96 protein-coding genes, 1 tRNA gene and 1 riboswitch (2 of these 98 cut by a window edge) are annotated in these 115,343 nt (G+C 57.7%); of the genes, 41 read left to right on the top strand and 56 right to left on the bottom strand.

Translation table 11 applies throughout. The annotated features are described in order from the left end of the window. From argF to MNODULE_RS07225, 15 genes are all read left to right on the top strand, one after another. On the top strand, positions 1-704 hold the 3' portion of the coding sequence (argF, locus tag MNODULE_RS07295) for an ornithine carbamoyltransferase (RefSeq protein WP_168058776.1). The gene continues 220 nt to the left of window position 1, outside the view; only the last 704 of its 924 coding nucleotides appear in the window; the start codon falls outside the window, past its left edge; it ends in the stop codon at positions 702-704. 33 nt (positions 705-737) lie between these two features. Beyond that, the gene (locus MNODULE_RS07290; RefSeq protein WP_168058775.1) at positions 738-1,970 is read left to right on the top strand and encodes an argininosuccinate synthase; all 1,233 of its coding nucleotides are present in this window, start codon (positions 738-740) and stop codon (positions 1,968-1,970) included. An 85-nt stretch (positions 1,971-2,055) separates the two neighbouring features. Continuing rightward, complete coding sequence (gene argH, locus MNODULE_RS07285) at positions 2,056-3,471, top strand: argininosuccinate lyase (RefSeq protein ID WP_320412361.1); 1,416 nt, start codon at positions 2,056-2,058, stop codon at positions 3,469-3,471. A gap of 236 nt (positions 3,472-3,707) precedes the next feature. After that, a complete protein-coding gene (locus tag MNODULE_RS07280; RefSeq protein WP_168058773.1) occupies positions 3,708-5,606 on the top strand; it encodes a B12-binding domain-containing radical SAM protein in 1,899 nt (632 codons plus the stop codon). A gap of 112 nt (positions 5,607-5,718) precedes the next feature. Then, entirely contained in the window at positions 5,719-6,987 is a 1,269-nt protein-coding gene (gene lysA / locus MNODULE_RS07275; RefSeq protein WP_168058772.1) for a diaminopimelate decarboxylase, read from the top strand. Next, positions 6,974-7,420 carry a hypothetical protein gene (locus tag MNODULE_RS07270; protein ID WP_168058771.1) on the top strand — a complete coding sequence of 149 codons (447 nt, stop codon included), beginning with the start codon at positions 6,974-6,976 and terminating at the stop codon, positions 7,418-7,420. Before lysA ends, MNODULE_RS07270 begins: the two co-directional genes overlap by 14 nt. Positions 7,421-7,494: 74 nt before the next feature. Continuing rightward, positions 7,495-8,319 (top strand): diaminopimelate epimerase, encoded by an 825-nt coding sequence (dapF, locus tag MNODULE_RS07265; protein ID WP_168058770.1) that lies wholly within the window; start codon positions 7,495-7,497, stop codon positions 8,317-8,319. A gap of 20 nt (positions 8,320-8,339) precedes the next feature. After that, positions 8,340-9,221, top strand: coding sequence for a 4-hydroxy-tetrahydrodipicolinate synthase (gene dapA / locus MNODULE_RS07260; protein ID WP_168058769.1), 882 nt, complete (start codon positions 8,340-8,342; stop codon positions 9,219-9,221). A gap of 27 nt (positions 9,222-9,248) precedes the next feature. Then, a complete protein-coding gene (gene dapB, locus MNODULE_RS07255) occupies positions 9,249-10,058 on the top strand; it encodes a 4-hydroxy-tetrahydrodipicolinate reductase (protein WP_168058768.1) in 810 nt (269 codons plus the stop codon). Between the two features lie 28 nt (positions 10,059-10,086). Then, positions 10,087-11,247 carry an LL-diaminopimelate aminotransferase gene (locus tag MNODULE_RS07250; RefSeq protein WP_168059241.1) on the top strand — a complete coding sequence of 387 codons (1,161 nt, stop codon included), beginning with the start codon at positions 10,087-10,089 and terminating at the stop codon, positions 11,245-11,247. Next, positions 11,240-11,875, top strand: a complete 636-nt coding sequence (gene folK / locus MNODULE_RS07245) for a 2-amino-4-hydroxy-6-hydroxymethyldihydropteridine diphosphokinase (RefSeq protein ID WP_202882134.1) — start codon at positions 11,240-11,242, stop codon at positions 11,873-11,875. Before MNODULE_RS07250 ends, folK begins: the two co-directional genes overlap by 8 nt. Positions 11,876-11,914: 39 nt before the next feature. Next, entirely contained in the window at positions 11,915-12,550 is a 636-nt protein-coding gene (locus MNODULE_RS07240; RefSeq protein WP_168058767.1) for a deoxynucleoside kinase, read from the top strand. 50 nt (positions 12,551-12,600) lie between these two features. Next, entirely contained in the window at positions 12,601-13,443 is an 843-nt protein-coding gene (panC, locus tag MNODULE_RS07235; protein WP_168058766.1) for a pantoate--beta-alanine ligase, read from the top strand. A gap of 59 nt (positions 13,444-13,502) precedes the next feature. Continuing rightward, complete coding sequence (locus MNODULE_RS07230) at positions 13,503-17,090, top strand: NHL repeat-containing protein (protein WP_168058765.1); 3,588 nt, start codon at positions 13,503-13,505, stop codon at positions 17,088-17,090. A gap of 15 nt (positions 17,091-17,105) precedes the next feature. Further along, positions 17,106-20,345, top strand: coding sequence for a beta-propeller fold lactonase family protein (locus tag MNODULE_RS07225; protein WP_168058764.1), 3,240 nt, complete (start codon positions 17,106-17,108; stop codon positions 20,343-20,345). Between the two features lie 17 nt (positions 20,346-20,362). Here the strand turns inward: MNODULE_RS07225 and MNODULE_RS07220 are convergent, their stop codons facing one another. The 8 genes from MNODULE_RS07220 to MNODULE_RS07185 all read right to left on the bottom strand — a co-directional run bounded on the left by MNODULE_RS07220 (position 20,363) and on the right by MNODULE_RS07185 (position 31,028). Next, complete coding sequence (locus MNODULE_RS07220) at positions 20,363-21,181, bottom strand: formylglycine-generating enzyme family protein (RefSeq protein WP_168058763.1); 819 nt, start codon at positions 21,179-21,181, stop codon at positions 20,363-20,365. 3 nt (positions 21,182-21,184) lie between these two features. Next, a complete protein-coding gene (locus tag MNODULE_RS07215) occupies positions 21,185-24,241 on the bottom strand; it encodes a cytochrome c3 family protein (RefSeq protein ID WP_168058762.1) in 3,057 nt (1,018 codons plus the stop codon). Positions 24,242-24,330: 89 nt separating this feature from the next. Next, positions 24,331-25,332: a 6-bladed beta-propeller gene (locus MNODULE_RS07210; protein WP_168058761.1), complete on the bottom strand. Its 1,002-nt coding sequence runs from the start codon at positions 25,330-25,332 to the stop codon at positions 24,331-24,333. Between the two features lie 88 nt (positions 25,333-25,420). Continuing rightward, positions 25,421-27,265 carry a hypothetical protein gene (locus MNODULE_RS07205; protein WP_168058760.1) on the bottom strand — a complete coding sequence of 615 codons (1,845 nt, stop codon included), beginning with the start codon at positions 27,263-27,265 and terminating at the stop codon, positions 25,421-25,423. Positions 27,266-27,350: 85 nt separating this feature from the next. After that, complete coding sequence (locus tag MNODULE_RS07200; RefSeq protein WP_168058759.1) at positions 27,351-27,917, bottom strand: SurA N-terminal domain-containing protein; 567 nt, start codon at positions 27,915-27,917, stop codon at positions 27,351-27,353. Positions 27,918-27,929: 12 nt separating this feature from the next. Continuing rightward, positions 27,930-29,120: a hypothetical protein gene (locus tag MNODULE_RS07195; RefSeq protein ID WP_168058758.1), complete on the bottom strand. Its 1,191-nt coding sequence runs from the start codon at positions 29,118-29,120 to the stop codon at positions 27,930-27,932. After that, positions 29,117-30,157 carry an NHL repeat-containing protein gene (locus tag MNODULE_RS25250; RefSeq protein ID WP_168058757.1) on the bottom strand — a complete coding sequence of 347 codons (1,041 nt, stop codon included), beginning with the start codon at positions 30,155-30,157 and terminating at the stop codon, positions 29,117-29,119. Before MNODULE_RS25250 ends, MNODULE_RS07195 begins: the two co-directional genes overlap by 4 nt. Positions 30,158-30,221: 64 nt before the next feature. Continuing rightward, positions 30,222-31,028 carry a cytochrome c3 family protein gene (locus MNODULE_RS07185; protein ID WP_168058756.1) on the bottom strand — a complete coding sequence of 269 codons (807 nt, stop codon included), beginning with the start codon at positions 31,026-31,028 and terminating at the stop codon, positions 30,222-30,224. A gap of 287 nt (positions 31,029-31,315) precedes the next feature. Here MNODULE_RS07185 and MNODULE_RS07180 point away from each other — a divergent pair, with 287 nt between their 5' ends. The 4 genes from MNODULE_RS07180 to MNODULE_RS07165 all read left to right on the top strand — a co-directional run bounded on the left by MNODULE_RS07180 (position 31,316) and on the right by MNODULE_RS07165 (position 34,494). Beyond that, positions 31,316-31,687 carry a c(7)-type cytochrome triheme domain-containing protein gene (locus tag MNODULE_RS07180; RefSeq protein ID WP_168058755.1) on the top strand — a complete coding sequence of 124 codons (372 nt, stop codon included), beginning with the start codon at positions 31,316-31,318 and terminating at the stop codon, positions 31,685-31,687. A 76-nt stretch (positions 31,688-31,763) separates the two neighbouring features. Then, complete coding sequence (locus tag MNODULE_RS07175; protein WP_168058754.1) at positions 31,764-32,441, top strand: c(7)-type cytochrome triheme domain-containing protein; 678 nt, start codon at positions 31,764-31,766, stop codon at positions 32,439-32,441. Between the two features lie 75 nt (positions 32,442-32,516). Continuing rightward, positions 32,517-33,359, top strand: a complete 843-nt coding sequence (locus MNODULE_RS07170; RefSeq protein ID WP_168058753.1) for a hypothetical protein — start codon at positions 32,517-32,519, stop codon at positions 33,357-33,359. A 10-nt stretch (positions 33,360-33,369) separates the two neighbouring features. Beyond that, entirely contained in the window at positions 33,370-34,494 is a 1,125-nt protein-coding gene (locus MNODULE_RS07165) for a ligand-binding sensor domain-containing protein (RefSeq protein WP_168058752.1), read from the top strand. 51 nt (positions 34,495-34,545) lie between these two features. Here the strand turns inward: MNODULE_RS07165 and MNODULE_RS07160 are convergent, their stop codons facing one another. Continuing rightward, complete coding sequence (locus MNODULE_RS07160; RefSeq protein WP_168058751.1) at positions 34,546-35,850, bottom strand: UDP-glucose dehydrogenase family protein; 1,305 nt, start codon at positions 35,848-35,850, stop codon at positions 34,546-34,548. 149 nt (positions 35,851-35,999) lie between these two features. On the opposite strand from MNODULE_RS07160, the gene MNODULE_RS07155 reads away from it, so the two are divergent. After that, positions 36,000-36,584 (top strand): D-sedoheptulose-7-phosphate isomerase, encoded by a 585-nt coding sequence (locus MNODULE_RS07155; protein WP_168058750.1) that lies wholly within the window; start codon positions 36,000-36,002, stop codon positions 36,582-36,584. A 14-nt stretch (positions 36,585-36,598) separates the two neighbouring features. Next, a complete protein-coding gene (rsmI, locus tag MNODULE_RS07150) occupies positions 36,599-37,282 on the top strand; it encodes a 16S rRNA (cytidine(1402)-2'-O)-methyltransferase (protein ID WP_168058749.1) in 684 nt (227 codons plus the stop codon). 64 nt (positions 37,283-37,346) lie between these two features. Here rsmI and MNODULE_RS07145 read toward each other — a convergent pair whose 3' ends face one another. Beyond that, positions 37,347-38,195, bottom strand: coding sequence for a fibronectin type III domain-containing protein (locus MNODULE_RS07145; RefSeq protein WP_168058748.1), 849 nt, complete (start codon positions 38,193-38,195; stop codon positions 37,347-37,349). Between the two features lie 47 nt (positions 38,196-38,242). After that, positions 38,243-38,327: riboswitch (cyclic di-GMP riboswitch) on the bottom strand. A gap of 338 nt (positions 38,328-38,665) precedes the next feature. Here MNODULE_RS07145 and lexA point away from each other — a divergent pair. From lexA to MNODULE_RS07125, 4 genes are read left to right on the top strand one after another with little or no spacing between them, the layout of a single operon-like run. Then, positions 38,666-39,298 (top strand): transcriptional repressor LexA, encoded by a 633-nt coding sequence (gene lexA, locus MNODULE_RS07140; protein ID WP_168058747.1) that lies wholly within the window; start codon positions 38,666-38,668, stop codon positions 39,296-39,298. Between the two features lie 21 nt (positions 39,299-39,319). Next, positions 39,320-39,964 (top strand): hypothetical protein, encoded by a 645-nt coding sequence (locus MNODULE_RS07135; RefSeq protein ID WP_168058746.1) that lies wholly within the window; start codon positions 39,320-39,322, stop codon positions 39,962-39,964. Next, the gene (locus tag MNODULE_RS07130) at positions 39,964-40,293 is read left to right on the top strand and encodes a DUF8156 family protein (protein ID WP_168058745.1); all 330 of its coding nucleotides are present in this window, start codon (positions 39,964-39,966) and stop codon (positions 40,291-40,293) included. The genes MNODULE_RS07135 and MNODULE_RS07130 overlap by 1 nt, the downstream gene beginning before the upstream one ends. Next, positions 40,290-42,512 (top strand): DNA polymerase domain-containing protein, encoded by a 2,223-nt coding sequence (locus MNODULE_RS07125; protein WP_168058744.1) that lies wholly within the window; start codon positions 40,290-40,292, stop codon positions 42,510-42,512. The genes MNODULE_RS07130 and MNODULE_RS07125 overlap by 4 nt, the downstream gene beginning before the upstream one ends. A 114-nt stretch (positions 42,513-42,626) precedes the next feature. On the opposite strand, the gene MNODULE_RS07120 is transcribed toward MNODULE_RS07125, so the two are convergent. From MNODULE_RS07120 to MNODULE_RS07085, 8 genes are all read right to left on the bottom strand, one after another. Then, a complete protein-coding gene (locus MNODULE_RS07120) occupies positions 42,627-43,004 on the bottom strand; it encodes a tetratricopeptide repeat protein (protein ID WP_168058743.1) in 378 nt (125 codons plus the stop codon). A 44-nt stretch (positions 43,005-43,048) separates the two neighbouring features. Then, the gene (locus MNODULE_RS07115) at positions 43,049-43,297 is read right to left on the bottom strand and encodes a hypothetical protein (protein ID WP_168058742.1); all 249 of its coding nucleotides are present in this window, start codon (positions 43,295-43,297) and stop codon (positions 43,049-43,051) included. Positions 43,298-43,328: 31 nt separating this feature from the next. After that, the gene (locus MNODULE_RS07110) at positions 43,329-43,733 is read right to left on the bottom strand and encodes a hypothetical protein (RefSeq protein ID WP_168058741.1); all 405 of its coding nucleotides are present in this window, start codon (positions 43,731-43,733) and stop codon (positions 43,329-43,331) included. Positions 43,734-43,760: 27 nt separating this feature from the next. After that, on the bottom strand, positions 43,761-43,979 hold the full coding sequence (locus MNODULE_RS07105; RefSeq protein ID WP_168058740.1) for a DUF3185 domain-containing protein: 219 nt from the start codon (positions 43,977-43,979) through the stop codon (positions 43,761-43,763). A gap of 11 nt (positions 43,980-43,990) precedes the next feature. Further along, positions 43,991-44,152 carry a DUF5670 family protein gene (locus tag MNODULE_RS07100; protein ID WP_168057426.1) on the bottom strand — a complete coding sequence of 54 codons (162 nt, stop codon included), beginning with the start codon at positions 44,150-44,152 and terminating at the stop codon, positions 43,991-43,993. A gap of 151 nt (positions 44,153-44,303) precedes the next feature. Further along, on the bottom strand, positions 44,304-44,504 hold the full coding sequence (locus MNODULE_RS07095) for a hypothetical protein (RefSeq protein WP_168058739.1): 201 nt from the start codon (positions 44,502-44,504) through the stop codon (positions 44,304-44,306). Between the two features lie 217 nt (positions 44,505-44,721). After that, positions 44,722-44,925, bottom strand: coding sequence for a hypothetical protein (locus MNODULE_RS07090; RefSeq protein WP_168058738.1), 204 nt, complete (start codon positions 44,923-44,925; stop codon positions 44,722-44,724). A 132-nt stretch (positions 44,926-45,057) separates the two neighbouring features. Continuing rightward, positions 45,058-45,567, bottom strand: coding sequence for a hypothetical protein (locus MNODULE_RS07085; RefSeq protein ID WP_168058737.1), 510 nt, complete (start codon positions 45,565-45,567; stop codon positions 45,058-45,060). 496 nt (positions 45,568-46,063) lie between these two features. Between MNODULE_RS07085 and MNODULE_RS07080 the strand changes: the two genes are divergently transcribed. The 3 genes from MNODULE_RS07080 to MNODULE_RS07070 are packed head-to-tail and all read left to right on the top strand — an operon-like array spanning position 46,064 to position 49,574. Next, complete coding sequence (locus MNODULE_RS07080) at positions 46,064-46,417, top strand: hypothetical protein (protein WP_168058736.1); 354 nt, start codon at positions 46,064-46,066, stop codon at positions 46,415-46,417. 5 nt (positions 46,418-46,422) lie between these two features. After that, a complete protein-coding gene (locus MNODULE_RS07075; RefSeq protein WP_168058735.1) occupies positions 46,423-47,880 on the top strand; it encodes an ATPase domain-containing protein in 1,458 nt (485 codons plus the stop codon). Positions 47,881-47,900: 20 nt separating this feature from the next. Further along, positions 47,901-49,574, top strand: a complete 1,674-nt coding sequence (locus tag MNODULE_RS07070; protein WP_168058734.1) for an ATP-binding protein — start codon at positions 47,901-47,903, stop codon at positions 49,572-49,574. 41 nt (positions 49,575-49,615) lie between these two features. Here the strand turns inward: MNODULE_RS07070 and MNODULE_RS07065 are convergent, their stop codons facing one another. From MNODULE_RS07065 to MNODULE_RS07050, 4 genes are all read right to left on the bottom strand, one after another. Beyond that, a complete protein-coding gene (locus MNODULE_RS07065) occupies positions 49,616-49,978 on the bottom strand; it encodes a response regulator (protein WP_168058733.1) in 363 nt (120 codons plus the stop codon). Between the two features lie 417 nt (positions 49,979-50,395). Continuing rightward, positions 50,396-50,602 (bottom strand): DUF3185 family protein, encoded by a 207-nt coding sequence (locus MNODULE_RS07060; RefSeq protein WP_168058732.1) that lies wholly within the window; start codon positions 50,600-50,602, stop codon positions 50,396-50,398. A 13-nt stretch (positions 50,603-50,615) separates the two neighbouring features. Then, a complete protein-coding gene (locus tag MNODULE_RS07055) occupies positions 50,616-51,050 on the bottom strand; it encodes a hypothetical protein (RefSeq protein ID WP_168058731.1) in 435 nt (144 codons plus the stop codon). 25 nt (positions 51,051-51,075) lie between these two features. Beyond that, positions 51,076-51,645: a tetratricopeptide repeat protein gene (locus MNODULE_RS07050; protein WP_168058730.1), complete on the bottom strand. Its 570-nt coding sequence runs from the start codon at positions 51,643-51,645 to the stop codon at positions 51,076-51,078. A 410-nt stretch (positions 51,646-52,055) separates the two neighbouring features. On the opposite strand from MNODULE_RS07050, the gene MNODULE_RS07045 reads away from it, so the two are divergent. Then, complete coding sequence (locus MNODULE_RS07045) at positions 52,056-52,379, top strand: hypothetical protein (RefSeq protein ID WP_168058729.1); 324 nt, start codon at positions 52,056-52,058, stop codon at positions 52,377-52,379. 179 nt (positions 52,380-52,558) lie between these two features. Here the strand turns inward: MNODULE_RS07045 and MNODULE_RS07040 are convergent, their stop codons facing one another. The 8 genes from MNODULE_RS07040 to MNODULE_RS07005 all read right to left on the bottom strand — a co-directional run bounded on the left by MNODULE_RS07040 (position 52,559) and on the right by MNODULE_RS07005 (position 58,762). Then, the gene (locus MNODULE_RS07040) at positions 52,559-52,723 is read right to left on the bottom strand and encodes a hypothetical protein (RefSeq protein ID WP_168058728.1); all 165 of its coding nucleotides are present in this window, start codon (positions 52,721-52,723) and stop codon (positions 52,559-52,561) included. 172 nt (positions 52,724-52,895) lie between these two features. Continuing rightward, a complete protein-coding gene (locus tag MNODULE_RS07035) occupies positions 52,896-53,099 on the bottom strand; it encodes a CsbD family protein (protein WP_168058727.1) in 204 nt (67 codons plus the stop codon). A 38-nt stretch (positions 53,100-53,137) separates the two neighbouring features. After that, the gene (locus MNODULE_RS07030; RefSeq protein ID WP_202882133.1) at positions 53,138-54,259 is read right to left on the bottom strand and encodes an ice-binding family protein; all 1,122 of its coding nucleotides are present in this window, start codon (positions 54,257-54,259) and stop codon (positions 53,138-53,140) included. Between the two features lie 141 nt (positions 54,260-54,400). Continuing rightward, complete coding sequence (locus MNODULE_RS07025) at positions 54,401-55,054, bottom strand: Crp/Fnr family transcriptional regulator (protein WP_168058726.1); 654 nt, start codon at positions 55,052-55,054, stop codon at positions 54,401-54,403. 122 nt (positions 55,055-55,176) lie between these two features. Further along, positions 55,177-55,860, bottom strand: a complete 684-nt coding sequence (locus MNODULE_RS07020) for a Crp/Fnr family transcriptional regulator (protein ID WP_202882132.1) — start codon at positions 55,858-55,860, stop codon at positions 55,177-55,179. Positions 55,861-56,125: 265 nt separating this feature from the next. Further along, positions 56,126-57,436 carry a diguanylate cyclase gene (locus tag MNODULE_RS07015; protein WP_168058725.1) on the bottom strand — a complete coding sequence of 437 codons (1,311 nt, stop codon included), beginning with the start codon at positions 57,434-57,436 and terminating at the stop codon, positions 56,126-56,128. A gap of 153 nt (positions 57,437-57,589) precedes the next feature. After that, positions 57,590-58,243, bottom strand: a complete 654-nt coding sequence (locus tag MNODULE_RS07010; RefSeq protein ID WP_168058724.1) for a Crp/Fnr family transcriptional regulator — start codon at positions 58,241-58,243, stop codon at positions 57,590-57,592. A gap of 99 nt (positions 58,244-58,342) precedes the next feature. Further along, the gene (locus MNODULE_RS07005) at positions 58,343-58,762 is read right to left on the bottom strand and encodes a hypothetical protein (RefSeq protein WP_168057424.1); all 420 of its coding nucleotides are present in this window, start codon (positions 58,760-58,762) and stop codon (positions 58,343-58,345) included. Between the two features lie 19 nt (positions 58,763-58,781). Here MNODULE_RS07005 and MNODULE_RS07000 point away from each other — a divergent pair, with 19 nt between their 5' ends. Continuing rightward, the gene (locus MNODULE_RS07000; protein WP_168058723.1) at positions 58,782-59,030 is read left to right on the top strand and encodes a hypothetical protein; all 249 of its coding nucleotides are present in this window, start codon (positions 58,782-58,784) and stop codon (positions 59,028-59,030) included. A gap of 80 nt (positions 59,031-59,110) precedes the next feature. On the opposite strand, the gene MNODULE_RS06995 is transcribed toward MNODULE_RS07000, so the two are convergent. The 4 genes from MNODULE_RS06995 to MNODULE_RS06980 form a co-directional block, all read right to left on the bottom strand. Next, entirely contained in the window at positions 59,111-60,739 is a 1,629-nt protein-coding gene (locus MNODULE_RS06995) for a TolC family protein (RefSeq protein WP_168058722.1), read from the bottom strand. After that, positions 60,736-63,828, bottom strand: a complete 3,093-nt coding sequence (locus MNODULE_RS06990) for an efflux RND transporter permease subunit (RefSeq protein WP_168058721.1) — start codon at positions 63,826-63,828, stop codon at positions 60,736-60,738. Before MNODULE_RS06990 ends, MNODULE_RS06995 begins: the two co-directional genes overlap by 4 nt. Beyond that, a complete protein-coding gene (locus MNODULE_RS06985) occupies positions 63,825-65,012 on the bottom strand; it encodes an efflux RND transporter periplasmic adaptor subunit (RefSeq protein ID WP_168058720.1) in 1,188 nt (395 codons plus the stop codon). The genes MNODULE_RS06990 and MNODULE_RS06985 overlap by 4 nt, the downstream gene beginning before the upstream one ends. 248 nt (positions 65,013-65,260) lie before the next feature. Continuing rightward, on the bottom strand, positions 65,261-65,638 hold the full coding sequence (locus MNODULE_RS06980) for a PilZ domain-containing protein (RefSeq protein ID WP_168058719.1): 378 nt from the start codon (positions 65,636-65,638) through the stop codon (positions 65,261-65,263). A gap of 310 nt (positions 65,639-65,948) precedes the next feature. Here MNODULE_RS06980 and MNODULE_RS06975 point away from each other — a divergent pair, with 310 nt between their 5' ends. Then, complete coding sequence (locus MNODULE_RS06975) at positions 65,949-67,931, top strand: S1 family peptidase (protein WP_168058718.1); 1,983 nt, start codon at positions 65,949-65,951, stop codon at positions 67,929-67,931. Between the two features lie 41 nt (positions 67,932-67,972). Here MNODULE_RS06975 and MNODULE_RS06970 read toward each other — a convergent pair whose 3' ends face one another. The 3 genes from MNODULE_RS06970 to MNODULE_RS06960 form a co-directional block, all read right to left on the bottom strand. Further along, on the bottom strand, positions 67,973-70,648 hold the full coding sequence (locus tag MNODULE_RS06970; RefSeq protein WP_168058717.1) for an EAL domain-containing protein: 2,676 nt from the start codon (positions 70,646-70,648) through the stop codon (positions 67,973-67,975). A 220-nt stretch (positions 70,649-70,868) separates the two neighbouring features. Further along, on the bottom strand, positions 70,869-74,684 hold the full coding sequence (locus MNODULE_RS25245) for an FG-GAP-like repeat-containing protein (RefSeq protein ID WP_168058716.1): 3,816 nt from the start codon (positions 74,682-74,684) through the stop codon (positions 70,869-70,871). Between the two features lie 64 nt (positions 74,685-74,748). Next, the gene (locus MNODULE_RS06960; protein ID WP_168058715.1) at positions 74,749-75,171 is read right to left on the bottom strand and encodes a hypothetical protein; all 423 of its coding nucleotides are present in this window, start codon (positions 75,169-75,171) and stop codon (positions 74,749-74,751) included. 386 nt (positions 75,172-75,557) lie between these two features. Between MNODULE_RS06960 and MNODULE_RS06955 the strand changes: the two genes are divergently transcribed. Beyond that, positions 75,558-76,226, top strand: a complete 669-nt coding sequence (locus MNODULE_RS06955; RefSeq protein WP_168058714.1) for a MerR family transcriptional regulator — start codon at positions 75,558-75,560, stop codon at positions 76,224-76,226. A gap of 36 nt (positions 76,227-76,262) precedes the next feature. Next, a complete protein-coding gene (locus tag MNODULE_RS24640) occupies positions 76,263-76,457 on the top strand; it encodes a type II toxin-antitoxin system HicA family toxin (protein ID WP_168058713.1) in 195 nt (64 codons plus the stop codon). A 167-nt stretch (positions 76,458-76,624) separates the two neighbouring features. On the opposite strand, the gene MNODULE_RS06945 is transcribed toward MNODULE_RS24640, so the two are convergent. Next, positions 76,625-77,158 (bottom strand): outer membrane beta-barrel protein, encoded by a 534-nt coding sequence (locus tag MNODULE_RS06945; protein ID WP_168058712.1) that lies wholly within the window; start codon positions 77,156-77,158, stop codon positions 76,625-76,627. A gap of 301 nt (positions 77,159-77,459) precedes the next feature. Beyond that, a tRNA-Leu gene (locus MNODULE_RS06940) sits at positions 77,460-77,546 on the bottom strand. A 164-nt stretch (positions 77,547-77,710) separates the two neighbouring features. Between MNODULE_RS06940 and MNODULE_RS06935 the strand changes: the two genes are divergently transcribed. The 8 genes from MNODULE_RS06935 (at position 77,711) to MNODULE_RS06900 (ending at position 91,488) form a co-directional block, all read left to right on the top strand. Further along, entirely contained in the window at positions 77,711-78,883 is a 1,173-nt protein-coding gene (locus tag MNODULE_RS06935) for a CehA/McbA family metallohydrolase (protein ID WP_168058711.1), read from the top strand. A 9-nt stretch (positions 78,884-78,892) separates the two neighbouring features. After that, positions 78,893-80,548 carry a hypothetical protein gene (locus MNODULE_RS06930; protein WP_168058710.1) on the top strand — a complete coding sequence of 552 codons (1,656 nt, stop codon included), beginning with the start codon at positions 78,893-78,895 and terminating at the stop codon, positions 80,546-80,548. A gap of 20 nt (positions 80,549-80,568) precedes the next feature. Continuing rightward, positions 80,569-81,972 (top strand): neutral/alkaline non-lysosomal ceramidase N-terminal domain-containing protein, encoded by a 1,404-nt coding sequence (locus tag MNODULE_RS06925; RefSeq protein WP_168058709.1) that lies wholly within the window; start codon positions 80,569-80,571, stop codon positions 81,970-81,972. Then, on the top strand, positions 81,969-83,321 hold the full coding sequence (locus MNODULE_RS06920; RefSeq protein WP_168058708.1) for a hypothetical protein: 1,353 nt from the start codon (positions 81,969-81,971) through the stop codon (positions 83,319-83,321). The genes MNODULE_RS06925 and MNODULE_RS06920 overlap by 4 nt, the downstream gene beginning before the upstream one ends. 8 nt (positions 83,322-83,329) lie before the next feature. Further along, positions 83,330-84,403 carry an alpha/beta hydrolase family protein gene (locus tag MNODULE_RS06915; RefSeq protein WP_168058707.1) on the top strand — a complete coding sequence of 358 codons (1,074 nt, stop codon included), beginning with the start codon at positions 83,330-83,332 and terminating at the stop codon, positions 84,401-84,403. 144 nt (positions 84,404-84,547) lie between these two features. Continuing rightward, on the top strand, positions 84,548-87,844 hold the full coding sequence (locus tag MNODULE_RS06910) for a GAF domain-containing protein (protein WP_168058706.1): 3,297 nt from the start codon (positions 84,548-84,550) through the stop codon (positions 87,842-87,844). A gap of 13 nt (positions 87,845-87,857) precedes the next feature. Continuing rightward, a complete protein-coding gene (locus MNODULE_RS06905; protein ID WP_168058705.1) occupies positions 87,858-90,584 on the top strand; it encodes a PAS domain S-box protein in 2,727 nt (908 codons plus the stop codon). 103 nt (positions 90,585-90,687) lie between these two features. Beyond that, positions 90,688-91,488 (top strand): formylglycine-generating enzyme family protein, encoded by an 801-nt coding sequence (locus MNODULE_RS06900; protein ID WP_168058704.1) that lies wholly within the window; start codon positions 90,688-90,690, stop codon positions 91,486-91,488. Between the two features lie 43 nt (positions 91,489-91,531). On the opposite strand, the gene MNODULE_RS06895 is transcribed toward MNODULE_RS06900, so the two are convergent. From MNODULE_RS06895 to mreC, 17 genes are all read right to left on the bottom strand, one after another. Beyond that, positions 91,532-93,538 carry a PAS domain-containing sensor histidine kinase gene (locus MNODULE_RS06895; protein ID WP_168058703.1) on the bottom strand — a complete coding sequence of 669 codons (2,007 nt, stop codon included), beginning with the start codon at positions 93,536-93,538 and terminating at the stop codon, positions 91,532-91,534. Between the two features lie 5 nt (positions 93,539-93,543). Beyond that, positions 93,544-94,707: an acyl-CoA dehydrogenase family protein gene (locus MNODULE_RS06890; RefSeq protein ID WP_168058702.1), complete on the bottom strand. Its 1,164-nt coding sequence runs from the start codon at positions 94,705-94,707 to the stop codon at positions 93,544-93,546. Positions 94,708-94,821: 114 nt separating this feature from the next. Further along, positions 94,822-97,803 (bottom strand): ATP-binding protein, encoded by a 2,982-nt coding sequence (locus MNODULE_RS06885; protein ID WP_168058701.1) that lies wholly within the window; start codon positions 97,801-97,803, stop codon positions 94,822-94,824. A 199-nt stretch (positions 97,804-98,002) separates the two neighbouring features. Further along, positions 98,003-98,851: an acetylglutamate kinase gene (gene argB / locus MNODULE_RS06880; protein WP_168058700.1), complete on the bottom strand. Its 849-nt coding sequence runs from the start codon at positions 98,849-98,851 to the stop codon at positions 98,003-98,005. Next, positions 98,832-99,257, bottom strand: a complete 426-nt coding sequence (locus MNODULE_RS06875; RefSeq protein WP_168058699.1) for a hypothetical protein — start codon at positions 99,255-99,257, stop codon at positions 98,832-98,834. The genes argB and MNODULE_RS06875 overlap by 20 nt, the downstream gene beginning before the upstream one ends. Positions 99,258-99,264: 7 nt before the next feature. Beyond that, complete coding sequence (hslU, locus tag MNODULE_RS06870) at positions 99,265-100,647, bottom strand: ATP-dependent protease ATPase subunit HslU (RefSeq protein WP_168058698.1); 1,383 nt, start codon at positions 100,645-100,647, stop codon at positions 99,265-99,267. A gap of 18 nt (positions 100,648-100,665) precedes the next feature. Next, positions 100,666-101,211 carry an ATP-dependent protease subunit HslV gene (hslV, locus tag MNODULE_RS06865; RefSeq protein ID WP_168058697.1) on the bottom strand — a complete coding sequence of 182 codons (546 nt, stop codon included), beginning with the start codon at positions 101,209-101,211 and terminating at the stop codon, positions 100,666-100,668. A gap of 3 nt (positions 101,212-101,214) precedes the next feature. Further along, positions 101,215-102,123, bottom strand: a complete 909-nt coding sequence (gene xerC, locus MNODULE_RS06860; protein ID WP_168058696.1) for a tyrosine recombinase XerC — start codon at positions 102,121-102,123, stop codon at positions 101,215-101,217. Then, positions 102,081-103,520 (bottom strand): methylenetetrahydrofolate--tRNA-(uracil(54)-C(5))-methyltransferase (FADH(2)-oxidizing) TrmFO, encoded by a 1,440-nt coding sequence (gene trmFO / locus MNODULE_RS06855; RefSeq protein WP_168058695.1) that lies wholly within the window; start codon positions 103,518-103,520, stop codon positions 102,081-102,083. The genes xerC and trmFO overlap by 43 nt, the downstream gene beginning before the upstream one ends. Before the next feature lie 118 nt (positions 103,521-103,638). After that, a complete protein-coding gene (topA, locus tag MNODULE_RS06850) occupies positions 103,639-106,008 on the bottom strand; it encodes a type I DNA topoisomerase (RefSeq protein ID WP_238339230.1) in 2,370 nt (789 codons plus the stop codon). A gap of 29 nt (positions 106,009-106,037) precedes the next feature. Beyond that, complete coding sequence (dprA, locus tag MNODULE_RS06845; protein ID WP_168058694.1) at positions 106,038-107,120, bottom strand: DNA-processing protein DprA; 1,083 nt, start codon at positions 107,118-107,120, stop codon at positions 106,038-106,040. A 176-nt stretch (positions 107,121-107,296) separates the two neighbouring features. Next, positions 107,297-109,645 (bottom strand): Ig-like domain-containing domain, encoded by a 2,349-nt coding sequence (locus tag MNODULE_RS06840; protein WP_168058693.1) that lies wholly within the window; start codon positions 109,643-109,645, stop codon positions 107,297-107,299. 273 nt (positions 109,646-109,918) lie between these two features. Then, the gene (locus tag MNODULE_RS06835; protein WP_168058692.1) at positions 109,919-111,469 is read right to left on the bottom strand and encodes an Rne/Rng family ribonuclease; all 1,551 of its coding nucleotides are present in this window, start codon (positions 111,467-111,469) and stop codon (positions 109,919-109,921) included. Between the two features lie 75 nt (positions 111,470-111,544). Then, positions 111,545-112,657 (bottom strand): rod shape-determining protein RodA, encoded by a 1,113-nt coding sequence (rodA, locus tag MNODULE_RS06830; protein WP_168058691.1) that lies wholly within the window; start codon positions 112,655-112,657, stop codon positions 111,545-111,547. A 26-nt stretch (positions 112,658-112,683) separates the two neighbouring features. Next, a complete protein-coding gene (mrdA, locus tag MNODULE_RS06825) occupies positions 112,684-114,582 on the bottom strand; it encodes a penicillin-binding protein 2 (RefSeq protein ID WP_320412359.1) in 1,899 nt (632 codons plus the stop codon). Continuing rightward, positions 114,512-115,048: a rod shape-determining protein MreD gene (gene mreD, locus MNODULE_RS06820; protein WP_168058689.1), complete on the bottom strand. Its 537-nt coding sequence runs from the start codon at positions 115,046-115,048 to the stop codon at positions 114,512-114,514. Before mreD ends, mrdA begins: the two co-directional genes overlap by 71 nt. Then, positions 115,045-115,343, bottom strand: the 3' end of a protein-coding gene (gene mreC / locus MNODULE_RS06815) for a rod shape-determining protein MreC (RefSeq protein WP_168058688.1). It continues 529 nt past the right edge of the window; only the last 299 of its 828 coding nucleotides appear in the window; its start codon lies off the right edge, out of view; the stop codon is at positions 115,045-115,047. Before mreC ends, mreD begins: the two co-directional genes overlap by 4 nt.

Below are 115,343 nucleotides of genomic sequence, written 5' to 3'. Positions count from 1 at the left end.
TCTCGTTCGACGATATTCAGATCAAGCGGGGCGAGACGATCGGCGATACGGCGCGGGTTCTCTCCGGCTATCTCGACGGCCTGGTCATCCGGACCTATGAGCAGGAGAAGCTCGAAGATTGGGCGAGGAATGCGTCGATCCCGGTCATCAATGGGTTGACCGACCTTCACCATCCCTGCCAGATCCTCTCCGATCTCCTCACCATCCTTGAAAAGCGGGGGAAGTTGAAAGGGCTCAAGCTCGCCTACATCGGAGACGGCAACAACATCGCCCACTCCTTGATGGAAGGCGGGGCGAAGGTGGGAATGAAGGTCGTGATTGCTTGCCCGAAAAAGTTCCTGCCGCATCACAACATCGTGAAGGAAACAGAGGAGGTCGCTCGAAAGAACGGCGGGAGCGTTGAGGTCATTCATGATCCGGTAAAAGCCGCCGAGGGAGCCGACATCCTCTACACCGATGTGTGGGTATCGATGGGCCAGGAAAAGGAAAAACAGGCGCGGGTCAGAACGTTCAAGCCGTACCAGATCAACCAGAAACTGGTGGCCCGGGCAAAGCCCGACGTCCTGGTGATGCATTGTCTCCCCGCCCATCGCGGAGAAGAGATCACCGCCGAGGTGATGGAGGGGCCGCACTCGGTCATCTTCGATCAGGCCGACAACCGCCTCCCGATGCAGGAGGCGATTTTGGAGCGATGGGTCGGGTAGAGAAAGTTTAAGAATCCGTTTTAGGAAAGGACGATGGAAAAGAAAATAAAAAAAGTCGTATTGGCCTATTCAGGGGGGTTGGATACCTCCGTCATTATCCGATGGTTGATCGAGCGGTATCAGTGCGAGGTGATCGCCTTCTGCGCCGATGTCGGCCAGGGGGAAGAGCTCGCCGCCGTCGCCGAGAAGGCGAAGAAAACCGGGGCGAGCAAGGTCGTCATCACCGATCTGAAGGAGATCTTCGCAAAAGAATATCTCTTCCCGATGCTCCGGGCCAACGCCGTCTATGAAGGATCGTATCTCCTCGGAACTTCGATTGCCCGCCCGCTGATCGCCAAGGGACAGATGGAGGTCGCCAAGAAAGAAAAAGCCGACGCGGTCTCCCACGGCGCGACCGGAAAAGGGAACGATCAGGTTCGCTTTGAGCTGACCTATCTTTCGATCGACCCTTCGATCCAAATCATCGCCCCCTGGCGCGACTGGGAATTCAAATCGCGCTCGGAGCTGATCGCCTACTCCCACCAACATGGGATTCCGGTAACGGCGACGCTGGAGAAGCCGTACAGCATCGATCGAAACCTCTTCCATGTCAGCTACGAAGGGGGGATTTTGGAAGATCCTTGGGCGGAGCCGCCGGAGTCGATGTTTACCTTCACGACCTCCCCTCAGAAGGCGCCGGATGAACCGCACTATCTTCAAATCGGGTTCGTCGACGGCAATCCGGTCAGCATCGACGGGAAGAAGTACTCCCCCGCGAAGTTGATCGGCGAGTTGAACCGGATCGGCGGCGAACATGGCGTGGGGCGGGTCGATCTGGTTGAGAATAGATACGTCGGAATCAAATCGCGCGGGGTTTATGAAACCCCCGGCGGGACGCTCCTTCACGCGGCGCATCGGGCGATCGAATCGCTCACCCTCGACCGGGAAGTGCTTCATCTGCGCGACAGCCTCATCCCGCAGTATGCCCGGCTGGTCTACTACGGCTACTGGTTCTCCCCGGAACGGGAACTCCTCCAGCGTCTGATCGACGGGGCGCAGGAAGGGGTCACCGGGACGGCAAGGCTGAAGCTTTATAAAGGAAGCGTGACGGTCGCCGGACGGAAATCGCCCCGCTCCCTCTACCGCCAGGAGATCTCGACGTTCGAGAAAGACACCGTCTACATTCCTAAAGACGCCGAAGGCTTCATCCGCCTCAACGCCCTCCGGCTGAAGCTGATGGCAACGGGTCGAAAAAGTTCGAAAGGCCCCCATGGCAAGAAAAAGTAAAAAACAGGGGCCGGGGGCCAGGGGCCGGGGGCCAGGAAGAGACAAGGCTAGAAAATCCCTCTCTGACAAGGGGGGGCAAGGGGGGGTGACACCCGTCCCCCGCCCCCCAGCCCCTGTCTTCACGAAGGCCTGGGAAGGGCGGTTTGCCGAGGCGACCGATCCGGAGGTGGAACGATTTACCTCGTCGTTTTCGTTCGACCGGCGTCTCTACCGGTATGACATTCAGGGGAGCATCGCCCATACGGAAGCGCTCGGCCGGGCCGGACTGCTCACCGAGGGGGAGCGGGACACCCTGATTCGCGGCCTTAAAGAAATCGAAGCGGAGATCGCGGCGGAGGGGGATCGACTCCAGGCGGCCGCGGCCGATGAAGATATCCATATGCACATCGAGCGGCGGCTGGTGGAAAAGGTCGGCGAGGTCGGGGGAAAGCTTCACACCGGCCGGAGCCGAAACGACCAAATCGCGCTCGACCTTCGGCTTTATCTTCGGGAAGAGACCCGAACGCTTTTAGAATTGATCCGGTCCGTTCAACGCGCATTGGTGGCGCAGGCCGAGTCGAATCTCGACGTCGTCCTTCCCGGCTACACCCATCTGCAGCGGGCCCAGCCGGTCTCGCTGGGGCACCAGCTGCTTGCCTATTATGAGATGTTGGAGCGGGACCGGGGCCGGTTCATCGACTGTCTGAAGCGGATCGACCAGATGCCGCTCGGCGCCGGGGCCCTCGCCGGGAATAGCTTCGGGATCAATCGAGAGGTCGTTGCGCGTGCGCTCGGCTTCTCCGATGTCACCGCCAACAGCCTCGATACGGTCAGTGATCGCGATTTCATCGTCGAATTTCTCTCGGCGGCGTCGATCTTAATGATGCACCTCTCCCGATGGGCGGAAGATTGGATCCTCTGGGCCTCTTCCGAATTTAGCTTTATCGATCTCCCCGACCGGTTCTGCACCGGAAGCAGCATGATGCCGCAGAAGAAAAATCCCGACGTCCTCGAATTGATTCGGGGGAAGACCGGGCGGGTGTATGGGTCGCTCCTCACCCTGCTGACCCTCCTCAAGGGGCTTCCGCTTTCTTACAATCGGGATCTTCAGGAAGACAAAGAGCCGCTCTTTAACGCGGCCGACACGGTCAAAAGCGCCCTCCGGCTGCTGGCCGACCTGGTCCGGCAGGTCTCTTTCAGAAAAGAGCGGATGCTGGAGGCGACCCGCGAGGGGTTTCTCCTCGCCACCGATCTCGCCGATTACCTCGTTCTCAAAGGGCTCCCCTTCCGCCAGGCCCACAAGGTGGTCGGGAAAATCGTCCGCCAGAGCCTGGAAGAGAGACGGCCGATGGAGGAATGGACCCTGGCCGAGCTTCAGACTTTTTCTCCCCTTTTTAAGGGAGATGTTTTCGACTCTTTTTCATTGACCGGCTCCTTACAACGAAAGGGAGGGGTCGGCGGGACCGCTCCTCAGTCGATCGAAGCCGAAATCCGAAAGATAAAACGAAAGCTGAAAGGGTAACAAAAACCCGTAAAACTCCCGAAAAAGAGGAATTGAACCGTGATTCGAAAGCCGTTATACTACATTTTAGTCTTTTTTTTATGCTTTCTATTTCTATCGGCTTGTGGTAGAAAGGGGAATCCCGTTGCGCCGGATGAAGAACCCGGCCAAGATCGATCGACCCCTAAGAACAACTCGGAATCCAACCCCTCATAATCCACCTGTGTTTGACTGAAGCGAGACGCAAGGAGGTACCCATGCAGCTGATACAGCTCGGAAAAGCCGCGAATAAAAGGCCGGTTGCGAAGCAGCGGAAGAAGATTTTATTTATCGAACCCTATCCGGAAAACAACATCTATCGGATGGCCCCCAGAGAGCGCCAGGTCCTCTGGTTTCCGAAGTTGAGCCTCCCGAGCCTGGCCGCCTACACCCCCTCCCATTGGGACATTCAAATCGTCGACGAGAGCGTCGATGTCATCGATTACAATGTCCAGGTCGACCTGGTCGGCATCTCGGCGATGACCTGTTATGCCCCGCGCGCGTATGAAATTGCCAAACGCTTCCGCGCCAAGGGAATCACCGTCGTCCTCGGAGGGGTTCACCCAAGTTATATGCCGGAGGAAGCGGCTCGATATGCCGACAGCGTCGTCATCGGCGAGGCCGAGGATCTTTGGCCGAAACTCCTTCAAGACTTCGAGGAGGGAAAGCTTCAAAAGTTTTATCGAATGGAAAGTTTTCCGGCGATGGAAGGGTATCGCCAAACCCGGCTGGAGTTGCTAAAACAAGACGCCTACATGACCGGCCAGTGCTTGATGACGACCCGCGGCTGCCACTTTGAATGCGAATTCTGCTCGGTTTCTCCCTTCAACGGGAAAACCACCCGCCGGCGTCCGGTTCCCGAAGTGATTGCCGAGATGCAGCGTGTCAAAGAATGGCGGCAGAGCAAGATCGTCGATAAAATGCTGAAGGGACCGATCTTCGAGCGTTTTAAAACCTCGATCCGATTCTACTCCGGGATTGAGGACGGAACCTTCTTCGCCTTCGTCGACGATCTCCATAATTCGAACCGGACTTACTGCAAGGAGCTCTGGACGGCGCTGAAGGCGCTCGACATCAAGTGGGGGGCGCAATGTACCCTCTTTCTCGGAGACGAGCCCGACATGGTGAAGCTCGCCGCCGACTCGGGTTGTGTGGCGATGTTCGTCGGAATGGAATCGATTTTTGAAGAAAGCATCGATGAAACGAACAAGCCGTTCAACCGGGTCGAGCAGTATGAGCGGCAGATCAAATGTTTTCACGACAATGGGATCATGCTCAATCCGGGGGTGATCTTCGGGTTCGATCATGACGACGATACGGTCTTCGAGAAGACGGTCGACTTCCTGATCCAAAACAACATGGAGCTTGCTTACTTCAATATTCTGACGCCGCTCCCGGGAACCCCCCTCTTCGACCGGATGAAGGCCGAGGGAAGAATCCTTCACAACGAGTGGGAAAAATACGACGGAAAACATGTCGTCTTCAAACCGAAGCGGATGTCGGTGGAGACCCTTCAAGAAGGATTTTATTGGGCCAATCATCGGTTTTACTCGCATGACTCGATCATGCGGCGCCTCTTCTACACCAATCAGCGGCTGCTCGCGCGGTGGATGATGAACATGGCCTTCCGGAGCATCATCAAGCGGACCGCCCCGAAGGGAAGCATCTCCCCCCTCTCTCAGGTGATCCAGAACCTACAAACCAGACTGCCGAGCGTTGAGACCGAGAACCTGATCCCGAACGCCTTAAACTCGCTGCGGGAAAAGGTCCAGGAGGTTTCCGGGCAGGTCTCCGGCCGGATCGACCGCTTCCTCCAGATCCGGGCTCAAAAAACGGAGACGCTCCGCGAGCTTCGGGTCAACCTGGAAGGGACGCTCGATCGGTTAAATGCAAAGGAGCTGAAGAAGCGAATCCTTCAGGCGACGGAGCGGGCGAAGGTCGACATCGTTCTCAATTTCGAACACCTGCAACATGCGACGCCGGCCGCCTTTTCGACCCTGGCCGATCCCCAGTTTCTTACGAAGATCGCCGCCGCCGCCAATGTGAAGTTCATGAACCTGAAGAAGTCTTTCCAGCAGGCGGTCGACCCGGCGCTGCTTGCGTTGGAAATAGAATAAATTGGGAATAGAATAAAATGTAGTAGGGGCGCACCGATGTGTGCGCCCGCATTAGGAAAGGGCGAACACGCAGGTTCGCCCCTACAGGTAGATTATTTTTTAGGATTGAATCATGCACGATTTTCGTTTCAAGAAGGGAAAACTCTACTGCGAAGATGTCTCGATCGAGGCGCTGGCTGAGAAGGTCGGCACCCCGCTCTACGTCTACAGCCACAACACGTTGCGCCGACACTTCCTCGCGTATCAGAAGGCTTTTGCCAAGGTTCCCCACTTAATCGCCTTTGCAATGAAAGCCAACGCCAACCTCGCCATCCTTCGCCTCTTCGCCAAAGAAGGGGGCGGGATCGATATCGTCTCGGAAGGGGAGCTTCATCGGGCGCTGGCCGCCGGGGTTGATCCGAAAAAGATGGTCTTCGCCGGTGTCGGCAAAACCCGCAAGGAGATGCAGGCCGCGCTGCGCGCCGGAATCTTGATGTTTAATGTCGAATCGGCGCAGGAATTGACCGCTCTGGACGAAGTCGCCAAATCGCTGGGAACCAAAGCGCCGGTGGCGCTGCGGGTGAATCCCGACATTAACCCGAAGACCCACCCCTACATCTCCACAGGGTTGAAGAAGAGCAAGTTCGGGATCGAGATCACCCGGGCGGTCGAGCAATATCAGCTCGCTTCGCGTCTTTCGAATATCGAGGTGGTCGGAATCCATTCCCACATCGGCTCCCAGTTGACGCAGATCAAACCGTTCGTCGATGCGCTCAAGCGGATCGGGAAATTGATCGAAGAGCTGCGGGGCCGCGGCATGGAGATCAAATACTGGGACATCGGCGGCGGGCTCGGAATCACCTACGATGCCGAAAAGCCCCCCCTGCCGAAGGAGCTCGCCGCGGCGATCCTTCCCCTGCTGAAAGAGAGCGGCTGCACCATTATCCTTGAGCCGGGCCGCTCACTGGTCGGGAATGCCGGGGCGCTGATTACCCGGGTGATTTATACGAAAGAAGGAGAGACCAAAAACTTTGTCATCGTCGATGCCGGAATGAACGACCTGATTCGCCCCAGCCTCTACGAGGCCTATCACGAGATCGTGCCGGTGGTGAAGAAAAAACGCCGAAATGCCACGGTCGACGTGGTCGGCCCGATCTGCGAGTCGGGCGACTTCCTGGCGCAGGAGAGGACCCTCCCGCAGGTCGCGCCGGAGGAACTCCTGGCGGTCTTGAGCGCGGGGGCGTACAGCTTCTCGATGGCGTCGAACTACAATGCCCGGCCCCGATCGGCCGAGGTCCTTGTACACGGCGACAAATATGCTACAATACGCGAACGCGAAAGCATGGACGATTTGATCCGCGGCGAGCGGATCCCGGAGTTTTTAGATTTTGGGCAGTCATAACAATCCCTCCCACCCCTCGGAAGGGACTCTTTCCCTGGAAAGCAAGACCGCAACCACACGGAAGCCCCGAAAGCAGGGGAGAGGTTTTTTCCTGACCCTCCTCATTGTAAGCGGGGTGGTGATCCTTTTTATGACCGTGTTGGCGCTGAAGGGACGGGAAATTCATAATTTCACGTTCAAGAAGTTCGTTATCAATAAGGCGTTGGTGGCGCTGCTCCCCTCGGAGTATACGCTGGAAGAGGCGGAGCAGGTTCGCGAAACGGTCTACCGGTTTTATGACAATGCCAAGGCCGAGCAGATCAGCGACGCCGATCTGCTGGAAGTCAGCAACCGGATCCAGGGGATCATGGCCGACGACAAAATCACGGACGAAGAAGCGAAGGGGTTGTTGGCGCTGATCGGGGAGAAGAAGGCCAGGGACATTCATCAATAAAATGCCGACAGGTCGAATGTGTGTAGGGGCGACGCATGCGTCGCCCCTACGGAAAACATAAAGGCACGAATAAAATGAAACCGATTCCTTTCTGGAAAATCAGCGGCAGCGGGAACGACTTTATCGTGATCGATCACCGGACACCCTTGATCGAGCCGCAGGAGATGAAACATTTCGTTTCCCGGGTCTGCCGCCGGGGCCTCTCGGTCGGCGCCGACGGGGTCATCCTGATCGAGCCGTCGACAAAGGCCGATTACAAATGGCACTACCTCAACGCCGACGGCGGGGAGGTGGAGATGTGCGGCAACGGCAGCCGCTGTGTTGCGCGGTTTGCTTATCTAAACAAAATCGCCTCGGCAAAGCACACGATCGAAACCCTCGCCGGCATCGTCCAAGCCGAAGTGATCGGCGACCGTGTCCGCGTCCGGCTCCCCGATCCGACCGACCTGCGGCTGGATCTGAAGATTGAGATCGACGGGAAAAGCTATACCGGCCACTTCGCGAACACCGGCGTGCCGCATGTCGTCTACTTTGTGGATGATGTCGATGCGGTCGATGTGATCGGCTTAGGCCGCGCGACCCGCCATCATTCTCTCTTCGCGCCGCGCGGCACCAACGCCAATTTCATCAGCGTGACCGACCGGCAGAATCTGAAAATCCGGACCTACGAAAGGGGGGTGGAAGACGAAACCCTGGCCTGCGGGACCGGGGCGATTGCGGCCGGGCTTATCACGACCGCCCTCCAAAAAACAGCCCCCCCCGTTTCCCTCCTGACGCGAGGCGGAATCCGCTTGGGGGTCGATTTCACCCAGGAAGGCCGGACGTTTAAAAACATCACCCTTGAAGGAGACGCGCGTATCGTCTACAAGGGAGAAATTTTGGAAGAAGCACTTTTATAAAGATTAAAACGAGGTATCCCATGTTTCACGGCTCCATCGTCGCCATTGTGACCCCTTTTAAAAAGGGGAAGGTCGATGAAAAAGCATTCGGCGAGTTGATCGATTTTCATCTCCGTTCGGGGACCCACGGGATCGTCCCGTGCGGGACGACGGGGGAATCGGCCACCCTCTCCCACGAGGAACACAAACGGGTCGTGGAACTGGCGGTGAAGATGGCCGGCGGGCGGATTCCGGTGATCGCCGGGACCGGATCGAACAGCACCGAAGAGGCGATCGCTTTCACCCGGCACGCCAAAGCGGCCGGCGCCGCCGGCGCTCTTCTGATCACCCCCTACTACAATAAGCCGACCCAGGAAGGGCTTTATCAACATTATAAAGCCGTTGCAAAGGGGGTCGATCTCCCCTTGGTCCTCTACAACATTCCGGGACGAACCGGGGTCAACATGCTCCCGGCGACCGTGGCCCGGCTGATGGAATTCGACAACATCATCGGAATCAAGGAGGGGACCGGCTCGCTTCAACAGATCAGCGATCTCGTCCAGCTCTGCGGCGAACGGCTCGTGATCCTTTCCGGGGATGATTTCACCGCGTTGCCGACGATGGCGGTCGGCGGCAAAGGGGTCATCTCGGTCACGGCCAACATCGCTCCCGCCGACATGGCCCAGATGATCGAAGCCGCCGAGCGGGGCGATTACGGCCGGGCGAAAAAGCTGCACGACCAGCTCTACCCGCTTCATCAGGTGATGTTTGTCGAAACGAACCCGATCCCTGTCAAAGCCGCCTTGGCCTTGATGGGAAAATGCGCCGACGAGGTCCGTCTTCCCCTCTGGCGAATGTCGGACGAAAACTTCAAGAAACTGAAAGCGGCGCTGAAGCGGTACGGACTTCTTAAGAAGATGTGAACCTTGTTCCCTACAATAAGGAGGGAGATGAAACTCATCATTTCGGGTGCGGCGGGTCGAATGGGTCGGGCCATTCTTGATAGTCTTTATCACGAAGAAGATCTGGAACTCGGCGCGGCGCTGGAGAAGAAAGGCCACCCCGCCGTCGGGAGAGATGCAGGGGAGCTGATCGGCGTCGGGAAATGGAAGGTCTCCCTCACCGACCAGATCAAGAAGGCGATACAGGCGGGAGAGACAGTCATCGACTTCACCTCGCCCCAAAACACCCTGGCCATCCTACAAGAAGCGATGTCCAAGGGAAAACCGATGGTGATCGGGACAACCGGTTTCTTGAGCGACGAAGAGAAAAAAATCGCGAAGGCCGCCGAAAAGATCGCAATCGTCCTCTCTCCGAATATGAGCGTCGGCGTCAATCTTCTCTTTAAACTGCTCGCGGAAGCGGCGGAAGCGCTGGGAGAAGCGTACGACATCGAGATCGTCGAAATGCATCACCGGCAGAAAAGAGACGCCCCGAGCGGGACCGCCCTTCGGATGGGAGACGTATTGGCCCGCGCCAGGAAGAGCCCCCTCTCTCAGGTCGGCCGCTTCTCCCGGCAGGGAAACATCGGCCCGCGTCCCAGCGGCGAGATCGGCATTCAAACGCTGCGCGGGGGAGATGTGGTCGGAGACCATACCGTCATTTTCGCCGGCCCCGGCGAGCGGATCGAGATGACCCATCGGGCCCATAGCCGAAATAATTTCGCGAGGGGCGCGCTGCTGGCCGCCCGCTGGGTGGTTCAACAACCCCCCGGACTTTACGACATGATGGACGTTTTGAATCTGAAGAACAGGAGCTAGGATCATTGTGAGCAAAATCGACGTACAGATGGCAGACCGGATTAAACATCTCCCCCCTTACCTCTTCGCGGCAATCGACAAGATGAAACAAGAGGCGATCCGCCAGGGAAAAGATATCATCAACCTCGGGGTCGGCGACCCGGATTTACCGACCCCCGCCCCGATCATCCATCGCCTTCAAAAGGCGGCGGAGGACCCGCGGAACCACCAATACCCCTCTTATGAAGGAATGCTCCCCTTCCGCAAGGCCGTTTCCAACTGGTACAAGCGGCGTTTTAATGTCACCCTCGATCCCGAGAGCGAAGTGTTGACCCTGATCGGATCGAAGGAAGGGATCGGCCATTTCCCGCTCGCCTTCATCAACCCGGGCGATGTCGCCCTGATGACGAGCCCCGGCTATCCGGTCTATCATGCCGGAACCTTATTTGCCGGCGGAAAGTCTTATTTTATCCCGTTGAAAGCAGAACGGGGATTTCTCCCCGACCTGGCCTCCATTCCGACCGAGGTGGCCAAGGCGGCCAAGATTCTCTTTATCAACTCGCCGAATAACCCCACCGCCGCGACCGCCGATCGGGGGTTCTTCAGCGCCGTCGTCGAATTTGCCAAGCGCTACAACATCATCGTCGCCCACGACGCCGCCTACTCCGAAATGTTCTACGACGGAAAACGCCCCCCCAGCTTCCTGGAGGTCGAGGGGGCCAAGGAGGTCGGGGTGGAGTTCCACTCCCTCTCCAAGACCTACAATATGACCGGCTGGCGGATCGGGTTCGTCGTCGGAAACCGGGAGGTTCTGGCCGGGCTGGGAAAGATCAAGAGCAATCTCGATTCCGGCGTCTTCCAGGCGGTTCAAGAAGCGGGAATCGCCGCGTTGGAGATGGAAGACAGCGTCGTGGAAACGATTCGAAAAATCTACCAGGAACGGCGGGACACCCTGATCCCGGGCCTGCAGAAACTCGGATTCAAAGTGACCCCGCCCCCCGCCAGCTTTTACGTCTGGATTCCGACCCCCGCGGGGATCGCCTCCGCCGATTTCACCGCCCTTCTTTTGTCGAAGACGGCGATCGTCACGACCCCCGGCAAGGGATTCGGCGATGCCGGAGAAGGTTATATCCGGATGACCCTCACCGTCGGGACGGAGCGGCTTGAAGAGGCGCTCGACCGAATGGAGAAATCGGGAATCCGTGGGTAAAAGGGAACCGGGGGCCAGGGGCCAGGGGTCAGGGAAAAAGAAACCCATTTTAAAACCGCTCCCTGACCTCCGACCTCTGACCCCCGCTTTTATCGGCATCGGTTCGAACCTCGGCGATCGGCTCGCTTCCTGCCGCGAGGCGGTCCGCCGGCTTGGATCAACGCCGGGCATCCGGATTAAGAAGATCTCCTCCCTTTACGAGACAGACCCGGTCGACTACCTCGAACAAGATCGATTTTACAATGCCGTCGTTGCGGTCGAGACCTCCCTTTCCCCGGACGCTCTCTTGAAAGAGTGCCAGGAGATCGAACGGCAATTAGGGAAAACAATTCTCATTCCCAAGGGACCCCGTACGATCGATCTCGACCTTCTTTTCTATCACGATCAGATCTTGAATGCGCCCGGACTTCAGATCCCTCACCCGGCCATTTCGAATCGCGCTTTTGTCCTGGTCCCCTTGACTGAAATCGCACCCGATTTCATCCACCCGGCACTTCATACCTCCGTCGCGGAGACCCTCCGCCGTTTGAATGTAGAGACGTCCCGGCGGGACGTCTCTACAAAGATTGAAAGAATCGCCGCGCCGGGATGGGAGAAAATCCCCCTGGTGTCGAACGGACCGTCCTGAGATTCGCCCATTTATTTAAAACAGGCTGAGGCAAGCAAGATGGGTTCAAACAGACTAATCGTGATTGAAGGGGCCATCGGGGTCGGGAAAACGACCCTTGCGCAGCTCCTGGCGCAGGAGCTGAAGGCCGACCTTCTTTTGGAAAAAGCGGAAGAAAATCCGTTTCTTCCCCAGTTCTATGACGACCCGGAGAAGTGGGCCTTTCAGACCCAGCTTTTTTTCCTCCTCTCCCGGGCCCGCCAGCTGGAGGAGCTCGTCCAACAGAGCCTCTATGCCGAAACGACCATTACCGACTACTTCTTCCCCAAAGACCGGATCTTCGCCTATATGAACTTGCGCGAAGAGGAGTTGGTCCTCTATGAGCAGATCTACAAGATCTTGAACCCCCATATTCCAAAGCCCGACCTGGTCATCTTTCTGCAGGCGCATACCGATGCGCTCATCGATCGGATTCAACAGCGGGGGAGGCCTTATGAGAAGGAGATCCGGCCGGAGTATCTCCGCGCCCTGAACGACGCGTACAACCGTTTTTTCTTCCATTATGATGAGAGCCCCCTCCTGGTGGTCGAAACCAGCGACATCGACTTTGTCCGGAATCGAACCGATCTGACCGATCTGGTCACCCAAGTCAAACAGATGCGGCGCGGCAAGGAATATTACCATCCGACACGATAGGGAGATCGCCTGTAGCGGCGACGCATGCGTCGTCCCTACCCATTCGAAAGATGAAAACCCTCTCCAACATCAAAGCCGTTCAGAAAATCCTGGCGCCCTTACGCGGCAAGAAGCGGATCGGGTTTGTCCCGACGATGGGGGCCTTTCACGAAGGGCATTTGGCCCTCATGCGCCGGGCCGAACGCGAATGCGATTTCGTCGTCGTCTCCCTTTTTGTGAATCCGCTTCAATTCGGACCCAAAGAGGACTTCGCCGCCTACCCTCGCTCGGTTCCTTCGGACCGGAAGATGGCTCAAGAGGCGGGGGTCGATCTTCTCTGGACACCGACCGCGGAGGAGATCTACCCCTCCCCCTACCGGACTTTTGTCGATGTGGAAGAAATCACCCGGCGCTGGGAGGGGGCCGTTCGGCCGGGTCATTTCCGCGGCGTCGCGACCGTCGTCGCCAAACTCCTTCAGGTCGTCCAGCCCGACCGGGCCTATTTCGGCCAGAAGGACTACCAGCAGACCCGTGTCCTTCGTCAGATGGTGAAGGACCTTCATTTTCCCGTTTCGATTCGAATCCTTCCGACGGTTCGGGAAAAAGACGGCGTGGCGATGAGCTCCCGCAACCAGCGTCTCTCCCCCGCCGAGCGGGCGGCGGCGCCCATTTTATTTAGAGCCCTCACGCAGGCGGAGACGCGTGTCCGGCAGGGAATTCATGAAAGCCGGCCCCTTCTCAAAGAGGTGGCGGCGCTGATTCAGTCCGAGCCGCTCGCCCGAATCGATTACATCGCCCTCTGCGATCCGGCGTCCCTGGAGCCGATCGAGAAGATCCAAAAGGAGGCGGTGTTCCTCCTGGCGGTCAAAATCGGATCGGTCCGCCTGATCGATAACCTTCTCATCCGCATTTGACTGTTTTATCGCGTTTTTTAGCTTGACAGAATCCCTTTTTTTTCAAATAATGGCGACGTATGAAAAAAAGCCGTCGAAGGGACAAGCCGATCAAATTGTATTCGTTCCTGGGGATATTCCTTCTTTTTTTTCTATCGGTGAACGGCCTTGGCGGCTGCGGCAACGTCACCGAAAAAAAGAAGGTCTCCTCCTCCAGAGAGAGCAAAGGGAGCACCCTCTACGTCGTTAATGCAGGCGACGGAAACCTGCTGGCTTTTGATCCTCCCCAAAACGCCGCAAATAATCTCCAATCTGTTCTCCCGCAGGGAAATGTCTCCCCCAGCCGCCGCTTCCCCGAAGGGATGACCGGGCCCGCCGGGATCTTTCTCGACCCGACCACCGATACCCTTTATGTCGCCAACGCGGGCCAGAACGCCATCCTGATTTACGAGAATGCCAGCACGCTGAACCCGTCGCTTGGCTTGGCCGCCGCGACCCGCACGATCTCAGGACCGAACACCGGGTTGAACCGTCCCTTCGCGGTCATCTATCGCCCTCAGAACGGACAGCTTTATGTCGCCAACACGGACGATTACAGAATTCTCATTTTCGATGAGAACTGTCCCGGTGCCCCGTCCGCTCTAGATGGAGACATCGCCCCCTGCCGGATCATCTCGGGGGCTTCGACGTTGCTGGACTACCCGAGGGGACTCGCTCTGGATACAGGTCGAGATATCTTATACGTCTCCGATATGGGAAGAAATGCGGTACTTGCTTTCAATAATATTTCCGAACCGACAACTCAAGGGGATGTTTCTCCGAGCCGGGTGATTACCTCTCATGCCGACGCCGGCCAAACAGAGAGCATGTTGCAGCTCCCTTTCGGTCTCTTCATCGACAGCGCCGACGACCGGCTCTACGTGGTCAAATCCGGGGGGAACCTGCCGGCGATCTTCATCTACGAGACGGCAAGCCTCAAAGGGAACACTCCCGCCGCCTGTGCCTCGAATCCCTCGCTATGCGGCGTCGCGCCGGAGCGGCTCCTGACCACCGATTTCAGCGCCCTCCCCCCGGAATGCAACGAGGCCTCCGCCCCCCCGGAATGCGCCACGACCCAGCTGACGAATCCCGCGGGAATCGAGGTAGACGTCGCCCGGTCGCGGATTTACGTCGCCAACAACAACAATACGAATAACGTCAATGTGACCGGCGGCAAGAGCACCAGCAGCACGGCGCTTCTTGTTTTTAACCTAAAAGACGCCGACAACAACGACCGCTGCGCCGTCACGGTCACCATCAACAGCTGTAGTATCCCGCCCGACTTGCGGATCGGCGGGGATGTCACCGGAGACAACGAAACCACCCTGACGAACCCTGTCGGCATTGCAGTCGATATGGAAAGAGATCTGTTCTACCTATCGAACCCAACCGCCAACAACATCCTTGTCTTCTCCCTGGAAGGAAACATGGTCCCCTCCAAGATCAATTCGGGAGGGAACACCCAGTTGCAGCAGCCGATCTCTTTCTTCTACGACAGTACGATGGACCGCCTCTATGTCGCCAATTTCAATTCGACGTCGGTCATTCCGAACACTCCGAATATCACCGTCTACGATAACGTCAGCAGCCGGTTCTTTTTGAACAGTGCGCCGAGCTGGACGATCACCGCCCCGTCCTCCTCCGACATTCAACGCCCCCGCGCGGTTTACCTCGACCGGACTCGGGGCCTGCTGATCATTCTGAGCGGGAACACCACAGACCCCAAACTTCAGATCTACAACATCGATACGATTCCTAACTTTCCGCTCGACTCTCCTCCCGCCTCCGCGGCGACGATCGACCTCCCCGCGCCGATAAAAACATTCACCACCACCGAGGGGCTTCACCGACCCAAGGCGATGGCGGTCGATGAAGGACGGGGTCTGGTATATATTGTCAATGACTGCGATGCCAATGACCAAGCCAACTGTTCATCACTCCAACCGGACGGCAACAAGATCGTCGTCTACAACCTGAACGATTTGAACCTCACAGCTCCTGTCCGGACGATCGGCGGCACGGACACCCGATTGAACCGCCCCTTCGGCGTCTTCATCGATACCGAGCGAGACATCCTCTATGTAACGAACACCGGCTCGATCGGAAGCACTATTAATTCAATTTTGGCCTTCCACGATGCCAGCACCACAAACGGAAACATCGCCCCAAACCGCGTCATTTCGTCTCCCGGCGGCGCCGCGGCGGACGAGATCCTGAGCACCCCGACCGCTCCCGCCGTAAACATGGACGACGATCGCCTCTATCTAATCAATCGGGGGAACAATTCCATCTATATCTACGACAGCGCCAGCGGCCGGGACGGCGCGCTGAACCCCGATCGGAAAATCGCCGGCAGCGCCACCTCTCTTTTCTTCCTCGGAGGGCCCAGCGGGGACGGAACCGACATCACCGGCGCCCTGCTCGTCGATACGAGCCGGGGGAGAGAAAGACTCTTCGTCGGTCAGCCGAGAGACCCCACCTGTCCGGACAGCTCGCTCGCCTGTGTCGCCTTACGCGGCGCTTTTCTCATCTTCAGCCCGAACGGGAACGTTCCCCCAAGCCGCATCTGGTCGGGAGGAGGGGCGCCCTTTTTCGGGCCATCGGCCATCGCCCTCGACGGAGACGTCCTCTATATGGCGAGCCAGGGAGATCCGGCGGTCACCGGAGACGAGACCTTGTCGATCCTGACGGAGGCGAGCCGTGTCAATACGGATGGCGATCCTCCGCTGTCTGTAACGATCCCGGCGCTCAATAATCCGGCCGGACTCTTCGTCGATCCCGTTCAAGACCGGCTTTACATCTCCAACACCAGCAACGATGTTCCCCTGACAGGCACGATCGTCGTGATCGAAGGGTCTCCTTTTGTGACCGGCGCCGGAACCCTCTTTTCGACGGAGCTGGCGCCCGGCGATACGATAAGAATCGGGACAACACTTTTTACCGTCTCCGCCGTCGGCTCCAATACCTCTCTGACCCTGTCCGCCCCCTATACGGGAACAACCGCCACCGGGATCGTCGCTTCCAGGCGGATCTGTATCAACACAGACCCCCCTTGCAACGCCGTTTTAATTTTTGACAACGCCGGCGACCTGGCAGCTGCAGCCGGTCCGGTCACCCCCGATCAGATCCTGTCCAACGACGCGCTCAATACGCCGCGGGGCCTGGCCGTCGACCTGGACCGAAGGGTTCTCTATATCGCAAATGCCGGGGGCGATTCCGTCTTGATTTTCAGAAACCTGGAGGCGCTGAACGGTTCGGTCGCATTCGACGCCGAGATCGGCGGGCTGGGCCAACCGGTGGCGGTCGCCGTGGACGCGGCGAACGAGCTGTTATATGTCCTCGATCAGGAGACGTTGGAAATCAAGGTGTTCGATCAGCTCTCCACACTCAGCGGAAGCGTCCTCCCCTCTCCGGTCCGGGTCATCTCAGGGGGGTTCATGGTTCAGCCTTCCGCTCTTTTCCTCGATCCGCAAAACGACCTGCTCTATGTGGCCGATCAAGGGGCGAACACCGTCTACATCTTTACTGAGGCGAGCTCGGCTGAAGGGGAAGCCCATCACACAACGCTCGCCGGAAACACCACCGGTCTGAACCGGCCGGTCGCGCTTTCCGTCGACACCACGAGGTAATCCGAATTGAGATACGTGCGCTGGATAACGCTCCTCCTTGTCCTTCTTGGCGCAGGAGGATTTCAAGGGTGCAGTGACAACAGTAACGGCTCCGGTCAGACTCAGGAAGCGCCGGACCTGCCGCGCGGCGACGGGAATCTCTACGTCGCCAACGAAGGAACGGGAAGTCTTCTCGCCTTTGACAACGCCTCGACTGCGGAAGGGGATCTCGCTCCGGACCGCCACTTTCCGGAAACCATCGCCGAACCGACCGGCCTTTTTTTGGATCAAACGACAGACACCCTTTACGTCGCCAACACCGGCCAGAACGCCATCCTCATTTATGAGAATGCAAGCACGCTCGAACTGCCTGACGGCTTGGCCTCGGCGGACCGGGTGATTTCAGGGCCGAAAACCGGACTCCGCCGTCCCGGCGGCGTCGCCTACGACGCGACACGGCAGCGGCTTTATGTCGCGAGTGAAGGGAACGCATCCATCCTGGTCTTTCACGCCGGCTGCTCGGAAACCGGTCTGCTCAGCGGCGATATCGCCCCCTGCCAAGTCATCTCAGGCGCTTCGACTTTGCTCCATGCTCCGGGGGAGCTCGCCGTAGACCCGGCGCGAGACATTCTTTACATCTCGAACGAGGGAACCAACTCGATCCTGGTCTACGAAAATGCCTCTCAATCATCGACTCAAGGAAACCTTCCGCCGACCCGGACGATCTCATCGATTCAATCTCCTTTAGGGATCTTCATCGACAGCACGAACGACCGGCTTTACGTCGTTCAAAGCGAGGGCCAGGCAGCGGTTCTGGTCTATGAGAATGCCTCCACCCGGGCGGGTCAGACATCCCCCGATCGGACACTGACCGGTTCGAATACCCTTCTCGTGTTTCCGACCGGAATCGATGTCGACATCGACCAGAATTTGATTTACGTCGTCAACAACGACCACCCCCCAGACGGCGACAGCGCCCTGCTCATCTTCTCCGATCCGTTCGCCAACTGCGCCGTCTGCGACGTCGCCCCCGCCCGGATCATCACCGGCGACGAAACGGGGCTCAGCGACGCAACCGACATCGCGGTCGATTTCCAGCTCGACCGGATCTACGTCTCGAACACATTGGAGAACGCAATCCTGCTGTTCGGGATGGGGGGGAATATCGCGCCGACAAAAATAAACACCGGCTCCGCCACCCGGCTGGAATGGCCGATCTCCTTCTCCTACGACAACGAGGAGGACCGGCTCTACGTCCTCAATTTCCGCTCCTTTCTCGGCGGCGCCAGCTCCCCGATGATCGCCGTTTGGGACAATGTCGGTGAAACCTCCCTGAACAACACCCCCCCGAGCTGGGGGATCCTCGCAAGCGGCATTTTGTTCCCCCGCGCGATCTATGTCGACAAAACGAGAAATCGTCTTCTCCTTCTTCTGCCGTCCATCAACGAGCTTCGTGTCTATGACCTCGACGCCGTCATTCCCAGCCCCCCGACCGGAAACGTTGCGCTCCCCGCTCCGGTCGCCACCTTCACCACCGGTCTCAACAGCCCCCTGTCGATGTCGGTCGACGAAGGGAGGGGCCTTGCCTATGTGGCGAACGACAATAACAACGGCGTCGTCGTCTACGACCTGGACACCCTCGACCCCACTCCTCGGACGTTGGTCGGATTGCAGACCCAGCTTGTCCGCCCTTTCGGACTTTTCGTCGATCCGGATCGGGATATCCTCTACGCGGTCAACACCCAGAGCAATAACATTCTCGCCTTCGATGACGCCAGCGGAAAACAGGGGAACACCGCGCCCGACCGAGTGATGACCTCCTCTTCTACCTTGGATTCAGAGGACCGGTTGAATGCGCCGACCGCCCCCTTCATGAACGTCGCCAAAGACCGGCTCTTTATCATCAATCGGGGAAACAATTCCGTCTATATCTTCGACACTGCCAGCACCCTCGACGGAGAGATTGAACCCAACCGGAAACTGGTCGGAGACGACACGGAAATCTCTTTTCCCCCCTCGCTTGATCCCCAAATTACCGGCGCGCTCTGGGTCGACACCAGCGGGGGGGGAGAGCGGCTCTTCCTCGGCGAGCCGATCGACCCGACCTGCACCCTCCCCCAGAACCAATGCGCGCGGGGCGCCTTCCTCCTCTTCAGCGCGGAGGGGAATTTTGCTCCGGGCCAGGTTTGGAGCGGCGGGGAAAATCAATTGGTGGGACCATCGGCCGTGGCCGTCGATCCAAGACGGGACCTCGTCTACGTCGCCAACCAGGGAGATCCGACGATCACTTCGGACGACTCGCTCTTCCTTTTTACCCACGCAAGCAGGTCTGATGGAAACATGCCGTTCGACGGCACTTTTTCCGTCACGGAAGGAAGCGTGATCGTGACCGGAACCGGAACTTCCTTTACCACCGATTTAGCGCCCGGCGACCACATCAAAATCGAGGAGGACTCATTGATCGTTTCGACGATCTACTCGGATACCACGCTGACATTGACTTCGCCTTACCCCGGAGAGACCGCGTCCGGCCTGTTGGCCCTTCGCCTTCCCCGGACCCCTTGCAGCCCGATCTATAACCCCGAGGCCTCTTCCTGTCCCGATACCAAGCTGAACAACCCGGCCGGGCTTTTCGTCGATTCGGATCAAGACCGCCTTTATGTCTCGAACGCCGGAACCGATTGCGCCGATCCCGCCGCGCCGTGCAACAGTCTCCTCGTCTTCCACGCCGCCAGCGACTTCAATTTCAACGCGGTCCCCAACCAGGTCATCACCAGCGATCGCCTCAATAGCCCGCGGGGCCTGGCCGTCGATTTAGGACGACAAACCCTTTTCGTCGCCAATCATGGAAACAATTCGGTATTGGTCTTCAAGAATGTGGAGGATCTGAATGGAGAGGTCGGTCCGGACGCGGAGATCGGCGGGGCCGCCACCGGGATCAATGAGCCGATCGGCGTTGCGATTGATCCGGAGCGGGACATCCTCTATATCTTAAACGAGGGGACATCGGAAATTTTGGTCTTCGAGAACGCTTCGAGTCTGGACGGAGACAACGCCCCCGCCCGTACCCTCTCCGGGAACTTCATGCAGACCCCCTCCTTCCTCTTCCTCGACGCGGAGGGGGATCTCCTCTATGTGGCCGATCGGGAAGCGGACGCGGTCCACATCTTCACCAACGCCAGCCGAGCCGACGGAGAGGCTGCTCACAAAACCATCACCGGAATCAACACAGGCCTCAATCAGCCGGTCGGCTTGGCGGTCGATACGGCCCGCTAGAGAGAATGCCCCGCCGACTATCCGTTTTTTGCGCAGCGAAACCCCAGAAAAGGAAAGCGGTCGGTCGGCGCGACGTTCTGCCGGAAGGGAAGACGGGAAAAAATAGGAAGGGAGTAATGGCCCGACTCCCCGAAGGCGTCCCCCTTGGCGATCTTGAATAGCTCCCCGAAATCGGGGCTCTGATGATCGCCCCCCGGATACTGCTTGTACCAGTCGGCGACCCACTCCATGACATTGCCGTTCAGATCGAACACGCCGTAGAAACTCCGGTCTTCTTTCCATCGGCCGACGGGGGTAATCCCACCGTGGCCGCCGGCGCTGACGTTGGCCTTCGTTGCATCGAATTGGTTTCCCCAGACGTAGAGGTAGCCGTGCGGTCCCCGCGCCGCCTTCTCCCACTCCGCCTCCGTCGGAAGACGCTTTCCCCGCCATTCGCAATAATCCTCGGCCTCGAACCAGTTGACGTCGGTCACCGGAAAGTTCGCCTGCCCGTCGGGGTAGCGTCCTTCTTTCCAGGAGGGAGGCGGCCTTCGCTGGCGCTGTTCGACAAATGTTGCATACTCCTGGTTCGTCACCTCGTATCGGTCTAGCAGAAAGTCGGCGACGAAGATCCTTCGCTCGGGATGCTCATCGAGATACCACGGCTTCTTATTTCCGAATTCCGCCTGGTTGTTGCCGGAGGTGTCGACCTCATTGCTCCCCATGATGAACTCGCCGGCGGGGATGAGGACCATTTCGGGAGGAACTTCCTGCTGACCGGAGAAAAAGGAGATAAAGAGCGCAATTGGAATAGAGAGGAAGAGAAAGAGGAAAATCAACTTTCTGACAAAAGACATTATTTACTTCTGGCCGTTGATGACGGAGTGGGCATCAGTATTATGGTCCATACTAAATCCGTGACATCGAAGATTGCAACCGGGACCTTTGTGACCGAATGAAAAATCAGTAGGATTAACAACCTCACCATCTCCCCACATCACATGGTCCTCGCCACGAATATCAAATGCTCCTTCGCCGGACCGATTCCCCCTAATGTTCGGCTGGAAGTTGATCAGGTGGGTATCCAGGTTATGCCCAGGATTGTTGGCAACAAAGTTCGAGTTATTCAAGCCGACATAGATCGTATTTCCGGCTTCAACGTTGCTATGGACATTATTATGGCATTCATGACATCGGGCGTTCGTACGACCCACTAAGTGAAGCATGTGAAGATTACCCCCTGAAGTTTGTCCATCGACATTGCCGGTTTCACATCGATAGAAATTGGTCAGTCTCGCTTTGGGAGGAATAAAAGCGCCGCTGGCGTCTTTAGAACAGTTCTCTACCCCGGGCCCTGAATCAGTCCAGGCGGGGGTAATGAATGCGGCCTCAGCATGGCAATTAAAGCAGAGCGCGAAGTTCTGGGGATTATAGGTAGCTTTCCCATTGCCACCTGGACAGGTACCCACTACAAGAACATCTCCACATAATTTTTGCTCTGCAGTTCCCACCTTCGTATCGTAATTCGCCCGCAAGATTCTCTTGTAGATCGACCCATGCGGCCCCTGGGCCGTGTTCGGATCATTGAGGCTCGCCGTTCGGGTCGCTTCCGGATTCACCGGAATATCGGGGGGAACATCGGTCGGCCGCCGGTAAGCGGTCCCCCGTGTATCATCGAAGGTAATCGGCCCGGGGTAGTCGGGACAGCTCACGTTCTGACTGCCGTCCCAGCAGCTGGTCAACGTCGGGAATCCAAAGGCGCCGAAGACCCGATTCAAAGGAAGCGCGCCTCCCAGGTAGGTCCCGAAAAGATCAGTGTTGTGGCAGTCGGTGCAATGGATTGTCTTCTCCCGGCTGAGTCCCATTCTTCCGAGGAACTGTCCCTGCTGCGTCGGAGTCGACATGTTGAGTGTGTAATTGTTCAAGACTCCCGACTGATTTCTCCCCGGCTGGAAGACGGGGTGGAACGAATGATTAAACCGGGGCGGGTTTGGGTCGGGAACGAGCGGTCCGTTCGGATCGGCCGGGTTCTGAATGCGGAAGTTTTCCGGATAGAAGGGGACGGAGGTCGGATCGAACTCCTTCCGCTTGTTGCTCCCATGCGCGTTGACGCCGAGCGCCGGATTGACCGGGCTGTTGCCGCGCGCCTGGACGACCTTGCCGGTGCCGACCGCGGTGAAGAGGGCCTCCCGGACATGGTTGTTGAAGGTGTTCCCGTGGCAGCGGAGGCAGACCTCATAGATGTACGGCTCGCGGCGCTCATCAACCGACTTCAAGGTCGATGCGACGATGCCGCTTCGGATCGTGATCCCCGGCATTCCCTCAAACCGGTTCCGCCGGGTGACCCGGTGCATGTTGTGGCAGTCGACGCACTCGACATGGGAGGTGTCGGGGGTCGGCGGGGCGTTCTCGGTGAGAATCTTGTTGTTGGGCGGCTCGGAAAAAGGGCCGCCGAAGAAGGAGGGGAGCCGGTTGTCGCTCCCCAGCTGGACCCCTTCGGTCGGCAGATCGACGAAAACCGGCTGATGTCCGAGGGCCAGGTTCAGGTCCATCGCGCTCCCGGTCGGCGAAACCCCGTGACTGCCGTTCCCTTCCCTGTCTTTAAAGAACTGGGTCATGATGTCGGGGGCGCGGGTCGGCGCCTGGAGGATCGAGGTCTCCTGCGGCTGATGGCATTGGAAGCAGGTCTGCTCGATCGCCACATTGCCGAAATGATCGACCCCTTCCCGCATGATCCGGACCGCCCCCTGGCGGGTATGCGGATCGTGGCAGATGAGGCAGGCCCGCTCGGCGACGACCGGTGTTTCGCTGTTATGAAGATTGGTCGCCCCCGGCTTCAGCCGCGAGTCATCGAACTGCCCGGTCTGGCGATCGCCGAAGTGAGAATTGAGATCGGCCTCATTATAAGGCCATCCCGGCTTGTCGTGGCAGAAGAGGCAGATGATCGCCCCTCCTCCCTGCGGCGGCGCCGACGTGCCGGGCAGACCTGGGTGTTTCGCCGCTTGGGTCGTGGCGAAGGTCAACGACTGAAGGCGGTTGGCCCGAAGGAATTTGGGGAAATCGACCTGGTGCGGATTGTGGCAAGAGGTGCACTGGACCGAATCAAAAACATCGACGCTGTTCCCGGTCGCCCTCCGAAGGGGAGAGAGCGGCGTCGGCGTGCTCTGGGTGAAGGGACGCCGGATCGGCGGGCCGGGATCGACGAACTCGTGGTCTTTCGACAACAGCTCGGTGTCGAACCGCATCGAGATCGGATGATCGTTCCGCAGATCCCGTCCTAAGACGCGGGTCGCTTGCTGCGTCGCACCGTCGCCGACGGGAATACTCCCGGGAGGTCCGGCCGGCGTCTGGCCGGTCGGGTATTCCATCTCGATCGGATTGCGGCCGTCCGGATCGAATCCGCCGCTTCCCGGCTTATTGATCAAGCTGCCGAGGGCGATCGTCCCGTCATGGCAGGAGAGGCAGAGCCGCGAGTAGCCGGTCGGGCGGCCGGGATCGTTCGGCTTCGCCTCGAACGACTTGCTCCAGACCTGATCGTACATCTGATAATGGGCCGGGGAGAGGTTCCGGTTCCAGATCGGCGCCCGGATTTTCACCCCCTCCTGGCTGGCGCCGTGCGGGGTGTGGCAGAAGACGCAGACTTCGGTTGTTCCCTGGGGACCGTCGACCGACTTGACGTTCCGCTCCATATCGGGATCAAAGAGCTCCTGGAAAAGGGTCGGATTCGGGACCGGATTCGCAGAGAGGTTGTGCTTTGTATTGCTAACATCTTCGTTGAACGGCTCGGAGGTCGGCTGGGCGGAGGAAGGAGAGCGGAAAGGAATACCTAGAAGCGACAGGGCGACCGTCCCCAACGTGATGAGGAGGACGATCGATAATCCCCAAACGCCGATACTTGATCTAAACTTTCCCCTCATTAAACCTCTTTCTCCGTTCCGGCGATAATATTAATGATCGTTTGTTTCTTTGTCAACGGAATTGATGTCGGGCGACGCACGCGTCGCCCCTACGAGGACGGAACGCTTTCCCCCTCCAACAGCTGAAAGACCTGGACCCGTTGGTTGTACGAATCGGCGACGTAAATTTTCCCTTCCCGATCGATGGCGATTCCGGAGGGGAGCCAGAAGAAGCCCGGCTCGACCCCCGACCTTCCAAAATGAAGGAGAAGCTCTCCCGACGAATTGAAGATCTGGACATTATCATAAAGGGTATCGACGACGTAGAGATGGTTTGCCCCGTCCACCGCGATCCCCTTCGGCCGGGAGAATTGGCCGAGCGTCGCCCCCAGGCTCCCGATCTGCGATTGGAATTGCCCCTCCGCATCGAACACCTGGACCCTGAAATTCAGCGAGTCGGAGATGTAGAGCCGGCCGTCGTGATCGACGGTGGCGTAGGTCGGGAAATTCAATTCGCCGTTTCCGACCCCCCGTTTTCCGATCTCCCCCTGCTTCTCCCCCTCCAGGCTGTACACCAGAACCCGATGACCCATCGTATCGACAACATAGAGCCGCTCGCGCGACCGATCGATGGCGATTCCGGAGATCCGCTCCATCTCCCCCTCTCGGCCGATGATCCGGACCGACTCCCCTTCCGGATCGTAGACGAAGACCCGGTTGAGATCGGCATCGGTGACGTAAAGCCGCTTCGCTCCGTCGACCGCGACCCCGATCGGATTCTTCAGCCTCCCATACGGCTCCGGAAGCCGGAAGTACTGCCGGTATTCGTGGTTCTTCTGGTTGAAATAATGGACCACCTGCAATCCGGTATCGCCGATATAGACCCCCCCCTCTTCATCCACCGTTACCCCGGAGGGGCGGATCAGATAAGGCGGCTCCTTCTCCCCGAAGATAAAATGAATGACCCTCTTGAACCACGAAGGCTTCACCCCCGCATCTTTCGGCTGCGTGAGGTTTTGAACAAATGTAATCTTCGGCGGATCGGGCGGCTCCGGCCAAAAAATCGTCGGTTGCTTCTCGACCGGCGCACCCGCGCAAGCAACCAGTCCCAAAAGGATGATCCCGATGAGAGGGTTTCGAAGGACTCCTCTTGATTTTAATCTTTTCCCCCTCACCCTACCGCCTCACGCCTCCCGTTTTTTAAAAGACTCTCGTCGCTCTTGCAAAAATCGTCTCGCTTCGGTAAGTCATCCCGGCCGAGCGGTCATTGGCCCAGCGATGGTCGAGATTGAAGATGAACTTCCCGATCTGATAAGCCAGCACGGTGGTGAACTCGAGCGTATCCCGATCGAGCGAGCTGTTTCCGTCTCCCCGTTGATGGCTGTCGCGAGCCCCCACGGTGAGGTTGGTATTTCCAAGATAGAAGCTCCATTGGATCTCTTCGAAGAAAATATCCGAGTCCAAATAAAAACCTTCCGGGTAATTCTGCCGGGTCCAGCCGGCCGCCAAAAGCCCGCCCCCCAGGAAATAGTAGCTTCCCCGCGCGTCGATCAGAAAGGAGCTCCCCGTCGGCCCGAAGCCCTCGATCCGGGTAAGGCTCGTCGAGCCCTGGAGAAAGAGGCTGTCGTCCCTGAAAATCAGCCCGCGGAAATAGCTGCTGTCGGCGTTGACCTGGAAAGTATGAGAGCGCTGGTCGTCCTCTTCCTGAAGGGTCGGGCCGTCCCGATTGATATCGTTGAAGGTATACGCCAGGGCGATATGGATAATTCGGATCTGGGTGTTTTCAACCCCCAGCGTGATGGTGTTCATCAAATCCCGAAGATCGTCTTCCTGAGGACCGGCCAAATTCGCCCGGGAGGTATCGGCGGTCCCGTAGCTCAAAGCATAGCTGGCGCTGTAGCGGAGAATCTCGACCGACCGGGTGTAATTCGCATAACCCCGGTACCGTTGGTAGAAAGAAGAGAGCTCGGCCCCGTTCCCCTCGGTCTCGGTCATTCCCATCGAGGCCCCGAAGCCGGTGCTCAGCCCGAAGAAGGGACGGTAGTTGAGGACATAGTCGGCAAAGGGAGAAGAGGTCGTCGTCCCGTTCACTTCAAATTGAAAATACCGGAGGCTCGTCACCATGTCAAGAAGCTCGGTCGGCCGGATCGAGGCGCTCCAGAAAGCATTCAGCCGGTTGAAGTCGATCGTATCGGGCGTCTCGGCATATTCGACCCGCGCGTGGGTATCCCAAAAAACACTCGGCGTGTAAAAGACGGAGGCGCCGACGGCCCGCTCCTGGGCGAAAGTCAGCCCCGGCGCATTCGTTCCCCCGACGTCGGCATACCGGGCAAAGGTGCTCAACGAAAGGTCGGAAGCAAGACGGCTCTCGGTATTCAGGTTCACCGCATGGCCGTCGATCGAATCGACCTCCCCGTCGATCCGCGCCACATCGGTTTGATTGTATTGATACCGGCCGATCACCGTCGTCTCCCCGATCCGGCCGCTCGATTCCGCGTTGAAGTACCGGCTGACGGTATCCGGAAGGCGGTCGCGATCGTTCGCCTTCAGCTCCGATTGGTTGTAGGAGAGGGCAAGGCGCGGCAACCGGGGAATCGAAAGAGACCAATTCGCCCCGTAGGTGGTGATCGTATCTTTCACAACGGTATCGAGCTGGTTGGAGCGGGTGACCCGTTGGGCGTAAAAACTGAAGGGAGAGATATATGGAAAGAGATTCAACCCAAGGGAATAATCGGTGAAGTTGAAATTCTGATCGGTGAAATTGCCGCTCGTCTTGGTGTCCTGGCTGAGAAACGTCCCGCTGAGGGAGAACGTCCCGATGCGGGGATCGATAATCTCTCCGAAATTATGAAGGTTGTAACGCTGCTGCAGAAAATCGGTCTCCGTGACGGCCTCTTGCTGTGTCGTTCGAATATGCCCATAAGATAAATCGACGCTCCCTCCTAAATTGAGGAGGCGTCCGTCCGCCCGGGAGGGGAAAAAGAAAACCGTCGGGAGGAAAAAGATAAAGAGCATTCCGATACAAAGACAGCGTTTCTTCTCCAAACGGAGCGTTCCTCCCCCCAGGTGTTCCGCACAGGCGATTCTTCGATCGCCTTCGACAAATCGGCGGCAAATAAACCGCCGTTATTTAATAAATTTTAATTTCTGATTTCTTCCGAACCCCTTCCAACCAATTCTTTTTCCCCGCCTCGTCGGACGGAGAAATTTCATTCCACATTTTCCGAACCAGAATGAACCGACGCACCCCCTCTCTGACCTCTTCGAGGGTGAGTCCCTCCCGGACCAGCGCCGCGTCGAAATCTTCCTCGGCGGAGAACCGTTTTCGGATTCGGTCCACCTCCGCTTCGATCTCCTCGGGAGCGATCTTCTCCCCCTGCTTCAGCGCTTCCTGGTATATCAATTCTTCGTCGATCAACCTTCCCAGCACCTCTCTCCGTAGACTCATCATCCTCGGAGGGGAAAGTTCCTTGTGGCCGATCTGGCGAAGATAATTCCGGACCCCTTCCTCGACCGAATCCGCCGTAATCGGAACCTGGTTGACCTCCGCGACCGGCGCGGCGTCATCCGCAAGCAAAACCTGCGGGAGAAAAAGAAGACAGAATCCGGAAGACAGAATCCAGAAGAACGGCTTTAGAAGCTTCCCTGTTCTGACTTCCGATCTCTCTCTTCCGACTCCTCTCTCCGCTCTTCTCACTTCCGACTTTCCTTACTTCTTATGACAGCTCAAACAGACCAGGCTCCCGGCGTTCCGGTCTTGTGAGTTGGCCCCCGGCATCGAAGCCATCCTTAAAAAAAGATTGTTGTTGACCGTTTGAGGATTGACCGGCTCCGAAAGGGCCGGCTGCCCGCCGGGACGGCTCGCCTCATGCGGATTGTGACAGGAGGCGCACTCGATGTACGGCGCATCGGGACGCGCCGGATCGGAGGGATAGGCCCGAATCCGATCGCGTTTGTCCAACGGCAGGAAGGCGCCGTTCGGATTCCGATCGATCCACATCACGCTCCCGCTTCCCGGAATGCGCCCTCCTTTGGAAGTGATGTTCGTTAGAATCTCCCGGAACTGAGGATCGGTCCGGGGAATCTCGATGCTCACCGGATGATCATCCCGCAGATCGAGCCCCAGGTTCGGGAACGGTTCGGCTCCCAACGAGGCATTCGGGCCCCCGCCGAACGCATCGAAGAAAACAAATCCTCCCGACGTGTCGTCCCGGCGCCCCTCGCGGAAGCTGTTCGTTGCATCGACCGCCGGCCCCGAAAAGGTCATCCCGATGCTTCCCCCCGCCCCGGTCAAGACCCGGTTGCTCGGGAAGAAGCCGCCCGATCCGGAACTGTTGATCAAGGCATCGAACGCCACCGCGCCGTCATGGCAAGAGAGGCAGGCGAGCGAGACCCCCTTCGGCCGGCCCGGCGTCCCCAGCATATCTTGGGCGTCATAATTGGGGCTGGTATAAGGGGTAAAAGCCATCGGATTGGAGAGGCGGCGGTTCCAAAGCGGCGCATGTCCGACCAGCCCGCCGACATTGCTCTGCGCGCCATGCGGGGTGTGGCAGAAGATGCAGACCTCTTCATTCAGGCGGATGTCCCCTTCCACGCCGCGGACCTCCGGATTTCGCGCCCCGCGAAGCGAGGTCAACTCCCCTGCTTTGAAGTCGCTTCCCTCCCTGGCAAAGGTATCGGGATTCACGGCCAAATTGTGCTTGGTATGTCGAACATCTTCAGATGCGAAGACATTCAGGAGAGAGAAAGCGGTCCCCGTCAGCGCCAGGACGATCAAAATAAAATTCCGCCTTCGTGAGGAGAAGCCTGCCGGGAGCAAGCCATTGGCCGCGTGAAGGAAGCGTCCGATCCGTTTCAGGACCATCCTCTGCCGATCAGAGGCGCTGCGACGCGTCGTCATGAAGGAGATTCCTCCGGTTTCTCATTTTTTTCAGCGGGTCCGATATATTGGAAGATGTTGATTCGATGATTGTACTGATCGGCGATGTAGATCCGGTCCTGATCGTCGATCGAGAGGCCGGCCGGCAGCCAGAGTTGGCCGTCCCTGCTTCCGAACTCGCCGAAGAAGAGGAGGAGTTGCCCCTCCGGGCTGAAGATTTGGACGTTGTTGAAGCGGGAGTCGACCACGTAAATATGTCCCTGCGAGTCGACCCCGACCCCCTTCGGAAGGGAGAATTGCCCGAAACCGGTCCCGACATTGCCGAACTTGGAAAGAAATTTTCCGGCGGCATCGAAGATCTGAACCCGGAAATTCAGATCGGTGACATAGACCTTTCCGGCGGCATCGACAAAGAGGTTCGCCGGGAAGTTGAATTCGCCATCCTCCGCCCCCCGCTTTCCGAATTCAAAAAGGAAATTCCCCTCGAAATCATAAACAAAAATCTGATGCTTCCGGGTATCGGCGATGTAGACCTGCTTCAAGTCATCATTGACCGCCACCCCGACCGGCCGCTCCAGGCGATTTAAATCGCCGATCGACATGAGAAATCGCCCCTCTTGATCGTAGACGAGACATTTGCGGAGGATCGTATCGGTGACGTAGACCCGTCCCCCCTTGTCGACCGTCACCCCCATCGGTCCGGCGAGCGCTCCCGGACCATCGACGCCGATCATCGAGAAGCGGCCCTGCAGCGTGTCGAAGACCAGGATCTTTCTCCAGCCCGAATCGGCGACGTAAATACGCCCGTCCGGCGTGGCGGAAACGCCATACGGCTTAACCAGCTTGGCCCCTCCCGAGTCGCCGAAGAGGGCCGCTTTGATCCGCTCCCCCCATCCTTTCTTCTCCACATCTTCGGAAGAATCGATGCTCGTGAGGAACTTGATCCGGGGCGTTTCAGGGGGAGCGGGCCAGATCAGATCCCGATCGGGCGCTTTCGTCTTTCCGCCGCATCCGGTCAAAATCAACATCGCTAAAACAACCAGTAAAACTCTCTTCACTTTATCGTTCCCTTCGCTTTATTTTTGCTCCGCCCCCCCGACACCCGATCCCTGGCCCCCGGTTTTACTTCTGGTGACAGGTCAAGCAGAGGGCGCTCCCTCGATTGGAGGCCCTCAAAAAGGGATCCCGCCCCTGCAGGTTCTTCTCATCGGGACTGTGGATGTCATGGCAGGAGGCGCACTGGACCTTGTCCCCCGCGAACGTCTGAACCCCGTTTGCAAACATTCGCCCCCCGTCCGGCTTCAAGATCGTCGGCTGATTGAACTGCGGATCGACATCGGCGCTCGGCAAGACCATCGAGATGGCGTGGTCGTCCCGCAGATCCTTCGTGAAGTAGCGGACGGTCGCATCATGAGCGCCGGAGAGACCGCCGTAGGCCCCTTCCGACCGATTGTGGCATTTCGAGCAGGCGTCACTCCCCTCCTCTCCCTCCAGGGTCATCCGATAATCGCCGCCGGTTTCGACGATGTCATGAAATTGCGGCGGCTTGAGAACCGAATCGACCGCCACCGATCCGTCGTGGCAAGAAAGACAGGCGAGGGAGATCCCGTCGGGCGCCCTCCGCGGGGCCGAATCGAAGTTGGGACTGGAATACATTTGATAGCCCCGCTCCTGGGGAAGCTCTCGATTCCAAAGAGGGGCGTAGCTGCTGCTGTTGTGAGGCGTATGGCAGTAGACGCATGCCTCGCGGAGGTCGTCGAAGGTCCCTCCCTGCATCGGGCCGGTCTCGTTCTGATATCCGCGCCAGTTCAGCGCGGAGAGATCATGCCGGGATCGGATGATGGAGCCGCCTTTGGCGGAAGCGGAAAGAAATAGGATGAAGCCGACGATTCCCAACAAGATGAAAATTTGAATTCTCTTAAACGTCATCCCGGACGGACTCCCGAAGCGTTTCCATCTCATGCGGCAGGTCGAATCTTTAATGAGGTCAACAAGGAAATCTTTAAGAGAAAGCGGATCGCGGATACGAACATAAATTTCCAATGCCTAACTATAGTTTTTTTTACACTTTTGTCAAGAAAAAAATCGGAAACGCGAGATGAAAAGCTTCCCTTTTTCACTTAGTTGAACCGTTTGAATAAAATTTGTTGACAAAAGAAAACCGGTGTGATAATCAAGCGGTTGGATTCCACTTCGGCATGGGAGAGGGAGGAAAGATGAAAAGTGTTCGGATCGGCATCATACTCGGATTAGGCCTTTTGCTGGCATATTTCTGGGGCGGCGACAAGGTGTCAGGCTACTACGGCGATATGGTCCTGAACAGCAAGGCGGAAAAACGAGGGATGCCGCCGGTTGTTTTCCCTCACTGGTACCATCGCGCGGAATTTAAGTGTAAGGTCTGTCACCCCGCCATTTTTGAAATGCGGGCGGGATCGAATGATATCGATATGAAGAAGATCATCGTTGATGGACAGTTCTGCGGGAAATGCCACAACGGAACGATTTCGTGGAAGCCGATTGAATGCGCCCGCTGCCACTCCGGAACACCGGGGATGACAACAGGGGTTCTGGAAGGCTTTCCAAAGTAGATATTGTTTTTCAATGCAGGGGCGTATTGCAATACGCCCTTACATTAAGAATTTTTGAATCTTAGGGGAGGATTTCATGGCTTGGGTGAAAGAACGAAGAAGATATCTCTTTGTCGGGTGCTTGCTCATACTCCTTTCCCTCACCACCTTCTACGCCTGCATACGCCAAGCCAAGAGTGAACCGGCGAATCCGCCCGCCGTACCTGCCGCCGCCGGTGCGCCGGCCCAAGCGGTTCCGGTTCAGGCGCCGGCCCAGGCCCAAGAGAAAGATCTTGCATCACAACCTTCGCTGGTGGCCCCGCATCCTGCAACCGCTCTTCCGAAATTTGAAGACCCGACCAAACTTCCCACACCGGGCCCCCCTTATAATCAAGAGAATACGAATGGAGATGTGGTCCTGAAGGACTTTCCGGTCGATGCCTCCGGCCAAGTCGACTGGGTCAAGGCCTTTCAGGAAAATCTGATCAAGCCGCACGAGTCGCTCGATCTTAATAAACCCCCCACCCCTCCTTTTATGTTCGATATCGAAATTCCGGCGATCGGCTCCATGCCGAACGTGATCTTTCCCCACTTCCCACATACTTTCTGGTTGGATTGCGCCAATTGCCACCCCGGCATTTTCATGATGAAGAAGGGGGGCAATCCGATTTCGATGGTGAAGATCGTTAACGGAGAGTTCTGCGGACGCTGCCACGGCCGGGTCGCTTTCCCTCTGGCCAACTGCACCCGCTGCCACGTGAAGCCAAAAAGCTAGAAGAGATGAAGGGGACCTGACGGCTGTTTCGCTTCAGGTCCCCTTTCCGTCTCATCCCAAGAAGTCCATCTTGCCATGTATTTAGACACACTCAATAAAACACCGATGAAAACCTCCCTGGCCGCTTTGGCCCTGGTCGCCCTCCTGATTGATCCTGCGTTGGCCGGCAAGAAAACGGACAGAGAGCAAGAGCGCCTGATCGGGCCGGTGAAGACGGTCCTCATCGAACTGACGAATATCGCCAATCAGGAAGGGAAATGGGTCGAAAGCCCCCGCATCCCCTGGCTCTCCAACACCTACGATCTGAAGGGAAACAAGATCCAGGAGGATCAACTCTATGACGACGTCTCCCTTAACTTCAAATCGGTCTTCAATTATGATGATAACGGAAACCTGACGGACGGGGTCGAATACGACTACAAAGAGTTTCCTGTTTTTAAATGGACCTACACCCACGCGCAGAACCGGGTCGAAGAGACCCGCACCCAGGTGAACGGCGTCCTCTTTTCCAAGGCGACTTATACCTACGACAAAGACGGAAATCTCGCCGAAGAGTTCCGCCATCAGGTCCATAGCACCAAAGATTTCAAATGGGTCTACCTCTACGACGCGGAGGGGAGAAAGACCGAAGAGAATTTTTACCTCGTCCAGATGCAGGGCCTTCCGCACGAACAGGTCCGCGTGAGCACACTCGACTTCAAGACGGTTTACCGTTATGACGCCAAGGGAAACGTGATCGAGGAGACCCGCTTCGACGCGGCCGGCGCGGTGAAGTTCAAAAAGCAATACAGCTACAAATTCGATTCGGTCGGCAATTGGATCTCCCAGACGGCCGAGGAATGGATCACGCGTTCGGGCAAAACCGTGCTCGAACCGACCGGTGTAACGTATCGGACCTTCCAGTATTATTCTCCATGAGACTCATTTGATGCGTCGGAAAACCACCTTAGTATTCCTTTTTATTCTCTTCGTCTCGATTCCCTTTGCTTTCCAACCGATTTCTCCCCGTCCCGCTTATGCGCAGGCCAACCCTCATGCTCCCCCTGAAGAATTGTGGACGCACTTTACCCTCTTCTCGATCGTTCGGGCGCTGGCGGTAGAGGGGGATGTCCTCTGGGTGGGAACCTCGAACGGTCTCCTCAGATACGACCTGGTCCGTGAAGAACAAAAGTCCTACACGACCAAAAACGGACTCCTCTCCAACATCATCCACACGGTCGCGATCGATCCCAAGGGAAACAAGTGGATCGGAACCTACGGCGGAGGCCTGAGCAAGTTCGACGGAAAACAGTGGACGACCTACACCCCCTACGGCAGCGGCTCCACCGCTTCGTATGGAGAGGCGTCCTGGACCCGCTTCGGCAGCGGCAAAGGACTGGGCGATCTTTGGGTTTACGGGGTTCATTTCGATCCGAAAGGAACCATGTGGGTCGCCACATGGAAAGGGGTCAGCCGATTCGACGGCAAGTTTTTTAAAACATACACAACCGACGACGGGCTGATTGATAAATGGGTCTACACCTTGGCGCAGGACCAGAAGGGAACGTTTTGGTTCGGCACCGAAGGGGGGGTCAGCCGGTTCGACGGCAAGAGTTGGAAGAGCTGGACCAACAAGGAAGGGGTCGGTGCAGAGGTCGCCCGGGTAAAACCCCCGGAGGTCGCGGATTTACAGTTTGTTCCACAACACCACCAGGGAGGGGACAAACCGCTCGAATATAATCCGAACTACGTCGTCTCCTCCGTCATCGATTCACAAAATCGCCTCTGGATCGGAACCCTCGGCGGGGGGCTCTCCCGGTTCGATGGAAAGAAATGGAAGAGCTATACGATCCAAGACGGCCTCGCCGGAAATATCATCCATGCTCTCAAGTTCGACGCGAAGGGGACATTATGGATTGGGACCGACGGCGGGGTCAGCCGGTTCGACGGCAAGAAATTTAAGAATTTTACCGAGAAAGAAGGGATCGGCGCCGTGTATGCGATCGCCATCGATCGCCAGGGCCACAAATGGTTTGGAACGTTTGGAGGGGTCGCACAGTACCGGGGGGATTGATACAACAGAGTCAATGAAAGAAGGGCGCCATGAACGACGCCCCTCTTTTAATCAGGACGGCCGTCCCACGCTGGTGTATTGGAAACCGAGGGCGGCCATTTTTTTCGGCTCGTAGACGTTTCGAAGGTCAATGAAGATCGGAGATTTTAACTTCTTCTTGATCTGATCCAAATCGAGGTTCCGGAACGGATTCCATTCGGTCATCAGGATGATCGCATCCGATCCGTCGGCCACCGCATAGGGATCGGCGGCATAGGTCACCTCTTTCAGCACCTTCTTTGACTCTTCCATGGCGGCCGGATCGTGCGCAACGATTTTGGCCCCCCGCTCTTGAAGGGCGCGGATGATGGCGACGGACGGCGCCTCCCGCATGTCGTCCGTATTCGGTTTAAAGGAGAGGCCGAGGATTCCGATCTGCTTTCCCTTAAAACTGCCGACCTCTTTCTCGATCTTCGCGATCATTCTTTCCCGTTGCTGCCGATTCACCTCGATGACCGCCTTGACGATCTTGAATTCGTAGCCGCTTTTCTGCGCAATCTTATCGAGCGCCGAAACATCTTTCGGAAAACAGGAGCCGCCGAAACCGGGACCGGGGTGTAAAAACTTGGAGCCGATCCGGCCGTCGAGTCCCATTCCTTTGGCGACGTCCTGAACGTTCGCCCCCACCCCCTCGCAGAGATTGGCGATTTCATTGATGAAAGAAATCTTCGTCGCCAGGAAGGCATTCGCGGCATACTTGATCATTTCGGCCGTCGGGATATCGGTAATATGCAGCGGGGTTTCAATCAAATAGAGCGGACGGTAGAGATCGCGCATGATGGCGATCGCCTGCTGGCTTTTGGCGCCGATCACCACCCGATTGGGCCGGAGGAAATCCTCAATTGCCGATCCCTCCCGCAAAAACTCGGGATTTGAGACGACATCAAAATCAAAATGCTCTTTCTGCTTGCTGCCGATAATGGAGCGAAGCCGGTCGCCGGTTCCAACGGGGACGGTGCTTTTTGTCACGATCACCTTGTAGCCGTTCATATGTTCGGCGATCATCTCGGCGACCTTCTCAATATAGGAGAGATCGGCGAAGCCGTCGCCCCGATCGGGGGTCCCGACGGCGATAAAAATCACCAGCGCTCCCTGGATCGCCGCAACGGTATCGGTGCTGAAGGAGAGCCGCTTGTTCTGCACGTTCTTCTTGACCAGCTCTTCTAACCCAGGCTCATAAATCGGGATGATCCCTTTTTTGAGGGCGGCGATCTTCGCTTCTTCCTTATCGACGCAGGTCACATTGACGCCGAACTCCGCAAAACAGGCCCCGGTGACAAGGCCGACATAGCCGGAGCCGATAACCGCAATATTCATCGACTTTCCTCCGTGATTGATCTAAAGAGTATACGAAAAAGAGCGAAAATTAACAAGACGAAAGATCGATTTCAGTCTAGTTGTTCGTTGACTCCACACGAATAAAAGTGTAGGCTTAGCCCATTTAGACATGATTAATAGGTGCTGCGATGGGAATTTCTGAACAATCGGCTGAGATCATCCGGCGGACGATCCAGGAGAGCATCCAGGTCAAAGAGGCCATCGTCCGGAACATGATCCCGGAGATCGCTCAAGCGGCGGCCTGGATCGTTGCCTCTTATGGAAACGGCGGAAAACTTGTCCTTTTCGGAAACGGCGGAAGCGCCGGGGATGCCCAGCACATCGCCGCGGAGTTGGTCGGACGATTTGAACGGGAACGGCGCGCCCTCCCCGCCATCGCTTTGACGACGAACAGCTCGACCCTCACCGCCATCGGCAACGATTACGGCTACGACAAGATTTTCTCCCGGCAGGTCGAGGCGTGGGTCCAGCCGGCCGATGTCGTCATCGGCATCAGCACCAGTGGGAATTCTCCCAACGTCCTGGAAGGGATCGCCGCCGCCAAATTAAAGGGGGCGAAGACGATCGGGTTGACCGGCGAGAAGGGGGGGAAGCTCGCCTCCCAAACCGATCTTTGTCTTAAAGTTTCCTCATCGAACACCGCCCGGATTCAAGAATCGCACATCATGATCGGCCACCTCCTCTGCTTGCTGCTGGAACAGCAGATCTCCTAACCCTCGGACCCTCCATGTCGGGAACGCTCTACGTCGTCAGCACCCCGATCGGCAATCTCGAAGACATCACCCTCCGGGCGCTCCGCATCCTGAAAGAGGTCGCGATCATCGCCGCGGAAGATACCCGCCACACCCAAAAGCTCCTCTCCCATTTCGACATTCATACGACGCTCACCAGCTATCACGACTTCAACAAGGAAGAGAAGACGCCGGTCCTCCTCTCCAAAATGGCGGAGGGGGCTTCGATCGCCATCGTCTCCGACGCCGGCACCCCCACCCTCTCCGATCCCGGTTTTTATTTGATTCGCGAAGCGATCCGCGCCGGCCTCCCCGTCAGCCCCATCCCGGGCCCCGCCGCCGCGCTTGCGGCGCTGGCCGTCTCCGGCCTTCCCCCGGACCGATTCGTCTTCGAAGGTTTCTTACCGAAAAAGAAAGGGGCTCGCGCCCGGCGCCTGGAGCAACTCAAGCCCGATCCGCGGACGTTGATCTTCTACGAATCGCCGTTTCGGATCGTCGGGCTGCTCGAAGAAATCAAGACGATCCTTGGCGACCGGCCCGTTGTCGTTGCACGGGAAATCACCAAGATGTTCGAGGAGTTCATTCGGGGGACGGTGACGGAGGTATTGGAGAAGATCGGGAAGAAAACGGTGAAGGGGGAGATTACGCTGGTGGTAGGGGGGAATCGGGAGGAAAATTAAACAACATGAGGGGCTATGTCATCTCTACCATCTAGCAAAACCCGGATACACATCCGGTTGACGATCATCTGAATCTCCTTTTCAGAAACATGAAGAGGAAAATACCCAGCAAGAGCGGTATTTCGGCCGCTTGCGCGGGGCCGGGAAGATTTTCCTCCTGCGGAAAGCGCATTACACAACCTCCCCCGCCGGCGGCCGCCTGATTTTGTCCGTCGTCGATTTGACTGATTAAAGAAAAGGGAGAAGCGGAAGCGTGGGCGGTAGATTGACGATTCTCATGGAGATCGTAGGAAGCGGCGGCATAGTAGTAGGTGACGCCGTTCTCCAGGCTTGAGTGAGTTACGCTCATGCTCTGATTGGGTTCTCCCGTGAAATCTCCGAGAAGTTCGCCGTCGTTCAGGTCGCTCGGATAGCGATCGGTCCGATAGCGGATGAGAACCCCCGCGAAATCAACGTCCGGCGGGTTGATCCATTGCAGCGTGATCTCCCGGTCTCCGGGAACCGCAGAGAAATGTTGAACATCCGCCGGAGGCGTCGTATCCGAGGGTTGAGCATCCTCCGGTGGGGTGTTACCGGAGACGGGAGCAGACGTATCAAAAAACGTTTTACTGATCTCGTTCGAAAAAGCACTCTCGTTTCCTGCAACGTCATAGGCGGTGAGGACGAAGTAGTAGGTTCCCAGCCCAAGGCCGGTGACCGTGTACGCGGTCTGATTGCCGACCGTGATCGGTGTTCCGTAACGCCCGGAGACGGTTCCGTAATAGACCTTGTATCCGGCCAGATCCGAATCTGTGTTGGGAGTCCAGGATAAGATTGCATCGCCTGCAAAAGCGGGAGAGGTCTTACAAAAAAAGAATAAGAGAACCAGACAAAGCGCCCGGGGAATGTTTTGTCTTTTTGACAGATTTCGCATCGCTGCAAATCTCCCATGCGCAAAAAAAAGCCGCCAAAACGAAATCCTTTGGCGGCTCGGCGGGCATGGCTTTACAGCTTTAGCCCCGTTGCTCTGCGTCCCCGTCTTTCGACAGGTTTGCTCTGAACAAAGGGAATCACAAATCCTTCATGATCAACGCGGCTTAAACCGCTCGACGGCGCTTGAGCGATCTAAAAAACATTTTTAGGATTATCACGACTCCAATCATGTTGTCAATAAGATTTAATTCTTTTTAGGGTCGTGGTCGCGCCGTTTCCAGAGAGACTCAATTTCCTCGTACGACCCATCACCGCCTCAATCTGCCCATAGAAGGTGCTGCGTTCCTTTCCCAGCCCTGCACTCCTTACGTTTCTTGCCGCGGCTGCAATATCGTCCAGACGCGTTTCAATACCCCCCCCCGGAATTTCCGCTTGACACTTTCCAATCCCTTCGGCTAGAATGGTATTCATATGGATACCATCACGGCACGGCAACAAGAAATCCTCACCTTCATCCAGCAAACGGTGGAGCAGAAAGGCTACCCCCCTTCCTTGCGTGAAATCGCAGGCCACTTCGGGATGGTGGGGACGCGGGGCGCTTTCAAGCATGTCGCCGCGCTGATTCGCAAAGGACACCTGCGAAAAGGCCAAGGAGCCCGGGCGCTGGAAGTGATCTCGCAATCGCAGACAGCGAGGGCCGTCCAATCAAAGAGCGCCGGCCGGGCGATCCCAATCTTGGGACGGGTCGCCGCCGGGCAGCCGATTCTGGCCGAGGAGAATTTACTCGGACATCTGACGGTCGATCCTTCGCTCGTTCGAGGAAGGGAAGCGTTTCTTCTGAAGGTCAAAGGGGAGAGCATGCGCGACGCGGGAATCTTGGATGGGGATCTGGTCCTGGTCAAGCGGCAGGCCGATGCCGATTCCGGCGAGATCGTCGTCGCGATGGTCGAAGGGGAAGCGACGGTGAAGCGGCTGATCAAGAAAAAGAAAAACCTGATCCTCCAGCCCGAGAACACTGACTTTGATCCGATCGTCATTACCGAGAAAGACGCCTCCTTTCAAATTCTCGGGAAGGTCGTCAGTCTCATTCGGCCGGTCGTTTGACCGTAGAAGAGGAGCACGCTTGTGGACACGACCTACAAAATCGACGCCCCCCTCTTCTCCGGACCGCCGGTCTCCCTGATCTCCGGCATGCCGGGCGGGGTGATCTTTTTTTGCGGCGATGCCGCGCTCCGGCCGCTCGCTTCGGAAATGATCGGCTGGCGGTTGGCCCAGTCGGAGCGGGTCCTCTTTCTCGATGGGGACAACTGCTTTAACCCTTATCCGATCACACATCTGGCGAAGCGGATCGGACACGATCCGCGCCTTTTTCTCTCGTCGATTTTTATCTCCCGCGCCGCCACCTGCCATCAGATGACCTCCCTCATCACCCGGCAGCTCGGCATTGGAATCGCGCGGCACCGTCCCCGCCTGGTGCTGCTGGCGGAGCCGCTCGCCACCTTTTATGATGAAGCGGTCTCTTTCACCGAGAGAAAAACGCTCCTCTCACACGCCGTATCAACCCTGGCGCGACAGGCCCGGGAAGGAACCTGGATCGTGGTGCTGACCTCCCCTCCCCCGCCTTCGCACAAGTCGGCGTCGCTCCTTTCAATGGTGCGCAACGCGTCGGACCGGCTCTTCTCCGTCCGCACCGATGCGCAATCGATCCTCATCCGCGAAGAAACGCTCGCTATTGGAAAACGTCCGCCGCAACGAACCGGGGGGTGTTGATGGGCCGCACCCTCTCCACCTTCACGCAGTTGATCGAGCAGGAACGGAGCGCTTGGCAGTCGTTTCACCGGGCGTTGCGCAAGGAGGACCAGCAATATTTCGACGCGCTTTTTCGCGCGGCGAAATACCATGTCGCTTCCGGCAGCTACGCTTCGAAGAGCTCGCCGTTTGAAGCGATGATCGTGGCGATGTTGATCGAGTCGTACAAAAAAAATGCGCTGCTCGAAGCGCGGGTCTCCCACCTGGAAGTATTTCTGAATAGAAAGGGCACATTCGACGAAAGCCAGAGGCCTCCTCTCCCTTCGTCGAAGACAAAGGAGGGTCGATGAAGATCACCGGCTGGATCTTTGATGTCTACGCGGTCGACGGCGGGATGCGGGTCTGGATCATCGACGCGCAAGGGAGAAAGCACCGGCTGCTCGATCCCTTCTCCCCCGCTTTCTACATCGGCGGCCCTCCCGCCTCTGTCCGCCCGCTTCTGACCTTTCTCTCGCGCTTGAACCTGCCGATGGAGGTCACCCGCGCCGTGGGGATTGAGTTCTACTCGGGGAAGACGATCCCGGTCACACGGGTAAAACTTTTCAATCCAATCCACTTTACGAAGGTGGTCCGCTGGTGCGCCTCCGCCGCCGTCAAACCGGAAGGGAGCGGAATCTCGCTCTACAACTGCGATCTCTCCCTCCCGCAGCTCTATTTCTTCGAGCGCAAGCGCTTCCCGCTCGCCTTTTGCGAGGTGGAGGTCGATCCCTCCGGGACCATTCAAACGGTCGGCTTACTCGATTCGATCTGGCGGACCGATTACACCACCCCCCCCTTGACGACCCTGATCCTTCGGATGGAAGGGGGAAGCCTCCGCCCCGATCACACCGGTCCCCGGCGGCTGGAGGTCACGATCGACGGGCGGACCTCCTGCTTGGAAGCGGACGACGAAGCGGGGCTGATCGACCGGTTCGACCGGCTGCTGCTGCGGCACGATCCCGACCTGATTCTCTCCGAATGGGGCGATCCGTATCTCCTCCCCCAGCTAATGGCGATGGCCAAAAAGAAGCGCTTCCCCCTTCTGCTCAACCGAGAGCCCGATACGGGGGTGGTCACCCGGCGCGAGCGCTCCTACTTCACCTACGGCCAAGTCGTCCACCAGGCGCAAGCGCACCTGCTCCTCGGCCGCTGGCACATCGATCTGCATAACTCTTTCTTGGTCGATCAGACCGAGCTCGAAGGGCTCTTTGAGTTCGCCCGCCTCTCGCGGATCCCGGTCCAGCAGATGGCGCGGACCACCACCGGCACCGGAATCACCTCGATGCAGATGGCGCTGGCATTTGAGGACGGGATTCTGATCCCCTGGCGAAAGCAGGAGAGCGAGGCGTTCAAGAGCGCCGACCAGCTATTGCTGACCGACAAAGGAGGGCTGACCTACGCCCCCAAGCTCGGCTTTCACGAAGCGGTCGCGGAGCTCGACTTCGCCTCGATGTACCCCGCGACGATGGCCCGTTACAACATTTCCCCCGAGACGATCAACTGCCCTTGCTGCCCCCACAATCTCGTTCCGGAGATCGGCCACCATCTCTGCACAAAGCGCCGCGGATTGATTCCCCGCTTCCTGGAGCCCTTCTTGGCCAAGCGCGCCGAATACAAGCGGCTCAAAAAAACCGCGACCGATCCGGAGTGGAAGGGGCGGTATGACGCGCGGCAGTCGGCGCTCAAGTGGGGCATGGTCACCACCTTCGGCTATCAAGGATACAAGAACGCCCGGTTCGGGAAGATCGAAGCCCACGAGGCGATCACCGCCTATGCCCGGGAGAAGCTACTTCAGGCGAAGGAAATCGTCGAAGCGGAGGGGTTCGAGATGATCCATGCGATCGTCGACTCCCTCTGGATCAAAAAATCGGGAACGACGGAGGCCGACTATGAAGCGCTGGCCGAGCGGATCTCGAAGGCATGCGAGATCCCGATCGCCTTTGAGGGGGTCTATCGCTGGGTCCTCTTTCCGCCGTCAAAGTCCGATCCGGAGATCGGGGTCCCCAACCGCTATCTCGGCGTCTTCCAAAACGGCGAGGTCAAGCTGCGGGGGATCGAAGCCCGCCGCGGCGACACCCCGCCGTTCATCCGGGCCGCCCAGACCGAGATGATCGAGATCCTCTCTCAGGCGAAAAATCGGGAAGCGTACGAGGCGCTCCTCCCCGAGATCGAAGCGATTCGGGAGGCCTATCGGGAGCGGCTCAAAGCGAGGCGGGTCTCCTTCTGGGAGTTGGCGATCGCCAAGACCCTCTCGAAGTCCCCCTCGGAATACCAAAAAGACAGCCTCACGGCGATCGTCGCCAAAGAGCTCGCCGGCCGCGGGGTGCGTCTCTCCCCCGGACAGAGCATTTCGTATGTGATCACCGACGCCAAATCGCGCGTGAAATCGGACCGCGCCCGGGCGCTCGGATTCATCGACGGGTCATGGGGGTTCGACGCCGAAAAATACGAGTCGCTCCTGATCCAGGCGGCGGAGGTCCTCTTTCCAGACCCGCCGGATCGATTCGGGCAGAAAAATCTTCTGCCGTGAAAAAACGGAATGAACCTAACTTGTTTTTAGCTTGGATTCTGTTGGAAAGGAAGGGCCGCTTCGAGACGTTTCAGGGAGGCGTATCGCGTTGGGTGTTTCCCTTCGATGATACTGTTATGGACTGAGGTGTTTTTTTAGAATTTCGTTTTCGGTGATTTCCCGATTGTCGCCCCCGAACCGCTTCGCCTTCTTAAAGGCCTCTGTGGCTTCCGGATGTTTTCCCATGCCGTCGTAGGCGATCGCCAGGTTAAAATGGGCCTCGGCGAAATCGCCCTTGGCCGCGATGGCTTCATTCAGGTGCCGGGAGGCGACCTCATAATGTTTCTGAACCAGATGGTCGACCCCTTCATTGTTCTTGGCCGCCGCCTCCTTGTTGCTCATATCGTATGGAGAGAGAAGCACCGGGATTTGAGCGCTTGCGGCCCCTCCGCCGCCGGAGCAGGAGGTCAACCCAAGCAGAGCCATCACCAAAAGGTATCCACGTTTTCTCATCTGATCTCTCCTTTTCGGGTAGATGCCTTGCCGATGCTCCGACCTTATCTTCTCCGTTGCGGCAAGCTTTTCCGGCGATTCCGGAGGATGATCGCATCGACAAGCTCGCCGCACTGCACGCAGCGCCGCGGCAAGAGGTCGGTGTAACCGCTATTCTTCAGAAGATAGAGGCATTGCTCGACGACCATGAGGCCCCCGCACCGCCAACAGAGCGGCTTGCTCACAAAGTCCTTCCACTCGGCGTTCACCGCCTGTTTCAGGGCCTTTTCTTGAATTTTGGTCGCCTTCGGCACCAAGGCCTCCCTTCAATGTTCTCTTCGACTTTCAGGCAACATGCGCATCAACGATGGAATGGTTCTGTTGGTCGACCATAACGGTAATGGCCGTCCCTTTTCCGATATGAGTCATCTTTTCGGCGACTTCTTCTTTCATCTTGTAGAATTGCGACGTTCCATTTTTAAGCTTCAGCGTGACGACCTTCTTGTCTGAATCGACGCAGACGACCTCGCCATGAATCAGCGCCAGTTGATGTTTTCCACCGATGTGAATCATGTCGATGATCTGGTTCCCTTCGTCAAACTCCAACAGAATACGATCGCCCGGATGAAGAATCACTTCCGATTTTCCAGGGCCTTTAATCGTAAAGTGACGGGTGGTCCCCCCCTCCATTTCCAAAGAGATCGTCTCTTCAGAGGCCTGACTGACTGTGCCGATCACACTCTGCAGCATTTCATCCTTTCTATTCTTCTTTGTTGTCTATTCTTCTTTGTTGCTTCTCGTGAGCAGCAGCACGATGCCGCCGGCCAATGCGATGACCCCCACGATCGGCGGCGGCGGGACGGCTCTCGTCTTCTCAGATGTCTTTTCAAGATTGAGATCGGCCCCCTTCTGTCGCGTGAGAGTAATCCCTTGATAAGCAAAGGCCGATACCCCCACGGTGATCAAGACAATGGCGAGCAGTCTCTCCATTTTCATTCGCTTCGCCCTTACAAAACCGGATCGTTGATAGAGTCCCGCGGGTGATGCGGTCTTCGGCCTTGAATAATGCTGCTGAGCAGGGCATGAATAAACCACCCTCCCATCATCGCGCCGTTCACCCATCCGAACAGCCACAGAACCATTAAAAACAGAGCGATCGTCCATAACATGAGTCTTGCCTTTCGAAAAACGATTAAGCCCGCTACCGGCCTGCGCGGGGGGTGCGCCGGCCGATAGCGATGCACCATGTCTTATTGCGTTCGGACATGGATTCGTTCACTTTAAATTGGAATCGCCCCTCTCGACCCGGACAGGAATCGTCTAAGAGGTCCCGATCAACGGCTCGGCCGGTTTTGATAGCCCTTTTTCCCGGGGAGCCAATTTCTCTGTTTTGAAGATCCCCAGGAAGGACCCTGCTGTCCGGAGCAGCCATCGGAGAAAAACCAGGCCAAGCACCCAAACCGGCCAGAGGACAACGAGAAAAATAAAGAGATATTGAAAGAGCTCTTTTGTCGTGATCATCGTTTTATAAACCTCAGGTTGTCTGTTCTGCGTTGAAAACGGCGTTCTCCCGCGCGAGGGCGATGTGTATTCGCTCGCTCAGTGAATTCACACCGGACACAACTTGCCTTAATGAGATTATGACGATAAAAAAACGGAAGGTCTGGTCAATATTGCTCAGTTTTGAGAAATAGAGAGAAGAGGGAATTTCTCTGAATCGTTTATAAAGCAAGGCGCTTCAGTGAAGTATCGGCGTCTGCGGCTTGATCTCTGAGGCGACAGATCGTCTAACCCCTTCGGGTCCCTCCAGATATCTCCACGCCGGATTGGCCGCGCTCTCTTCAGGAGGCCTCACTGCAGTCGGAATCCACGCCCAGATAAAATTCAGAAGCGCCACGATGATCAGTATTGGAAAGCTGTAATTCAAAAATGCTTCGTACATTTCATTCTCCTTGGTTCTGATTCTCCCTCCCGCGTTCCGAGAGAAAAGCGATGACGCCCCGTGGGTCCTTACCCTGTCTTTTCCAATTGGACCCACGAGGGAGAGCAACATCACTGATGGTTCCTTCGCCTTTTAATCGACATGAACGTCCATTGCGGAATTGCTATGTTGATCGACCATCATTGTGACTTCAGCCCCTTTTTTGATGTTGTTCATTTTGGCGGCCATCGCTTCTTTCATTCTGAAGGATTGTGACTTTCCATCTTTAAATTGGATGGTGATCAAACTTCTCTCCTTATCGACTCCCGTCACCGAGCCATGGACCAATTGATGTTTTGCGCCGATGTGGATAATGTCGACGATCTGGTTTCCTTCGTCAAACTCCAACACGACACGATCGCCCTTCTTAAGGCCGGCAATGCCCTCTCTGGCGGCGGACTTAACGGTAAAGTTTCGGGTTGTCGTTCCCCCATCGATTTGCAAAGTGAGCATCTCTTCCGTGGCTTTACTGACGGTGCCGACCACACTTTTATGGGTTTGGCCCGGTCTCTGTTCGGAGCCGCTGTTTGGCATATCCGCGTGTGCGATTGTCAGCGAGAATAAGATAAGCCCGAATGCCGGCCATAGTTTTTTCATCTTCATTTGATCCCCTTTATTTTTAATTTTTACTGCTTTGTAACCCCGCCCCCTTGGAGCGGTTGGAAAAACGCTTGAAACGCTTCGTTCGGCGGATTCACACTGCCCCCTTCTCTTGATGTTCATTATGCCTGTAAGATAGAGGGAAGACTGATCAAAATTGCTCAGTTTGAATAATGAATAGAATATTTGAGTAAGCGCGCATGCGACAAAAAAAGTATTATGGTCAAAACTGCACAGCTTTTAAAATAGATTGAGCATATAAATAAACTTAGATAAATTGTAGGTGTTTCATGAGCGACCCCTAATGTAAGAACGGCCATGTTCATTGCTCACCCCCGGCATGGTCATCTGGGCAGTACCCGGCCGCTTCGGTTGCTTTTAGGCCGCAGGTATGTTAGGAATGGACATTCCATTCCATTCCATTCCATTCCATTCCATTCCAAATCCGCCCTTCTAATCGGTTTCTCAGAGAAGCTTTATATTCACCAGGAGGTTCATTTTGGCGCGGAGGCAAATCAAGGCGGACAGAGACCTTGAGGAATTTATCGCAAAGATCGCCGACTCGTTCGTGAAAATTGAGCTGATCAAGTTTTTCCACCATAATCCCCATTTCCTGGGGAAAACGGGTGACATTTCCCTGGCAATCGGCCGGGACCCTAAAAAGGTATCAAAGGGGATTGACGACTTGGTGCTTCAAGGGGTCATCAAAAAAAATGGGCAGAAGAGCGCCGCCATCTGGAGTTACGCGCCGGAAGCGTCAATGGACAAGAAAATTACCCAATTCATCAAGGCTTATGAAGGGCCCGATTTGAGACAGTGGATCGTGAACCAGGTTATTCGGGGAGGGAAATAAAAAAGATGGCAAGAGAAAAGGGATCGAACCTGACTCGCACGGGAAATTCGGGCCTCGATCGAATTTTAAAAGGGGGAATCCTGAAGGGGCATTCCGTTCTGGTGGAAGGAGGGGCCGGGACAGGGAAAACGATTCTTGCTTTGCAGTTCCTCTACGAGGGGGCGATGAACCTGAACGAGCCGGGGATCCTCCTCTCACTCGATGTCCACCCGGCGAAGCTCTATCGCGACGCCGCCGCCTTCGGCTGGAACCTGAAAAAACTGGAAGAGGAGGGAAAACTCAAGGTGATTCTTGCCTCGGTCCAGGCGACCATCGATCAACTCCAGGGGGAGAATAGCCCTTTGGAAAAAGAGATTCGCCGAATCGGCGCCGGCCGCATCGTCCTCGACAGCATCACGCTGCTCCGGGACATGGTCACCGACATGAAAGAATTTCGAAAGATAATCCGCATTCTCCTCAACAGCTTCGAGCGGGAAGGGCTGACCTCGATGATGACCTTGGAGACAGAGCCGGCGAAAAGAGGCGAGTACCTCGTGGAACGCTCTTCCGTCGACGCGATCTTCACCCTCTCGGCCAACCTCTCCGATGGCCGGGAACATGAGTTACGGAGGCTTCGGGTCACCAAGGCCCGCGGCCAGGACTATCTCTCGGGAAACCATACTTTCCAGATCGTCGATGGGAAAGGAATCGTCCTCTATCCGCGGATCGCGGGACAGGTTCGGTCGGAAAACGGGATAAAAGAATCCGATCCGGCCCGGAGGGAGAAGTTCGGAATTCCTGAGCTGGACGAGATGCTCTCGGGGGGCATCTACCCTGGAACGGCCGTGATGATCGCCGGAAGCACCGGTTCCGGGAAATCGCTCCTGGGGCTTCAGTTTCTTCTAGAAGGAATTCGGGCAGGAGAGAATGGGCTGATCGTCAACCTGGAAGAGACGGCCGAACAGATTGTCCGGAACGCCAAGGTATTGGGGTTTGATCTCTCCCCTCTGATCGATCAAGGCCGTCTGAAGATCGTCACCATCGACCCGGCGGAACTTGATTTAAACCAGCACGTCGGATTGGTGATCGAGCGGGCCCGCGCGATCTCGGCCCAGCGGGTCTTGATCGATTCGGTTTCGGCCTATGAAGCGGTCGCCCAAAATCCGCTCCAATATAAAGATGCCCTTTTTGCATTGGTTTCCTATTTCAAACGCCGGGGGGTCTCTTCCCTTTTTACAAGCGAGATTCCCGAGTTGATCGAGACCCCGCGGATCACCAGCCAGATGACCTCGATGCTGGTCGACACCCTTCTCCTCCTCCGATATATTCAGATCGATAACAAAGTCGGAAAGGTCCTTCTTGTCCTCAAGTCGCGCGGGAGCAACCACTCCAAAGAGCTCAGGGAGTACGTCATCGAGCAGGGGGGAATTCGCCTCCTCCCGATGGATTTCCGAAAGACCGCGCCTCCCTTTACGTTTAGGTAGTTGGGCAGTCGGAGCCTACGATGACGCAACGCGCACAAAAAGTGAAACCGCCGCAGCGCAAGGGAATAGACTATCATCAAGCGGCCCAGCTCTCGGCGCTGCGGGCCTTCTCCGTCTCTTTTTCAAACGCCTCCCCTTCCTCTTCCTTTCGCCTGTTTGCGGAAACCTTCTTGGAGTATGTCCTCCAGATCTTTGAGGCGGATGGGGCTTATCTGGAATTCTCTCCCCCCTCTTCATCAGAGAAGATCCGCCTTACCATCGGTTCTCTCCGGGATGAGGCGGCGTGGCGGAAGATACTCTTTCCCCGCGCGAAGAAGTTCCCCCTCGTCCATCAGGGGCCGCCCCACCCCGGGAAAAAGATCACCCGGCAGACGGGATGGGATCCGAAAACCTCCTCCCTGATCTCCACCCCCATCCGTTGGGGAAATCAGAACTTCGGGGTGCTCGCCATCGGAAAGTCGGGAGTTCCTTCGTTTTTCAGCGAAACCGACCTCGAAGAGCTTGCCCTCTTCACCCATTATCTCGCGCTGGCTTCAAAGAAGATCTCCTTCAAGAAGACGAGAGAGGAGGCCATTCAGGAGTTTTCGGAGAACCTTGAAGACGGGATCTACGTGATCGATCGGCACGGCCGGGCCCTCGTGGTAAATCCAAAAGGAAGGGCGCTTCTCGGCATTCATGACAAAGAGGAGGCGATCCGCGGGCTTCATGACGACCCGGTTTTATTGAATATCCGCACTGCCGGCGGCGCGATCCCCACCCCTCATCAGCTTCCCCTGGCACGGGCGCTCCGGGGAGAAACTTTCTCCTCCGTCGAATACATGATTCGGCGTCCCGGGGAGAAGAGCGACGTTCATTTGAGCCTGTCGGGAGGGTTTCTCTACGACAAGAAGAGAAAAATTGCCGAGGGGATCCTGGTGGCCCGCGAGATCACCGAATTCAAGCAGCGGGAACGGCGGCTCAAAACGGATCTGGCCGAACAAAAAGAGAGAGAACGGGTGAGGACCACCTTTCTCAGCCACGTCTCCCACGAGCTGAAAACGCCGCTTAATGTCATCGTCGGATATACGGGACTCCTTTTAGAAGAACGCTACGGGCGGCTTCCGGAGAAGGCCAAAGAGGCGCTGTCTCGAACGCGTGTGAATGCAAAAGAGCTGGCCCAGATGATCAATGATCTCCTGACCCTCTCCAAATTGGAGGCGACAAAGATGATCGTCGCCGTGGAAGAGGTCGATCTCGGAGCGCTTTTGCGGGATGTGCTGAAGGACGCGCGCTCTCTGAGCGCGGAAAAACCGATTGAATTTTTCCTGAAGATCGATCGGGACCTCCCCCTGATCAAGAGCGATCCGGCCAAGCTCAAGGAGATCTTTTTAAACCTCTTCTCAAACGCGGTAAAATACACCCGGGAAGGTTCGATCCAGGTTCTCGCCAAGAATCTTCCCGAGCAAAGGCGGGTCCGGGTAGACGTGGTCGATACCGGCATTGGGATTCAAGAGGCGGATCTCGCCCATCTCTTCGAAGAGTTCCACCGGGTGGAAGATCCCGGCATGACGAATACCCCGGGAACCGGTCTGGGACTGGCCATTGTGAAAAACATGGCGAGGCTGCTGCACGGTTCCGTGGAGGTCGAAAGTGTTTACGGGAAGGGATCGACCTTCACGATCTTCCTCCCCTATGCCCTGCGAAAGCGTCCATGAGGATACGAATGCGGCATCGGCGGAGGGACAGGGTCGCCTCTCTATAAAAATTTTCTCACGCGGCGTAAAACCTCGGAAGGGTTGATCGGCTTGGTTATATAATCACTTGCCCCAAGATGCGACGCTTGCTCTTGAGATATCGGGTCCGATTTTGCGCTGATTATGATAATGAAGATATGACTTATTTTGGGGTTGCTCTTGACCCACTCGCAGACCTCAAAACCATTCTTACCCGGCATCATGATATCCAGAAGAACCAAATCCGGGGGGTGATCCCCAATCTCCTTGATCGCCTCGAATCCATCATTTGCAATTCCGACCTCATATCCGCCGTGTTCCAGGATACAAGTCAAAATCGTGCGGCTGTCCGGATCATCATCTACGATTAAAATTCTTTTAGACATGGGATGACCCTTTTGTCCTATGGATAAAACAGAAAAATAATAGATGCCGGGTCCCGCGTATCCCCTTTCTCTCCCGCCCTCCTTTCCTAAGAAGGAAAACCGGATTGATCGAATGCTCACATCCGAAGCATCTCCAGACCGTTCGCGTTCCCTGATCGGTGTAGACGCATTCCAGGTATTGCCGGGATTTACATTTGGGACAGATCATCGACGGAAGACCTCTCTGGCTTATGGCGGAGCGCTCTTGCTCATCGCAAAACGCCGCCGAATCATCCCGGCCCGATCCCTTGAGGCGGTTTCAAAGAATGATGCAGCGGAGGGATAAAGTAAACAAAGGATGTAAGGCGTTATTGTCAATTGGTTTTCCTCTGAGCGAACTCCCCTCTCTCCGAGTACCCGTAAGAATAGGCCAACCCTTCAGTTTCGCATTGATCCGCGCGACACTCCCAGCAGGCCGACAACGGTCGCGGCAACGCCGCCGGACAGCAGCCAGATCGCCTTTTCGGTGGGTGAGCCGGTGAAAAACCGAGAAATGTCGGAGCTGACCGACTGTGACACGCCGACGCCGAAAACGATCAGCAAAATACCCCCGGCCAGAACGGCGATCGAGATAGATCTGTTCATCGTAAAACCCTCCTCATTTTTCCGGCGTCAGGCTCAGGCCGACGGCCGGCGCCTCCACCCCGGCAATGCTTCTCGTCATGAGTTCGATCCGGTCGACGGAGAACGAGAGGAAAACTTGCCCCTGAGCGTCGGCCCCCTGAAACCGGTCAAGCAGCATGCTCTGATGGAGGCGAATCGCCTCCTCCTCCCGCTCTGTTGGAATCGTTTCCCGGCGGGCTTTCGCTTCAAATTGAAGGGAAGGATTGAAGTAGATCCGCCTCCGCCAGTTCCGTTCGGGACGGCTCATCACCGGAGACCGGTCGGGAGGTGCTTCCGTTTGAATCGAACGGGTGGAGGAAGATCCCTCCCCCTTCTCATTTTCCGTTGAAAACGACGGGACTGCAGAGAGGAAAATCGATCCTGCTGCAACCCAAACGGCGATTACATTCTTTATGAGTTGCTGCTTCATTTTTCGACCCCGTCCATCTCTGCGCTTAGGCCGCTGCCGCCAATCGCTCCTCCAGCCACTCCACCTCGGTCAATGGTCTTTTCTTTTCGAATGATTTTTCTTTCGTTTCCATGGGGGGAAACGTCGCACCGATCTCGTAAGCACCCATGGCAAAGACAAAAATAAACCCCAGGAGACTTGCGAAACCGAACTCAGCGAATCCCCCCGCGCCGGCGGCCGTGTGGCTGCTGTAAACGCCTTCTCGAATATTCGACACGATTCGTTGGCCCTCCGGATTCCCCGGTCGGAGCAAGAGAAATCGTTCCAGATCATCCAAGGCCTCCATCCTCCGCCCCATCCCCAGCGCCGCCACCCCGGCGTTGAAGGTCGCAGCGGACAAAGTCGGGTCAATTTGAGAGGCAAGCTTAAAGCTGGCGCGGGCGGCTTCCCACTCTTTCACCTTCGCCTGTTCGATCCCCTGCTCCACCAGCAGGACGGCGGTCGGATCGGCCCCTTCTTTCGGCGGCGCCATCATCGGCTCGGCCCCATACCCATTTAGGTTCAAAAGACCGAGAATGCCTATCATCACAAGTACGGCGATCATATAGCGTTTCATGATACGCCTCCTTTCTATTAGCGGGTGTCTTGTTTGAAGTACAAAAAGGAGCCAAGCTGCTTTGAAAAACAGCTCCCTTCTCCTCATCTTGTTTTACATCAATACAGCTTCGCTTTCTTACATTATGCAGGGAAGGGAGGCGACCGTCTGGTCAGAATTGCTCAGTTTAAAAAAACGGGTCTGAGAAGACCTTGCTTTCTCTTCAGTATCGTCCCGCTTTCCCATCATCCAGTGAATCACTCCGAAAAATTGAGCAATTTTGACCAGACTGCAAGCCGTTTTACCGGCATAATATAGAAAATAGTTCTATCAAAAGATCGGCAAAGAAACTTCAGAAGAGTGGTGAACCGCCTAAGGAGAATGAATTCTCCCGAACGACCAACGCAACGAGACTGAAAACCTAGGAGAAGATGATGAATAAAATAAAATTCGCAAGTGTCGCATTTGTTCTTTTACTGGCCGCCGGATGCGCCGGCAAGCAGCCGACGTTTGCCGACAATATGCGCAGTGGCGCTGACGAGTGGGATAAGGGCAATGACCTCGTTGAGTCCGGCAAAGAACAGATTATGAAGGGAGAAGAGCAGATTACGGAGGGAGAAGAACAGCGGCGGGAAGCGAAAGAGCTGACGTCAACGGGAGAAAAAAACGTTGAGGAAGGGGAAGAAAAAATCAAAGATGGAACGTTTTTAATCGAAACGACAGAACGGGAGCATCCGGAGTCATTAGAAAATTAAAGAAAACTCGTGGACGATCGTCAGGATGACACCGTTGAGGGACGATAGAAAACCGGACCGATCGATCTTGATTGAAGTTCCCCGCCGCAAAACGGCGGGGAATTTACATCGCACGAAGCAAGCGCAAAGCGTACCCGCTCATAGTATGATCCAAGTGGACCATGCAACGGGGCGCGTGTTCAGCCTTCTTTAAGCGTTTGGTCTTCTTTTTTTCTGCATTCTAAAATCTTATTGAACAGAAGCTCATACCGATTGATGAGCGGGGTATCCCCATATCCTTTTACTTCCACATCCGCGGTGAGTATTTCGGCGGCCAACTCTGTCGGGGCTTTTCTTTGCGACATGACTTCCTCCTTCTGATTCAGCGCGACTCTCGTCCTCGGTTCGATCGTAATAGGTCTATTTTAAAAGGATGATCGCTTCGAAGTAAATCGCAAAATGCTCGAAACTTCTCTCCCGGCGGGGGTTCCCTTCACCCGCCGGGAGAGCGCTTCTCCGTCTCATTGCTCTTGGATCCTATGTCCGGCGCTGCTCATAGAATTTTTTAAATTGCGCTTCCGCCGCTTCTTCGGCGATTCCATATCTCTCCTGCAGCTTGCCGATCAATTTATCTTTTCGGCCGCCGATGACGTCGAGATCATCGTCCGTGAATTTTCCCCACGTCTCCCTCACCTGGCCTTTCAGCTGTTTCCAATTCCCTTCGTTTGGGTCCCAGTTCATACATCCTCCGTATCGTCCTGATTTAAAAGCCTGCTGCCTCAGGGCGCAGTGATGGCCGTGGCGTCTAATGTAATGGCGGTCTGCGCCAGGGCCCTGCCGTTCATCGCTGCGCCGGTATTCAGCGCGATCAACGTTTGAGACAGGATGATTCCCTTGAAGTCGGACGTCGTTCCGAGGGTCGCCTGGCCGGCGACCTGCCAGAAGACGTTTTCGGCCTGCGCCCCGCCGCTCAGGGTGACGATCGCCCCATTGCCGACATCGAGATCTTGCGCGATCTGGAAAATCCAGACATCACTGGCGCCCCCCGCAAGGGTCACACCGATCGGAAGGGTCACCCCGGTTCCCCATTTATAAAGACCGGGAACAAGCGTCATCCCGTCGATGTTTCCGGCGCCGAGCTCGGTGAAATCGGGCAAGACCCGCCCGGCGGCGTCGGTGTACGCGGTCTGCATGTCAAGGATCGCCGTGGTCAGATTCGACGGCGTCGGATCGGTATAGTCGGCGGCATAGAGCTTTCCAGTGACTTGAGCCGATGTCGAAAAAGTCCCGGTGGCGTCGAGCGTTTCCGAGAACCCGGTAAGGAGCGTTCCCGCCGCCGGACTCAGGCCGATATCGCCCACGACCGCAGTTGCTCCCGTGGTCGAGACCCCCGCTTTCGCCAGAAGGACATAGCTTCCGGCCGTTCCCAGATTGACAGGATCGGGGCCCGCCGCGACCGTACTGCCGGTCGTGAAGCTCCATGTTTTATTCGCCGCCAAGGCGTTCCCGGTCGTATCTTTGGCCTCGGTGGTCACGGTGGCGGTAAAGGAGGTATTGGAAGCGAGATTGCTTTCCGGGGTAAAGACCGCGGTGGTGCCTCCATAGGTCACGGCCCCCGAGACCGGCGTCGCTCCCTGCAGCAAGGTGAAGGTCGTGGGGGTCATCGTCGATGCATCCATCGCTTCACTGAAGGTCGCCGTGATTTTCCGGTTGATCGCAACCCCCGTGGTGGCATCGTCAGGGGTTGTGGCGCTTACGGTGGGAACCGTCGCGTCCGGGGCGCCTGCGCCCCCTCCAGAATGACTGCCGCCGTCGCCGCATCCCGCAAGAAAAATAACCGACAGCAATACCACCCATCCCATCTTTAAATTGTTCATCTGACCGGTTCTGCATCCACGCATTTGTCTCTCCTCTATTATTAAAAGCAATCCGTTCACTTGGGCGGTATTATACGCGCAGGCAAGATCGGCGTCTGATCAAAATGGCTCAGTTTGGAAGAATCATGGAAACGCGGGAATCATCCGTACCGAGAGGAAGAGGGATTAGTCGTGGAGGACGACGTTCAGGAGAGAGCTGTGAATGCGCAATTCGCCGTCGCATTCGATGAAGCCGAGCTTCTTGAACTTGTTCATGAAGAAGCTGACCCGCGATCGGGTGGTGCCGATCATTTCGGCCAGCGTCTCCTGGCTCATCTTTGGGATCACGATCTCCTTCTTCCCTTCTTTTCCGAAGTTGGCCAGCAGAAGAAGAATCCGGGCAAGGCGCTTCTCGCTCGAATTGAAAAGCTGGTCGACCAGATCCTCTTCGATCCGGACGTTGCGGGAAAGAAGATAGGTCATAAAAAGCTCCGAAAAGGTCCGCTCTTTGTGAAGCACCCGGATCATGGCGGTTTTTTCGATTCGGACGATCGTGGAATCGGCCATCGATTTCGCGGTCGCCATCCGGACCAACTGCGCGGTCAGGCAGCCTTCGCCGAAGAAGTGGTTCGGGCCCAGAACCGCGACGACCGCCTCTTTCCCCCTCGGGGAGACGACGGTGAGCTTCACCTTGCCGGTCTGTATATAAAAGACGGCGTCGGCGGCATCCCCTTGCGAAAAGAGGATCTCTTTTTTACGAGAGCTCAAAATTGTTTTTCCCTTTCCGACGATGGTGAGAAAGGCCTGCGGGTCGAAAGCAGGAATCTGTTTACGCGCCATAAGGTCACATCTTTCCAAAGTACTTCAAGAGATAATTATATCGGTGACGCAGATTGCCGTCTGATCAAAATTGACCAGTTGGAAAATAGACGGGAGAATAAATGAGTGAAGAATGGAGGAGACTAATCGTGCAGAACGACATTGATCAATGAGCTGTGGATGCGGAGGCCCCCTTCATAATCGATGAGGCCGAGTTTTTTGAACTTGTTTAGAAAGAAGCTGACGCGGGACCGCGTGGTGCCGACCATCTCGGCCAAGGTTTCCTGGCTCATCTTCGGGATAACGAGTTCCGTTTTACCTTCTTTCCCGACGTGGGCCAGCAGAAGGAGCAGCCGGGCGAGGCGTTTTTCGCTTGAATTAAACAATTGATCCACCAGGTCTTCTTCGATCCGGATATTGCGAGAGAGCAGGTACGCAAGGAAGAGCTCCGAGAAGGTCGGCTCGTCATGAAGCACCCGGACCATGGCCGACTTTTCGATGCGGACGATCTTCGACTCCCCCATGGAGATCGCCGTCGCGATGCGGAATAATTGCGCGGTGAGGCAGGCTTCGCCGAAGAACGCGCCGCGCTCCAGAACCGCGACCGCGGCCTCCTTCCCCTGGGGAGAGACCACCATCAGCTTGACCTTTCCTTCCAGGATATAGAAGACGGCGTCGGAGGGGTCCCCTTGCGAAAAGAGGATCTGATCCTTTTTGATCTTCAACACTTTTTTGCCGGCTCCGACGACACCCAGGAAGGCCTCGGCATCGAAAAGCGAAGCTTGCTTTTTTATTCGTTTGCGCGGCGCCGGTGTTTCCATGTTCATCCCGATCCCATCTTCGTTTTATTTTTTTGATTTTTGAACGGTCTTACTATAACAGTATTATGCCTGTAAGAACAGCCTGCGGTCTGGTCAAAATTGCTCAGCTTTGTTTTATCTAGAAGAAGGATATCGTCAGTCAGCCTGTGGCGGGCGAATCGTCCTCTCATGACTCGGGAAGAAGAACATTTCCGCGCGGGCGATGAACGAACAGATGGGATAGACGAGGGGAATCAACTTAAGAGGGAACATTCGATACAAAAGGAACGCGTCAGACGGCATGCGGCAGTCCCATGCCGGATTGATAGACGGCATACCCGCCCCCGTTCTCTTTGGCGGCATACATCGCCCGATCGGCGCAGTCCATCAGAACCCCGGCGTCGGTCCCGTGGTCCGGGTAGATCGCGATGCCGATGCTGGCCCCCGCCGAGAGAGAAACGCCCTCCAACACAAAGGGAAGGTCCACCGCCTCTAAAATCTTCCGAGCGGTCAAGATCCCCCCCTGGGTTCCTACCGCCGGCAAAATCAGCGCGAACTCATCTCCCCCCATCCGGGCCACCGTATCCGACAATCGGAGCGTCCCCCGAAGACGCCAGCCGACCTGCTGCAGGAGGAGATCCCCGATATGATGGCCGAGGGTGTCATTGGTCTCCTTGAAGCGATTCAAGTCGACAAAGAGCATCGCGAACGGCTCCCTCTCACGCCGGGCGGAAACCAGGGCATAACTCAGCCGATCGAAGAAAAGGGTGCGATTGGGGAGACCGGTCAGCGGATCGTGTGTCGATTGATACTCCAGGGCGACGATCTGCGCCCTCCGATCGCTGATATCCCGGGCGATGGTGGAGAGGTATTCCACCTCCCCTGTCGGCGCGCGATGGGCGAGGATCACTTGTGACACCGGGAGTTCCCGGCCGGAGCGGTCGATAAAAGCGGTCTCCCCGCTCCAGACCCCATTTCGGATCGCCGTGGGAATGCCTTCATCGCGCAGTCGGGCCCGAACCCATTCGGGCGCAAAATCGGGCAGATTGATCTTTGAGGGATCGGTCTTCTCCGCAAGACCGAGTATCCTCTCTCCGGCCCGATTCATGTAGCGCACCCTTCCCTGAAGGGTGGTGATCGCAACCAGGTCGGTCGTTGCCTCCAGGATGGTGACCAGCCGCGCGCGCTCTTCGTCGGCCCGTATCTGCTCGGTGATGTCCCTTCCGGTCGAGCCATATTGGATGATCCGCCCTCGATCATCTTTGAGAGGGATGATGGTCTTCTGTTCATAATAAAGGGACCCGTCTTTTCTGCGGTTCATTAAAACACCATGAAAAACGCGGCCGGAAGAGATCGTTTTCCAGAGTTGTTTGTAGAATTCCTCTCCTTGCCTTCCTGATTTAACGATCCGGGGCGTCCGGCCCAGGGCCTCTTCTCTGCGATAGCCGGTCATCGTTTCAAAGGCGGAATTGACATATTCAATCACCCCATTGGGGTCGGTTATGATCACCGACTCTTCCATCTGTTCCATCAAGGGATGTGCGTGAAATCCGGTGATCTCTTTGAACGGCTTCTCGGCCGGCTTTTCTTCCTCTTCTTTCATGGTTTCTCTTCCATCGGCGGATTGGAATAGATCATATTACTTATTTCCATTTTGATCCAATTGACGGAAGAGGACAACCCCCGGCGGGAAAGCGCGAGTAAAGCCTATTTATAAGGAAGAGCACGTGAAAGGCAAATAGAGACAGAAGAAAAACTAATCGTGCAGAACGATATTCAGAAGGGAGCTGTGGACGCGCAATTCACCGTTGTACTCAATGAAGCCGAGCTTCTTGAATTTGTTCAGAAAGAAGCTGACCCTGGATCGAGTGGTGCCGACCATCTCCGCCAGCGTCTCTTGGCTCATCTTCGGAATGACGAGCTCGGCTTTGCCTTCTTTTCCAAAGTGAGCGAGCAGAAGAAGGACCCTGGCGAGCCGCTTCTCGCTTGAATTAAAGAGTTGATCGACCAAATCCTCTTCGATCCGGATGTTGCGGGAGAGCAGATAGGCCATGAACAGTTCGGAGAAGGCGGGCTGTTCATGGAGCACGGAGATCATGGCGGCTTTTTCGATCCGGACGATCGTGGAATCTTCCATCGAGATCGCGGTCGCCATACGAACCGACTGTCCGGCGAGACACCCTTCGCCGAAAAAATCGGCGCGTCCCAGGATCGCCACGACCGCTTCCTTCCCTTTCGGGGAGACAACGGTGAGTTTGACCTTGCCCGACTGGATATAGAATACGGCGTCCGCCGCATCCCCTTGCAAAAAGAGGCTTTGTTTCTTCGGGGACTTTAGAATCGCTTTCCCGCCGCCGACGATGGCAAGGAACGTTTTGGCATTGAAAGGAAGGGCTCGTTTACGCGCCATAGGGTTGGATCTGTTATAAAAGTACCATGATCTTTTGTCAAGGCCTTTCCCCCCTCATTAGTTTAAGCTATTGCGCTTCTCCCGCATTCCGAGTAGACTCTACACAGGTCCAGATACAAAATCGAGATGTCGGCGTCCTCTTGATTGCTCCAGATCGTCCAAACCCTTTGAGAGGATGTAAAGATGATTTTGATCACCCATAAAGTCTGCAGTGGACCGGCCCTTGAAGCCAATTCCCTCGAATCTGAAACCCGCACATTCCCGGCTGAAGATTTCCCCTTTACCTGCTTCACCTGTCTGGATGATATCCTCGAGCAAACCGAGTTGAGGATTTGTGAAGAGTTCCGAATGTAAATCGAACACACAAGGAGCGGAAACAATGAGCAAGGGCAGGGACACGAAAAAACAGACCAAGAAAAAGCCGGCCAAGACGATGCAGGAAAAAAAAGCGGCGAAGCGGGCCGGGAAGGAAACCCGGGGTTCTTTGAGGTAAAACAATCGAAGTGATTTCAGCTTCAATTCAAATGATGAGGAACGCGTGGATCAAGAAGAAGCAAAACAGATGATTTTAAATTTTTATCAGGAAATCGGCGGGAACCGGGAAGAGCTCCACTTTGGATCCGACTGGTTCAGCGGGGCTTCCTATAAAGTGACCCGGAAGGGATACGGCTACAAAGAGATACGCAGAATGTACATCGACGACTATCTCGACTCGAAAGATCAATCGGCCGAAGACTATATCAAAGACAAACTAAAGAGGCTTCTTAAAATGGAAGCCGCTGCATAGAACGACTCCTCTCCGTTTCCCCCAAAATGATCGGCAAAGCGGTCTGATCTCGGGAAGGCCCCTCTCTCCTTTTTTTTAAATCACGGAATTTGCCCCGCCGCCGGAAGCCGGACGCCGCGGCGCTCCAGCAGGCTCCCCTCCGCGAGATAGAGATCCACCAACGCGATGCGGTACTGGACGATCGCTTCAACCTCGGCGATGCGGCCGGCGAGCAGATCGCGTTGGGCTTGGGCGACCAGCAGCGCCGTCCCCGACCCCACGCTAAACCGTTCTTCTTCCGCGGCCAGCGTTTCTTCCAGGAGAATGCGGGTCGCCCGGGTGGCCGAGATCTGCTGACGGGCGCGCTCCACCTCATTCGCCACCAGTCGCACGTCGAGTCGGACAAGCTGCCGGAGGTTGTCCACCGCCTCGGCCGCCTGGCGCCGCGACGCCCGCGCGGCCCGGTCGAGCGCCTTCGCCGTCCGATTGCCGAGGAAGTGGCTCAATCGGACGCCGGCGGTGACATCATAGGTCTCTCCGTTCAACTCGCGGAACGAATCGGAAAAGCTTCCTGCAAAACCGGTTTGCCCCAAAGCGATAAAAAAATCAAGCCGAGGAAGAAGACCGTTCCGGGTGACGATCGTTTCCAAACGGTTCTGCGTCAGCCGCAGGCGCGCTTCGCTCAAATCGGGGCGGGACCGCTCGGCGAGATCGAGACGGTCGTCGAGGTCGGCGATCGGCTCCGGATCGATGGCGGGATCGCTCGTCGCATCGACCCGAAGATCGAGCGGACGCTCTGCGCCGGGGTTGATCAACCGGAGCAGCCGCAGCCGGGTCTCCTCCACCAGGCTGCGCGCATCGATCAGCGCTTGCTCCCGCAGGGCGACTTCGGCGCGGGCGGCCGCCGCCTCGATCTTCGGCAAAATACCGACCTCGATCCGAAGCTCGACCTCCTGCCGCTGCCGCTGCGCCACCTCCAGCGACCGCTCGAAAATCTCGATCTCCTGACGCGCCAGGACGTAGTTCCAGTAGGCGGTCTCGGCCTCGGCCAAAAGCGCCTCTGTAAATCCCCTCAACTCGTAGAGACTCGCCAGGGTGTCGAGCTCCGCCTGGCGCACGCTCACCAGGTTCACCGCCGGGCCGAATCCGCGCAGCAGCGACTGGGTGATGCTCAGTCCCAGCCGCGCGGTCTGCTGCTCGGGGGTCCGGTCGGAGCTGCTTCGGCTCTGCCCGACCGCCGCTTCGAAGGTGGTGCCGGTCGGCAGATCCTGGCGAATCCCGGCCACGGCGGTCCGCTCGCTTCCCTCGACGTTGAACTGCGTGCCGGTGGCGCGGTCGGTCTCGCTGAGCCGCTCACTCCCGTAAGAAAGCTCCGCGAACAATTCCGGATCGAACACCCCCCGCTCGATCTGCTCGAACGCTCCGGTGATGACCGGACTGATCTGGCGCACTTTTAAATCGCGGTTGTTGTGCAGCGTCAGCAGGATCGCCTGCTCGATGGAAAGATCGACCGGCCCCGCGTCGGGCAACGTGAACGGCGGCGGCTCGGCCAACTCCGGTTGAACCTCCTCCGGCAGCGTGATGGGACGGACGGTTTCTTTACGAAGGTGGGATTCTAAATCGGCGTCAAAGAGGCGCCATCGGTCAATTTGAAGGCAGCCGCCGGAGAGCGCGAGCAGCGCCGCGGCCGGAATCAATATCAGACGCCCGATCGGACCGAGAAAGGTCATTCGCGGCCCGCTTTCGGTTCGGGATGGAAGAGGGAGTAGACCGCCGGAATGAGGACCAGCGTGATCAGGGTGGACGCGGTGAGGCCTCCGGCAACCGCCCGCGCGAGGGGGGCCTGGGCATCGGCCCCCTCGCCGATGCCGAACGCCAGCGGCAACAGGGCGAGGATGGTCGTCAACGTCGTCATCAGAATCGGCCGGAGGCGCCTTCGGCCCGCCTCCGCCATCGCCTCGCGGACCCGCATCCCCTTTTGGCTCAGCTGGCCGGCCTGGTCCACCAGCAGAATCGCATTGTTGACGACGATCCCCCCCAACATGATGCAGCCGATGTACGATTGGAGGTTGAGCGTGGTCTTCGTCAAAAAGAGGGTCACCAGGACGCCGACCGCCGCGAGGGGGACGGAGACCATCACAACGACAGGATCGCGCAGCGACTCGTACTGGCAGGCGAGGACCATATAGACCAACACCAGCGCCAGCACGAGCGACACGATCAGCTCTCGGAACGACTTCTGCTGCTCTTCGAAGTTGCCGGCGATGATCAGGTCGTACCCGACGGGACGCGGGATCAGGTCGAGCCGCTCCTGCACCTCCCCGGCGACCGAGCCGAGGTCGCGCCCCGCGACGTTCGCAGTGACCGTCACCAGCCGCTGCTGGTCCTTTCGTTCGATCAGGATCGGTCCGCGGCTTGGTTCCGCCGTCACCAGGCTGCGGAGCGCCACCTGCTCCCCCGACGCCGTGGTCAAAGTCAGATTGAGGATCTCGTCGAGAGAACGCTTCTCGGCATCTTTGAGCTGCACGAGGATACGATAAGAATTGCCCTGGCTTCTGAAGAGCCCGACACGGGAGCCGGCGATGGCGGTCTCCAGCACTTCAGTGACGTCGCGGACGCTCAGGCCGACGTCGGCCACCTTGTCGCGGTCGACCCGGATCTCCTGCTGCGGAATGCCCGCTTCGCGGCTGGTGTCGACGTCGGCAATCCCCGGCACATTCGAGATCCCCTCGGCGACCCGGGCGGCCAGGGCGTCGAGCGTCTGAAGGTCGAACCCGCGGATCTCGATCGTCAACCCTTCATCCCCCCCCAGGAGCCGGTCGAGCAGGAATTGGCCCTGCGGGGCGCGGGTGCGAATTTCCATGGCGGGAACATTGCCGGAGAGACGGCGCCGCAAATCCTCGGCGATCTCCACGTTCGAGCGGGTCCGCTCGGCCGCCGGCCGCAGCGACAGGTTGATTTCCCCCTGGGCGGCCGCGTCCGGCCGCCACCCCAGCGCCCCGACGCTCACCACCGACGAGACCGCTTCCGGCACGGCGGCATGGACGATCCGCTCCATCCGCCGCGTCTGCTGATCGACCAGCTCCAGCCGGGTCCCGACCTCCATCTCGCCGGTCACGCGGACCTCCCCCTCGTCGCTGGGAGGGAGAAACTCGGTGCCGATCATCGGCGCCAGAAGGAGGCTCGCGGCGAAAATCGCCGCGGCGCTGAAGACGGTCAGCCATCGGCGGTCCAATACCCGCCGGAGAAGATCGCGGTAGCCGTTTTCGAACGCGGTGAAAGCGCCCCCCGCGGCGTCGGCCCAGCGCTCGAACCGGGACGCCCGCTTCGCGGGCTGCGCTTCCCCCGGCGGTTTCAGAAATCGGGAGGCGAGCATCGGCACCAGGCTGAGCGACACCAGAAGAGAGCAGAAGAGCGAGAACATAATCACATAGCCCAGCTCCTGAAAGAGGATCCCGGAGACGCCGCGGACGAAAACCAACGGGAGGAAGATCACCAGGGTAGTGATGGTGCTGGCGATGATCGCGGGTCCGACCTCCCGGGTCCCTTCCACGGCGGCGACCTCCGGCGGCTCGCCCGCCTCGTCCCGCCGGCGGAAAATGTTCTCCAGCACCACGATGGAGCTGTCGACCATCATCCCGACCCCCAGCGCCAGCCCCCCCAGGGTCATCAGGTTCAGCGTGAGGCCCCAAAAATAGATCAGCGCGAAGGTGGCGATGAGCGAAATCGGGATCGCCAGGGAGATCACGAGGGTGCTGCGGAAGCTGCGCATGAAGAAGAGGAGGACCGCGATCGCCAGGCCGCCGCCGTAGAGGACCGACTGCGCGACGTTGGCGATCGACCGCTCGATGAAATTCCCCTGGTTGCTGACCGGCACGATTTCGATCTGCGGAAAGGTTTTGTTGACCTCCTCGATCTTGGCGAGCACCGCCCTGGAGACCTCGACGGTATTTGCGTCGGCCTGCTTGCGGATCGCCACCCGCAGGCCGCGCTCCCCGTTGACCCGGATGATCCGCGTCAGCTTCTCATAGGTGTCGGTGACCTCGGCGATCTGGCGGAGCGTCACCGCGGCGCCGTCGCGCCGTGTAATGACCGTGTTGCGGATCTGATCGAGATTGGCGAACTCGGCCGGCGCGCGGAGGGTGACCTCGTACCGCCCCTGCTCGATCCGGCCCGCCGGCAAATCGAGATTGGCGTCTTCGATCGATTGGAGCACCCGGTCGAGCGGCAGGCCGAGCGCTTTGACCCGGTCGGGATCGAGCGCGATCCGGACCTCCCGGTTATATCCTCCCCACAAATCGACCTGGGCGACCCCCGGAACATGGGCGAAGCGGTAGCGGATCTGGTCTTCGATCAGCTGCGTCAGCTCCACCGGATCGAGCGCGCTGGAGATGCCAAGGAGCACCACCGGGAATGAAGCGATGTCGAACTTGCTGATCCGGGGCCGGACGATATCTTCGGGGAGCTCGCTGATCTCGTCTTCCAGCGTCGCCTGCAGATCGATCGCGGCCGCGTCGATATCGGTCCCCCATCCGAAGCGGACCCGGACGCGGCTGCTCCCTTCCGACGATTGGGAGGTGAGCTCCTCCACGCCGGGAACGGTGCCGACGATCTCTTCAATGATCTGGGTGACCAGCCGCTCCATCACCTCCGGGCTGGCCCCTTCGTACTCGGTGCTGATCGTCAGCGTCGGCAGCTCGATTTCGGGGAGGAGGTCGATCCGCAGGCGGCTGAAAGAGACCGCGCCGAGAATCACGACGATCAGGGTCACCATCGTCACGAAAATCGGCCGCTCTACGCTGAATTGCGGGAGCCTCATCCGCGCTCCGCCGTCTTCGGGAGGGAAGCCGCTTCGCCCTGCTCGGCGGGAATCGTCACCCGGGAGCCGTCGTCCACCAATTGCTGGCCGAGCGTGACGACACGGCCCGACAATCCTTCCCCCTCCACCTGCACGCGGCCTTCTTCCCGGATGCCGACGGTCACCTCGCGCCAGGCGACCGTCCGGTCGGCCTCATTGACGACGAAAACCCCGGTCCGGTCGCCGCGGGTGGTCAGCGCCTGCTCCGGAACGATCGTCGTCTCCGGAACCCGGTCGAGCACGATCGTCGCCCGGATGAACATCCCCGGCTTGAGCCGGCGCTTCGCATTCTCGATCGTCATTTCGACCCGCGCCTGCCGGGTCGCTTCCCGGAAGACCGGGGAGATCCGGGCGATCCGTCCCTCGAACGGCTCGCCGGGATAGGCATCGGTCATCAGCGAGGCGGTCTGGCCGACCCGAAGACGGGCGTAGTCTTTCTCCGTCACGAAAATCACCCCGGTGAGGGGATCGAGTTCCACGATCAAGAGCAGCGGCGCGTTGGCCGAAACGGTCTGTCCTTCGTCGACGTAGCGCTCCGCCACGACCCGTCGGTCGTCGCCGCCGCTCCAATCGGCGGTGATCTTCGTGTATCGCAGCCGGATATTCGCCGTTTCCAACGACGACTCGGCCCGGGTCAACTGCGCCTCGGCGACATCGAGCTGGGCCTGCTTCGCCAGCTGGTTGATCTTGGCCGTATCGCGCTGGGACTCGGACGCCACGCCCCGCTCAAGCAGCGTCTCGATCCGTTGGAGTTCCCGGAGCGCGATGTCGAGCCCGCTTTCGGCTTCGGCGAGGTTGGCCTTCGCCACCGCCAGATCGGCCCGCGCCTGGGCGACCGCCTGCAGGTGCTCGTCGTCGTCGAGCTCCGCGACCACCTGCCCGCGCCGGACGGTGTCGGCGAGGTCGACCGCCAGGCCCTCGACGCGGCCGCTCACTTTCGGCGCGACGACGAACTCCGCCAGCGCCTCCAGCGTGCCGCTGAAGGTCCGCCGCAGCACGATCGGTCCCCGCTCGATCGGGGCGACTTCCACCGGCGCCGGCGAATCTCCCTCGCTCCTTGTTTTCGAACCGGCCTCTTCCTGCATGCGGCTAAAGGCGGTCCAGGCAAAACCGACCGCCACAACGACCAGCACAACCATTGTCATCCGGACACGTCGGTCTATCTTATTGAACAGCGATGATCCTCCTTCGTGAACATGCACAAGGCCTCGTGTCGTTTGTTTGCAGAGGCGTATTGCAATACGCCCTTCTCAAACGAAGGTAGAATAACAGATTAATAAGGACAGTTCAAACAGGCGAAGAAAAACCATAAGAAGGAAACATCAAAACAGATGGTGCGGTCTGCGCGGCTGAAATTAAACCGGCGTATTCGATCGGATGCCGCCTTAGAAAATCAGGGGATGGCGACGACGGCGGCTTCCAGGCGTTTTAGGTAGGCGTATAATTTGGGGTGTTTCTCTTCGATCTCTCCGAAAAAAACTCCCGCGGTGTAGCGTTTCTTGTCATCTCCGGTTCCAGCCCAAGTCACTTCCCCCAGAATCGATTCGTGAAGCGATTCCCTCTCGTCGGTCAGCAAAGAGAGTGCAATGAGGATCTGATCTCCCTTTTGCATCCGCTTCTCGGTATAGATCCCCATTCCATGCGTGGAGACCGACCGGACCAGCGCCTCATTCCACTGCTGGTATCCTTGGTGGGTGTAATGAATTCGAGCGGACAACGGAATGCGGGGATATCGCCGATAATCGACCGGATTATTTTTTGAAAAAAACATTCTCACCTCCAGAGGAAATTCGTGAACGACAATGTAAAATTATCAGAACTATCCGATCTGTCAAGGAAGAAGAAGCACGGTCGATTCCGACCTGAACAATCTCCCTTTTTTATGGATTCTTGCGGTCGGAAAATTTCTGTACGCCTTGCCGCCTACCGAGAAAAACAGTGAGCCGAATCACGTTAATCGGTGACTTTCCCGGTGGATGCAATCGCGCGGTTTTGTGATAGGATGTGGATTGCCGTAGGGGCGTATTGCAATATGCCCTGAGCGCCTTCATTAACCAACCGGAGAGGAGGTATCAACCGTCTTGATTTATAAACTGATCGGGCTGGCCGTCATGGTCTCCATCCTTGCACTTCCCAAAAGCGGGGTCTCCCAAACGGAAGGTATCGTCCCAAGCCGCATCAACAGCGCCGTTTACGAAGTGATCGTGCCGAAGCCGCCGGACGACACCTTGACCTATGAAAAAGAGCTGCCGCTCGACTTTCTCCCCTTCGTCATCCGGAACGACAAATATTATTCGATCGGAACCGCGTTTGCGATCAACGGCACCGAATTTATTACCGCGGCCCATGTGCTGAATCTGGGGGTCAAAAGCCAATTTAAAGAGGCCTTCGTGCGGGACAATCAGGGAAAGGTCTTTGCCGTCGATCGGATGATCAAATTTTCCAGCCGGCGCGATTTTGCCGTCTTTACGGTGAAGGACAAATCGCCGTCGGAATATTTTGATCTTAATCCGAACGCCCGAATCAACGAAAAGGTTTATGCCGTCGGAAACGCCTTGGGGGAAGGGATCGTGATCCGGGACGGTCTCTACACCTCCAATACGCCGGAAGAGGTTGAAGGGGCTTGGAGTTGGATCCGATTCTCCGCCGCCGCCTCTCCGGGAAACAGCGGCGGCCCGCTTCTCGACTCAAATGGAAAAGTGATCGGCGTGATCACCCGAAAATCGCCGAACGAAAATCTGAATATGGCCTTGCCGATCGCCGAGGTCCGGAAAGCCGACGGCAGCTCGGCGGAGATTTACCAAAAGAGCTCCTATCAATTGGACGTTTTCGATTCGATCAAAACCGGAACGCTCGACACCCAAATAAAATTGCCGATGCCGTATGGCGATTTCAGAAATGCATATATCCGCATTCAAAGTGAATTCAACGCCAAGCTGTTGAAAGAGCTCTTGTCCGAAAATCAAGCCGATCTTTTCCCGAACGGCCGCGGCTCGAAAAAGTTGCTCCACAAAAACGCCCTCTCCGACTTCCCTCAGCTCATCATGAAACGCCCGGACGGCCATTGGGACGCGGCTCCGCCCGAAAAGGTCGATCGCGCCGATCTGGGAAACAACGGCTCGATCGCCATGGGCCGGATACGGAACTCGATCTTCTTTAAGATTCAAAAACCGGAGAATATTCCTCTCTCCGATTTCTACGCCGATTCAAAACTATTCATGGACCTCATCTTGAAAGGAATGTCCTGGCACCGGTTCGTCGGCCCGGAGCGGGTGAGAATCCTCTCGTTCGGAAAGGCGGAGGATGAATCTATTCATATCGACTCTTATAGCCGGAAGTGGATGGTCAAAACATGGGCGATTCCATACATCGATCAGCAGGTCGTGACCTTCTCCTTGCCGGTGCCCGGCGGCGCCGTCACGATGCTGAGGGTGGGCCAAACCGGAGAGACGTTCGACGGCCACATTCCCGACTTGAAGGTCCTTGCCGATTTCGTCTACGTTTCCTTTGACGGCACCTTCAAAAAATGGCGCGAGTATCTTGAAATGAAAGAGGTCATTCCCCCCTTGTTCAACACGATCGAGCTGACCGTCGATCCTGACGATTTCCGATACAAATCGAAAAGGCTGAAGCTCTCATGCAGCTCCGACATCATCAAGCTGACCGACCAAAGCATGCTGACCCTCGGATTCAGTTATTACCGAAGCGGGAATGCGATCGTCTGGGATGTCTCGAAATTATTTCTCAACGAAAATAACTTCAAGCATAACGGCTTCGCCGTCACACGGAATATGCGGGCCGATGAAGATCTCGACGAGATCGATTTGAATCGGTGGCAGCGGCTCTTGGAGGGAGAAAAGCCGTACGATATGAAAACTTATCTGATAAAAGACAATACGGCGATCAGCGCCGTCTACAAAAACATCTCACCCGTGAAGACCAGCACCGCGGCTTCTGTTTTATACGATGTCACCCATGTTCAATCGGGAATCATCGACCAGGGTGAAATGGAATCGGCCCTTCACAAAATGATCAAAAACCTCACGGTCCTCGAAAACGAGTAGAAACCGCCGATGAGTCGTTTCTACTCAGACCGGACGGGCGATCAACAGTGAAATTTTTCGGTCAATAATTTCATCGCTTCTTCGGCCGGCAAAGGCCGGCTGAAGAAATATCCCTGCGCTTCATCACATCCGACGGAATGCAGGAACGCCAACTGCTCCGCCGTTTCCACCCCCTCGGCAATCGCTTTCAGGCCGAGACCGTGCGCCATCGTCACCACCGTTTTGGCGATGACGGCGTCGTTGTAATCGGCCATCACCGACGAGACAAAGGACTGATCGATTTTCAACTTGTCGATCGGGAAGCGCTTCAGGTAGCTGAGCGAGGAGTAGCCGGTCCCGAAATCATCAATCGAAATCCGCACCCCCATCGCATTCAATCCCCGCAAGGTCGCAATCGTCGCATCCCCTTTTTGCATCAAGATGCTCTCCGTCAACTCCAGCTCCAGAAAGTCGGGGCTTAAACCGGTTTCTTCAAGGGTCCGGGTGATCGTTTCCAACAAATCTTTTTGCTGAAACTGGCGGCCCGAAAGATTCACGGCGATCTTCACCGGGGGCAATCCGGCCTCCTGCCACGACCTGTTTTGGGCGCAGGCGGTCCGCAGGACCCATTCGGCGATCGGGATGATCAACCCCGTCTCTTCCGTCAAAGGGATAAACTTCCCCGGGGAGATCATTCCGGAATGAGGCTTCTCCCAGCGGACCAACGCCTCCATTCCGACGACCCGGCCCTCCCGAAGATCGATGACCGGCTGATAATACAAGACAAATTCGTTCCGCTCCAACGCATGGTGGAGGCTCGTCTCCAGCTCCAAGCGCTCCATCACATTCAGATGCATCTCGGAAGAATAAAAACGGCAATTATTTTTTCCCTGCTCTTTGGCCCGGTACATGGCGGCGTCTGCGTTTTTGAGCAATTCTTCAGCGCTCTCGCCGTCATTCGGATAAATGCTCACGCCGATGCTCGGGGTCATGAACAGCTCGACGGAATGGACATTAAACGGTTTGGAGAAGGCGTCCAAGATCTTTTGGGTCATTCTCGGAATCATCTCCGTATCGGAGATGTCGTCCAAAATCACCACGAATTCGTCTCCTCCTAAACGCGAAACGGTATCGACACTGCGCACACAAGCGACGAGTCGGTCGGCGACCCCCTTGAGCAGGAAATCGCCGTAATGATGCCCCAGCGTGTCGTTGATCATCTTGAAACGGTCCAGGTCGAGAAACAACACGACGACGAATTGATGATGCCGGCGCGATCGGCTCAGCGCTTGATTCAAACGATCGGTCAATAAAAGCCGGTTCGGAAGGTTCGTCAACGCGTCGTAATGCACCATATGCTTCAGCCGCTCTTCGGCCCGTTTTCGTTCCGTGATCTCCGTTCCATAGACGTTGACATATCCCGCCTCCGGCACCGGGTTAAACATCAAAGACCAGATGGCGCTTCCGACCGTGACTTCCAATTCCCGATTCACACCCGCCCGATAAACCTTCGACACTTCCGTCCGAAAAAAGTAAGGAGAAGGCTCGCCCGATTTCCAATCCCACAGTTTGAGCAAGGAGTGCGCCACGCGGTTCGCATAAAGAATCATCCCCTCCTTTGAGATGCGGAGCACCGGATTCGGATTCTCCGCCGGGAACTTCGCCAAAAAATTAAGCTCCTCCTCGATTCTTTTCCGCTCGCGGATATCCCGGCCGATGATGACGACCCCCTGGGCGCGATGATCCCGGTCGCGCAGATGGGAGACCGAAATGCTGACGTCGACCCGCCGCCCCCCTTTTGCGTGAAGCTCCGCTTCCTCGTCTCGAATGACCGTCCCCTGCAGCGCCTCCCCGAACCGATGCGCCCTGGCGGCGGCCAAAAAAGAGGCCATCGGCTTTCCGAGAAGCTCTGTTCTGCTGTAGCCTAAGATCGAGCAAGCGGTCGGATTGACCAGCCGGATCTTCCCCTCGGCGTCGCAAACAATGAGGGAGTCGGCCATGGTTGCGATGATCTGATCGGCCACAAACGCGGGGGTGATGTCGACCAACCGATAACGCCGGATCGTTTGGACCGCGATGACAAAGAAGACAAAGATCGGAAGGTATCCGAAAGGATAAATCGGAACGCCGTACTTCGCGAAGTAATCGATGGAACCGAGAGAGGCGACGCCGAACCCGACCATGAACGACTTCACGCGAAGCTTGTGTGTTCCCGGCCCCGTCTTTTTAAACTCGGCCGAAAACTCATAGAGGCTGAGGGCCATCGTTCCGAAGAAAAAAGCCAAAAAGGGAAGACCCAACGCCCCATATTTCGGATAGTATCCCCACGGATAATAATGAAGGTCGGAAATCAACAGGTCGGTGGCGAGCGCGAAAAATGAAAAGACGAGGGAAAGAAATGAAACGATCCAGACGATGATTTTCCTGCGCTCCGTGATGCGCAAAACGGTCACGGCGAAAAAATAAACGGCGGAGGGGATAAAAGGGACCCCCAGATAGGCCCCTTTCGCCCAGAGCAAGGCGACCTTTTTATCGGTCGCGGCGTACATTCCCGAAAAGGCGAAGAGCCAGATGCCGGCGGCCAGCGCCATGATAAAAAAAGAAAAACTGACCCGCGTTCCCCCCTCACGCACCCAGACGAACGTTCCGAGAAAGAGCAATGCCACGGCCAAGAGAAAGGTCGGAACGGAAAACAGACTGTACGCGTAATAGGCCGGGTCCAACAACTGCTCGATCATGCTCTCTCTATCTTTAACTCCAGTACCGGCCTTACCGTGAGCCGTGTTTAGAGAAGATACCCGTAAGTCATAAAATCGTCAAGAACAAAAGCTCCGTTGAGACACCTATAGACCGGCCCTTCGTGGTGCGCAGCCTGGCGCTGTGGCGGGCTGAGTTGTGATGATTACTGTCGGCTGTTAGAAAGACGAAGGTCGCATTTCAATATTGGCGATACAATGGTTAGGGATCAATCTTCAAGATATGCTCGCTGTTGGCTCCGAGGTGGAGTTGGTATCTCCCTTCCGTTCCTGACATGGTCTTCGCAGGTGTTCCGAGTGAGTTGACTTCGATTCCCTCGACCGAAATCCCGGCTAAGTCTCCTGCCGTCGGGTTGATGACCTGACCGTCCACCATGACGGTCGTCGGCTGGATCGGATTCATGTTCAAGTGGGCGTAGGAGAGGCCTCCTGAGTAGGCGGTCACCAATGCATTCCCCGATCCTCCTTCCGCCACGATCAGATTCGTTAATTCGGCCGGGACATTGAAGAAGATAAATCGGCCGCTGTCGGTAGTAGCCGTGGCCCCCGCGATCCGACCGTTTTGATCGGGATATGCTGCCACCCCGACCAACTCTCCCGCTGCATCCCTCGCCTCAATCCGGACCCCTGCCTGAGGGCGATCCGACCCGCGGAATAATTGGAGCGTTCCGCTACTTGCTCCAGAAAGAATCAGGTCCTCCTTCCCATCGGTGTCTGCGTCGGCCAAGGCGAGGTCGGAAACCGGGGACGAAAGGATGCTTTTGGACGATCCAAACGCTCCATTCCCACTGCCGATGAGGAATCGCGCCTCCCCTGTCGACCCGGCCCCCCCGATGACCAGGTCCGCCCTGCTGTCGCGGTTGATATCCGTGAAGAGCATCCGGGTCGGAATAAAATCCGCCGGAAGCTCAAACGACGGGAGAAAAGCGATATTCGTGGTCGGCGTGTCCTGCACCTGCGCCGGCGGCAGACCGAGGAAAAAGGCCCCTCCCGCTTTGTGGAGGAGGAGATAATCGGGGATATTATCCGAATCAAGGAAAGCGGTTTTGATGGCAATCACATCGGAGGGGGAGACAGCGGTGGGAAGCGTGAGCGTGATCGGCGCGTTCGGAGATCCCGCGTTGTCGAACGTGAGATCGCAGAGTCCGCGGGCCGCGTCGAAAATCAAAATGTCGATCACGGCCAATCCGACTTGTCGGACGGCGATCGCGGTCGGATTGTCTCCACAAATGCCGGACGGATCGTCCACGCCGGTGGCTGCTTCGAACGGCACGAACGAGCCGTCCGTTTGGTTAACCAGACGAAGAAGGGGAGACGGTCCACTGACAGCTAAGACCAGATCGGGGGCGCTGTCTCCGTTTAGTTCTGCCACGGTCATCGCTTTGGGACTACCTGAATCAAAGAGGGAGGTCGGATTCTCACTTCCCTCCTCAAATCCAATGGTTCGGTTCCCAACTCCAGGGAAGAAGATTAGCGTGTTATCTCCAAAAACAATCATATCGGTTTGTCCATCCCGGTTGAAGTCTCCAATCTCAACGGATTGCACGGAAGCTAGGTCTTGAGGGTTTTCGAGACGGTCTCTGTATTTCAATTGAAAAGACAACGTAGATGGGAAACCGCCTCGGCCGTCTCCGAAGAGAAGTGTCATCATTCCCTGCTCAGAGACCGAAAAGAGATCGATATGGGTGTCTTGATCAAAGAAGCCGAAACGGAGGTTCTGCGTAGGAGCACCCAAAGCTGCAATAGATACAGGATCGTCAAATCCGTGAACCAGCACCTTCCCCATTAAAATTCCCCCTTGGAGTGGAAGGGAGAGACCGGCTTGTTGGGCCAGCGCGTAAGCATCCCCCGCCGAAATTGTCCAGAGAGGAGAAGAAAAATCGGTCGGACGCCTCGCCGGCGTTTCTACCTGATAGTTATAGGAAGGGAGGTGGCCCTCTTTTTCGACGCGGACGATATAACGGCCGTTGCTCCCCATTGAGAGATCGAATTGGCCGGAGGAATCGGTCGTGATCCGCTGCGTACTCCCCAGAACAGCAAGTTGACTACTCCCGGAAGGGATGTTCCCACCTTCCGGACCGGCGAGGCTCTGAACCTGTCCCCGCAATGAGACTTCCCGAGGCAATGCTTTGTTGACGTCAATGGAGACAACGGCCACGCCGTCCGGATAGGCGGTGACCAGAAAGGCGCCGGAGTCTTCGGGGGAAGTCACGCGGATCTGAAAGAGACTCGGGGCATTGGGAGAGACGGGAAGATCACAGATGACAAACCGGCCCTGGTCGTCGAAAGAGACGCTCCGACCGACCTCTTCCCCGTTCTCTTTGAAGACCTTCAGGGAGACTCCCTCCGCGGCGCGGCCCTTCCTCGACGGATCGACCAAGCCGAGATCGCGGGCGGTGCCGACAAGACTCCCCCCGACGGACAAAGGGCAGAGGCGAGTCATCCGATCGGCCTCCAGCAAGATCAGATTTCGCTTTCCACCCGCCCGCCCCGTGGAGAGCGGTTGGTAGGTCGGAAGGAACCCTTGTCCTTCGGCCTTGATCGTGTAAGCGCTGTTCGCCAGGAGCGGAAAGATCGAATCGGGCGCACCAGAGGCGTTGATCGTAAACTGCCCCTGGCCGTCGGAAAAGTAAGTTGTCCCGTCCCCTCCAATGATCTGAAGTGTCGCGCCTGCAACCGGGCTTCCCCCCGATTCAGGCCTGACCGCGCCATTGACCGGCACCGAAAAAGAAGGAGATCCTACGGGAAGGGGTGCGATCGCGACATTCTGAAAGAAGACTTCTCCGGGCTGACAGTAAGCGATTGCCCGTCCCGTGGAGAGGATATCGTTATTTTGTGGATCTTTGGAGATAACCGAAGCATTCAGAAAGATCTCCCCGCCCGGGTTCTGCGCGCAGTCAGGAAAAAGCACAAAACTGGAGGTGTTGGTTGTTTTTCCCAGATTCGCGGGATTCCCGCTTTCATCGAAGTAGAAGACTCTCCCGAGGGAAGCCGGATCCGCCCCGGTCGGTGTAATCACGACATTGGCCTGGCCGGGCGTAATCCGTCCAATAATCACACTGGTCGTCGCGCGCAGCGCCACTCCGAGACGCTGCGCCCAGTCTTCGATGTTCCTCTCTGAGTAGAGGAGCATATTATCATCGATGAGAGGATCGAACGCCTGCTGCCTTGTTATAACATCCCGCATGGAGGTACTGAAGCGACGAGTTGTCTCTCGGAAACCGGGAGCGGCGAGACGGACCAGATATTCGCCGTTGGTCGGCAAGCCCTGATCGAGAGGGATCAGGATCAGGCCTGCGCCATTGGCTGTCTCGGCTTGATCCCTTCCAAAAAAGGAGGCAGAAGCACCGGGAACCCCGGCCCCGGTGAAAGCATCGATTGCCACCCCCAACAAACCGATCCGCTCGGGAAGGACGGGAAGAGCGTCGATTCGGCCGATGGAGACGGCGCTGGCAAAAGAAGTGATCCGGCCATTGCCCCGACCCCCCCGAACAACCTGAAAGAAGGTCTCTCCCGGCGGCGCATTAAATAGGGTGAATGTTCCCTCCGAGGCAGTTCCTTGATCGATCGTAAAATCAGGAATCCGTCCCAGGCTATTGTAAAAGAGATTTCGGCTCGTCCCCGTGACATGTCCGATGATGTTCCCATCCGCGTCGGTCACCTGAAGGGCCGCCTCGCGCACCGGTCCCTGCGGCCCCTGAACAACCCCGCCGACAATTCCGTTTCGATTCAGCTGGCTGGCCCCGGCGAAGTGCATCAGTGTCATGATGTCGGCTTCCGTGATGATCCGCAGGAGCCGGTCGGGATTGGGAGCAACGATGTCGCTGGATCCGGTTTTGAATTGAAAGAGGTAAGTCGTGCTGAAGGGAGGATCCCTTCGCTCTCCTACATCAGCACAGCAGGTGGGAACGGGATCTGTCTGATCTTGTGGTTCGTCTTTTCCAGCCCCGTGCCCACCACTACCGCACCCAGACAGCAGAAGCATGATTCCGAGCAACCAAGCCAGTCCGCTCTTCACTCATTCGCCTTTTCTAAGGGATGTCGCGCTTGCTAAAACGACGTCTCATCATCGATCTGTATCATTATTCTTTAACGAGAGTTGCTACCAGCTTCTTTTCAATGCTTCGGAACAACTCCGATTCCAGCTTCCCAGTCGATTCCTGAACTTCCCACCGCCCCAGGTCAAATGAACCGCTTCGATTAAAATACTCAAAACGACCATCAATCCGAACCTTTGTTGCATTCGATTGCTGCCGAACGGAGATATTTAACTTGAACCGGTCGATCATCCCCGTCCGAGCTTCCACGACATCGGTAATAATTAAACCGCTGTCTTTCTGAACGATCGTAAGCGGGATGACCCGTTCGTTCAGTACATCCAAAACGGCGAACCACGTTCTATCATAATCAGCCTGATAAACCCTCTCCTTCTGTTCCGGCGCAAGGGGCACCGCCGCACACCCAAATGTAAAGAGGACGACCAATCCGAGGACGATCCATTTCATAATAGATTCTTTATTCACCGTTCAATCATCGAAGTACCTTAGCTGGCACTCCTCAAAACAGAGCCATTTTAGGACCGGCCATCGAGAGAGTCAATCTAAAACGGAAAGGATATCCCTCACGGCGATAGCCTCAGAGATGATCGCGTGTGACGAAGTGTGGTCATTCCCTTGTCAATCAAGGATTTTCCCGCCTTTAGATTGCGATGGGGCATGATTTCGTTATACCTGCAACCGTGATAAGAACCATGATCGAACCGGCTCACTTTCCGCTGGGCCGTGTGTCGATTCTCCTTCTCCCTCCTCCCTCATTTCTTCCTTGACTTCATTTTCTTGTCTGATAAAATACATCTATGTTTTTTTAAATGCTCATAAGAGGGGGGATAGCGATGGCATTTGGCACAAAACAGGTTCTCAAATTAACAGGACTGACCACAAGACAAGTGGACTACTGGGACCGGAGCCATTTCATCAAACCCTCCATTAAAGAGGCGTCCGGATATGGGAGCACCCGACTCTATTCATTCACCGATCTGGTTCAGTTGAAAGTGGCCAAGACCCTTATGGATAAGGGGATCTCGCTCCAGAAAATCCGGAAGGCGATGACCTACTTAAAAAAGAACTTCCCCGACGTGAAAAAACCCCTGGCAGAGATGAAATTTCTTACCGATGGGGAAACAATCTTCGTCTTGACGAGAGACAAAAACGTTATCCTCGACACCCTTTCAAAGGGGCAGATGGTTTTTGCCCTGGCCATCGGGGAGATCGTCGAAGGATTGAAGGGAGAGGTAGAGAAAATCGCTCAGGATCGGAAGTATAAGGTCGTGGTCAGGGGAAAGTCCTACGATGTAATTCTACATCCCGATTTGGAGGAAGGGGGCTTTTGGGTTGAATGCCCCTCTCTTTCCGGCTGTGCGTCACAGGGGGAGACCGTGGAGGAAGCCCTTATGATGATTAAGGATGCTATCCTCGGCCACCTAGAGGTGGAAGCAGAGATGAATGGCCTAGAAAATAGAGCGGCCACCAGAGGCGGAAAGAGGAAGAAGGGGACCAGATAAGTGGCCGGAGTTCACAATCTCAGACCGGATCGTGTCGTGAAGGCATTTGAAAGGGCCGGATGGACCATCAGGGGACAGCGGGGAAGCCACATCAAGCTCATCAAAGAAGGAAACTCCAACATCCTTTCCATCCCTGTCCACAAGGGAAAGCCGATCAAGAAGGGACTGCTTTTAGACCAAATCAAAAAGGCCGGTCTGATGGTGGAGGAATTTCTGACCTACTACCAATGATTGCCTTTTTTGAAACCTGATTGTCCAGAGGTAAAAAGCAATGAAGGGTCGTCAAGGGGTCTTTACTTCGCCATCGAGAATTTCAACGGGCAAAGTAAAGACCGGCCCCTTCATGATGTGAACCAGGCGGATCCTTCGCCGCTTAATCCCTATTTTGACGCGGGAACCTACTGGAAGAAGATTGAATAGAGCAGACCGACAGCGTATGCCGTGCCGTCCGCCGTTATCGTTCCGATATCATCAGAAAAGTCAATGTCGGCAAATTCATATTGACCGAAAAGGGTCACCGCTCCCCTCTCAGCAATAAAATAGCGGACTCCGGCCGTAAGATCGAAACCAACCGTTTCAGTCGTTTCATCCTCTATTTCATCCCTGGAGAAGTTCACGCCGGCCCCGACTACGGGCACAAATCGGGTTCCGGTTGGGAGATTGCTAAGCACATCAAACGACACGATGAAGGAGTCCTGCTCAATGTCATCAGCAACTCCGGGCAAATCTATTTCTGCATGTACAAAGTTAAAGTGAAGAGCCAGTTCTAAATTATCCGAAACAAAGTAACCGATAAACGGAACAAGATCTCCCTCAATCGCGTCGGAAAAGATACCGATTTCAATCGTCTCCTTTTTTAAAGCCGCCTCTTGCGCATACACATTCGAAATTCCGAACACAACCAGCAATACAGCCAATGCGAGTTTCTTCATGCGAGTCTCCATGTTTTGGGGGTTTATGCCATTATAAACTCGAGACCTTCACCGTGGAATGTAAGTAATGCCAATGTATCGGCAGCCGGGATATTAAACCAATGCGAATAGTGAATCAAGTAAAAATAAGTGGGTAATAACCGCATGACTCTGGGGAATTGAAGAATTTAGAAGCTCAATCGATGATTCTCCATCACTGCGCAGAACACATCATCGATAATTGATCGGGATCAATTGAATGGAGGATCAAAGAAAATGGAATGGGCGAGAGAACCGGCGAGGATCTATGTTTCGAATTGAATGGTGGGCGCGGCCAGAATCGAACTGGCATGAGGTTGCCCTCGGCAGTTTTTGAGACTGCTGCGTCTACCGTTTCCGCCACGCGCCCCGAAAGCTCCCAATATTTAACATATCTCCTTCTATTAATCAAGAAATTGATCCGGTGAAATCCAGCTTACGGCATGCGGATCGATAGATCGATAGAATAAGAATCATCGATCACGCAGCGATCGCTCGTTCGTCACACAAACCTCCGCCGGCCGGTCTATCTCCATGCAGATGAGCGCCCCCGACAAGAAAACACTGAAAAGAGGCCTGGCCGTCGGCCTGCTCCTGCTCCTGTCGGCCACCCTTTCTTGCGCTTCGACAAAATCATTGCAAAAGCTGCGGCGCGCCTTGCAAGAGCCCCCGCCCCCAACCTCCCGCGCCCCTTTACCGGAAGGATACCGCGACATCCGCGGGGCAATCCACGTCCACTCCTACCTCTCGCACGACAGCGAAGGAAGGCCCGAAGAAATCCTGAAGGCCGCCGGCGAGGCGAAATTGGACTTCATCGTCATGACCGATCACAGCAATCCCAACATCTTCACCGAGGGACTGGAAGGGCGGCACGGCGATCTCTTGGTGATTCGGGGGATGGAGATCATCAAGGAAGAGGCGTCCCTCCTTGCCATCGGGATCAAAAAATTCATCGATCACCGCCCGATTCCCCTCCAGGAGGTGGTCGATCGGCTCAAAGCAGAGGGAGCGATCCTCTTCGCCGCCCACCCGAAGAACTATCCGGGGTGGCGAAAATTAAAAGGGCTCGACGGAATCGAGATCTACGATATCTTCGACGACGCCACCGACCGCAACGCGCGCTATGTCCGTTATTTTTTCGACATCCTCTTTCGCTTCAACCGCTACCCGGACGAAGTTTTCTTATCGATTCTGGACCGGCCGGAGCGGGAGCTGGCCCTCTGGGACCGGATGACGCCGTCGCGGAAGGTCGCCGGCATCGCCGGAAACGACGCCCATCAAAACGTCCGGATCCTCGGCCGCCAGCTCGATCCCTACGCCCGCTCCTTCCGCTTCGTGAACACCCATCTCCTCGTCCCCGCGCTCGATCAGGAGGCGATCCTTCACGCCCTGAGAGAAGGGCACGGCTATATCTCGTTCGACATCCTTGCCGACGCCGGCGGCTTTTTCTTCGGCGCCCGACATGAAGATCGAGCATGGCGGATGGGAGGCGAGATCCCTTTTCGGGAAGGAATCGCGCTCCACGCCCGCGCGCCGCGGCCGGGGAGATTTCGGTTGATCAAAGACGGCGCGGTCGTTTATGGTGGCGAGGGAACCGCGTTCTCGTTTTCTCCGACGGAGAAAGGGGTCTACCGGGTCGAATGGACGATCCATCGCGGCGACCGCTGGTGGCCTTGGATCTACTCAAACCCTATTTATTTAAGATAGAGGGTCGCGATGATCGGCGTTCGGCTGAAGAGCGATCTCGGTCTTTTGAGTTTCGTCCTGTTGATCTTCTTGCTCCCCTCTTCCGCAATGGCCGACGCGCCGCTCCTGGCCGGCGCCGCGGCGCTGGAGATCACGCCGGTCGACGACCAAGGCCGCCTCCGGCAGGAGCCGTATGAAGATCGAAACAAGAACGGCCGGTATGATGCTCCCGATCCCGATCGTCCCAGGCAGCGCGGCGAGCCGTTCACCGATCTGAACGGCAACGGCAAGTGGGACGGCCCCTTCCTCGCCGGGTTTTTCCACCACGGCCCCTACTACACCGCCACCGGCGTGCACGACCCCCTCTGGGCGCGGGCGCTGGTTCTGGAGCAGGGGGAAACAACGCTCGCGATCGTAGCGCTCGACGTCGTCGGACTGCTTTATCCGGAGGTGGCGCAAATCCGGGAGCGCGTCGCCGATCTGGGGCTGACACAGGTGATCGTCGCCGCCACCCACACGCACGGCGGGGTCGATACGCTCGGTCTCTGGGGTCCGAACTTCTCGATCGACGGCAAAGATCCCCGGACGATGGAACAGATCCGCTCCCGAACCGAGGAGGCGATCCGCCGGGCCTGGGCCGCGCGCCGCCCCGCCCGATTGAGCTGGGGGAAGGGGCGTCCCCTCTCCCGGTTCGGGATATTGATCAACGACCTGCGCAACCCGGTCGTCATCGACGACGAGCTTCGGGTGATGCGGGCGGAAGCGCTCGACGGGAAGACGATCGCCACACTGATCAACTGGTCCCCCCATCCCGAAACGGTCGGCGCGGGGAGCAGCCTGATCACCTCCGACTTTCCCCATTACCTCCGCAAAGGGATCGAGGAGGGGGGATTCTCCGTCGGGTGGCGGCGCGCGGAGGGGATCGGCGGCGTCGCCATTTACCTCAGCGGCAGCGTCGGGGGGCTTCTCACGCCGCTTCGGATTCCGATCCGCGACGAGGAGGGGGAGCCGATCCCGGAGCGCTCCTGGTCGAAGGCCCGGCGGATCGGCGAGATCGCCGCCTGGACCGCCCTGGAAGCGCTCCGGGATCAACCTCCCCGGCCGATCGTCCGGATCGAAGTTCGCTCCAAAACCCTCTTTGTCCCCTTCGACAACCCCTTTCTTCGCGGCCTCTACGAAAAGGGGCTCTTTCAAAGGGAGACCTATCGGGACGGAAAACCGGCCGGGAAAGAGGGGCCCGATCTGCTGACAGAGGTGAATGTGATCAACTTTTACGGAGAAGAGGGAATCGCCGCCCAGTTCATCACCCTCCCCGGCGAGCCTTTTCCCGAGACCATCCTCGGCGGGCACCTCACCGAAAAGAAACGCTGCTGGACGTATACCGGCCGAAAAAGAGAATTGGGCGGGAGCGGAAGAGAACGGATCGGCCCGGCCCATCCCGACATCGCGCCGGAGCCGGTCCTCGGTGAGAAGATGGCGGGTGACTACCGCTTTGTCGTCGGCCTGGGGAACGACGAGCTCGGCTACATCGTTCCGGCCAACGATTTCGTCCCCCCGCGGCTCAAACCGAAGCTCCGCTACGGCGCCGACCGCTGCGGCGACGACGATCATTATGAAGAGATCGTCTCCGCCGGTTCCCGGATGGCGCCGCGGGTGGTGGAAACATTGGTGGAGCTACTGAAGTAAGCAACGAGAGGAATCGCCCCATGAAAAAACGATCTCATCGAATCACCCTCATCCTCTTTCTCATCCTTCTCAACCTCACCCTTCTCTGGGGCTGCCTCGCAATCGAGGAGGTCCGGCTCGACCGGGCCGACTTCTATAAAGCGACCCTCTCCGAGATCGATCGGCTCGCCCCGCCCCGTCCGGAAACCGCTTCCCAACCGATCTTCCTTGCCGGCGCCGCCAAGATTCCCCTTCCCCTCTCCCCCGGCCTTCCGATGGCCGGCTACGGCAAGCGGGTCGGGACGGCGAAGGGGATGCATGATCTTCTCTTCGCCCGGGCGCTCGCCCTCCGGCAGGGGGAGGAGCGGGTGATCGTGATCTCGGTCGATCTTCTTGCCGTCACCGACGAGATGAGAGGGGCGGTCCTCCGGAAAATCCGGACGAAAATTCCCTTCCCCGCGCGTGGGCTGATGATCGCCGCCACCCATACCCACTCCGGTCCGGGGGCCTTGTCGAGCGGCTTTCTGGAACAGTTCGCCGCCGGCCCCTTCGACCGCTCTTATTTTGAAAAGATAACCGACACCCTCGCCGAGGCCGCCCTCCTCGCCGCCGGCGCGATGAAACCGGCCCGGATCCGCCACGGGGCGGCCTCGGCCCCCGACTTGATCCGCAATCGAATGAAGTCGTCGGGCCCGGTCGATCCCGAGGTCCGCTTTGTCGAAATGCTCGGAGAAGAGGGGGAGACGATCGCCACACTGGTCAACTTCTCCGCCCACGCAACGGTCCTCAAGCCGGACAATCTCCACTTCTCCGGCGACTACCCCGGCTTCCTGGAAGCGGCGATCGAAGAACAGGGGGGAGTGGCCCTCTTCACCGCAGGCTCGGTCGCCGACCAGACCGCCCACCCCCCCGAGGGATCGGACCGCTACGAACAGGCCCGGGCGATGGGACGGGAACTGGCCCGTCGGGTCGGCGAATCGCCGCGGATGACGCCCCAAGAAACGCGGGGGCTCTCCGTTCAGACCCTCTCCATTCACCTCCCGCCGGCGCGAGTCAAAATGAAATCGGGGAAGCGGCTCGCCTCCTTTCTCTCCTCCCCCTTCTTCGACGCCGAAACGATCGTCCAGACGATCCGGATCGGCCCCGTTCTCCTGATCGGGATTCCGGGCGACATAAGCGTGGTTTTGGGAGAAGAGATGAAAGCTTCCGCCCGCGCGCGGGGGATGGAAGCGATGATCGTCGGCTTCGCCAACGATTACATCGGCTATCTCCTTCCGCGCGACCTCTACCTCACCCCCGCTTACGAGGCGAGGATGTCATTTCACGGCCCGCAGATGGGAGAGTACCTGGTGGAGGTGGTCGCGCGCCTCATCGATCGGATCGATGCGCCGCCGTTTTCCGAAGAGGTGTCTTCGGAAGCGGCCGGCCGGGAGGTGTCGAAGTGAATAGGCGGCTTTTTCTCTCCGCGCTGCTGTTGGAGAGCGGCCTGCTGGCGCTGAACGCCTGCCGCCCCGCGGTCAGTCTGCCCTTTTTCCGGGACGATCCTTCCCTCCTTCCCCCCGCGCGGCCGGTTCTCCCGGACAAAGGGGTTTTGTTGGAGAAAGCGCTGGAGCACGAACGGCAGATGGGAGAACGGCACCTCTCCCTGGAGGGGCTGGTCCTCTACCGGGTGAGAGAAAAAGAGCCCCCGACGTTGAGTCTTGCCGACGCGGCGATCTGGACCGGCTGTTATGTCGCCGCCGAGGCTTTTCGATGGAAGGTCACCGGCGATCCGGAGGCCCGGCAGCGGCTCATGGCGTCGCTCAACGCGCTTCATCTCCTCCACCAGGTCACCGGAAAAAAGGGGCTCTTGGCGCGGGCCTTCCGAAGAGCCACCGCCCCGGCGCGGGGGGAAAAGGGAAGATGGCGCCAAGGGAAGAGACGGCATGAAGAATATCGCTGGATGGGAGACGTCAGCGTCGATCAGGTCGATGGGGTTTTCTTCGGCTACGCGGTCGCCTTCGATCTTCTCGACGAGCCGACCGTCCATAGAGAGACCGCCGAAACCGTCGCCGCCGTCGCCGACCATCTCCTCGAACATCAAATGCAGATCATCGGCCGCGACGGAAAGCGGACGAAGCACGGCGATCTGGGGGACGGTTTTTTCTCGGAAGACCTCAACGCCCTGATCGCGTTGATGATCATGAAGGTGGCCCACCACATCACGGCCGAGCCCCGATTCGCGGCGGCCTATCGCCGTCTGATCACCCGGAAAGAGTACCACCTCCGCGCCGCGGCGGCGCGGGACAAATGGTGGGAATACTTCGTCGGGACCAATCACTCAGACAACAATCTCGCCTTCCTCGCCTTTTACCCGCTGATGCAATTGGAGAAAGATCGGGCGCTCCGGCGGATCTATCGACGGGGGCTCCGGCGGGCGTGGGAGGTGGTTCGGGTCGAGGCGAATCCCCTCTTCACCTTCATCTATCGGGCCCTGACCGGCGCGGAGGAAGCGCGGGCATCGGCCCGCGCCGTCGAGACCCTCTTCCATTTTCCGGGTGTGAAGCGAAACGCGCCGGTCGATCAGAGCCGCCGCCGGGACCTCTGCCGTTCGATCTGGAGAGACCGCCTCGGGCGCCGTCAATCGTGCGCGCCGCTCCCGATTCAGGACCGTCCGGCCGATTCGTTCGAGTGGAAGGAAAATCCGTATCGTCTGAAAGGGGGAGGAGACGGGATGACCCGCTTCGCCGGGGTCGACTACCTCCTCCCCTATTGGATGGGACGATACCATCGTTTTTTGAACCCGCGCCAGTGAGGTGACGTATGCCCCCTTCGTTTAAAAACGTGATCTGCTACAGTCTCTCTCTCCTCCTCTTCGGCTGCGCCATCCTTCCCTCCGAAAATGTTGCGGACGGGGGATCTTCCCGAAAAGAGAACGCTTGCAGGGAAGATCGGCTGCAGCCTTTCCGAAAACCGCTCTCCCCCCTCCCCGCCTCCCCCGAGAGCGATCTTCACCTCATCTCGCAAGGGCGCGGCGGTAAAGAGCCCGGGCGATCGAACCGCCTTTCCATCATCCGACCCCATTTCGGAAAGGAAAGGGATCGGATCGCCTACACCGTTCGAAACCTCGCCTATCCCTCCGTCGAAGCCGGAAAGGAGGTCGGCGCCTATTTTTACCGCCCCTCGGGGCGGCCCCCCTTTCCCGCCGTGATCCTCCTTCCGATCACGAACGGAGACGCGATCACGGAGCACTTCGCCCGCTTCTTCGCCGAACGGCGGTTCGCCGTGCTGCAGTACACCACCCGCGGCAACTTCGCCGAAATCATCCCGCCCGATCAGAGCGGCCGCGCCGCCCTGAAACGCTTTCGGGATTATTTTCACGCCTACGTGATCGATGTTCTCCGCGGGATCGACTGGCTGGAGTCCCAATCGATCGTCAATCGATCGCAGATCGGCCTCTTCGGGATCAGCCAAGGGGCGATCGTCGGCAGCTTGGTGGCGGGGCTCGATCCGCGGATTCAGGCCGGCGTCTTCATTCTGGGAGGGGGGGGGCTCGCCGGCATTCTCTCCTCGACAGAGGAGAGAAGCCTCGCCCAGATCCGCAAACGAATTTTAAGCTCCGGAGAGTTTTCGAAAGAGTCCTTCCACCAAGAGGCGAGCGCGGCCTTCTCGCCGGTCGATCCGCTGACCTACGCCGGCTGCATCCGATCTTCCACCACCCTTCTGGTCGACGCCCGGTTCGACCGGGTGATTCTCCCCGTCTATGCGGAACAACTCTGGAAAAAGATGGGAAAACCGCCGCGCATCCAAATTCCGGCGGGCCACTATACCGCCGGGCTCTTCCTCCCCTACATCCGCTCCACGGCGCTCCGGCACTTTCAGTCTACGCTGGGATAATCGATCCCCACTTGCATCGTCCATCGTCATTTCCCTATAATGACGAAACCCCATTTTTATTCCGAATCTTAAGGTTCAGTCCCTATGAAGCAGCCTGCAGCCAGATGGATCTTGCCTCAACCCGGCGAGGAAAAGCGGGTCACCATGGCGAAAACGGCCGGTCTCCTCTATTTCTTTTCGACGGCCGTCGTCTGGACGACGCTCCACCTCTTCCCCCAATCGGATCAAAGCGTCCCCCGCGTTCTCGATCTGATCTGCCTGATCTCCGCCGTCACCGGCTGTTTCTTCCTCATGCTCGATTGGCGACGCCTCTCCATTCGCGTTTTTTATTTCACCACGGTGTTGACCCTCTTTTATATCGCCGGATTCGTTTTTTTCAGCGGCGGGGCCGCCAGCCCCTATGCTTTCTTATATTTTCTTGTGATCTTCTGGTCCTCTTTCTTTCTCTCCCGGAAAGAGAATCTCACCGTCATGATCGCCGCCTTCCTCTTCACGCTGCTCCCCTTCTCTTATGATCCGGCCGCCTTCTCTTCGAATACCATGACCCTGGAGGGGATTTATTCCTTTTTCTATTTCCCGATCGGCTGGATCATCAACTTCCTCTCCAGCCAAAAGGAGGAGGCCTATCAAAAAGAAAAAGCGACCTCCTTGGAGCGGGCGCGGTTCGCCTCCCATCTCGAAACGCTCCAGCAGATCAGCAGCCGTCTGACGGCCGAATCGGAACTGGATCGGCTCATCCAACTGATTCTCTTCGAGGGGTTGCGGCTCCTTGATTTCGAAGTGGCCGGTTTTTTGCTGTGGCGGAAGGGAGAGGAGGCCTTTGTCCTGCGCGGCGTTGCAAATCTCCCTCCGTCGTTGGTGGGACAGAAATTCCGAAGAGGAGAAGGGCTTGTCGGCCGCGTGGCGGAAGAAAAGAAGATTGTCCTCGTATACGATGATCCTTCGTTGAACAGTCCGATTGCGGAGATCGCCGCCCTTCAGTTGAAAACCTATATCGGAATCCCGATCTTCTGGAAGGGGGAGGTGATCGGCGCGTTCAACATGGCGACCTCTCAGCCGAACAAAACGGTCACCGACGCCGACCGGAAGCTCGGCGAAATGCTGGCGCAGCAGGCCGCGGTGGCGATCGAAAATACCCGGCTGTTCCAGCAATCGGTCGAGCAGGCGCGGCGGCAGGCGCTCCTCTACAAAGTGGTCAGCGCCGTTTCCTCCAACCTTCCCCCCCAGGAAATTCTCCATCGATTGGCCCAGATCGCGGCGGAGACGGTGCATGGGACCTTCTCTGTCCTACTATTAAAACAGGGGGAGGAGATCGTTCCGAAGGGGGCCTATCAGGTTCCGCCGGTCCAGATCCCCTTCTTCACCGAGGCGTTTAAAATCGCCACGGTGCAGGAGGAAAGCCCCGGCATCACTGCGATTCGCGAACGGCGGGTGGTCACGATCCCCGAGCTTCAATCCGAGCGGACGATTCCCCTCCCGCTGCGGGAAGAGGCGACCCGCTTCGGCTTTCTCTCGCTGGTGGCCGTCCCGCTCCTCTTCCAGGAGGAGAGCAGCGGCGCCCTGGTGGTCTATTCCGGCGAGGCCGGCGCTTTCCGGCCGCACGAAATTGAGATCCTCTCCGCGATCGCCTCGGAAGCGGCCACCGCCGTCCATTATCTGAAGTGGCTCGAAGAGCGCGACCGCCACCTGGCCCGGACCGAGGCGCTCCGGGAGATCGCTCAGGAGATCGGCGCCCAATCGAACTGGCTTGCGGTGCTCGATCTGGTGGTCCAACGGGGATGCTCCCTGATGGAGATGGAAAAAGGAGGGATCGTCCTGCAGGACCGGGACGGCGCTTCGTACGTCATGCAGGTCTCCGTCGGCCCCTCCTCTCCGGAGGCCGGCGAGCGGGTCGCGCCGGATGAGATGATCGGCCCGATCCTCCGGGAGAAGAAAAACATCACGATCGAAGATCACCCCGACTTCTTCGAAGCCCTCCCCCTCTTCCGCGGAAGGTCCGTTCAGTCGGCGATCGGAACGCCGATCCTGGTCAAAGGAGAAGCGGTCGGCGTCCTCTTTTTCCTCACGGCCCAACGGGGAAGAAGCCTGAGCCGCGAAGATGGAAAAACCATCGAGATCCTCGCGCGCTACGCGTCCATCGCCATCGAAAACGAGCGGCTTCACGCCGAGACGGCGGCGCTTCACGAGCGCTTCGCCCTCCTGACCAAAGAGATCAGCCTCAGCCGGAATCTCGATCAGGTCTTTTTCCACATCGCCGAGGGGCTCAAACGCCATGTTTCCTACAGCCGCCTCAGCATCGGCTTTCGGGATGAATCGCTCAAAGAGATCCAACTCCTCCGGATCGAGCAGCAGAATCGGATCGGGACCGCCCGGTGGCCGCAGGAGCAATCGGCCATCGATTGGGTCCTTGCGCATCAACGGCCGTTGATCCGCCCCGATCTCGGCGCCTCCCAAATTTATGTCGAGGATCGCTTTCTCTTTGAAGAAGGGATCCGCTCTTACGCCATCCTTCCGGTCGTGTTGAAGGGGGTGGTGATCGCCACGCTCAATCTCAAGAGCGACCGGCCCGGCGCCTACTCCGACACCCTGATCGAGTCGCTCCTCCCTTTTGCGAACCACCTCGCTCCCTTTATCGAGAACGCCCGGCTTTTTCAGGAGCTCACCCACAAAAAAAGGGAAGCGGAAGAGGCGAGCCGTCTGAAGACCGAGTTCCTCTCGAACGTGTCGCACGAGCTGCGGACCCCGTTGAACGCCGTCATCGGTTATACCCACCTGCTCCAGGACGAAATCTACGGCCCCCTGCGGGACCGTCAGAAGGAACCGTTGAGCAGCATCCGGCGGAACGCCGCATCGCTTTTATCGCTGATCAACAATCTGCTCGATCTCTCGAAGATCGAGGCGGGAAAGATCGAAGTGAACCTGGAGGAATTCGATCTGGAGGAGCTCTTGCAGGAGGTCTTCGAAAACGTCAAGCCGCTCCTGCACGAGAAGGCGGTCGAGGTCCACTGGCGTCTGGCCGGGCCGCTTGCTCCCCTTTGGAGCGATCCGCAGCGGGTCCGTCAGATCTTTCTGAATCTCTTCTCCAATGCCATTAAGTTTACCGACCGCGGATCGATCACCATCTCCGCGGCGAACCAATCGATGCCGAGGGGGATCGTTCTTTCGGTCGAAGATACCGGCATCGGGATGCGGGAGGAGGATCTCCCCTCCATCTTCGACCCCTTCCGGCAGGTGGACGGCTCCCTCACCCGGTCGGCTGAAGGAACCGGTCTCGGCCTGACGATCGTGAAGAAGGCGCTGAATCTGATCGAGGGAACAATCGAAGTCGAAAGCGCGTTCGGGAAAGGCTCTCGTTTCACCGTTTTCCTCCCCCACCTCGCAACAAAAAAGGATCAAAATCCTCAGAGCCGGCCTCGGCCCGGCCGAATCGCCACACAGTAACGAAGGAAGACCGTTGAATCCCAGGAAGAAAAAGCAGCCTTCCAGCCCTTCCGTTCATTATCACACCGGCGCGCAGCGCTTGCCTGATCCCGGCGAAGATCAAAACCATCCCGCCCTGGAGGCGGCGCAGCGGCGACTGACCTTTCTCTCCGAGGCGAGCGCGATCCTCTCTTCCTCGCTCGATTATCCGACCACCCTCGCCAGCGTCGCGCGCCTGGCGGTCCCCCTTCTCTCCGACTGGTGCGTCATTCACATGCTCGGCCCGGACGGCGTCCTCTCCCAACTCGCCACGGCCCACACCGATCCGTCCCGGGTCGAAATGGCCTGTTCGTTGAGCGAACGATGCCCGATCGGGATCAACCTGTCGAGCGGACCGGAACGGGCGCTGATGACCGGCCGATCGGAGCTCTACCCCCAGGTGACCGACGCCATGCTCCAGGCGGCCGCCCAGGACGACGTTCACCTTCGCGCCCTCCGTGAAATGGCGTTCAAATCGGCGATGGTGATCCCGCTCTGCGCCCGCGATCGAATTTTGGGGACCATTACCTTCCTCTCCGCGGAATCGGGCCGCCGATTCGGGCCCGCCGATCTCGCCTTCGCCGAGGCGCTGACCCACCGCGCCTCGCTGGCGGTCGACAACGCCCTTCTTTACGAGGCCGAGCAGACCGCGCGCGCCGAGGCGGAAGGCGCCCGGCAGCGCCTCACCTTTCTCTCCGAAGCGAGCATGGTCCTCTCGGCGTCGCTCGACTACGAAACCACGCTGAAGCGGGTCGCCCGCCTCGCCGTCCCCCGGTTCGCCGACTGCTGCATCGTCGATATTCTGGAAAAGGATGGGTCGATCCGCCGGCTGGCCGTGGCCCACGTCGATCAAACGCGGGAGGCGCAGATCGGCGAAATCCGGCGGCGATATCCGCACGACATGAACGCGCCGCACGGCATCCCGAAGGTCCTCCGGACCGGCGAGCCGAAATTCTTCCCCGAGGTCACCGAGGAGGTCTTGGCCCAGTTCGCCGGCGCCCATGCCGAATTGATGGAGATCCTGCGCGGGCTCTCCCTCCAATCGGGCATCTGCGCCCCGCTTTTGGGCCGGGAGCGGGCGATGGGGGTCCTCTCGCTCTGGATGGCCGATTCGAACCGCCGCTACCGGGAATCGGAACTCCCCTTCGCGGTGGAGCTGGCGCGCCGCGCCGCCCTGGCGGTCGACAACGCCCGGCTCTATCAGAAAGCGCAGGAAGAGCTGGCGGAGCGGAAACGGGCGGAGGAAAAGGTCCGCTTTCAGGCCCACCTCCTCGACGTGATCGGCCAGGCGGTCATCGCCACCGATTCGCGCGGAGGGATTATTTACTGGAACCATTTCGCCGAGAAGCTTTACGGATGGTCGTCCGAGGAGGCGTTCGGCCGGGACGTGCTGGAAATCATGGCCGCTCCCGCTTCTGGGGAGAAAGCGGCCGAGATCATGGCGGAGCTGCGGCAGGGCAAAACCTGGAGCGGTGAATTCGCCGTTCGGCGCCGGGACGGAACGACCTTCACGGCGATGGTCACCGACTCCCCGGTGTACGACCAGGAGGGGCGGATCATCGGAATCATCGGCGTCTCTTTCGACCTCACCGAGAGAAAACAGGCGGAGGGGGCGTTGAGGCGAAGCGAGGAGAAGAACCGCGCCCTCTTGAACGCCATCCCGGACATGATGTTTCAGCTTCGGCGGGACGGGACCATCCTTGATTTTAAAAAAGCGAAGAATATCGAGCCGCTGGTTCCGCCGGGCGAATTCCTCGGAAAGAACCTCGCTGACATTCTCCCGCCCGAAGTCGCCGGTCCGACCCTGCGCCATATTGCGCAGGCTTTAAAAACAGGAGAAGTGCAGATTTTTGAATACCCCCTCTGGATCAACGGGGAGCCCCGCGACTACGAGGCGCGGATCGCCGTGAGCGGGAAGGAAGAGGTTCTGGCCGTCATCCGCGACATCACCCAGCGCAAGCGGGCCGAAAAAGAGCTACAGCAAAAGAAGATCGAGGCGGAAGAGGCCAATCGGTTGAAGTCGGAGTTCGTCTCGAACGTCTCCCACGAGCTTCGGACCCCGCTCAACGCGATCATCGGCTACACCTCGCTCCTCCTCCATCGGACTTTCGGAGAGATCGGCCCGCGGCAAGAAGAGGCCCTCCTGAGCATTCATCGAAACGCCCGCGCTCATTTGGGCCTCATCAACAATCTGCTCGACCTCTCGAGGATCGAGGCGGGAAAGATGTCGGTTCTTCCGGAGACGATCGATTTAAAGCATTTTCTCCCCGCTCTTTTCGACGAGATCAAGCCGCTGATGGAAGCAAAACCGATTGAGGTCCTCTGGAAGATCGGAAAGCAGCTCCGGCCCCTTCAAAGCGACCCTCAAAAAATCAGGCAGATTTTTTTGAACCTCCTTTCCAATGCCATCAAATTCACCGAAGCGGGATCGATCACGATCTCGGTGACCGCCGCCCCCCGGCGGAAGGGCCTCTATCTTTCGGTGGAGGATACCGGCATGGGGATAAAAGAAGAAGACCTTCCCACCATCTTCGATCCGTTCCGGCAAATCGACGGATCGCTGACCCGGCACATCGGCGGCACCGGCCTCGGCCTAACGATCGTAAAAAAAGCGATCGAGCTGATCGAGGGAAAAATCGCGGTCCAGAGCACTTATGGAAAGGGGTCGGTGTTTAGGGTGTACTTGCCGAACCTTGAAGGGAGAGAGGGGGATAAGGAATAGATGAACACGGGGTAGCCGATAAGTTTCTACCCCCTATCCCCCTACCCCCTTTTCTTATCCGTCCCCCTTGACCCTCTCCGGCAAAATCTCTATAATCCCCGCCATGGTTCAGCTTGTTTTTCCCGCCATCGTCTTTATTGGGATGATCTTATCGAGTTGTTTTCTCCGGGTTCCGCCCCCTCCCCCCGAGATGGTCGCCGTCCCCGCCGGGGAGTTCATTCGGGGAAGCGACAAGGTCGATGCCGACCGCCAGGGGCAAGAGTTCGGCTCTGCAAAACCGTGGTATCTCGACGAGCACCCGCAGCACAAGATGCACCTTCCCGCATTTTATATCGACCGCTACGAAATCACCAACGCCCAATACAAAACCTTCATCGACGCCACCCGATCGCGCCCCCCGGTCTCTTTCTTTATCCGGAGCGTTCCGCCGGGGCGGGAGAACCATCCGGTGACCGACGTCAACTGGCACGATGCCGACCGCTACTGCAAATGGGCCGGAAAACGCCTGCCGACCGAGGCGGAGTGGGAAAAAGCGGCGCGGGGGACCGACGGAAGGGAGTTTCCGTGGGGGAACGAGTACGATAACAAAAAACTGAACGCGGGGGACTCCGGTTTCGGGGATATCGTGCCGATCGGCTCTTTCACGGCGGGCGCCAGCCCCTATGGGGCGATGGACATGTCGGGGAACGTCTGGGAGTGGACCGCCGACTGGTATCAACCCTATCCCGGCTCCGACTACAAACACCCCAACTTCGGAGAGAAGCAGAAAGTGTTCCGGGGAGGGGGATGGGGGGGACAGGGGCATTTCTCTCTGCCGCTTTTTTATCGGACCGCCTACCGCTCGTCGATCCCGCCGGAGGAGGCCTACGCCGATCTCGGATTTCGCTGCGCGAAATCGCCGTAGGATGTTCAGTGCCACAGGTCGGGAAAACGGAGCGCGAGAACAGCTATTCAGGGGCAATCCGATATGGCAGAGAGACGGTAAAGGTGGAGCCCTTCCCCACCTCGCTCTCAACTCGGATCTCCCCGCCGAGCAGGCCGATCAACTCCTTCACGATCGTCAACCCCAGCCCCACCCCACCGAACGTACGGATGGAAGAACCGTCCACCTGATGAAACGGATTGAAGATGTTGTCGCGCTCTTCGTCGGGGATACCGATGCCGGTGTCCTCAACGGCCACTTCAATCCCCTCCGTTTGAGGCCGTTTGTTGATATGGACCGTAATCCCTCCTTGCCTGGTAAATTTTACGGCATTTGACAATAGATTGCTCAGGATCTGGCGGATCTTGCCGGCGTCCGACTCGATTGTCGGCAACCCCTCCGAGATTTTTAATTCCACAATGAGCGATTTTTTTTCGAAAAGAGGTCGAATGTCGGCGATGATTTCCTCGACCAAAGGTCGAATTCTCACCGGCCCGCGATCGATCGATAATTTTCCTGCTTCAATTCTGGATAAGTCGAGAATATCATTGATCAGTTTGAGCAGATCTTTCGCATTCCGTTCCACTGCTTCCAGCGCTTCCTTCGACTTCGAACCCAAGGCGCCATAGACTCCATCGATGAGGAGGCTGTTATACCCGATGATCGCGTTTAAAGGGGTCCTCAGTTCATGAGAGACATTCGATAGGAATTGGGACTTTAATCGGTTCGCCTCTTCGGCCTCCGCCGTCTTTTCCTTCAACGCTTCTTCTACCCGCCGACGCTCGGCCAGTTCCATTTGCGCCTCCCGATAGAGACGGGCATGATCGACCGCGAACGCGGCGCGACGCGCCAACTCCCTGGCCAAGACAACATCCGAAGGCCGATAGCGTCGCCCCGGTTCGGTCAGGCCGAGGCTCAGGGCCCCGAGGGTGCGCCCGCGCGCGATCAGCGGCACAGCAAGATGAGAGCGAAGATCGAGCCTTCGAATCAGATCGAAATGGGCCGTGTCCCGGGTATGGGCTGCGACCACCGCTTCATCGACCTCCTCTAACAGCTCCGGCTCCCCGGTCGCAATGGCCCTCGCCGCCGGCTGGGGAGAATCCGAGTCGGGAGGATAACGACGCTGTAATTCTTTCAAAAGGATTTCTTTTTCCGGATCGTGATGCACCACCGCCACCCGGCGGATCTGCCGTTCCTCGCAGAGATCGACAATGCAGAAGTCGGCAAGGTATGGCACCGCCAGGCGCGCCAGACCGAGAAGAGTGGTCTCATAATCGATCGAACTCGCCAGCGCCGCCGCGCGAAGCTCGACCCACTGGCGGGTACCCTCTTCTCTCTCTCTTTCTATAATTTCATAGGGGATCTTTTTTGGGGCGGAGAGACCTTCCTCGATTAATCGGCGCCATTTCTGCTGCTCGCGCTCCGGAAAGAGGGGAGCCATGGACCGGCCCAACATCTCCCGTTCGCTCTTTCCGAAAATCTCTCCTGCCTTGGGATTCCAGGCGAGAACACACCCTGCGTCATCCACAGCGACGACACCGATCGGCGCATGATCGAGCAGACGCCCGAGGTATTGCGCCGCCTGGGCCTGGAACGGTGAAGGGATGGCCGCCGCTGCATTCATCGCGCGAACCGTCGCACGATACTCCCGGCGCTGTTGTGTTCGGGTGACGGCCTCCGCGACCGCCGCTCCGAGAGAACGCGCTTCTTCGAGCGGGTGGCAGCAGACCTCTTCCCCGATGAAAAGGGCAAATTGCAGGGCATGCACGATCTGCGGATGGCGGTCCGGCGGACTTAAAACAACCACGCTCAGATCGGGATCGAGTAGGTGCGCCTGTTGGGCGACCTGCACCGGCTGTTCGAGATGGGGCCCCAGGACGACGCCGTCCATCGCCGCCGCATTTTCCTCCAATTGAAAGACCGCTTCTTGCGCGGTGGACGCCTCGCGAAACAACGTCTCGCGCGTATGCGGGTCCGAGGAGAGAAAGGACTTGGTTTCGGAATCGACCTGGACTAAAAGAACACTCCCCATTCCGGCTAATCTCCCAACAGCGGCTGACCGAGCAGGGCGCGTCCCACCCAGATCCTTAGATTATCGGTGGTGGGCGCCATGACATGGGCAGCACGCGCGTCGCGGAGGCAGCGCTGGAGGATCGATCCTTCTCGATAGGCGATTCCCCCCGCCAGGGTCATCGCTTCGTTCGCCACATGGACGGCGCAGTCGGCCACCTCGGCTTTCGCGGAGCAGAGCGCCGGCAAAACATCGGCGCTCCCCGCGTCCCCCTGGGATGCAGCATGGTAGATCAGCCGGCGGGTCCGCTCCACCTCCGCCCATAAGGCGCCGAATCGGTGCTGGATCAGCGTTTGCTGGCCGAGGGTGGCGCCGCTGTGGGCCTGGCGGCGTCGGGTAAGGTGGGCCTTTATCTCTTCCAGCGCCGCGGCCGCGATCCCTATGTAGGTTCCGGCCATCGCCATCAGAAAATGGGGGGCGATCACCGTAAAGAGATACCAGATCTCCTCCCCTTCGTTTCCGAGAAGGTCACGACGGGGCACTTCAACGTTCTTCATTTCGACCGTCCGGGACGCATTTCCACGCATTCCCACCCCCTTCCACGACTCCTGCCAGATCATCCCGGGCGCCTGCCCCGGGAGGACGACGCAAGAGAACTGACCGGGTGGGGCGTTCGGGGAGGCGGCGACGGTGGAGATCACGTAAGAGTCGGCATGTCCGCCGTTGGTCACGAACGATTTGACGCCGCTCACCTGAAAGAGATCGGAAGAGATCTCGGCCAGGCGGGTCTGGGGGATATAAAACTGGCTGCCGGTCCCCGGCTCGCTCAGTGCCAGCGTCGTGAGATGCCTTCCTTCATTGATTGGAATCAGATACCGCTCTTTTTGATCAGCGGTCGCCTTGGCGGCCAAGACGGCAGACCCTACGTGGTGCATCCCGAAACACATGGCGGTCGATCCGCACACTCGGCCGAGCGTTTCACACACCCTGGCCAGCGCGAAAAGCCCCTGGCCCAGCCCGCCGCTCTCCCGCGGGATGACCAGTCCGCCGAGGCCCGCCTGTTGCAGCGCCCGCAGATTCGCCTCCGGCCAGCGTCCCTCCCGATCGACCGCCTCGGCCGACGGGGCAACGACCTCTCGGGCGATCTCCTCGGTCCGTCTTAAAATCTCACTCAAATCCAGCAGCGGCATCCCCACTCCTCTTCATTTGATTGGATTCTGCAGAGAGAACGGAAAATTCCTCCGCCCCGGTCCTCTCTCACCCGCGAGTCGATACAAAGAGAGCTACGAGAAGGGGAAAAGAGATCAACCGGGTCCGATTCGCTTCGGCCGATACGGCAGGAAAACGGTAAAGGTGGAACCCTTTCCAATCTCGCTGGCGACGCGGACCTCGCCCTGCAGCAAGCCGACCAGCTCTTTGACAATGGTCAACCCCAAGCCGCTTCCTCCGAAGGCGCGGCTCTCTTCCACTTGATAGAAGCGCTCGAAGATCTTCGGCAAGAGGTCCGGTTCGATCCCCATCCCGGTGTCGCTCACGGCGATCTCCACCCCCCCTTCTTCGGGAAGCTCTCCGACCTCGATCTTCACCCCCCCTTCATTCGTAAATTTGACCGCATTGGAGATCAGGTTGGTGATGATCTGCTTGATCTTGGCGGCGTCGGATTCAATATCGGGCAGGTTTTCCGGAATGCGGGATTGAAGGGAGAGCGATCTCATTTCCAGAAGGGGTTTCATCTCGATGGTGATCGCTTCAATGATGGAGGAGAGACGAACGGAGGAAAGCTCCACCGACATCTTCCCTGAATCGATTCTGGCGAGATCGAGCACGTCATTAATCAATCTTAACAATTCGCGGACATTTCTCTGAATGCCGTCCAGCGGCGTCTTTTGACTGTCGGCCACGGGGCCGTAGGTCTCGCTCATAAGAAGATAAATGTAACCGACGATGGCGTTGAGCGGCGTCCGTAGATCATGGGAGACGCTCGAGAAGAATTGAGATTTGAACCGGTTCGCCTCCTCCGCCTCCAGACGCAATTGCTGCTCGCTTCGAAGGGTCTCGCGTCGAAGACGGGCCAGCTCCAGATGCGCGCCCACCCGCGCCGTCAGCTCGCGCGCGGAGAAGGGCTTCACCAGGTAGTCGTCGGCCCCCGCCTCCAGCCCCTCCACGCGCGACTCTTCGCCGGCCCGGGCGGAGAGGAGGATGATCGGTATTTCCCGCGTCCGCGGGTCGGCCCGCAGCGCTTGCAGCAGCTCGAAGCCGTTCATCTCCGGCATCATTACATCGGTCAAGACCAGATCAGGCGCTCGTTCTCGGGCGGCGGCGAGGGCGGCGGCGCCGTCTTGAACCGCCTCAATCGTCCAATGCCGGGAGAGGATTCGCTCCACATACTCCCGCATGTCGGCGTTGTCATCGGCAAGCAGAATCCGGGCCGACCGCGAAGTCCCGCTGAGCGCCGCTTCTTCACTCCGCACTCCGGAATGGGCGCTCTGCGCTTCCGGGAGCCAACGGAGCGCCTCTTCCACATAGGGGGCGGCGCCGGTCGCCGTCGAAACCTGCGTTCGGGTTCGGCCGATCCGATCGGCCGGAAGATGCGCCGCGCCGGACGGAAGGGTCACCGTGAAAGTGGTCCCCCGGTTGACCTCACTCTCCACACCGATCGTACCGCCGTGCAGCCGGACCAGCTCCTGCACCAGCGCCAGCCCGATGCCGGAGCCCTCATGCGTCCGGGCGCGCGCCCCTTTGACCCGATGGAAGCGCTCGAAGAGATGCGGCAGCTCCTCTTTCGGAATGCCGGTGCCGGTATCCCGCACCCTTAATTCCACCCGATCCTCCGCCCAGCGCAGCGCCACCTCGATCTCCCCTTCGAAGGTGAATTTAAACGCATTCGAGAGGAGATTCAGCACGATCTTCTCCCACATCTCCCGATCGACATAAATCGGCTCCGGCAGCGGCGGAGTATCGACGACGAAGCGAAGACCGGCCTTTTCGATCGCCGAGCGAAAAACACTCGCCAGATCGGCCGTCAGAGAGGCGAGATCGGTCGGCTCATAGACTGACTGAATGCGGCCGGCCTCGATCCGAGAGAAGTCGAGCAAGGTGTTCACCAACTTCAAAAGGCGCAACGCGTTGCGATGGAGGAGTTCCACCCGCTCGCGCTGCTCCGGCGGGAGGGGTCTTTCCTTGTCGGAGAGGGCCTCTTCGATCGGTCCGAGCATCAACGTGAGCGGGGTGCGAAACTCATGGCTGACATTGCTGAAGAAGGCGGTCTTCGCCCGATCCAGCTCGGCAAGCGCTTCGGCCCGTTTGCGCTCTTCTTCCAGCGCCTTCGCGGTGGAAACCGCCTTGGAAATCTGAGCCGCGAGAAGATGAAGGAGGTCGCGGTGATCCTCTTCGCGACCGACACGTGGAGGGAGGCCGGCGATGAGTAGGCCTTCCACCGATGCGCCGGCCGTGATCGGCAGGACAAGCATCCTCTCGGAGGCCGACGACGCCGAGACGGCGTCGAGCAGCCGACTCTCTTCGGCCAGCCTTGTCTCACAAACGCGCAGGAGGGATGCGGCCCACGCATTGCCGTCCCGGAGGTCGAGTTCGCGCGCCTCCTCGCGCGGCTCGATGCCATAGGAAGCGACCAGGCGGGCCTTCTCTTTTCCGTTCAGAAGGAAGAGCAGCGCGTACGGCAGATCGGTGCGGTTCTCCGATGCCATCGCCTGCAAGGCGGCTTGGCAGACCGCTTCTACCGATTCGGCCGACGCGGTGCGCAAGCCGACCTCACGCAACGTCCACAAACGGCGCTCACCGATGACGCGCCGGGTGGTCTCCACCACGATGGCCAACACGCCGGCGGGTTTTCCGCTCTCGTCGATAACCGGACTATAATCGAGGTTCATCCAGACATCTTCGGCGCCGCCGCTGCGGTAGAGGATCAGGTGCTGGTCGCGGTAGGCGAGCGTCCCGCCCGAGAGGCCGACCTTCATGACGTTGGCATTGAAGTCGGCCACCTCGGGCCAGCCCTCCAGCACCTTCGAGCCGAGAAGGCGCGGATGCCGGCCGCCCGCAAAACCGGAGTAGGCGTCATTGTAGATCATCACGCCCTCTTCACCCCAGAGCATGACGATCGGAACCGGCGATTGCAGCAGGATGTTGACCGCCGTCCGCAGGCTCTGCGGCCACGCCTCTCTCGGTCCAAGGCTCGTCCTGGACCAGTCGAATGCGCGGATGAGCGCGCCCAGTTCACCCCCTCCGATCAACCACTCGTCGGACAGAGGTCGATCCGGTTTATGAGTCATTGGACCAATGACAAAAAGCTCCTTAAAATGCAGGCCCCAGGGGTCTTCATCAGTCGAGAAAGCAAATGAATAACATCTTTATTAGATTAAGGAATCGGGAGACCAAATGCAAGTGTTCAGCCCGCAAACAGGTCGGCAGGAAAACGGTGAGGGTCGAACGGGTGAATTTCGACATTGGAGTCGGCCGGAGAATCGCTCTTTAGGCGATGATCTCCGTCCCAACCCCCTGATCGGTGAAGATCTCCAGCAGGAGCGCATGCGGAACGCGGCCGTCGATGATATGCGCCTTTTGGACCCCCCCTTCGACGGCGGAGAGGGCCGCCTCGACCTTCGGGAGCATCCCTTTGCTGATGGTTCCTTTTTTGATGAGCTTCTGGACCTCTTTTCGGGAGAGGGTCGGAAGGAGCTTGCCTTTGTCGTCTAAAATTCCGGGGACATCGGTCAGGATGAGAAGCTTCTCGGCGGAGAGGGCCGAGGCGACCTTGCCGGCGGCGAGGTCGGCGTTGATATTGTAACTCCGTCCCTCCTCATCGGCGCCGACGGGGGAGATCACCGGGATAAACCGTCCCCCCTCCAACGTCTTGATGATCTGCGGATCGATCGTCTTTACGTCGCCGACCTGCCCCATCTCTTCTTCCCCCTTCATCGGCTTCGCCTGAATCAGCGCGCCGTCTTTTCCGGTCAGGCCGACCCCCTTGCCGCCGTGTTGATTGATGAGAGAGACGATCTCTTTATTGATCGTTCCTCCCAGCACCATCTCGACGATCTCCATCGTCTCGGCATCGGTCACCCGGACCCCTTTGACGAACTTCGGCTCTTTTCCGAGCCGCTTCATCATCCCCGAGATCTGCGGGCCGCCGCCGTGGACGATCACCGGATTCATCCCGACATATTTCATCAACACGACATCTTCGGCGAACCGGATCTTGAGCGCTTTTTCGGTCATCGCCGCCCCGCCGTATTTAATGACAATCGTCTTTCCGAAGAAGGCGCGGATATACGGAAGCGCCTCGACGAGAATTTGGGCTTTATCTTGGAGATTGCTCATCGAGCTTGACCCTTTCCATAAAAACGGCGAGGAGGGAATCGATATCCTCCGCCGAAAAAACCTGATACGACTCCTGGTGCTTGACCACCGTTTCCCGATGGCGCTCCTTCTCCTCTTCGCTCAGATGGCTTAAATCGATCCAGCCGATCCCCTCTTTCCGGGCGACCTCTCCGATGGTTTGGAGCGCCTCGGCGGTGGCGCTTCGGAGGACCAGCCAGATCCAGACGATCTTTTTTCGAACGGAGAAGGCAAGCACAAACTCCCTGAAAGTGCTCTCGAAGGGGGAGAGGAAATAGAGATGGCGGATGCAGCCGCGCAGCGAATCGAGCCGCTCCGGGGCGTTCTCCGCGATGAGGATGACGGGGATATTCTTTTGGGGCCTGGATCGGGGTTGAGAGGTCGCCATCTCCTACCTAGAGAATATACCGGCTGAGATCTTCATCTTTTACGATATCCTGCATCCTCTCCCGGACCATTTTCGCATCGATGACGACCTTCTTTTCGGTCATCTCCGGCGCCTCGAACGAGACCTGGTCGAGCAGCCGCTCCATAATGGTGAAAAGCCGCCGCGCGCCGATGTTTTCGGTCCGCTCGTTGACGCTGACCGCGGTCGCGGCGATCTCTTCGATTCCGTCCCGGGTAAACTCAAGATGAATCCCCTCGGTCCCCATCAGGGCGACATATTGCCGGGTGAGGGCGTTTTGCGGCTCGGTCAAGATCCGGACGAAATCGTCCTTTCCGAGCGAGGTCAATTCGACCCGGATCGGGAACCGCCCCTGCAGCTCGGGGATCAGATCGGACGGCTTGGCGGTATGAAAGGCGCCGGCGGCGATGAAGAGGATATGGTCGGTCTTCACCACCCCGTATTTGGTGTTGACGGTCGACCCTTCGACGATCGGGAGCAGATCGCGCTGGACCCCTTCTCGGGAAACGTCGGGGCCGGCCCCTTTTTCACGGCTGGCCACTTTGTCGATCTCGTCGATAAAAATGATCCCGGCGTTTTCGGCCCGCTGAACCGCATCCCGGGTCACCTCGTCCATGTCGATCAACTTTTGCGACTCCTCCTGGCCGAGGAGCGCGAGGGCCTCCGGCACCTTGACCCGCCGTCTCTTCTTCCGCCCCGGCATCATGTTGCCGAGCATCTCGCGCAGATTCATCTCCAGATCTTCCATGCCGACGTTCGAGATCACCCCGACCGGCGGGAAGTTTTTATCCTTCACCTCCAGCTCCACCGCCCGCTCGTTGAGCTTTCCCTCGCGCAGCTGCTGGCGCAGCTTTTCACGGCTCTGCTCGTACGACTCGGAGTAGACGGGGACCGGTTCCCGCGTCTCGCTGAAGATGCCCGGGGCCTGTGTCGTCGTCGGGGGGGGAAGCAGGAGATCGAGCAGCCGCTCTTCCGCCAGCTTCGCCGCCTTCTCCTTCACCGTCTCGGCATGTTGCGCCTTGACCATGTTGATCGACAGCTCCACCAGATCGCGCACCATCGACTCGACGTCGCGGCCGACATAGCCGACCTCGGTAAACTTCGAGGCCTCGACCTTGACAAAAGGAGCGCCCGCCAGCTTCGCCAATCGGCGCGAGATCTCCGTCTTCCCAACGCCCGTCGGGCCGATCATGATGATGTTTTTCGGGAGGACCTCATCCCGCAATTCCGGCGGGAGGTGCTGGCGGCGCCAGCGGTTGCGCAAGGCGATCGCCACCATCCGCTTCGCCTCGCGCTGGCCGATGATATACCGGTCGAGCTCCTCCACGATCTTCCGCGGAATCAAATGGCCGTATTCCTCATTAAATGTCATTTTCGAGTAAGACTCCTTTTATAACTCTTCAATAATAACTTCTCGATTCGTATAAATGCAAATATCGCCGGCGATCGCCATCGACCGCTCGACAATGCCGCGGGCATCAAGAGGGGAGGCCGCAATCAGCGCCCGTGCCGCCGCCAGGGCGTAGGGGCCGCCCGATCCGATCGACAAAATCCCATCGTCGGGCTCCACCACGTCGCCGGTGCCGGTGATAATCAGCGAGTGCTCCCGGTCGGCCACCGCCAAAAAGGCCTCCAGCCGCCGGAGAATCCGATCGGTCCGCCAATCTTTGGCCAGCTCGACCGCCGCGCGGGTGAGATTGCCGTGGTACTGCTCCAGCTTTCCCTCGAACCGCTCCACCAACGTGAAGGCGTCGGCCGTCGCACCCGCGAAACCGGCGAGGATCGAATTATTATAGATCCGCCGGATCTTCTTGGCATTGTGCTTCATCACCGTCTGGCCGAACGTCACCTGGCCGTCTCCGCCCATCGCCACCCGTCCGTCCTTGCGGACGGAGAGAATCGTGGTCGATCGGACCTTGTTTTCTTCACCTGTCACGCTTTACTCCTTACTCCCAATACCATTCCCGTCTCCCCTCGGATGAGCCCGATCATACACCTGCATCAGATGGTCGACCTGAAGGTGCGTATACCGCTGTGTCGTCGAGAGGCTCGCGTGCCCCAGCATCTCCTGGACCGACCGCAGATCGGCCCCTCCTTCGAGCAGATGGGTTGCAAACGTATGCCGCAGGCCATGGGGAACCATGTTCGGTTGATCGATCCGGCGGACATACTTTTTGACGATCCGATCGACGCTTCGCACCGTCAGCCGCCCTCCCCGCGTATTGTTGAAAAGCGCCTCCGCCGAAAAAGGCCTTGCGGTTAAATAGGCGCGGAGCGCGTCGATCGCTTTCTGCCCGATCGGAACGATCCGCTCCTTCCGTCCCTTGCCGAAGACCTTCACCATCCCCGAATCGAAATCGATATCGTCGGGATTCAATCCGACCAGCTCCGAGATCCGGATTCCGGTCGAATAAAAGGTCTCCAGGATCGCCCGATCCCGCTGGACGGTCCATCCCTCTCCGGAGGGGGTGGTCATCAAGGCCTGCGCCTGATCGACAGTGAGAAACTTCGGCAGCCGTTTCTCCAGCTTGGGGCGAAGGACCCGCTTCGCGGGGTTCAACGAAAGCCGCCCCTCACGGACCAGATATTGAAAAAAGGAGCGAAGGACGGCGAGCTTCCGGGCGATCGTCGGCTTCTTCGCCCCCCGCTTCTGGAGCGCGGCCAGATAGCCGCGGATCATCAGATGGTCGATCGACTCAAGAGAAGGCGCTTTCGACTCCTTCTCCGGCGCGCCAACAAGAAACGCCTTAAATGCCGCCAAATCGGAGAGATAATTCCGATAGGTGTGGGGAGAGACGTTTTCCTCTATCTGGAGATATCGGGCAAAATCGTCGATTGCGCGATCCATTGAGAGAGCTCTCCAAGGGCTCGTTCGACCACCTTCTGGTGGCGAAGCTGTTTGTTCATCTTTTTATGTGGGGGCCCGTCCGGTGCAGCGGCTCCTCCGATGCCCCCACGCCCCTCGCTCGCGCTGGCGGAGCCGGTCGCCCGCTTTCCCTTCCCGAAGTCGTTCTCTTTTTCATCGAGCGGCGGGAAGAGACCGAAATTGGTATTGATCGGCTGGAAGAAGGCCGGGTGGCTCTGCGTGATGTATTGGATGAGGGCTCCGTGCGCCGTCGTCTTCGGCGGAATGACGGTCTTCTCACCGTGAAGCAGTCGCGCCGCGTTGATTCCGGCCAGCCCCCCCATCGCCGCCGATTCGACATACCCTTCCACCCCGACCACCTGGCCCGCCATGAAGAGCCCCGGCCGCGTTCGGATCTGGAGGGTCTCGGAAAGAAGGCGAGGGGAGTTGATGAAGGTATTCCGATGGAGGCTTCCGAGCCTTAAGAACTCCGCCTGCGCCAGCCCCGGGATCATCCGGAAGATCCGCTTCTGCTCCGGCCACTTCAGCTTGGTCTGGAAGCCGACCATGTTATAGCAGCTTCCGAACTGGTTCTCCGCTCGCAGCTGAACGACGGCGAACGGCTCCTTCCCGGTCTTGGGATTCACCAGGCCGACCGGCTTCATCGGACCGAAGACCGGGGTCAGCCGTCCCCGCTCCGCCAAGACCTCAATTGGAAGACATCCCTCAAAATAAGGGACCTTCTCAAACTCTTTCGCCTCTACTTTTTCGCCCGACATCAATGCATCATAAAAGGCATTATATTGCGCCTCATCCATCGGACAGTTGAGGTAGTCGTCTCCCCCCTTGTCGTAGCGGGAGGCGCGAAAGGTAATCTCGTCGTTGATGCTCTCCGCGTCGATGATCGGAGAGATGGCATCAAAGAAGTAGAGGTAGTCGGACCGGGTCAGATTTCGAAGCGACTCTCCCAATGCGTCGGAGGTCAGCGGGCCGGTCGCCATGATGACGACCCCATCGGTCGGGATCTCCTTCACCTCTTCGTGCAAAAGGGTAATTTTAGGGTGATTCCGGATCGCCTCCATGATCTGCTGCGAGAAGATCTCCCGATCGACCGCCAGCGCCGCCCCGGCGGGAACACGCGCCGCCTCGCCGGCCCGGATAATCAACGACCCAAGCCGTCGCATCTCTTCTTTCAAAAGCCCGGGGGCGCTGTTCGGATCGAGCGAGCCGAGCGAGTTGCTGCAGACCAGCTCTGCAAGATTTCCGGTTTTATGCGCCGGGGTCGGACGGACCGGCCGCATCTCGTAGAGGACGACGGAAACCCCTCGCTGCGCCGCCTGCCAAGCCGCTTCGGAACCGGCCAGGCCTCCGCCGATGACGATTAGTTTTTTTTCAGACATGATTGACCCTGTAATGCCTTCCTTAAATCGTAGGGGCACGACATGTCGTGCCCCTACATGAATTCGAAATGATGATCTGTATTGAATTTATTATTCTAAGGGAAGGAGCGCGATAAAATCAACCGGCATCTTCGAAGCCGCACCCCTCGTTTCGGCAGACCACCTTCATCCCGCCCCCCTGTTCGCGACGCTCGATGAGGAAGGGGGCTTTACATTCCGGACAGGCCCGGGGAACAGGACGCTCCCAGAGGGCAAAAGTACATTTGGGATAGCGATTGCAGGCGAAAAAGTTCTTTCCCCGCCGGGTTCGCTTTTCGATGAGGGCCCCGCCGCACCCCTCTTCGGGGCAGGCGACGCCGGTGCTGATCGGCTTGGTATTCTCACACTCGGGATAACCGGAGCAGGCCATGAATCGGCCGAAGCGGCCGTTTTTGATCACCATCGGCTTGCCGCATTTTTCACAGACCTCGTTGGTGGCGGTCTCTTTCTCCACCACCTCGATTCCATTGGCCGTCTCGGCAAACTCCTTGGTGTTCTTGCAGTCGGGATAGCCGGAGCAGGCGATGAATCGGCCGAAGCGGCCCCATTTAATCACCATCGGCTTGCCGCACTTTTCACAGGTGAGGTCGGTCGGCGTCTCTTCCCGCTTCACATCCCGCATTTCGACCTGCGCCCGATTAAACTCTTTGCTGAACGGCTCGTAGAACCCGCGGACCGTCGCGACCCACTCTTTTTCTCCGTCTTCGATTCCATCGAGCTCATTTTCCATCTGGGCGGTGAACTCGACATTCACCACATCGGGAAAATGCTGGATCAGAAGCTCATTGACGACCTTCCCCAACTCGGTCGGATAGAAGCGGGCCTCCCGCTTCTCGACATATTTTCGATCCTGAATGGTCGAGATGATCGCAGCATAGGTGCTGGGTCGCCCAATCCCTTTCTCTTCCAGATCGTGGATCAGCAGGGCCTCGTTGTAACGGGGGGGAGGCTGCGTAAAGTGCTGTTTCGGATCGAGCGATTGGAGGGTCAGGCGCTGCCCGACAGTCAGCTCCGGCAGGATCACCGCTTCTTCGGAGGTATCTTCCGTCTCTTCCCCCTCCTTTTTCTCCTGCGGAATCCCTTCTTCTTTCCCTTCCATATAGACGATGGAGAAGCCGGCGAATTTAATGATCGCTCCGGAGGCCCGCAGCAGGAAATCCCCCGCAGTGATGTCGATCCGGGTCACGTCGAAGACAGCCGGGGTCATCTGGCTGGCTACAAACCGGTTCCAGATCAATTTATAGAGGAGGTATTGGTCCCTCGTCAGATCGGCTTTGAGCTGTTCGGGATCACGCGCAAGCGAGGTCGGACGGATCGCCTCATGCCCCTCCTGCGCCCCCTTCTTGCTTTTATAAACCGGGGCCGCCTCCGGAACATACTCGTTTCCATATTTTCCACGAATCCACGCCGCCGTCTCCTGCTGAAAGTCGGGCGAGACACGGACCGAGTCGGTCCGCATATAGGTGATCAAACCGACCGCCCCTTCCGCCTGGGTCTCGACCCCTTCATAGAGTTGTTGCGCCAGCATCATCGTCTTTTTCGGGGTGAAATGAAGCTTGCGCACCGCCTCCTGCTGCAACCGGCTGGTGGTAAAGGGAGGGGTCGGGTTTCGCTTCCGCTCCTTTTTCTCGATCTTGGAGACGACAAAGGGAAGGGGACGGAGCGCTTCGAGGACCGCCTGCGCATCGGCCTCATTTCCCATCTCAATCGCCTCCCCTCCGCGCTGGATCAACCGGGCGACGAACGGAGGGGGATTCGGTCCCAGCAGCTTCGCCGTGATGCTCCAATATTCTACCGGAACGAAGGCGAGGACCTCCGCCTCCCGCTCGCAGATCAGACGGACCGCCACCGACTGGACCCGGCCTGCGGAGAGACCGCGGCGGACCTTTTCCCAGAGGAGCGGACTGATCCGATAACCGACGATCCGGTCCAAGACCCGGCGCGCCTGCTGGGCATTGACCCGCTTCATGTCGATGTTGCCGGGCGACTGCATCGCCCGCTGGATCGCCTTTTCGGTAATTTCGTTGAAAAGGACCCGGTAGACATCGCCGTTGCGCGATTTCAGTTCTTGGGCGATATGCCAGGCGATCGCCTCCCCTTCCCGGTCGGGGTCGGGGGCCAGATAGATCTTATCGGCTTCCTTCGCCGCCTTTTTGATTTCGGAGAGGACCTTCGCTTTTCCCTTGATGACGGTGTACTCCGGCTCAAAGTCATGATCGATATCGATGCCGAACTTCGACTTGGGGAGGTCTTTTACATGCCCGACCGAGGCCATCACGGAAAACTGCTTTCCCAAATATTTCGAGATCGTCTTCGCCTTCGAAGGGGACTCCACAATCACGAGCGACTTCGTCCGTGTGGCCGTCTTTTTCCCCCGGGCACCGGCGGTCGTCCCTTTCCCTGGGCCACTCTTCCCCGATTCCTTTTTCTTTTTAACTGCTTTGGCCAATAACGCCTCCGTTTTCCTCTTTTGTTCTTCTATATTCTAACATAAAACTTTCCGGTGAGTTGGCGGGCGATTCCCCTCAGCTCCAACGCCAGGAGTAAACCGGAGACGGCAGCGGTCGACAGCGCGCTTTCATGGATCAGCTGATCGATGTGCTTCGGCTCGAAACCCAAGAGATCATAAAGCTTTTTTTCCTCACCCTCCAGCACAGGGGCAAAGGCCGATTCTCTTGGAACCTTCCTTACCTGAGGGAGAATCTCTTCCAAGAGATCTTCCACCCGTTCCACCAGTTTAGCCCCCGATCGGATCAGATGGTGGGTCCCTGCCGTGGTCTCGGAGAGGATCGATCCCGGAACAGCGAAGACCTCTCTTCCCTGATCGAGGGCACACCGGGCGGTGATCAGCGATCCGCTCTCCAGGGTCGCTTCGACGACAAGACAGCCGAGCGACAACCCGCTGATCACCCGGTTTCGCTGAGGGAAGTGGTGCGCCTCCGGCAAGGCCCCCAGCGGGAATTCGGAAAGGATGAGTCCCTGCTCCGATATTTCCTTATAGAGGCGACGGTGCTCGGGGGGATAGATCCGATCGATTCCCGTGCCGAGGACCGCGATCGTTCTCGCCCCCGCCGCCAGCGCCGCGTGATGGGCCAACGCGTCGATCCCTCTCGCAAAACCGCTGACGATCGTCACCCCCTGCTCCGCCAACTCCCGGCTGAGCCGTTCAGCCACGGTCTTCCCATAGTGACTCGCCCGCCGGCTCCCGACCACCGCCACCGGATAGGGATTGGCGGTTTGAGGGTCTCCTTTCACATAGAGAAACGGGGGAGGATCATAGATCGCCGCAAGCAGCGGCGGATAATCGGGATCTTGAAGGGAGAGGAGCGTCACCCCCAACGCATCGAGCTTCTCAATCTCACGGTCCACCTGATCGAACGCGGCAAAGCTGCAGATCGCCTTTGCAAGGTCGAGGGAAACCCCGGCCACCGTCTGAAGCGCCTCTTCACCTGCGGCGAAGACTGCGTCGGGCGTCTTGAATCTGTCGAGCAGCCGCCGATAGAGGACGTTCCCAACACCGGTCACCCGCTTCAAGGCCAACCAAGATCGATAGCGTTCCATCCCCCCTCGCCGGAAATGGGGGTTCATTATACAGAAGATCGGGGGACTGTCAAGCCGAAGGGGGATCATGGAGGAGACGGCCTTCATGAAAGGCGATCAAAGTCAACGACTCAGGAGCATAGGAAGCAAGCGTCTTTAGGAAGGAAAACGGCGCCCCTCCCAGGACCTGGAAACTTTTACGGCGCCGTCGTGAGCGACCGAACAACATCGGATGGAAGGGGGTTTCCGGCCAAATCGGTGATCCCGGTGGTCAGGATCACCTCATACGTCTTTCCGGGATCGTAAGGAAAGGAAGGGACGAAAAAGAGAGAGGATGATTCCGTTCGACGGGTGCCGGAGATTTCCGGTTTATCGAACTCCGACTCGACTCTCCTCACGACAAACGTTGCGGCGGTCACCGTAGAAGAGAGGATCGGCTCGCTGAAATCGACGCGAATCTGAAACGGCTGCCCGGAGAGATCGGTCGCCGGAACGTCGCGAGCGCCGTCGGGGGGATCTCCCCCCGTCACCGAAGGGGGTGTAGTATCAGGGGCCGCCTCGGTGGTAAAGGTCCAGACAAAGTCACTCCCCATCGGCGTCCCGGAGGTGGATCGAATCCCCGCCCCGAGCACCGCCGTATAGGAGGTATTGTATGCCAGCGGTCCTCCGGTGAAGACCAACATCGCCCGTTGCCGGCCGGCGTCATATTCTATTCTCCTCGGCAGACAGCAGACCCCGTTCGTCTCCCGGACTTCAAATTGACCCAGAAGGCTCGAAGGATCGATCGGCCGCATAAATTGAGCGGAGAGACTCGAAATATTCACCGAGACGTCGACGGTTCCATCGGCCGGCGCCGTCGAAGCGACCCGCGGCGCCGGATCGGGCGGGGCCGCCGTTTGAAAGGTCCAGGTTACTTCGGCCGGGAGCGGGTTTTCGTCGGCATCCTCGACCCCCGTCGTGACGGTCACCCGGTAAAGGGTGTTGTCCGAAAGAGGAACGCTCGGGGTAAAGGTCGCAATCGCATTGGCATAGGAAATCAACCCGGGAACGGTGACCCCCTGTTGGGTGAACGGGTCGACACGGACAACCTGAAAGCTGCTCTGAGTGATGCTGCTCTGATTCATCTCGCGAGAAAAAACCGCCTGAATAACGGGGGGGGGATTGGTCGAGACCCCCTGCCCGGCGGGAGACATCCCGGTCACCCGCGGAGGATCGATTGTGGTGAATGTCCAGCTGACCTGCGCGAGCCGGTTCCCGGCGAGATCTTCAATTCCCTGCGTGAGAAGAACGGTATAAGTGGTGTCATACTCCAGCCTCGGCCCGGAGGGGTTGAAGATCGCCAGGAGGGAGCGGGCATCGTAGTTGATTTGGCCTGGGAGGCTCCCTTGATTGCTGCTGACGATAAAGTTTCCGTTCAATGTTTCAGGTTTGATCGGTTCACTGAAAGTGACCGTAATCAAGCTTCTGACCGGCACGCCGTCTCCTCCCGGTTGCTGTTCGGTCAACACGGGAAGAGTAATATCAGGGGCCCGGCCGGTGGTGAAAAACCAGCTGACATCCGAAGAGGCGGCATTGCCGCTCAAATCTCTGACCCCTCTCCCTACAAAGACCTGATACCTCGTGTCGAACGCCAGATCGGCCTCCGGATCAAGGGTCGCCGTGTTCGATCCGACATTATACGAAAGGCGGACCGGAATCTCCTCTCCGGAGGGTCCCGTCAAAATAAAATGAGACTGGAGCGACGCCGGATCGATATCCTCATCGAAAGTCGCCGAGATGTTGCTGTTGACCGAAACGTTCTGGGCGTTCTCGCCGGGGGTTTTCGTAACAATGCTGGGAGGGGTCCGGTCGGAGCCGGAGGCGGTCGTAAAAGACCAGGTAAAGTCGCTCTCCAATGGATTTCCAGCCAGATCGGTCACACCTCTTGTCACAGTGACCGTGATCACGGTCGAGGAAGAAAGCGGTCGTGAAGGGGTTAATATCGCCGTTCGATTCGGCTCGTCATAACGATAGGTCCCCGTGACCCCTCCATTCACGAAAAAAGTCCCTTCATGAATGCTGGCGGAATCGATCGACTCCGAGAAGACGATCCGAATCGAAGAGGTGGAGGATACCCCGGTCGCTTGGTCCCTTGGAACGGTCGCCTCGATCGAAGGAGGGGTTGTATCGAGACCACCCTCCGTTTCAAAGGCCCAGGTGAAGTTGGATGGAAGGGGAATGCCGTCGAGGTCTTTGATCCCGGTGGTAAGGATCGCGTTGTACCGCCTTCCTCTCTCGAAGGGGGAGGAAGGGGTAAAAATTGCTGTTTTATCGCGATAGTCGACTGTTCCGGTCATATCGATCACGATGAAGGTCTTGTCATTCACCGTAACCGGATCGATCGATGAAGAAAACTTGGCGGTGATATGAGAATCAACCCCGACATTCGTCGCCTGGTTCGGAGGAGTCGTTTCTGAAACGGTCGGAGCCCCAATCTCCCCCCCTCCTCCGCTGCCGCACGCGGCAAGGAGCAGGAGAACGAACAACAGCAGTGGCTGGAATTGCATCTTTTGAATCAATAGGAAGGCCCCCAATAACCCGAGGCCGTTTCGGCGCTTCGGTGGGAGACAAAAATTGCAATAAGAGGACCGTCTCTTTATTCGCCTGATTTAGCAGGATTTAAAAAAGAGATTCGAAGAACGATGAGGAAAGTGTGCAAACAGGATCCCGAAATATGCAGGCAAGTATCGAAACCGGCAGGGTAAATCCTTATGACGAGGAGATAAAAAGGGTGGGAACGCGAAGGCATCCCACCCTTTTGGTTATGAGTCACGTAGGAATCAGAGGGTCACAATATCATACTGTTCGATATGGAGATTGGAGTCGGCCTTGATGATGATTTTCTTATGATACTCCCGCTCCAACTCCTCCACTCCATGCCGCTCTTCATCGTAGAGCAGATTGGCGACGGTCGGGTGCACCCCGATGATGATCTTTTTGTCCCGGGGGGAGGAGCCGATCCGGCGGATCTCACGGAAGATCTCGTAACAGATGGTGGTGGGAGACTTGGTATAGCCTCTCCCCTCGCAATACGGGCAGGGCTCGCAAAGGATCCGCAAGATGTCCTCGCGGGTCCGCTCACGGGACATTTGCACCAGGCCGAGCTCGGAGATCTTCAAGAGATGGGTTCGGGCCTTGTCGGTGCTGACCGCGTCGTGGAGGGCATTGAAGACCTTCTCGCGGTTCTTCTCCTTTTCCATATCGATGAAATCGATAATGATGATCCCGCCGATGTTCCGAAGACGCAGCTGGTAGGCGATCTCCTTCACCGCCTCCAGGTTGGTCTTCAAAATCGTCTCTTCCAGGTCGCGTTTCCCGACGAATCGGCCGGTGTTGACGTCGATCACCGTCAGCGCTTCAGCATGATCGATGACGATGTATCCTCCCGATTTCAGCCAGACCCGCCGGTTCTTCGCCTTGGAGATTTCCATCTCAAGACCGTAGGCGTCGTAAACCGGCTCATCCTTATCCCAGAGCTCCACACGGGGGAGAAAACTCGGAAGATAGGTGCCGACGAACTCTTTGATCCGTTCATATTCGGGCTTGGAATCGATGGTCAGCTTGTCGACATCTTTTGTAAAGAGGTCTCGAACCGTTCTGAAGACCAGGTCCAGGTCGGTATGAAGCAACGCCGGCGCCGGCAATTTATCCCGCTTCTTGAGAATGTTCTGCCAAACCACCTCCAGGAATTCGATATCCTGTTTGAACTCCTCTTCGGTGATGCCGTCGCTCACGGTTCGAACGATGTATCCGGCCCCCGGTTTTCTCAGCCGGAGAATCATGTCTTTCAGACGATGGCGCTCGTCCTCTCGGCCGATCCGGCGGGAAACCCCGACATGGTTGACCGTCGGCATGTAGACGAGGTAGCGTCCGGGAAGGGAAATGTAGGTGGTCACCCGCGGACCCTTCGTCCCGATCGGTTCCTTGGAGACCTGGACCACCACCTCCTGCCCCTCCTGGAGGAGATCTTCAATCGTCTGGGAAGAGCCCTTCTTCGGCCGCGTCATGACCGGGACCTGCGTCGCTTCGGATGTCTCTTCGAACTCCAGCGGCTCTTCTTCGACCTCCTCGGCCTCTTCCATCATATGGCCGTAATCGTCCATGTTGGTCATGACATCGGCGACGTAGAGGAAGGCGGCTTTCTCAGTGGCGATATCGACAAAGGCGGCCTGCATTCCCGGCAGGACCTTGACGACCTTCCCCTTGTAAACGTTGCCGACGATGCCGCGGTCTTTTTTCCGGTCGAAATAGAGCTCGGTGACAATTTTATTTTCGAGAAGGGCGACCCGCGTCTCTTCGCGGGTGGAATTGATCACAATCTCAATTGACATAAGAATCCTCAATGCGTAGGGGGTCTGCTCGTGCATCGTCCCAACCGGGAACGAAACGCCGAGTTTCCCCATGAATCAGTAAAATAACATAAATCGTCTCAGTTTAACATTGAAAAGAAGCCCAAGCAAACCCATGGTGGTGACCATGGAGGTTCCCCCGTAACTGACCAGCGGGAGCGGAACCCCGACCACCGGCATGACCCCCAACGTCATCCCGACGTTTACCAGGAAATAAAACGAAATCAGACCGATGATCCCGACCGCCAGGAGCGACCCGAGCACATCTTTGGCCTTGTAAGCGATCTCAACCCCCCAAAGGAGCAAAAAGAAGAAGAGCATGAAAAAAACGAAAATTCCAACGAAGCCCCACTCCTCGGAAAAAACCGAGAAGATGAAGTCGGTGTGGCTCTCCGGAAGAAACTTCAATTGACTCTGGGTCCCGCCGAAGAGCCCCTTTCCAAAAAGTCCCCCCGACCCGATCGCAATCTTCGACTGGATGATATGATAGCCGGTTCCGGTCGGATCGTTGGTCGGATCGACGAACGTCAGAAGGCGTTCCCGCTGATAACCCCTTAGACGATTCCAGAAAAACTGCCATAAGAAAGGGAACATCATCAGAGACATGAGGGAGAAATAGATCAGGAACTTGGAGCGCAACCCGATCACTAAGACCATGCTGAAGAAAACCGACGAAATCGCCAGGGAGGTCCCAAGATCGGGCTGTTTCAGGATGAGGAGCACCGGCAAAAGGACCAATCCCCCCGGAACCAGCAGCTGGCGGAGGTTCAGCCCTTTTTTTGGAAAGTAGTCCGAGAAATATTTCGCCGAGACCAGTAAGAGGCTGATTTTCGCCAGCTCCGATGGCTGCATGTTAAAAAAACCGAACGAGAGCCACCGCTGCGCTCCCAGCGCGGTCCGGCCGATAAAGAGAACCAAGACCAAAAGGAGCAAGGTCACCGCATAAATCGGGTAAGCGAATCGGGCGATTTCATGGTAGTCGATCCAGGCCATCACCAGGAAGACGACCCACCCGAGAATGATCCAGTAAATCTGCTTCATGTAGAGCGGCGAGCGAGCCTCGGAGGCGGACGTGACGCTGTATATCGAGACGACGCCGATCCCCAAAATAAGAATCACAACGACAAAGAGAAGCCAGTCGTAGCCGGCAATGCTTCTTCGATCAATCATTTTACAACCCTTACCGATCGGCTCACTTAACCCTCGCTTGGAACGGCACTCGGAGGGGGCGCCGGGCTTTTAACGGTGATCGGCTCCAACGGAGGGGCAATACCGAGATAGGCCTCGATCAACTTTTTGGAGATCGGCGCCGCTGTCGAACCGCCGTGGCCGCCATTCTCGACCAATACAACGACGGAAATCTTCGGATTCTCCACCGGCGCGAACGCAACGAACCAGGCGTGATCGTTGAACTTATCGGGTAGTTTTCCGTGCGCCCCCCCCTTCATTCCGATCACCTGCGCCGTTCCGGTCTTCCCGCCGATCGATACAAACTGAGACTTCGACCCGTTGGCCGTCCCTTGCGGGTCGGAGACGACGCCGGCCAAAGAGGCATGCAGGACCCGGAACGTCTCCGGCGAGATGGGGATTCGTTTTCCTTCCGCGGTCGGGATCTCCTCAATCGATCCGGTCTCTTGATTTCGTATTTTCTTAAGAAGCTGGGGGGGATGAGAAACCCCCTTGTTCGCCACCACATTGGTCATCATCGCGAGTTGGAGCGGCGTCGTCGACACATAGCCCTGTCCGATTGAAACGGAGAGGGTCTCTCCCGGATACCACGGCTCCTTGCGGGCCTGCCGTTTCCACTCGGTGCTTGGAATCAATCCCCCCTTTTCTGAGGCAAGCTCAATCCCGGTGGGGCGCCCCAGACCGAAGAGATGAGAGAACTTGGCAATGTTATCGACGCCGAGGCGATTTCCCATTTCATAGAAATAGACGTCGCACGATTCGACCATCGCTTTGTGAAGATCGACCGTCCCGTGCCCTCCCCTTTTCCAATCTCTGAAGTTTCGATTCCCAAAATGGAGAAATCCGCGGCATTCAACCCGGCTCGCGGGAGAGGCCTCTTTCGTTTCAAGGAGAGCGGCGCCCATCACGATCTTAAAGGTCGATCCGGGCGGATATTGTCCTTGAATCACCCGGTTCGTCAAAGGACGCCCCTCATCCTTCAGAATGGCTTCCCATGCCTCGGACGAAGCCCCCTGAGAGAGGAGATTGGGATTAAACGCCGGATGGCTGACCATGGCGAGGACCTCGCCGTTCTTCGGATCCATCGCCACGATCGCTCCGTTTCGACCGCCCAACGCCTCTTCCGCCACCTTTTGGACATTGAGATCCAACGTCAGAAAAACATCGTTCCCCCGCTGCGGCTCATTCACCTCCAGAACGCGAATCTCATGGCCGAGGGCGTCGACCTCGATCCGTTTCTGGCCGGGGATTCCGCGGATGACCGCGTCAAAAGTCTGTTCGATGCCGTACTGGCCGATGATCCCCCCCCGTTTAAGGTCCTGATAACTTCCCGATTCAAGCTGCGCCTGCGTGATTTCGCCGACGTAGCCGAGGAGGTGGGCGGCCAGGTTTCCATGGATGGCATTTCGCTTGAATTCGGCTTCAATCTTCACGCCGGGCAGATCAAGTCCATGGCCCTCGATCATGGCCACCTCTTTCATAGTCAGGTCGTCTTTAATTTTAATCGGAAAGAAAGGGTCCTCCTTTTTAAAAGTGACCCTTCGCACGATTTCTTCCTGAGGCATCGCAATGAGGTCGGCCAGACGCGAGAGAGCCGCCGTCTGATCCGGCATGTCGCCGAGAACGACGTAGAGGTTGAAGCTGGGGACATTATTCACCAGGAGGGCGCCGTTCCGGTCGTAGATCAGGCCGCGGGGAGGGGGGGTCTCTACCACCCGAATCCGATTGTTTTCAGAGAGCTCGTAGTAGAACTTCCCCTTGACAACCTGCAAATACCACGCTCGAAGCAGAAGGCCGCAGAGCGCCAGGACGATCAGGCCGAATAGCCAATAGATCCTACTCTGTAGATCTCGTGTTTCCTCCTGCGGAAAATAGGACTCCCGCATGATCGAATGATCCTTTCTCACCGCTTCTCTTCGAGAAGAGGAATAGAAGCCCGACTGCAAAAAGGGAATTATAGAGGGCTCTTCCAACCATATCGGGTTGAGCCAGCAGGAAGAGGCCCCCCTCTCTCATTCCTTCCACCAAAAGGGTTCCGAGGAAGTCGTGCAAAAGCGAAATAAAAAAGAAGATCAGCACATTCCAAAGCAGGGAGAGATTCAAAAAAGATCTTCCCAATATTCCAATCGCAAGACCGGTCGTTGTTTTCAGGATAAAATTCACGCCGAGGAGGCCGATGGAAAAAAGATCGACCAGCCCTCCCAGGGCGACTCCCCAAAGCAGACCATGAATTTCTCCTCTGGCCCAACTAAAACAATAAACCAAGATCAAAGCGAGATCGGGCTTGACCCCCGCGATCTGAATCTTCTCCAAAAGAAGGGTCTGAACCGGAATCAGGAGAAGAAAGATCGTGATTCGGAAAAACCACTTCATCCATCTCTCTCGTCGGTTGAAGTGATGATCAGAACTTCTTCAAGGTTCGAGAAATTAATTTGAGGAGTCACCTTCACCTGAAGAAAGAGCTCATGCTCCCGCTTTTCCACTTTCTCAATCTCCCCGATCTTGAGCCCCTTCGCGAAACTTCCTTCGAGCCCCGAGGTGACGAGAACATCTCCGACCACCACCTCCGAGAAATGGGGAAGGTACTTCAGTCGAACGGCCCCCTCCTCGATTCCCTGAACGATTCCTTCATCCCGGGTCCGCTGCACGATCGCTGCGACGGCGCTGT

It is taken from the genome of Candidatus Manganitrophus noduliformans (assembly GCF_012184425.1).
GTDB lineage: Bacteria > Nitrospirota > Nitrospiria > SBBL01 > Manganitrophaceae > Manganitrophus > Manganitrophus noduliformans.
Note: the sequence above shows the minus strand (reverse complement) of the source record. Positions and strands in the feature narration are given on the sequence as shown.

Bases quoted from the DNA above. Each gene is read 5' to 3' on its own strand.
- MNODULE_RS07290 (WP_168058775.1), top strand. From the start codon at position 738: ATGGAAAAGAAAATAAAAAAAGTCGTATTGGCCTATTCAGGGGGGTTG.
- MNODULE_RS07280 (WP_168058773.1), top strand. From the start codon at position 3,708: ATGCAGCTGATACAGCTCGGAAAAGCCGCGAATAAAAGGCCGGTTGCG.
- lysA (WP_168058772.1), top strand. From the start codon at position 5,719: ATGCACGATTTTCGTTTCAAGAAGGGAAAACTCTACTGCGAAGATGTC.
- dapF (WP_168058770.1), top strand. From the start codon at position 7,495: ATGAAACCGATTCCTTTCTGGAAAATCAGCGGCAGCGGGAACGACTTT.
- dapA (WP_168058769.1), top strand. From the start codon at position 8,340: ATGTTTCACGGCTCCATCGTCGCCATTGTGACCCCTTTTAAAAAGGGG.
- dapB (WP_168058768.1), top strand. From the start codon at position 9,249: ATGAAACTCATCATTTCGGGTGCGGCGGGTCGAATGGGTCGGGCCATT.
- MNODULE_RS07250 (WP_168059241.1), top strand. From the start codon at position 10,087: ATGGCAGACCGGATTAAACATCTCCCCCCTTACCTCTTCGCGGCAATC.
- MNODULE_RS07240 (WP_168058767.1), top strand. From the start codon at position 11,915: ATGGGTTCAAACAGACTAATCGTGATTGAAGGGGCCATCGGGGTCGGG.
- panC (WP_168058766.1), top strand. From the start codon at position 12,601: ATGAAAACCCTCTCCAACATCAAAGCCGTTCAGAAAATCCTGGCGCCC.
- MNODULE_RS07230 (WP_168058765.1), top strand. From the start codon at position 13,503: ATGAAAAAAAGCCGTCGAAGGGACAAGCCGATCAAATTGTATTCGTTC.
- MNODULE_RS07220 (WP_168058763.1), bottom strand. From the start codon at position 21,181: ATGTCTTTTGTCAGAAAGTTGATTTTCCTCTTTCTCTTCCTCTCTATT.
- MNODULE_RS07215 (WP_168058762.1), bottom strand. From the start codon at position 24,241: ATGAGGGGAAAGTTTAGATCAAGTATCGGCGTTTGGGGATTATCGATC.
- MNODULE_RS07195 (WP_168058758.1), bottom strand. From the start codon at position 29,120: ATGACGACGCGTCGCAGCGCCTCTGATCGGCAGAGGATGGTCCTGAAA.
- MNODULE_RS07185 (WP_168058756.1), bottom strand. From the start codon at position 31,028: ATGACGTTTAAGAGAATTCAAATTTTCATCTTGTTGGGAATCGTCGGC.
- MNODULE_RS07180 (WP_168058755.1), top strand. From the start codon at position 31,316: ATGAAAAGTGTTCGGATCGGCATCATACTCGGATTAGGCCTTTTGCTG.
- MNODULE_RS07175 (WP_168058754.1), top strand. From the start codon at position 31,764: ATGGCTTGGGTGAAAGAACGAAGAAGATATCTCTTTGTCGGGTGCTTG.
- MNODULE_RS07170 (WP_168058753.1), top strand. From the start codon at position 32,517: ATGTATTTAGACACACTCAATAAAACACCGATGAAAACCTCCCTGGCC.
- MNODULE_RS07165 (WP_168058752.1), top strand. From the start codon at position 33,370: ATGCGTCGGAAAACCACCTTAGTATTCCTTTTTATTCTCTTCGTCTCG.
- MNODULE_RS07160 (WP_168058751.1), bottom strand. From the start codon at position 35,850: ATGAATATTGCGGTTATCGGCTCCGGCTATGTCGGCCTTGTCACCGGG.
- MNODULE_RS07155 (WP_168058750.1), top strand. From the start codon at position 36,000: ATGGGAATTTCTGAACAATCGGCTGAGATCATCCGGCGGACGATCCAG.
- rsmI (WP_168058749.1), top strand. From the start codon at position 36,599: ATGTCGGGAACGCTCTACGTCGTCAGCACCCCGATCGGCAATCTCGAA.
- MNODULE_RS07145 (WP_168058748.1), bottom strand. From the start codon at position 38,195: ATGCGAAATCTGTCAAAAAGACAAAACATTCCCCGGGCGCTTTGTCTG.
- lexA (WP_168058747.1), top strand. From the start codon at position 38,666: ATGGATACCATCACGGCACGGCAACAAGAAATCCTCACCTTCATCCAG.
- MNODULE_RS07130 (WP_168058745.1), top strand. From the start codon at position 39,964: ATGGGCCGCACCCTCTCCACCTTCACGCAGTTGATCGAGCAGGAACGG.
- MNODULE_RS07125 (WP_168058744.1), top strand. From the start codon at position 40,290: ATGAAGATCACCGGCTGGATCTTTGATGTCTACGCGGTCGACGGCGGG.
- MNODULE_RS07120 (WP_168058743.1), bottom strand. From the start codon at position 43,004: ATGAGAAAACGTGGATACCTTTTGGTGATGGCTCTGCTTGGGTTGACC.
- MNODULE_RS07110 (WP_168058741.1), bottom strand. From the start codon at position 43,733: ATGCTGCAGAGTGTGATCGGCACAGTCAGTCAGGCCTCTGAAGAGACG.
- MNODULE_RS07105 (WP_168058740.1), bottom strand. From the start codon at position 43,979: ATGAAAATGGAGAGACTGCTCGCCATTGTCTTGATCACCGTGGGGGTA.
- MNODULE_RS07100 (WP_168057426.1), bottom strand. From the start codon at position 44,152: ATGTTATGGACGATCGCTCTGTTTTTAATGGTTCTGTGGCTGTTCGGA.
- MNODULE_RS07095 (WP_168058739.1), bottom strand. From the start codon at position 44,504: ATGATCACGACAAAAGAGCTCTTTCAATATCTCTTTATTTTTCTCGTT.
- MNODULE_RS07090 (WP_168058738.1), bottom strand. From the start codon at position 44,925: ATGTACGAAGCATTTTTGAATTACAGCTTTCCAATACTGATCATCGTG.
- MNODULE_RS07085 (WP_168058737.1), bottom strand. From the start codon at position 45,567: ATGAAGATGAAAAAACTATGGCCGGCATTCGGGCTTATCTTATTCTCG.
- MNODULE_RS07075 (WP_168058735.1), top strand. From the start codon at position 46,423: ATGGCAAGAGAAAAGGGATCGAACCTGACTCGCACGGGAAATTCGGGC.
- MNODULE_RS07070 (WP_168058734.1), top strand. From the start codon at position 47,901: ATGACGCAACGCGCACAAAAAGTGAAACCGCCGCAGCGCAAGGGAATA.
- MNODULE_RS07065 (WP_168058733.1), bottom strand. From the start codon at position 49,978: ATGTCTAAAAGAATTTTAATCGTAGATGATGATCCGGACAGCCGCACG.
- MNODULE_RS07060 (WP_168058732.1), bottom strand. From the start codon at position 50,602: ATGAACAGATCTATCTCGATCGCCGTTCTGGCCGGGGGTATTTTGCTG.
- MNODULE_RS07055 (WP_168058731.1), bottom strand. From the start codon at position 51,050: ATGAAGCAGCAACTCATAAAGAATGTAATCGCCGTTTGGGTTGCAGCA.
- MNODULE_RS07050 (WP_168058730.1), bottom strand. From the start codon at position 51,645: ATGAAACGCTATATGATCGCCGTACTTGTGATGATAGGCATTCTCGGT.
- MNODULE_RS07045 (WP_168058729.1), top strand. From the start codon at position 52,056: ATGATGAATAAAATAAAATTCGCAAGTGTCGCATTTGTTCTTTTACTG.
- MNODULE_RS07040 (WP_168058728.1), bottom strand. From the start codon at position 52,723: ATGTCGCAAAGAAAAGCCCCGACAGAGTTGGCCGCCGAAATACTCACC.
- MNODULE_RS07035 (WP_168058727.1), bottom strand. From the start codon at position 53,099: ATGAACTGGGACCCAAACGAAGGGAATTGGAAACAGCTGAAAGGCCAG.
- MNODULE_RS07030 (WP_202882133.1), bottom strand. From the start codon at position 54,259: ATGCGTGGATGCAGAACCGGTCAGATGAACAATTTAAAGATGGGATGG.
- MNODULE_RS07025 (WP_168058726.1), bottom strand. From the start codon at position 55,054: ATGGCGCGTAAACAGATTCCTGCTTTCGACCCGCAGGCCTTTCTCACC.
- MNODULE_RS07020 (WP_202882132.1), bottom strand. From the start codon at position 55,860: ATGAACATGGAAACACCGGCGCCGCGCAAACGAATAAAAAAGCAAGCT.
- MNODULE_RS07015 (WP_168058725.1), bottom strand. From the start codon at position 57,436: ATGAAAGAAGAGGAAGAAAAGCCGGCCGAGAAGCCGTTCAAAGAGATC.
- MNODULE_RS07010 (WP_168058724.1), bottom strand. From the start codon at position 58,243: ATGGCGCGTAAACGAGCCCTTCCTTTCAATGCCAAAACGTTCCTTGCC.
- MNODULE_RS06995 (WP_168058722.1), bottom strand. From the start codon at position 60,739: ATGACCTTTCTCGGTCCGATCGGGCGTCTGATATTGATTCCGGCCGCG.
- MNODULE_RS06990 (WP_168058721.1), bottom strand. From the start codon at position 63,828: ATGAGGCTCCCGCAATTCAGCGTAGAGCGGCCGATTTTCGTGACGATG.
- MNODULE_RS06985 (WP_168058720.1), bottom strand. From the start codon at position 65,012: ATGACAATGGTTGTGCTGGTCGTTGTGGCGGTCGGTTTTGCCTGGACC.
- MNODULE_RS06980 (WP_168058719.1), bottom strand. From the start codon at position 65,638: ATGTTTTTTTCAAAAAATAATCCGGTCGATTATCGGCGATATCCCCGC.
- MNODULE_RS06970 (WP_168058717.1), bottom strand. From the start codon at position 70,648: ATGATCGAGCAGTTGTTGGACCCGGCCTATTACGCGTACAGTCTGTTT.
- MNODULE_RS06960 (WP_168058715.1), bottom strand. From the start codon at position 75,171: ATGAAATGGATCGTCCTCGGATTGGTCGTCCTCTTTACATTTGGGTGT.
- MNODULE_RS06955 (WP_168058714.1), top strand. From the start codon at position 75,558: ATGGCATTTGGCACAAAACAGGTTCTCAAATTAACAGGACTGACCACA.
- MNODULE_RS06945 (WP_168058712.1), bottom strand. From the start codon at position 77,158: ATGAAGAAACTCGCATTGGCTGTATTGCTGGTTGTGTTCGGAATTTCG.
- MNODULE_RS06935 (WP_168058711.1), top strand. From the start codon at position 77,711: ATGCAGATGAGCGCCCCCGACAAGAAAACACTGAAAAGAGGCCTGGCC.
- MNODULE_RS06930 (WP_168058710.1), top strand. From the start codon at position 78,893: ATGATCGGCGTTCGGCTGAAGAGCGATCTCGGTCTTTTGAGTTTCGTC.
- MNODULE_RS06925 (WP_168058709.1), top strand. From the start codon at position 80,569: ATGAAAAAACGATCTCATCGAATCACCCTCATCCTCTTTCTCATCCTT.
- MNODULE_RS06915 (WP_168058707.1), top strand. From the start codon at position 83,330: ATGCCCCCTTCGTTTAAAAACGTGATCTGCTACAGTCTCTCTCTCCTC.
- MNODULE_RS06910 (WP_168058706.1), top strand. From the start codon at position 84,548: ATGGCGAAAACGGCCGGTCTCCTCTATTTCTTTTCGACGGCCGTCGTC.
- MNODULE_RS06900 (WP_168058704.1), top strand. From the start codon at position 90,688: ATGGTTCAGCTTGTTTTTCCCGCCATCGTCTTTATTGGGATGATCTTA.
- MNODULE_RS06895 (WP_168058703.1), bottom strand. From the start codon at position 93,538: ATGGGGAGTGTTCTTTTAGTCCAGGTCGATTCCGAAACCAAGTCCTTT.
- MNODULE_RS06890 (WP_168058702.1), bottom strand. From the start codon at position 94,707: ATGCCGCTGCTGGATTTGAGTGAGATTTTAAGACGGACCGAGGAGATC.
- MNODULE_RS06885 (WP_168058701.1), bottom strand. From the start codon at position 97,803: ATGACTCATAAACCGGATCGACCTCTGTCCGACGAGTGGTTGATCGGA.
- argB (WP_168058700.1), bottom strand. From the start codon at position 98,851: ATGAGCAATCTCCAAGATAAAGCCCAAATTCTCGTCGAGGCGCTTCCG.
- MNODULE_RS06875 (WP_168058699.1), bottom strand. From the start codon at position 99,257: ATGGCGACCTCTCAACCCCGATCCAGGCCCCAAAAGAATATCCCCGTC.
- hslU (WP_168058698.1), bottom strand. From the start codon at position 100,647: ATGACATTTAATGAGGAATACGGCCATTTGATTCCGCGGAAGATCGTG.
- xerC (WP_168058696.1), bottom strand. From the start codon at position 102,123: ATGGATCGCGCAATCGACGATTTTGCCCGATATCTCCAGATAGAGGAA.
- trmFO (WP_168058695.1), bottom strand. From the start codon at position 103,520: ATGTCTGAAAAAAAACTAATCGTCATCGGCGGAGGCCTGGCCGGTTCC.
- dprA (WP_168058694.1), bottom strand. From the start codon at position 107,120: ATGGAACGCTATCGATCTTGGTTGGCCTTGAAGCGGGTGACCGGTGTT.
- MNODULE_RS06840 (WP_168058693.1), bottom strand. From the start codon at position 109,645: ATGCAATTCCAGCCACTGCTGTTGTTCGTTCTCCTGCTCCTTGCCGCG.
- MNODULE_RS06835 (WP_168058692.1), bottom strand. From the start codon at position 111,469: ATGTCAATTGAGATTGTGATCAATTCCACCCGCGAAGAGACGCGGGTC.
- rodA (WP_168058691.1), bottom strand. From the start codon at position 112,657: ATGATTGATCGAAGAAGCATTGCCGGCTACGACTGGCTTCTCTTTGTC.
- mreD (WP_168058689.1), bottom strand. From the start codon at position 115,048: ATGAAGTGGTTTTTCCGAATCACGATCTTTCTTCTCCTGATTCCGGTT.